Genomic DNA, 111,825 nt, shown 5'->3' with positions numbered 1-111,825 from the left:
GAAGGGGCTTTCAGTACGCCGCCCCTTGCGGCATAAAGAGCTTTTAACTTTAGCTATAGCAGTTTAAACTTCAATAGTTGTTTCTATTGAAATTCAGGCTAAAGGATGCTCTGCATGGCTAAAGAAATTATTCATACCGACGCCGCGCCAGCTGCGGTCGGCCCGTACTCCCAGGCAGTCGCAGTAACCGGCGGCAAGACCATCTATCTGTCGGGCCAGATTGGCCTTGAGCCCGGTACCGGAGATCTGGTCTCCGAGAACTTTGAAGGGCAGGTTCGCCAGGCTTTCGCCAATATGAAGGCTGTGGTCGAGGCTTCAGGCGGCACGCTTGATAACATCGTCAAGCTTACTCTTTTCCTCACGGACCTCAGCAAGTTTGCCAGCGCCAACGCGATCATGGCGGATATCATTCCCCAGCCTTTCCCCGCGCGTTCCACGCTGGGCGTGGCAAGCCTGCCAAAGGGCGCCCAGTTCGAAGTGGAAGCGGTCGTCGTCATCTGAACGGGCTGGACCCCGTGTCCGCTTCCATGTCCGAAGAGACCGGGACGCCGCGCACCGTCTCTCAAACGCCGGCGGCGCTGCTCCAGCGCCGGCTGGAACGCCTCGGGTTGCGGGAGCCGGCCGATTTCGTCGTACATCTGCCACTGCGCTACGAAGATGAAACCCGCATTCTTCCCATAGGGGCGCTTGCGCCCGGTATGACGGCTCAGGTGCAAGGCGACGTTCTGCATAGCGAGGTGCAGTTCAGGCCGCGCAGGCAGCTGCATGCGGTGCTGAGCGACGAAACGGGCCGGCTTCAATTGCGCTGGATGAATTTCTATCCAAGCCAGCAGAAGCAATTGGCCGCAGGCAAGCCGCTGCGCGTGCGTGGCGAGGTGCGCAGCGGCTTCAATGGGCTAGAGATGGTGCATCCCAAGGTCGGCAGCGCCGCGACGCCCTTGCCCGACGCCCTGACTCCGGTCTATCCGACCACAGATGGTCTGTCGCAGGCCAGCCTGCGCAAGGCCGTCGAGCAGGCGCTGGCGACGGCGGATCTTTCCGATACGCTGCCCGAAGAAGTGCTGCGGAAATACAGGCTCATTCCCTTTGACCAGGCCATTCGTGTGCTGCATCACCCGCCTGCGCGAGTATCCTATGACGAACTCATCGAGCGCGGCCATCCGGCCTGGGTGCGCATCAAGTTTGACGAACTGCTAGCGCAGCAACTTTCGCTCGCGCAGGCGCGCGCAGCCCGCCGCGCCCAAAAGGCAAGACCTCTGGTCGCGCGGGACGAACTCCTGGAACGTCTGCGCGCAAGCCTGCCTTTCCGGCTGACACAGGCCCAGGAGCGCGTCGTCGCCGAAATATCCGCCGACCTTGGGCGGGCATTTCCCATGCATCGTCTGCTGCAGGGAGACGTGGGTAGCGGAAAAACCGTAGTGGCGGCCTTTGCCGCGGCCCAGGCTATATCGGCAGGCAGTCAGGTGGCCATCATGGCACCGACTGAAATTCTGGCCGAGCAGCATTTGCACAAGTTGTCGGCCTGGCTGGAGCCTTTGGGTGTATGCGTTGCCTGGCTTACCGGCGGGCTGTCCGGCAAGCTGCGCAGGAAGGCCATGCAGGACATTGCCGAGGGTCGCGCTCAATTGATCGTGGGTACGCAGGCGCTTATCCAGGACAAGGTGGATTTTCACAGTCTTGGCCTCGTTGTGCTCGACGAGCAGCACCGGTTCGGCGTAGGGCAACGCCTTCAGCTCAGCCGCAAGGGCGAGGCGCCTGCGGGCACGTTACTGCCTCACCAGCTCAACATGAGCGCCACGCCCATACCCCGCACACTGGCCATGACGTTTTTCGCCGATCTTGATGTCTCGGCCATCGACGCGCTGCCGCCGGGCCGCAGTCCCATCATTACCAAGCTTATTGCCGACAGCCGGCGAGCGGAGGTGCTGGACAGCGTCACAGCCGAAGTCAGGCAGGGCAGACAGGCTTATTGGGTATGCCCCCTGGTTGAGGAAAGCGAGGCGCTGCAGCTGCAGACCGCCGTGGACACGCATGCCAGGCTTGCCGAAGCGCTTCCGGATCTTCGTGTTGCGCTCATCCACGGAAAGATGGCGCCGGCAGCCAAGCAGGAAGTCATGCAGGCCTTTCGCGATGGCCGGATCGATCTGCTGGTTGCCACCACAGTGATAGAGGTGGGGGTCGATGTACCCAATGCGTCACTGATGATTATTGAACATGCCGAACGGTTTGGTCTGGCGCAGCTGCATCAATTGCGGGGTCGGGTAGGGCGGGGCAGCACACAGTCTATATGTGTACTGATGTACCAGGCGCCCTTGAGCGCCATTGCACGTCAACGCCTGCGCGCCATGTACGAAACGGTGGATGGCTTCGAGATTGCCCGTCGCGATCTCGAACAGCGGGGGCCGGGCGAGTTTTTAGGAGTGCGGCAGTCGGGACAGGCGTTGTTGCGATTCGCCAGCCTGGACACCGACGAACGCCTTGCCGCTCAGGCCCGGGAAGCCGTTGCATTGATGCGGAAAGCGTTTCCAGATCATGCCGAGGCGCACATGCGGCGCTGGATGCGGGGCAAGGAGGACTTCCTGCGCAGTTAGCGCTGGCGCAGCCCGATTATTGCGAGAACAACTATGACACTCACTGAACTCAAATACATTGTTGCCGTTGCCCGTGAACGCCATTTCGGCCGCGCCGCCGAGGCCTGCTTCGTGAGCCAGCCGACGCTGTCTGTCGCCATACGCAAACTTGAGGACGAACTGGGCGTGGTTCTGTTCGAGCGTGGCGGCACCGAGGTGGGCATTACGCCTATTGGACTGCGAGTGGTTGCACAGGCCCAGCGCGTACTGGAGGAGGGGGCCAACCTGAGGGAAATCGCCCGCCAGGGCCACGATCCGCTGGCAGGCCCCCTGCGCGTCGGCGTCATTCACACGATAGGGCCCTATCTGTTGCCCCGGCTGGTACCCACTCAGATCGAAGCCACCCCGCAAATGCCCCTGCTGCTGCAGGAGAACTTCACGCATCGGCTGCTCGAACTGCTGCGCCAGGGGGAAATCGATTGCGCGATTGTTGCCTTACCGTTGCCGGAAACGGGGCTTGCGATTCATGCGCTCTACGACGAGCCCTTTGTGGTGGCTGTGCCCAAACATCATCCCTGGGCTGAGAAAAAAGAGATCGACGCGACGCGCCTCAAGGATGAAACCATGCTGCTGCTGGGTACCGGGCATTGCTTTCGAGACCAGGTTCTCGAAGTATGTCCGGAGTTGTCCCGATTTTCAGCTTCCAGCGAAGGGATACAACGCACCTTCGAGGGTTCCTCTCTGGAAACCATCCGGCACATGGTTGCGGCGGGCCTGGGCGTCACGGTGTTGCCAGCCAGCTCCCTGTCCATGGCCGGCATGGAGAACCAGCTGCTGACCTATATCCCTTTCAAGAAACCGGTGCCAGACCGCCGCGTGGTGCTTGTATGCCGCAAAAGCTTTCCGCGACCGGCCGCTATCGAAGCCTTGATACGTGCCGTACGTCATTGCGGGCTGCCGGGTGTGCACTATCTGGATTCCGTGGCCGAGCACGAGGCGCAAATGGCCTGAGCCCGAAAGCCCATGGCTATGACCTCCATTGGAAATAATCATGGCTGCCTGATCATCAACACCCTGTGGACATGGTATTCTCAAACCGATCTTTCCTCTTCATGAGTTCTGGAGAAAAGCATGGCAAAAGCACGAAAACTTGACAGCAGCAAAGTGGCACCCATGAGCAGCAAGGGCCTGCCCATAGACATCGGCATTTCGGAGAAAGACAGGGCAACGGTTGCCGCTGAACTGTCCAAGATGCTGGCCGATTCCTATACGCTGTACCTGACCACCCATAATTTCCACTGGAATGTCACAGGGCCTCTGTTCAACACCCTGCATCTCATGTTCATGACCCAGTACACCGAAGAGTGGGAAGCGCTGGACAGCATTGCCGAGCGCATCCGCGCATTGGGTCACTATGCGCCGGGCACTTATGCCGAATACGCCCGGCTGTCCTCCATCGCGGAACCCGACGCGGTACCCGATGCCGAGACCATGATACAGATTCTCGTCAAAGGCAATGAAGCCGTCGCCAAGACTGCCCGGGCTGCTCTCAAGAAGGCGGACACAGTCAATGACCAGCCGACGGTCGATCTGCTGACCCAGCGTCTGGATGTCCATGAAAAAAATGCCTGGATGCTCCGCAGCCTGTTGCAGTAGCCTGTTGCCGCAGCCCTGACAGGCTGCCGCATTGCCGGGGGCTGACAGCGCCCGGCCTGACGCCTGGCTTCTTCTGGAGGGCCAGGCGTTTTTCAGCGTAAACCCTGATGCATCATGACCGGTCACTGCAATATGTTTCGGTGTATCCTTTGCTGCGTACTTTCAGGAGGCTATATGAAATTTCGATTTACTCCCGCCGCAGCCGCCATCGGCTTGGCCGCGGGCATGCTCGCATCGGGCGGCGCCTTCGCCGCCGACACCCTGAAGATTGCCGTTGCAGGGCCGTTCACGGGCCCGGTTACCCAATATGGTGCAATGGTGAAAGAAGGTGTCGATACCGCGATCGAGCGTATCAATGCAGCCGGCGGCGTGCTGGGCCAAAAGCTCGAAGCCGTCCAAATGGATGATGGCTGCGAGCCAAAGCAGGGTCCTGTGGTTGCCAACCGCGTGGTCAATGACGATATTCACTACGTGGTAGGCCATGTTTGCTCGGGCGCCACCATTGCGGCCACCAATATCTACAACAACGAAGGCATCGTGATGGTCACGCCTTCGGCGACCTCGCCCGCTGTGACCGACGGCAAGAACTACGACACGATTTTTCGAACCATCGGCCGCGATGACCAACAGGGCCCCGCCGCCGCCAAGTTCATCATTGAAAAGATCAAGCCCAAGAAAGTCGCGGTGCTGCACGACAAGCAGTCCTATGGTCAGGGTATAGCCACGGCTGTACGGGACGAGCTGAAGAAAGCCGGCGTGGATATCGTCATGTTCGAAGGCATCAATGCCGGCGACAGCGATTACTCCGCCGTCATCACCAAGCTCAAGACCAGCGATGCTGACTTCGTCTACTACGGTGGCTACCATCCCGAGATGGGCCTGTTGCTGCGCCAGGGCGCGGAACAGGGTCTGAAGGCGCGCTTCATGGGCCCCGAAGGGGTGGGCAATCCTGACATCAACGCTATCGCTGGCGCCGCGGTGGAGGGCATGCTGGTTACGCTGCCGGCAGATTTCACCAAGGATCCGGCCAATGCGGATATTGTCAAGGCGTTCAAGGACAAGGGCCGCAACCCGTCGGGCGCGTTCCAGCTGACAGCCTATTCGGCGCTGCAGTCCATTGCCGAAGGCATCAAGGGCGTGGGCAAGGACGATCCGATTGCCGTTGCGAAATGGCTGCATGCAAATACAGTGTCCACGCCCATCGGCAAGATCTCCTGGAACAAGCAGGGCGACCTGAATGACTTCAAGTTTGAAGTCTTCACCTGGCACAAGGACGGCAGCAAGACCGCGTACGAATAATCTAGCGATTGCGGGGCCACAGCTTGGCACCGCATTTCACGCCTTCGGCGCCCCTTGCGGGGCGCTTTTTGATTGATGCGGCATCCCGGTGAATGCAAGCAACCCGGGCGGTATGCCGCACGCTTCCTAGACGTCGATGCGTCGGCCGCTGTCCGGATCGAACCAGTGAAGGGGATGGGCGGGGTCGGGGCCGAACTGAACCGCCTCGCCGATTTGCAGGGGGTACTCGCTCGTCAGCCCGATGGGGCAACGCAGGACCAGCGGCGCGGGGCCGTGGCGACCGTGTATCAGCTGTTCCGAGCCCAGGATCTCCACCATTTCGACCGTGACAGGCACGCCCTGGCGATGCAGGACAATATGCTCCGGGCGCATCCCTAATATTGCCTTGCGCCCGGCCATGGCACGGGGAATTACGCCCGGATCGAAGTCCAGCCTGCCGCCTTCGCCATCCAGTACATTCAGGTCATGATCAACCTGGACGGGAATAAGATTCATTGGCGGAGATCCGATGAAACCCGCCACGAAAATGGACGCTGGCTTGTCGAATACTTCGACCGGCGTGCCGATCTGCTCGGGAATGCCCTTGTTCATGACCACCATGCGCTGGGCCAGCGTCATGGCCTCGACCTGATCGTGCGTCACATAGAGGCTGGTTGTTCCCAGGCGCCTGTGCAGTTTCTGAATTTCCAGCCGCATCTGGACGCGTAGCTTGGCATCCAGGTTGGACAGCGGTTCGTCGAAGAGAAATACCTTGGGGTCCCGTACAATGGCGCGCCCCATCGCCACGCGCTGGCGCTGGCCGCCCGACAACTGGCCGGGCCGGCGATCCAGCAACTGAGAGAGCTCAAGGATACGCGCGGCATCCTGAACCTTTTCGTCGATCTGCGCCTTGCCCAGCTTGCGGATCTTCAATCCGTAGGCCATGTTCTGGTAGACGCTCATGTGGGGGTACAGGGCGTAGTTCTGGAACACCATGGCGATGTCGCGTTCGGCCGGCTCAAGCTCGTTGACCACCTTGCCGCCGATGGCGATTTCCCCGCCCGTAATGCTTTCCAGGCCCGCCACCATGCGCATGAGCGTGGATTTGCCGCAGCCCGAGGGCCCGACAATCACGATGAATTCGCCATCGGCAACTTCCATGTCTATGCCGTGTATGACGGCGACACCGTTGGGATAGGTTTTGGTGACGTTGCGAAAGCTCAGGGTTGCCATGTGTAGTTCCAGATTCGATTATTTCTCGGCATCCACCAGACCCTTGACGAACCATTTCTGCATGAATACCACAACGGCAACAGGCGGGATCATGGCGAGCAGGGCGGTTGCCATCACCAGATTCCACTCGGTGACGCTGTCGCCGCCGGCAATCATGCGCTTGATGCCGATTACCACGGGGTACATGTTTTCATGGGTGGTAATGATGAGCGGCCATAGATATTGATTCCAGCCATAGATGAACTGGATGACGAACAGGGCTGCGATGCTGGTTCGAGACAGCGGCAGCAGCACGTCCCAGAAGAAGCGCATGGGCCCGGCGCCATCGATGCGTGCGGCCTCGATGAGTTCGTCAGGTACGGTGAGGAAGAACTGGCGGAACAGGAAAGTCGCCGTTGCCGATGCGATCAGCGGCAGGGTCAGGCCCGCGTAGCTGTTGAGCATGCCCAGATCGGCGACAACCTTGTACGTGGGCGCGATGCGCACCTCCACCGGCAGCATCAGCGTGACGAAGATCATCCAGAAAAAGAACATGCGGAAGCGGAAGCGGAAGTAAACCACCGCAAACGCGGAAAGCATGGAAATGACAATCTTGCCTATGGCAATGACAAGCGCCATAACGGTGCTTATCCACATCATGCGCGCGACGGGCGGCGTGTTGGCCGCGTTCCCGGTGAGAACGCGCCAGTAATTTTCCAGGAAATGGCTGCCGGGCAGCAGCGACATGGGGGCCTGGGCGACTTCCTGCGCGGTCTGCGTGGATGCGACGAAGGTCACGTAGATAGGGAAGGCAATGATGGCCACCCCGATGATCAGGATCACATGGGTGACAATATCCAGGACGGGGCGGCGTTCTATCATGGCGGCTTGACCGGTTATGTGAGGCTGGACGCCTAATAATTGACCTTGCGATCGATATAGCGAAACTGCACCACTGTCAGCGCTACCACGATAATCATGAGCACGACCGATTGGGCTGCGGACGACCCCAGATCCAGGCCCCTGAAGCCCGCGTTGTATACCTTGTAGACAAGAATGGACGTGCTGTCGCCGGGGCCTCCCTGCGTCATGATATCAATGATGGCAAACGTATCGAAGAACGCGTAGATGACATTGATGATAAGCAGGAAGAAGGTGGTGGGCGAGAGCAGCGGAAAAACAATGGTCCAGAAGCGCCGAAAAGGGCTGGCACCGTCGATGGACGCCGCTTCGATGAGCGAGCGGGGTATGGACTGCAGCCCGGCAAGGAAAAACAGGAAATTGTAGGAAATCTGCTTCCATACCGATGCCAGCACAACCAGCGCCATGGCGTCGTTAGCGTTCAGCCTGGGATTCCAGCTGATGCCAAGCTGCGTCATGAGCACGGCCAGGATGCCGACCGACGGCGAAAACAGGAACAGCCACAGCACGCCGGCCACAGCGGTCGCCACGGCATAGGGCCAGATGAGTAGCGTCTTGTACACCATGGCGCCTTTCATCACGCGATCGGCCATGACAGCCAGCAGCAGGGAGATGCCCAGTCCGAGCACCGCAACCAATATCGAAAAGAGCGCCGTGGTCTCGAACGACTCGATATAGCTGTCGGACTGGAAAAGCTCGATGAAATTGGAGAGCCCCACAAACTGCGATGACAGCCCGAAGGGGTCCTCCATGCGGAACGATTGCCACATGGCCTGGCCGGCCGGCAGGAAAAAAAACACGACCGTGATGGCCAACTGCGGCAGCAGCAGCAGATACGGCAAGGTCTTGTGATTGAAGACGACGCGTTTTTCCATGTGGCGATTTTAGTACACAGTATCGAGGAAACAGCTGGCTTACTTCACGCTCTTTTCAAAGCGTGCCAGCAGCTCGTTGCCGCGCTTGTCCATTTCCTTCAGGCCAGCCTCGGGCTGAACCTCGCCAGAAAAGATGCTCTCCATGACGCCGTCCTCGATATCGCGGATCTGTGGCAGATAGCCCAGGCGGATGCCGCGGGAATTCTCGGTCGTTGTTGCATTGAGCTCCTGGACCGCGATTTCGGTGCCGGGGTTCTTTTCATAAAAGCCCGATTTCTTGGTGAGATCGTAGCCGGCCTTGGTGACAGGCACATAGCCCGTGTTCTGATGCCAATTGGCCGCGTTTTCCGGATTGGAAATGAAGTGGAAGAACTTGGTCACGCCCTTGTAGACCTCCGGCGATTTCTTGCTGAACACCCACAGCGATGCCCCGCCAATGATGGTGTTCTGCGGCGCGCCCTCGACGTCGTCGTAGTAAGGCAGGGTAGACGTGCCGAATTCGAAGCCACCGGTCTTGATGATGTTGGCGCGATTGCCGCTGGAGCCGGTGAACATACCGCATTTACCCGATGTGAACAGGGCATTGGGCGCGTCGCCGCGGCCGCCATATGTAAAAGTGCCTTCCTTGGACATATTGGCCAGGAAGCTCATGTGCTTGACGAACACCGGATTGTCGAGCTCCAGGCGGGCGTCGACGCCGCCAAAGCCGTTGTTCTTGGATGCGTAGGGAATATTGTGCCAGGCGGCAAAGGTTTCAAGCTGAATCCAGGCCGGCCATGAAGTGGTGTAGCCGCATTCTGCGCCGGCCGCACGCAGCTTTTTGGCCGCCTCGCCGACTTCCTTCCATGTCTTTGGAGGGTGCTCGGCATCCAGGCCGGCCTTCTTGAACAGGTCTTTGTTGTAGTAGAAGACGGGCGTGGAACTGTTGAACGGCATGGAAACCAGCTTGCCCTCGGAAGAAGAGTAATAGCTGGCCACTGCACCCAGGAAATCGTCGGGATTGATGGGGTCGCCCGCTTCTTCGGACATTTCCTGCACCGGCTTGATGGCGCCCTTGGCGTACATCATGGTGGCGGTACCCACCTCAAATACCTGCAGAATATCCGGCGCGTTGCCCGCGCGGAACGCGGCGATGCCCGCATTCATGGATTCGCCGTATGAGCCTTTGTATACGGCATGGACGACGTAATCGGACTGGCTCTTGTTGAAGGCGTCAACGAGCTCGTTGACGCGGTCGCCCAATGCACCCTGCATTGAATGCCAGAAATTGATATCGGTAGCGGCGTGGGCGCTGCCCATGGCGGCACATGCGCTGACCAGAGAGAGGGCGAGTAGCCGTGCTTTCATTGCGTTTCTCCTTGAGTGGATGCCCCGGGATTTTTGATTCCGGACACTTTATGAGTTTATTACTTGACTGTGACAAGGCCGTGACTGTAACGAAAAGTGCTTGCTACGGTCAATGAAAACCTTTTCAAGCGAGATGGTAGCGCGAAAAACGTACAATGGCGCACTATGAACAAAGAACTTTCTCTCGCATTCATCGGCGGTGGCAACATGGCCAGCGCGTTGGCGGCCGGCCTCATCGGGAAACGCTGCGGCGCTCACGATGTGCTGGTCATCGATCCCAACCAGGCTGTGCGCGACCGCTGGGCGGGGCAGGGCGTAGCGGTGGCTCCGGAGGCGGACAGCAAGCTGTCCGCCCGGCGCGTATGGATTCTGGCCGTCAAGCCCCAGGGGCTGAAAGAAGTCGCTCTGGCATGCAAGCCCCACCTTGCCGAGGACACGCTGGTTATCAGCGTGGCTGCGGGCGTATCCAGCGCCGCACTGTCAGGCTGGCTCGGGCAGCCCGACCGGCCCTGGCGCAGGCTGGTGCGGTGCATGCCCAATACGCCTGCCCTGATCGGGGCTGGCGCCTGCGGCCTCATGGCACTCGATGGCGTGAGTGAAGACGAACGCCGGCTGGCCCAGCAAATGCTGGGTGCGGTGGCCCAGGTCGTCTGGGTTGATGACGATGCCGGCATTGATGCCGTCACCGCGCTATCCGGCAGTGGGCCAGCCTATGTCTTTCTTTTCATCGAGGCGCTCATCCAGGGTGGGATCCGGCATGGATTGGACGACGATCAGGCCCGCAGCCTGGCGTTGGCCACGCTCACAGGCGCGACACAGCTTGCCTCGCTCTCCCATGAAAGCCTGGCCACGCTGCGCGAGCGCGTCACTTCCAAGGGCGGCACCACTGCTGCAGCGCTGGACGTGTTCCAGGCCAGGGATTTTGCCGGTATCGTAGGCGAGGCCATGGACGCAGCCCGCGCCCGCGCGGCAGCCATGGCGGCGGAGTTCTCCTGATTCCGGACGAAAGCAACCCCAAACGGGCTCCGATGTCCACGCCAAATTGGCCCGCCAGGCGGTCCCGGCAATAGCGGTCGGGCTTCAGGCCGGTGCGGCACGTCGGGTAAAATAGCGCCCTTTGTAAGGGGTTATCCGAAGTGACAGAGAGCAAGCGCATCGTCAGAATACGCATGCCCCTCGATACGCAAGCCGGTAACCCTGGCTCGCCGTGAGCCTGACATGCCTGCACAACGGGTGTGCACAGTGGTAGGCACAACCTGATTCGTTTATGTCCGAAATTCTTCCCCAACTCGTCCAGCAACTATTCAATGGCCTTTCGCTAGGCGCGATCTATGCGTTGATCGCCATCGGCTACACGATGGTTTACGGCATCATTGGCATGATCAACTTCGCCCACGGCGAGATCTACATGATCGGCGGTTATGTGGGCTTGGTCACCTTGTCAGCCATTGGTGTGGGAAGCGGGGTGCCGGTGCCGCTCATCATATTGGCCATGCTGATTGTCGCCGTGGCCGTTACCGCGGCCTATGGCTACGCCATCGAGAAGGTTGCGTATGCGCCCTTGCGCGGGAGCCCGCGGCTGGTGCCGCTCATTTCGGCCATCGGCATGTCCATTTTTCTGCAGAACTGGGTTGCGCTCGGGCAAGGAGCCCGCGACATGGCCGTCCCCACGCTGGTCAAGGGATCATTCCAGTTCACGCTGGGAACGTCGGATTTCGTCGTGACCGCTTCCTACTCGCGCATTCTCATCATCGTCGTGACTGTGCTCCTCATGATTGCACTGTCGCTGTTCATCAAGTATTCGCGCACTGGCCGAGCATCCCGCGCCTGCTCGCAGGACTTGGGCATGGCCAATCTGCTGGGCATAGACACCAACCGCATCATCTCCTTCACCTTCATTGTGGGCGCCATGCTGGCAGCGGTGGGAGGCGTTCTCATTGCGCTGGCCATCGGCAAGCTCAATCCATTCATAGGCTTTATCGCTGGCATCAAGGCATTTACCGCCGCTGTGCTGGGTGGCATAGGCAGCATTCCGGGCGCCATGCTTGGCGGTGTGTTGCTGGGCCTGGCCGAAACCTTTGCCGCGGCCTATCTTTCTTCGCAGTACAAAGACATCGTGGCTTTTGTACTGCTGGTTCTGATTCTGCTGTTCAGGCCCACTGGCCTCCTGGGCAAGCCTGAAGTGGAAAAAGTGTAATGACCAGTCATCTGAAGCACGCATTCATTGCGGCCATTATGGCCGGCATTATCATTGCGCCCATATTCGGCCTGCAGATCGCACGCGCGGGCGCGCAGACCTACCTGAAGCCGGAATGGCAAATCGTCCTGCTGGGCATGGCGATCGTATTCGTGTTCCAGGCGGCGTTGCGCCCTATGCTGGCCCGTCTGCTCAAACGCCGGAAAACGGTCAAGGCGCTGCCCGCGTTGCCTGACTCGGTAAGGCGCGGCCTCATCGTTGTGCTCATCGCTATTGCCGTGATCTGGCCCGTCTTTACCGGTCGGGCGCAGGTCGATCTGGCTACATTGGTTCTTATTTATGTCATGCTGGGCCTGGGCCTGAATATTGTCGTCGGCTTTGCGGGTCTGCTTGATCTGGGGTTTGTGGGTTTTTATGCCGTGGGCGCCTATACCTACGCCTTGCTGTACCACTGGGCGGGTTGGGGCTTCTGGGAGGCGCTGCCCCTGGCGGGGGCCATGGCGGCCTTGTTCGGGTTCGTGCTGGGCTTTCCAGTGCTCCGACTGCGGGGCGATTATCTCGCCATCGTCACGCTTGGATTCGGAGAAATCATTCGACTGCTGTTGATTAATCTCTACAGCTTCACCGGTGGACCGGATGGCATATCCGGCATTCCCAAGCCCAGCGTGTTTGGCTTTCCCATGATGCGGCGCGCTCCCGAAGGGGTCACCACTTTCCATGAGCTGGTGGGCTGGAATTACAGCACGCACGACATCATTGTATTTTTGTATCTCATGGTGCTGTGCATGGCACTCGTCACACTCTTTGTTTCCAATCGCCTGGTGCGCATGCCTATAGGCAGGGCCTGGGAAGCCTTGCGCGAGGACGAGATCGCGTGCCGATCCCTTGGCTTGAATCCCACGCGTATCAAGCTTTCAGCCTTTACCATGGGCGCCATGTTTGCCGGTTTTGGCGGAGCATTCTTCGCGGCGCGGCAAGGCTTGGTCAATCCGGAGTCTTTCACTTTCATTGAATCGGCGCTCATTCTGTCCATTGTGGTGCTTGGCGGCATGGGATCGCAGGTCGGGGTCATCCTGGCCGCCATTGTTCTCACCGTGGTTCCCGAGATAGCACGCGAGTTCGCCGAGTACCGGATGCTGATCTTTGGCCTGGTCATGGTTCTGATGATGATGTGGCGCCCCCAGGGCTTGCTACCGGTCAAACGGCCCCAGGTGGAAATCGAGACATGAGCAATACATTACTTGAGGTCTCGGATCTGAGCATGCGCTTCGGTGGCCTGCTGGCCGTCGACGAAGTGGCTTTTTCCGTCCATCGCGACGAGGTGTTCGCAATCATCGGCCCGAACGGCGCCGGCAAGACAACCGTTTTCAATTGCGTGGGCGGCTTCTACAAGCCGGCGTCCGGCCGTATTGCCATGGACGGCAAGGATATTACCGGCATGCCCAGTCACAAGGTGGCGCTGCACGGGCTGGTGCGCACATTCCAGAATGTGCGCCTGTTCAAGAACCTCACCGTGCTCGAGAACCTGCTTGTGGCGCAGCATGCCAGCATGGAAACCAACCTGCTCAAGGGCCTGCTCAAGACGGCAGGCTACCGTCAGTCGGAAAAAGACGCCCTGAAGCGCGCCGTTGAATGGCTGGATTTCATGGGCTTGCGCGATTATGCCAATCGCGAAGCAGGCAATCTCGCCTATGGGCATCAGCGGCGCCTTGAGATTGCGCGCTGCATGATCACGCAGCCCCGTCTTCTCATGCTGGACGAACCTGCTGCGGGTTTGAATCCTCGAGAAAAACACGAGTTGCAGCAGCTCATCGATCAATTGCGTAAAGAGTTCGGCGTTGCCGTGCTGCTCATCGAGCATGACATGAGCCTGGTGATGGGCGTCTCCGACCGCATCATGGTCATGGAGCAGGGCAAGCCCATAGCCACGGGCCTGCCCGCCGACATCCGCAGCGACCCTCGTGTGATCAAAGCCTATTTGGGGGAAGAATAGTGCTCAAGCTGGAAAACGTGCACACCCACTATGGCGCGATCCAGGCGCTGGATGGCGTGACGGTCGAAGTCAATCGGGGCGAAATCGTGACCCTGATCGGTGCCAACGGCGCGGGCAAGACAACGCTGCTCATGACAGTGTGCGGCACGCCGCATGCCAGCAGCGGCTCGGTCACATTCCTTGAGCAGGATATCACCCACTGTCCCACCCACGAGATTATGCGGCGAGGTATTGCCATCTCACCGGAAGGCCGCCGCGTATTTTCGGATCTGACTGTCACTGAAAACCTCAAGATGGGCGGCTTCTTCCTGAACTCGCAGGAGATGGCCACCAGCCTGTCGCATGTATTCGACCTTTTTCCCCGCTTGAAGGAGCGCAGGGATCAGCGCGCCGGCACGATGTCTGGCGGTGAGCAGCAGATGCTTGCGATCGGACGGGCGCTCATGACTCGCCCACAATTGCTGCTGCTGGATGAACCGACACTTGGCCTGGCGCCATTGATCATCGCGCAGATTTTCGACATCATCCGGACCATACGCGATGAGGGCGTCACGGTATTCTTGGTGGAGCAGAATGCCAGCAAGGCACTTCAGGTGGCGGATCGCGGTTATGTGCTGGAAACCGGCAAGGTTGTCCTTGCGGACAGTGGGGTTAATCTGCTGGTCAATGAAGACGTGAAAAAAGCCTATCTTGGCGGATAGTGCCGAGGCTGCGCGCAGCCTCAGGGTGGCGCGGGCGCGGCCAAGGCGGCGCAGGCAATGTGATTCGTGGCATTGCCGGTGCGACAGTCAGGCGCATGCCCGTCCTCGGCGAATGGGGTTCAGGCCAGGCCTTGAGCTTTCAACGCAGCCTGCACGCCCGCGTCCGCTTCCATTCGATCGAAAAAAGCAGCCAGGTTTTTCAGATGGCTGATGTCCACCTCCTTGGCCTTGGCCCACCTCATCAGTACATATAAATAAGGGTCGGCAATAGAGCGTTCGCCTGATATCCATGTCTTGCCTTCCATCTGCCGGTCAGCGACGGCAAATGTGGCGACGAGCTTCGCGGCGCTGTTCTTGATGAGCTGTGCGCGGCCGGTTTCGTCATCCACAAGAGCCTGTGCGCCAAAGATGTTGGCAAAGGTGCGATGCAGGTCGGCGTTGCATAGACCCAGCCAGCGGCGCGTTTCAGCGCGTTCTCGCGGAGTCTCTGGCATCAATCGGGCTTCAGGGTGCAGTTCCGCAATGTATTCGAGTATCGCTGCGCTTTGCGTCAGTGTGAAATCGCCATCTTCCAGCGTGGGCACAGCACCCATGGGGTTCTTGGCAAGATAGGGCGCTTGCTTGATTTCCTCGCGGCTGACTTTGACGGCCTCGTAAGGCGCGCCTATCCATTCAAGCGCGATGTGGGTGGCCAGCGGGCATGCGCCAGGCAGATAATAAAGTTTCATGGTGTGGCTCCTTGATTAAGAAAAGCAGGCCATCACGGTTACCCGTGACGCTGCGGAATTGATCAGAAATGGCCGGAGATCATAGGGCATCAGGCGTGCCGGAGCCTTCCTGGGGTTTGAGGTGTTGAGCCAGAAAAGCCTCCATGCGCTCATAGAACTCGAATTTGTTTTCATCGTTGTGAAAGCCATGGCCTTCGTTGTCCTTGACCATGTACTCTACATCTACCCCGCGCGAGCGAAGCGCCGCCACCATCTGGTCGCTTTCGGCTTTGTTGACGCGTGGATCGTGCGCGCCTTGCGCAATAAACAGCGGTGTGCGAATTTGCTCGGCGTTCAGTGCGGGAGACGTGGCTGTCAGCCGTTCACGATCTTTCTCGGGATCGCCCACCATGCAATGCATCTTTACGAGCAGAGGGCGCCAGTAGGGTGGAATGGTTGTCATGAACGTAAACAAATTGGACACACCCACGTAGTCGACAGCCGCCGCGTAGAGACCGGGCGTGGAGACAATGCCGGCAAGCGTGGCATAGCCGCCATAGCTGCCGCCATAGATGCCGATACGCGCCGGATCCGCAATACCCTGGTCGATCAGCCAGCGCACGCCATCGGTGATGTCATCCTGCATGGCCAATCCCCATTGGCCAAAACTGCTTTCCCAGAACGCTCTTCCGTAGCCCGTGGATCCTCGGAAATTCATTTGAAGAACGCAATAACCGCGATTGGCCAGAAATTGCGCCTCGGGATTGAATCCCCAGTGATCGCGCGCCCACGGACCACCATGCGGGTTGACGATGCACGGCAATTTGCGCGCATCGCACCCCTTTGGCAGGGTCAGGTATCCATGGATGGTAAGCCCGTCGCGCGAGGTGTACTGGATGGGCTGCACATGCGCCATCTCGTCTTCCGGCAGCGCCGGATTGATGTCTCCAAGCTTGTGCAGCGTATCGATCGAGGCATCGTAGATGTAGCGGCTACCTGGGCTGCGGTCACTGTATGCGGCGACGACGAATTTGCTTTCGTCGCGCGTTGAACTCTGCAGAGCAATTTCATAGCCGGGAAGTTTGTCCTGGATGCGCGCGTGGCGCTGCGCGCTGATGTCGTCGAAGAAATGGTGGCCCGGCTTGTCGGTCGCGAAGACCACATGGGTGAGCACTTTTCGCAGGCGCGAGTAACCGGCCCCGTCCAGGTCGTGACCCTCGATCTCAAAGACAAGCGCTTCGTGGTCCGGCTTGGCTGGATCTATGGTGACCAGGGCAAGGCAGTCGCGCCCCCGGTTGCTAAGCGCGTAAATAGCTTTGTCATCGAAGGTGAAGAACTGGGGGGCCACCGTGCTGCGGAAATCCGTGGAAATAATGGTCTGGAACGGATGGGATTCTTCGTCGCGGTACAGCACGATGGAATCCAGGCCATCGCTGGCAAGTGCCATGCGCACCAGCCCTTGATGATCGGTGAGCCAGGCGATAATATTGCCCGGATTTTCGGCCACTTGTTCAAGTTCGCCGTTGCGCACGTTCACGCGGTAGACATCGAAAACTTCCGGGTTGCGGCGATTGTGGCTGATGAGAAGGTGGTCGGGGTCGTCTTCCAGATCGTCCAGGATCTCGGCGCGTACATCGGGAAAAGGGGTGAGATCGGTGAATGTGCCGCTCAAGGCATCCACAGCCAGAACGTGAAAATTTTCGTCTCCATTGAAATCCTTCTGGTAGATGATGGTGTCGCTGCCCTTCCAGAAAAACTGGGAGATGTCGCGCTCCGTTTCAGCGGTAAGACGGCGTGCCTCGCCGGTGGGCTCGCTGCCTGAAAGAGATTGCACGAAGATGTTCATGCGCGGCATGCAGCCATCTATGGAAGCCGGCTCCATGAACGCGAGCAAGCGTCCGTCGTCGGATAATCGGTAGAAAGCGCGCTCGGGATTGCGGAAGAAATCTTGGACGGCGTATTGCTTGGGCATGAAAGGCGTTGTCCTGTATAGATGGCGCATGGCATGCGCTTGAGTCAAGGATGAATCCCGTTAATATATCGGATACCAGCAGGCAATTCATAATACCGGGCACGACGCGTGCACGACACATCAAGGTAAAGCATGGCCGATAGTCCTCTGCAAATCGTATTCCTGGATAGGGAAACCATCTCTGCGCAAACCGTTCTGCGGGCCCCATCCTTTGCGCATGAATTCATTGTCCATGGACGTACGGAGGCCGGCGAGGTGCGCGAGCGCATTGCGCAGGCCGATATTGTCGTCACGAACAAGGTCAGGCTGGATCGCGAGGCCATTCAGGGAGCAGCCCGCCTTGGCATGATCGCGCTGGCAGCTACCGGCACCGACAACGTAGACCTGGCTGCCTGCAATGAAAAAGGGATAGTGGTTTCCAACATCCGCAACTACGCCACGCATACGGTGCCCGAGCATACTTTTGCGCTCATTTTTGCCTTGCGGCGCAGCATCGTGGCTTATCATGATTCAGTCAAGGCCGGCCGCTGGCAGGCTGCGAGGCAGTTCTGTTATTTCGATTATCCAATCAAGGACTTGGCCGGATCCACACTGGGCATCGTCGGCGAAGGGGCACTTGGCCAGGCGGTGGCGGCCATTGGGCGCGCCCTGGGCATGCGCGTGCTATTTGCCGCGCGCAAGGGGGGAGGCAGACAGGGAAGCCTGTATACCCCTTTCGATACGGTAATGTCGGACAGCGACATCATTACACTGCACTGCCCCCTTACCGAGCAGACAAAAGGTCTTATTGGTAAGCGAGAATTCGGGCTCATGACGCGTCATCCTCTGCTGATCAATACAGCCCGTGGCGGGCTGGTCGATGATGCGGCGCTGGGCGAAGCATTGCGCTGCGGCCGATTGGGAGGCGCCGGCTTCGATGTTGCTTCGCCCGAGCCACCGCCCGCCGACCATCCGCTCATGAAACTGCTCGATCTGCCCAACTTTATTCTCACGCCTCACGTTGCGTGGGCCAGTGAGCAGGCCATTCAGGCGCTGGCGGACCAACTCATCGACAATATCGAGGCTTTTCAGGCTGGCGCGCCGCGCAATGTGGTCGCCGGCCTGGCCGCGGGCTGATTGCTGCACGCGCATGCCCCCCGGCCCACGGCCGTACACCACTGATTCAACCGCTGCTCCGGCCCGTAGCCGGCATTTTAGGACTGAACCACATGATCCGAGTATTGGTTGCTCCCGATTCCTTCAAGGAAAGCCTGAGTGCGCAAGGCGTTGCCGATGCCATTGCCGCAGGCGTGCGCGATGCGGCTCCGGATGCGCAGATTCGTTGCGTGCCCATGGCTGACGGAGGCGAAGGTTCATTGGGCGCTGTGCTGGCTGCGACTTCCGGGCAATTACGCCAGACGCAAGTGCAGGATGCAAATGGGCAGCCCTGCGACGCCGCCTGGGCCTGGTTGGGCGAGGGAAAAGCCTTCATTGAAATGGCGCAGGCGGCTGGGTTGGAACGCATTCCGGAAAACGAACGCAGGCCGCTGCTGGCCACGAGTCATGGTGTTGGCGAGTTGATCGGTGCCGCAGTGGCGGCGGGTGCACGGCACATCGTGATGGGTCTTGGTGGCAGTGCAACCAACGATGCCGGCGCGGGCCTGTTGCAGGCCTTGGGCGTCAAGCTGGTGGATGCTTCCGGCGTGCCTCTGCCTCCTGGCGGGGCCGCACTGTCCGATCTGGCGCACATTGATGCATCGGGCATTGATCCGTGCTTGCGAGAAGTCCAGTTTGAGATTGCCGTGGATGTGGACAATCCGCTATGTGGGCCACGTGGCGCTTCCGCGATATTTGGCCCGCAAAAAGGCGCCGATGACAAAGACATAGCGACACTGGATGCGGCTTTGTCGCATTTTGCCGATATCTGTGCGCAACAGTTCGGTGTGGACGAACGGGATGCGCCAGGCATGGGTGCAGCGGGGGGACTGGGATTTGGCGTAAAGGCCTGCTTCAATGCCCGTTTTCGGCCTGGTGTGGAATTGATCGCCGACCTGCTGGGCCTGGCGCAGGCGATGCGAGGTATGGATCTGGTTTTTACCGGGGAAGGGCGCATGGACGCACAGTCAGCAGGCGGCAAGACGCCTGTGGGCGTAGCGCGGCTGGCACGCCGGCAGGGCATCCCTGTGTTCGCCATAGCAGGCTCGCTGGGGCAGGGCTATGAGGCTGTATATGACGAAGGTATCAGTGCTGCATTCAGCCTGACACCGGGCCCGGTGACGCTGGCTCAGGCGTGCGACAAGGCGGCACATTACCTGCGTCAGCGCGCACGCGACTGCATGCTTGCCTGGATGGCCGGCAGGCGGAGCTGACGACATGCATGGACAGCAAGCTGGCCGGTCACCCACATGCCATGCTGTCCGGCAGGCCTATGCGGGCATGGTCAGTTGGCTGCGCAGATGCTCCACCAGCGCCTTGACCGGTCGCGGCACATAGGCGCTGTAGGGCCGGATAGCATAGATGGCATCGCCGAATGCGCCGGCAGGCCTCCACGCGGGCAGCACATGAATCAGCCGGCCTGATTCGATGTCCTCCTGAGCGGAAAAATCGGGCAGCAGTGCAATACCAGCACCGTCCAATGCGAGCCGACGCAGCGCCTCGCTATTGTTGGCACTGAAATTCCCTTTTACGGCGACGCTGTGCCGCGCCTGTGGGCGCCGGCCACGCGCGAAGCTCCACGCCGGCGCTGCATTGGTGCGCAGATAATAAAGACAATTATGGCGGGACAGGTCGTCGGGATGGCCAGGCGTGCCGTGCCGCGCCAGATAGCCAGGTGCAGCGCAAAGGTAGCTGACGCTGGGGCGCAGCAGCCAGGCCACATGTGTCTCGGGCACCGTGCTCGTGTGCCGTATGGCCAGATCGAAGCCCTCCTGGGCCAGTGAACTCAGATGATCCGACAGCTCGATTTCTATCCGGACACGAGGGTTCGCCCGCAGAAACGGCGCGATCAGGGGCAGTATTTTCTGCCTACCCAGCGCCACGGGCATGGTTACCCGCACAGTGCCGCGAGGCGCCTGGGCTAGATCCTTGACGCTATCGAAACCCTGTTCTATGACATCGAATGCGGCACGCGTGTTGGCGACCAGTGCCTGCCCGGCTTCCGTCAGATGCACACTGCGCGTGGTACGCGTCACTAGGGCTATGCCCGCGCGTTCCTCCAATTCAGTGATACGCAGGCTGACCGCCGCCTTGCTGACTCCAAGGCGCTTGGCTGCGGCAGTGTAGGAGCCGGTGCTTCGCAGAATGGACAGCCAATAAATATGCGACCAAGGATGTTCTTTCTTGTCTATAGGCATGCCTTCCTCTTTGGTGTGCCGGATAATTGTTGAAAATATTAAACAATATTTCCACAGAAAATGCATTGATACGCTGCCACTGCCTGCCTATACTTTCTGAAAAATTGCTATTTTCTTCGGGGAGTTGGAATGAAAGATCAGAATACCCAGGACAGTCTTGCACCGCAGCCAGCGTATCTTGATGACCATGACGTGGGCAACTATATCGGTGGACAGATGGTGCTCAGTGCAAGCGGACGCACGCAGCCTGTTTACAACCCGTCGCTCGGCAAGATCGCGCGCCGTCTGGTGCTGTCCACGGAAGAAGATGTACAGACTGCCGTCGCCTCCGCGCGTGCAGCCGCGCCAGTATGGGCGAATACGGCGCCATTGCGGCGCGCGCGGGTATTGCAGAGGTTTCTTCGGTTGATGGAGGAGCACACCGATGAATTGGCCGCCATCATCACGGCCGAGCACGGTAAGGTGTTTACTGATGCCAAAGGCGAGGTGGCGCGTGGTATCGATGTCATCGAGTTCGCCTGCGGCATCCCCCAATTGCTCAAAGGGGACTATACAGAGCAGATTGCCAATGGCATAGACAACTGGACCATGCGCCAGCCATTGGGTGTTGTGGCCGGAATCACTCCTTTCAATTTTCCTTGCATGGTACCTTGCTGGATGTTCCCCGTGGCGCTGGCGGCGGGCAATGCCTTTATTCTGAAGCCCAGTGAGCGAGACCCGAGCGCTTCGCTGCTGATGGCGCGGCTGTTGAAGGAAGCGGGGCTGCCAGACGGTGTATTCAACGTGGTGCAGGGCGACAAAACCGTGGTCGATGCGCTGCTGGCTCATCCTGATGTGGCTGCGATCAGCTTTGTGGGTTCCACGCCGATTGCTCACTATATTTACGAGCGCGGGGCACATTTCGGCAAACGAGTGCAGGCGCTTGGCGGAGCCAAGAATCACATGATCGTCATGCCGGATGCTGACATTGACCGCACGGTGGATGCATTGGTCGGCGCAGCCTACGGCTCGGCCGGCGAGCGCTGCATGGCCATCTCAGTGGCAGTCCTGGTCGGTTCGGCGGGAGAGAAGATACTGCCGGCGCTGGTGGAACGCACCAAGTCGCTCAAAATCAAGGATGGCATGCATCTGGATGCGGAAATGGGCCCGGTTGTTACGCGCGAGGCGCTGGAGCGCATCGAAAACTATATTCAGTTGGGTGTGGAGCAGGGAGCCGAATTGGTGGTCGATGGGCGCGGATACAAAGTCTCGGATCGTGAGGACGGCTTCTATATCGGTGGCACGCTGTTCGACAAGGTTACGCCAGAAATGCGCATATACAAGGAAGAAATCTTCGGGCCGGTGCTGGCTTGCGTGCATGTTGATGACTTGGGCCAGGCCGTGGATCTGATCAATGCGCACGAGTTCGGAAACGGCGTTTCATGCTTTACCAGCGATGGGCATACTGCGCGCGAGTTTGCGCGCCGCATCCAGGTGGGCATGGTAGGCGTAAACGTGCCCATTCCCGTGCCCATGGCATGGCATGGCTTCGGCGGATGGAAACGCAGTTTGTTCGGTGACATGCATGCTTATGGCGAAGAGGGTGTGCGCTTCTATACGAAGCAGAAATCCGTCATGCAGCGCTGGCCCGAGAACATCGACAAGGGCAACGAGTTCATTATGCCGACGATGTAGCGTACTTTCGCGTCCGGCGCCAGTCCGCGGGCGATCCGCCTGTCCCTGCTAGCGTTGTCCGTCGTGCACGGATACATCGTTCACGGCGAGACCGCCGAGGCGGGAGTGCAGGCGACCTCCCGTAGCCATGCCCAGAGCAAACAGAAGCTCGCCGGCGCGCGGTGCATCCACGGCGCCCACTTCGATGGAATTGAAATGACTGCGCACGTAGGAAGCATGGATGTAATGTAGAGGCATGATCAGGCGAAAGCCGGCCGCCGCTGTGACCTGGGAGGCGGGCACCATGGCCTTGGGGTTGCCCAGCACCTCTCGCATTGCCCAGCCTCCCGCCTCGTGCCACACGGCGCCATGTTCGGCTTCGCCGTCCAAACCCACGATAGCTGCCTTGCCGTAGGCTTCTATTTTGTCTTTTCCCAAAAGGTCGGCCAGTTGCGTTGCCAAATCAAGTCCTACCTTGCGCAATGCCTTCATGAACGGGATCAAATCGGGTTCATATCGGCTCGCATAAGGATTCTTCACTACGGCATAGGCTACGGCGCTCAATAATGGTGTTTCCGTGGCCGGGCCGCCATCACTGTAAAGGGATTCGACGGTAACTGCCTTTTTGCGTATCTGAATATCCATATTTCCATCCTTTCCTGAGTGTGAGCGCCCCGTATCCACTGACGTGGATTATGAATAGGCAAATGCTCCGTTCGGCGGCTAGAGATAAGCCCCCAACCGGGCTGCCATATAGCGGTAAATTTCGGTATTGTCCGCCTCTGGGGGGAGCTGTTCGCAGGCTTGTTGCCATAGGGACAGGCAGAGATCCAGTTGAGGCGGGTTGAATCCGGCATGCTCGCGGAGGCTGGCGGCAATGCCAAGATCCTTGGCCATAAGCCTAAGGCCAAAGCCCGCCTTGAAATCACCACCATGGAGCATATGCTGCTTGGCCTTTGTTTCAGTGGCAACGTTGCGCCCACTGGAAGCGTTCATGACGTCTATGAGTACAGATAGATCGAGATCCAGCGCCTTGCCAAGCAGCAGGGCTTCGCTCATGGCCAGCAGGCCGGCAGCGTACACATAGTTGTTCAGTGCCTTCATGCCGTGCGCCGAACCCACTGCGCCGGTAGGAATCAATTTCGAACCCATAGCCATGAAGATGGGACGCATCCGTTCAACAATATCGGTAGCACCGCCCACCATGATGGCCAGCGTGCCTTCCCGTGCTTTGGGAACGCTGCCAGAAACGGGCGCATCGAGCAGTTGCACGTTGCGCTCCGCCAGAATGTCGGCCAATGCACGGGTGTCCATCGGTGAGCTGCTGCTCATGTCTATGACTGTAGCGTTGGAAGCCAGTCTATCCACCAATGCGGGATTATCCGCGCTACCCAGCAAACTCTCCCGCACGGCGGCGCCATTGGGCAGCATTGTGATAATGACATCCAGATCGGCCAACGCAGCTTCATCCTGCGCAAGATAGGGGGCGGCGTCCGGCCAGTCTCGGCGCAACCCAGCCATATGGTCCGACGATTTGTCATAGCCAACCATTTCGGTATTTGTATCCAGCCTTTTTCCAAGCAAGTTGAGAAACATGGGAAAACCCATTTGCCCTAGGCCAATAAATCCAATACGCATGGAAATCCTTGATGCGGGTGATGTAGTGATATGCAGTGCTGCGACCAAGCCAGTCTACGACAATGTGATGCCAGCCAGCTATGACATCTTGATCAATGCTATAACTTTGCGTTATTGGCAATCGCCGCGCCATCCATGCGGCGGCTCGGAGCGAATGGTGAGATTCAAGCTAAGGCAAATGGAAGTGTTCAGAGCCGTCATGATTGCCGGGTCGGTCAGCGGTGCAGCGCGTCTGCTTTTTGTCTCGCAGCCCGCGGTCAGCAAGCTGCTGGCGCATACCGAGACATCACTTGGCCTGAAACTATTTCATCGGATCGGTGGAAAGCTTGTGCCCACTTCACAAGCACTTAGCCTCCTCGAAGAGGTTAACCATGTATATGATGCGGCGGCACGTGTAGATCAGTTCGTTGACAACCTTACACGCCATCCGTCTGGCCGTATCAACCTGTGCAGCAGTCCCAGCCTGGCCCTGAGTCTGTTGCCCCGTTTGATAAAGGATTTTCTGGCTAAACATCCTGGCACCAAGATTCATTTTCATACGGCACTGATCCAGGATATACCGCAGGAACTACTCAGCGGTAAATCGGATCTTGCTATAACCGTCTTGCCAATTGAGAATCCTAATCTGCAAACGGAGGCATTGATCCGTGGCCGCATGGTGTGTGCAATTCCTCAGGATCATTCTCTCGCCCGCAGAAGCCGTGTGTCTCTCAAGGACATTGCGCAGGAACGGCTGATTCTCTATTCGCGGACCATTCCGTTCGGACGGCTCATGTTGTCGGCATTCGAAAGACATGACTGCGACGTCGTGCCAGTTATCGACGTACCCAGAGCGGAGTTGGCTTGCTCTCTGGTCAGGCAGGGCATAGGTGTAGCCATCGTCGATCAATTTTCCGTGGCCGATAACGTGTGGCAGGGGATCGTGGTCCGTCCGCTGATAGAAGAAATTCCTATTTCCGTGAGCCTGGTACGTTCCCGGTTTGGTCGCTTGTCTCCCGAGGCGGAACGATTTCTTTCCGCCGTTCGCGCCATATTTGCCTGAGTCTGCAGGATATCCTCCTTCCTATTCATTACCCTAAGTTATACCGAGGTTCATTCCGGCATAGGACAGGCAAGCCTTAGGAGGCTAGGATGGGTACGAATCAAACTTCAGGCAGGGAGACAAGGAATGAATCAAACCAGAAGACAACTCTTACAAGCTGCGGTAGTCGGCGTACCCATGCTTGGCTTGGCAGGTTTTGCCCATGCGCAGACCAGCGCATATCCTGGCAAGCCATTGCGGCTATACGTGCCGTTTGGGCCTGGCAGTGGCTCGGATGTTTACGCGCGATATTTCGGTGAGAGACTGGCCGGACGACTGGGTCAGCCTGTGGTTGTCGAGAACAAGCCAGGTGCCGGTGGAGCAATTGCAGTCAAAGCGACGACGGAGCCGCCCCGGGATGGCTACACCATACTGCTTGGCAGTAATTCGCCGATGGCTGTGAATGTATCTGCCTACAAATCGCTATCCTATGATCCGGTAAAGGATCTTCAGCCAATATGCGGCTTGACGCGCTCCATGGCTATTCTGATCGTACCTGCAGAGTCACCACTTCAAACGTTGGATGATCTTGTAGATCGCGGCCGACAGTCGCCGCCGCTAAACATGGGCACATATTCTGCAGGCTATCAGCTTGCAGCGGCACCCTTCTTGCGACAAGCAGGTTTCAAGTGGCAGGACATCAACTACAAGGGGCTGTCGCAGACCACCACCGATGTCATTGGCGGGCAGATCGATATCGCCGTGGTTGATACTCCGACGACTGTGCAGATCGTGAAGTCGGGTAAGGTGAGGGCGCTAGCCGTTACGGGCGTGGACCGTCATCCCGACTTGCCTGATGTGCCGACCCTCCAAGAGAAAGGATATGACGGCGCTGTACATTACAGTTGGACATCATTATGGGTCAAAGCGGGTACGCCTGAGAGTGTGGTGAATATTTTGTCCGACAATCTGCTGCAAATCCTGAATGCGCCAGAGTCCAGGGAGTACGTGGAGTCCCACGCAGGCGAAATCATGGCATTGGGCCCCAGGGAAATGCGGGCTTTTCAGAAGTCGGAAATTGCACGCTTCGCTGAAGCGGTGGAGACATTGGGCTTCAAGCCTATTTAAGTGCAACACGGCGAATGCGTGCTTGAACGCTTACTTGATGGGTTTCTGTGCAACGGGCGTGCCCATGTATCGCCAAGCCAGCAGAAAGGCCAGAAGCAGTCCTGTTCCCAGTATGGCGGTAGCCGTCGGCAGTGCGGTGTGCCATGCTGGCAAAACATGGAGAGCCCCTCCCGCCAACGCCACGCCGATCAACACGCCGCTCTGACGATTGGCATTGAGCGTTGCGGCGGCAATATTGGCATGCTTCCGTCCCGCAGCCTGCATGATGGCTGCCGTCATTGCAGGCATAGCAAGGCCTATGCCTGCATAATACAGGCACATGAGCGCAGTCAGCGGGAACAGCGGCAGATCATCAGGCCATGCGACCAGGACGACGCCCGCGACTATCGACACGCCTGCACCCAATAGCATGCTGGCCCGCAAATCGTAACGGCTGCTGATGCGCGCGGAGGCAAGATTGGCCAACATGCCCGCCACCATCAGGGGCAAGAGCGACAGTCCTGTGTACCAGGCGCTGAGTCCCAGCGACTGCTGCAAGTACAGGCTGACCAGGAAAAACTGCCCGTAACCAGCCAGGCACAGCAGCAATCCAACGCCGTTGGCGGCGGAGAAATGGGCCTGGCGGCGCAGTGCGACAGGGATAATGGGCTTGGCTGCGAGGCGCTCATGCGCGACAAAAGCCAGCGCGCTCAATAAGGAAATGCCGGCTGCAATCAACACATCGCAGGAAAGCCACCCTTCGTGGACGCCATTGATGAGTGCATAGGCCAGACCGCTGAGTGCCCCAATAGCAGACAAGTGGCCTGCGATGCCGCTCTCATGACGGCCGGTCGGAGACCGGCGGATATACTGCAACGTCAGGACGATGCCCAGCAGGCTGAAAGGCACATTGACCCAGAAAATACTGCGCCAACCGAAGGCGGAAACCAGTGCTCCGCCAACGAATGGCCCCATTGCGGCGGCGGCCGACACAATGGCGGTCCATATACCGACGGCCTTTCTGCGCACTGCCTCGTCTTCGTACGCCTGGGTTAGCAGGCCCAGCGATGCGGGCATGAACAGGGCCGCGCCCACTCCCTGGAGCAACCTGGCACCGACCAGCATTCCGGGTTCAACGGATGCAGCGCAGAACAGCGAGCCCAGCATGAATATGAACAGCCCGGCAAGATACGCGGCGCGCGAGCCGTGGCGGTTGGCCATGCCGCCGCCAGCCAGAAGCAGGGCGGCGAAGGCCAGTGTGTAGCCGTCCACCACCCAAAGCAGTCCCCGCAAATCCATGTGCAGCGCAGATTGAATGTGGGATGCCGCAACGTTCACGATGGTTACGTCGAGCACTGCCATCGCAAACCCGATCGAGACGGCGACAAGAGGGCCCGCGTGCAAATTGGATGATGACCGTTCGCGCATCGCGGTGGTGGCGGGCTTGCCGGCACGCAGGCCGGCGGAGGTTTCGGGCATGGACGGCTGGGAGACTGCCTGCGGAAGAACTGCGGCATTGCAGCGGGTTGAGGCCATGGCATTTCCTGTTTGCTGACTTGGCGCCGGCGCCTGCCGGCTTGACGGAATGCCATGGTAGCGATTTTCAATGATTCAAAATATCCATATACTTGCGGCATCGTGATGCAAAAATGCATTTCGAGCGAGGAGCTTGCATGGATTGGGACAACACGCGGATATTCCTGGCTATCTACCGTTGCGGAACGCTGCGCGGCGCGGCGGCGCAGTTGCTGATAGACCAGGCGACAGTCGGCCGGCGGTTGGCCAGCCTCGAGCAATCGCTGCGGGCGCGCCTGTTCCTGCGCACACCAGCCGGCTATGTGCCAACGCCGGCTGGCGAGCTTGCCTTTCAGGCGGCCGAGCGCATGGAGGCAGCGGCTCTTCAGCTGCAGCGCCAGACGCAGGGGATAGACGAGCAGTTATCCGGCACTGTGCGGGTTGCGTGCACTGATACCACCGTGAAATATGCACTGATGCAGGCTGTGAAAAGCGTGCATGCAGAGCACCCGGACATCCGCATCGTGCTGACCGCTTCGACGCAACTGAGCAACCTAACCCGGCGCGATGCTGATCTCGCTGTGCGTCCGATAAGGCCGGATAATCCCGATCTCATTACCCGCCATATCGGGCGCCGCAAGGTCGGCATCTATGCCTCGCGGGACTATTTGGCCGCGCGCGGCGAGCCCGTGCGGGGCACGGCGCTGGCCGGTCATGATGCAGTGATTTACCAGCGAGGCGTTCTGCGCAGACCGCAAACGACCTTGTGCGGCGAGCCGCTAAGTAATGCGCGCATTGTGCTTGAGGCGAACACCGGGCTGGTATTGCTGGAAGCGCTGCAGGCCGGACTGGGGCTGGGCGAGGCGGTAACCGTCCTTGCAGATGCCGATCCATTGTTGGTTCGGCTCTGGCCGGAGCGTTCGGAGTTCTACGACATGTGGCTGGTCATGCACGGCGACCTGAACCGCACGGCGAGGGTACGCGCGGTGGCGGACGCAATCGTGGCGGTCTTCGGTGAGCTGCTGGACTGACCGCAGCGCAAAAAGCGCGCGGCCAAGCCTGGTGGTGCGAGACTGTACCAAGCGCATGGCTAGAGGTGGCAGACGGCGTGAACGCACCGTTAGGGTGTAAAGTATCGTTTATTGTTACAGCTATCGTCGAGATTAACGATGAACCGCCCAATCCGCCTGGCCATCAATGGCTATGGCCGCATAGGCCGCTGTGTGCTGCGCGCCTTGCTTGAATCTTCCTATCGGGATGCTTTTCGCGTCGTCGCCATCAACGAACCCGCCGCCGACATTCCCGCCATGGCGTACCTGACCCGCTTTGATTCCACGCACGGTGTATTTCCCGGCTCCGTCGAGGAGGGCGAAGGCGTACTGTATATCAACGGCCAGCCCATCGCCGTCAGTCATGCGCGCCTTCCGCAGGAGGCGGGGTGGGCAGCCCATGATATCGATATATTGCTCGAGTGCTCGGGCCGCTTCGGCACGCGCGGTCAGTTGCAGGCATTCCTGGATGCCGGCTGCCCGCGGGTTTTGGTATCCCATCCGGCAAACAGCGCGCTCGACGTCGACTACACCGTGGTGCCTGGCATCAACGACCAAGGCTTGACCGGGCGTGAGCGTCTGGTATCCAACGCCTCATGTACAACCAATGCCATTGTGCCTGTGCTGCATGAGCTTGGACAGGCCTTTGGTGTGGAGCATGCCTTTCTGACCACACTGCATTCGGTCATGAACGACCAGCCCATGATAGACGGCTATCACCACACAGATTTGAGGCGTACACGATCGGCGATGCAATCCATCGTACCCGTGTCCACCGGGCTTGCGCAGGGCGTCGAAAGGTTGTTGCCAGGCCTGACTGGTAAAGTTCAAGCCAAGGCCATACGGGTGCCTATCCTCAATGTGTCGGCGATCGACATGATGCTGACCTTGTCGCACAATGCATCGGCGGAGGATATCAATGCATTGATGCAATCCGCATCCCAGCGTCATCCGGCGCTTATTGCTTACTCCGACCGGCCGCACGCCTCTGTGGATTTCAATCACGACCCGCATTCGGCCATCATCGATGGCAGCCAGACGCGTAGCAACGGCCGTGGGATTGCCAATGTTTTCGTCTGGTTCGACAATGAATGGGGCTTTGCCAACCGAATGCTTGATGCCGCCTGTACGTGGTCGCAGCGCCTGCATCCGCGGGCGGATGTGCTCGCAGCGGACCTCAGCGTCGGCGCATGATGCGCATCCATCACTTTCATTCAACCAATGACCCGTCTCAACGCAGGAGAGCAACACATGGCGGATACCCGCAAAGAAACCGACTCCATGGGCGAAATAGCCGTTCCGGCAAACCATTACTGGGGAGCCCAGACGCAGCGATCAATACAGAATTTTCCGATAGGCGTCGCGCGTTTCAAGTGGTCTTCGCCGGTCATCTCAGCGCTGGGCATTCTGAAAAAGGCCGCTGCCCAGGCCAACGCTGACCTGGGCGAACTGCCGGGCGATATCGCCGATCTCATAGCGCGCGCCGCAGACGAAGTCATAGCGGGCAAGCGTGATGATGAGTTCCCCCTGGTTGTTTTCCAGACCGGCTCGGGCACACAGTCGAACATGAATGCCAACGAGGTCATCTCCAACCGCGCCATCGAGCTGGCGGGCGGCGAAATGGGCAGCAAAAAGCCCGTGCATCCCAATGACCATGTCAATCGCGGCCAGTCATCCAACGACACCTTTCCCACGGCCATGCATATTGCGGTTGCCCGGGAGCTGCAAGCCAAACTGTTTCCTTCTGTCGGCAAGCTGCGCGATACGTTGGCCAGCAAGTCGGAGCAGTATGCGAGTCTTGTCAAGACGGGCCGCACCCACTTGCAGGATGCCACGCCCATCACGCTCGGACAGGAAATCGGCGGCTGGGTGGCCCAGCTTGAGTTTGCCTTGGATGCCGTCCAGGCCAATTTGCCGGGTATCTATGACCTGGCCATTGGCGGCACCGCCGTGGGCACCGGATTGAACGCACACCCACAATTCGGAGAAGCCGCTGCGCGCCGCATCGGTGAAATTACAGGATTGCCGTTCCGTTCCGCCGAGAATAAATTCTTTGCCTTGTCGGCTCACGATGCCTTGGCCAGCCTGTCCGGCGCCCTGCGCACGCTGGCGGGCGCACTCATGAAAATGGCCAACGACGTCCGTTGGCTTGCTAGCGGTCCTCGTTGCGGCATAGGTGAACTGCTCATTCCCGAAAATGAACCCGGTTCATCCATCATGCCAGGCAAGGTCAACCCCACCCAATGCGAAGCCATGACCATGGTGTGCGTACAGGTATACGGCAATGACGCGGCAGTGGCTTTCGCCGCCTCCCAGGGAAACTTCCAGTTAAATGTCTACAAGCCTGTCATGGTGCACAATGTGTTGGAAAGCATCCAGTTGATCAGCGACGCATGCTTGGCGTTCAACGACCATTGCGCGGTTGGCATCGAACCGAACATCGAAATCATTGAAGGAAATCTGGAAAAGAATCTGATGCTGGTCACGGCACTGAACCGCCATATCGGCTATGACAAGGCCGCAGCCATCGCCAAGAAGGCCCACAAGGAGAAAACCACCCTGCGGGCAGCTGCGCTGGCGCTCGGCTACCTGAGCGACGAGCAGTATGAGGCATGGATCAAGCCCATCGACATGACGCATCCCAGTTGACCGTCTCACGGCTGGGTTGGGCCGGTTTTTGCAGGAGCACGCAAGCATGACATCGCATGTACGAATACGGCGCGCCTACGATGCGCCTGAACGTATCGACGGCTATCGGGTACTGGTCGATCGATTGTGGCCACGCGGCTTGTCCAAGGAAGAGCTGCCCTACGATGCATGGAAGAAAGACCTTGCCCCCAGCCCTGCATTGCGAAAATGGTTTGGTCATAAGGCGGAAAACTGGGAGCAGTTTCGCGACAGCTACCAGACGGAGCTGCGCGCACCAGAGCAGATAGAGCGCATGAAGGCACTTATCGCCGCTGCCAAGAAGGCAGGGCAGCGCACGATTACCCTGGTCTATGCAGCGAAGGATGCGGAGCATAACCATGCCCTGATCCTGGCCGATGAGTTGAACCGGCACTATCGCTGATTTTCCGATCTGATGCATCGATTGCCGTCGCGCGGCCGCCGCTGCGGGGCGGCGGCCATACTCGTCTATACTGACAATTGCTGAGGGAGGCTGCCATGTCCAAGGCAAGAGTGCTGCTGATGTCCTGCTGCCTGCTGCTGGGTGGGTGGCTCGCAATGCATATTGCTCCCATCAGGGCAGCGGACACACCGCTGGTCCGGGTTCTGGAAGTGCGTGGCGCCATCAATCCCGCTATCTCAGACTTCATTGTGCGCGGCCTGAACGAGGCGCGCGAGCAGAGTGCGGCATTGCTTGTGCTGGAACTGGATACGCCTGGCGGTTTGGACACTTCCATGCGTGCCATCGTCCAGGCGATCCTGGCGTCGCCCGTACCGGTTGCCACCTATGTCGGCCCGGAAGGCGCCCGCGCAGCCAGCGCAGGCGCATTCATTCTTTATGCCAGCCATGTTGCCGCCATGTCGCCAGCCAGCAATGTGGGCGCTGCTTCTCCTGTATCCATCGGCATCGGCGGCGCAGGCGCGGATGAGCCTGCCACAGGCAAGCGGGCGCAGGACAAGCCGCAACACGGCGGCAACGAAGAAGGACATCCCGAAAAGCCGCCAGCGCAGACTGCGGAAGCAGGCGATCAAGATGAAGAACAGGGCGGCAGCACCATGCATCGCAAAGTCACCAATGATGCAGCCGCCTATATTCGCAGCCTGGCTCAGTTGCGCGGCCGCAATGCCGAGTTTGCGCAGAAGGCTGTGACGCAGGCCACCAGCCTGTCGTCCGCCGAAGCGCTGAAGGCAGGCGCAATCGACCTGGTTGTCGGCGGTATTCCCGAACTGCTGCGCGAAATCGATGGCCGCGAGGTCGTAATGGCCAATGGCGCCAAGCTTGCACTGCATACCGCTGACGCACACATCGAGCGTGTGGAGCCCGGCTGGCGAACAAAGCTGCTGGGCTTGATCGCTCATCCCCAGGTAGCGGTCATTCTGATGATGATAGGCATTTATGGCCTGTTTTTTGAGCTTGCCAGCCCTGGCGCCGCCTTGCCCGGCGTCGCCGGCCTCATTTGCCTGGTGCTGGGTCTTTACGCGTTCCAGATGCTGCCGGTGAACTGGGCGGGCGTGGGCCTGGTGGCGCTGGGGGCCATCCTGATGATTGCGGAGGTGTTTGTCCCGAGCTTCGGCGCACTGGGAATAGGGGGCATTGCGGCTGTCGTTGTGGGCGGCCTCATGTTGACCGACACCGGCATGCCGGGCTACGACCTTTCGCTGCCTTTCCTGGGAGGGCTGGCTGTGGCAAGCGCCTTGCTCGTTATCCTTACGGGTACATTGGCTGTGCGCTCGCACAAGCGTCCCGTCGTAACGGGGCGTGATGACATGCCCGGCCGGCGGGGCGTGGTGACTTCCGTGAAAGGTGGCACGATATATGCGCAGATCGAAGGCGAACAGTGGCGCGTCAGGGCCGAAGAGCCCCTGGCTCAGGGCGACGTAATCAAGGTCATTGCTGCGGACGGCCTTACGCTGTCCGTCCTGAGAGATTCCGAGGCCGCCGGCGGCCCAACTAACTGACGGGGGAATAATCATGGACTTAGGACTCAATATAGGCCTGCTGGTCGTAATTATCATTATTGCGCTAGTCCTGATCAATGCTATCAAGATACTGCGTGAATACCAGCGCGGCGTTGTATTCACATTGGGACGGTTCAGCAGCGTGAAGGGGCCGGGAATCATATTCGTGATCCCCATTCTGCAGCAGATGGTACGCGTGGACCTGCGCGTGATCACCATGGATGTGCCCAGCCAGGACGTGATCTCGCGCGACAACGTGTCCGTGAAGGTGAATGCGGTGGTGTATTTCCGGGTCATGGCGCCGGAAAAAGCCATCATTCAGGTCGAACATTATCTCGACGCCACCAGCCAGCTGGCGCAGACCACGCTCCGGGCCGTGCTGGGCAAGCATGAACTGGATGAAATGCTTTCCGAGCGGGAAAAGCTCAACCTGGACGTGCAGCAGATTCTCGACGCACAAACCGATTCCTGGGGCATCAAGGTCACCAATGTGGAAATCAAGCATATCGACCTCAATGAAAGCATGGTCAGGGCCATAGCGCGACAAGCTGAAGCGGAACGCGAGCGCCGTGCGAAGGTCATACATGCTGAAGGCGAGAAACAGGCGGCACAGGCGCTAATGGAAGCCGCTGAAACACTGTCCGCCCAGCCTTCGGCCATGCAGTTGCGTTATCTGCAGACATTGACACAAGTCGCCGGCGACAAGAGCTCGACGCTGGTCTTCCCCATTCCGGTGGATTTGCTGAGCGCGCTGGTGGGCAAGAAAATGGAATAGACACAGTTACAAGGAGAACGGAATGCAATTAGGGATGATCGGCCTGGGACGCATGGGCAGCAATATGGTGCAGCGCCTATTGCGTGCCGGTCAGGATTGCGTGGTCTACGACAGCCATCCAGAGGCAGGCAAAGCGCTGGCCGAACAGGGCGCAACGGCATGCGATAGCCTACAGGCGCTAGTGGATGTGCTGGAGCGACCGCGCGCGGTCTGGCTGATGGTGCCGGCTGGCGTGGTGGACAACGTGCTCGACGAGTTGATTCCCTTGCTCGATGCCGACGATATCGTCATCGACGGCGGCAATTCCTACTACCACGATGACATCAGGCGGGCAAAGCAGCTGCGCGATGCAAGCCTGCACTATATGGACGTCGGCACCAGTGGTGGGGTGTTTGGCCTGGACCGCGGATATTGTCTTATGGTGGGCGGCGATGCGCAGGCCTTTACCCGCATGGAGCCGGTCTTTGAAGCATTGGCTCCGGGTGCCGATGCGGCGCCGGCCACGCCCAATCGCCGGGACCATGGCACCGCCGCGCGCGGCTATCTGCATTGCGGCTCGCATGGCGCAGGACACTTTGTGAAAATGGTGCACAACGGCATCGAATACGGCATTATGGCCGCTTACGCCGAGGGGCTTAATATTCTGCACCGCGCCAATATCGGCAAGCAGGAGCGCGGCATCGACGCGGAAACCACGCCGCTTCGCCATCCAGAACACTTCCAGTACGACCTGGACATTCCTGAAATCACCGAACTTTGGCGACGCGGCAGTGTGATCGGTTCCTGGCTGCTAGACCTGACCGCCCAGGCGCTGCAGAGCGATCACAGCCTTGCGGGTTATGCGGGACGCGTATCTGACTCCGGCGAAGGCCGCTGGTCGCTGGCGGCAGCCATAGACCAAGGCGTGCCTGCGCCGGTGTTAAGCGCGGCGCTGTTCTCCCGGTTCGAGTCGCGCGGCAACGCCGATTATGCAAACCGTGTCCTGTCTGCCATGCGGCACCAGTTTGGCGGCCATGTCGAAAAAGACGGGGAGGCGCAAGCATGAGCAATCTCAAGCGGCTTCCCAAGGCCGATGCGCTGGTTCTATTCGGCATTACCGGCGATCTGGCCTACAAGAAGATTTTCCCGGCACTTTTTATCATGGCGACCCAGGGTAGGCTGGATGTTCCCATTATCGGCGTGGCCAGCACCCCCATGACGCTTGCGCAGCTGCGCAAGCGCATTCGCGCCAGCCTCAAGGATGCCGGGTGCGCGCGCGATAAAGCTGCACTCGATCACCTGCTCGCCTCGGTATCCTATGTCAGCGGCGACTACCGCGACCCGGAAAGCTTCCATCGTTTAAAAACGGCACTGGGGAAAGCATCTCGCCCGACGCATTATCTTGCTATTCCTCCGTCACTCTTTCCAACAGTCATCAAGGGCCTCGATGCCTCGGGGCTGGCCGGCAATGCACGGGTCATCGTCGAGAAGCCTTTCGGACGGGATTTGGCCTCGGCGCGCGCGCTTAATGAGCTCGCTTGCTCGGTTTTCCCGCGGGAAGCCATTTTCCGTATCGATCACTTCCTGGGTAAGGAAGCGATCATGAATATTCTTTACTTCCGGTTTGCCAATTCGTTTCTCGAACCCATCTGGAATCGCGACCAGATCGCCAGCGTCCAGGTCACGTTGGCGGAAAGCTTTGGCGTGGGCAGTCGCGGCGCGTTTTACGAGAGTGCAGGTTGCCTGCGCGACGTCATACAGAACCATTTGTTCCAGATCGTGGCCCTGCTCGCGATGGAACCGCCGGCGACGCAGGGCTATGCCGCGGTGCATGCTGAAAAAGCCAAGGTATTCAAGGCCATGCGCCCATTGCGGCCTGAGGACATGGTGCGCGGCCAGTATCGCGGCTACCGCAAGGAGGACCATGTGGCGCCGCGCTCCGATGTTGAAACCTATTGCGCAATGCGCCTGCACATCGACTCCTGGCGCTGGGCGGGCGTGCCATGGTTCTTGCGATCGGGCAAGTGCCTTGCGGAAAGTGCGGCGGAAGTGGTTGTCCGGCTCAAGGCCCCGCCGCAGCATCTGTTTGATGACACATTAGGCGAGCCCCCAAACTACCTGCGTTTCAGGCTCTCTCCGGGGTCGGCGGTGGCGCTGGCCGCACGCGTGAAACGCCCGGGCAAAGAGTTCGTGGGCGACCAGGAAGAGCTGGTGCTCCTTGACACCGACCCGCAGGAGGAGCCGCCCTATGCGCGCCTGCTTGCGGATGCACTGGCGGGCGATCGTGCGCTGTTCACGAGTGAAGGCGCCATTGAGGCGGCGTGGGCTGTGGTCGATCCGGTATTGCGGCATCATGAGCGGGCCTTGCCCTACGCAAAGGGTAGTTGGGGGCCGAAACAGGCTGACGCGCTCATGGCCGACTTCGGCGGTTGGCAAAATCCGCAAGTTGCCGAGGGTTCTTCCGGTTCGGGCAGGAACATCTGACATGCGCGCGCACATATCCTGCGTGCTTGCTGCCAGCCTGCAGTGCGGTGCCGCGGGCATGGCGCTGGCCGAGCAACCGGCGGCTCAACAATCGCTCCAGGAGCTACGAGGCGATGCGCCCGCCGAGACGCCACGGGTCTCCGTGCGTGCTGTTGCCACGGGCTTGAATCATCCATGGTCCATGGCTTTCCTGCCTGACGATGAAGGCGTCCTGATTACCGAGCGCGTGGGGAATTTGCGTATGTGGCGTCCGGACTCGGGTTTGTCCGCACCCATCAAAGGTCTGCCAACTGTTTATGCCAAAAATCAGGGCGGCTTGCTGGATATTGCGTTGGCGCCCGACTTCGCGCAAAGCCGGCGTGTTTATCTTTCCTATGCGGAGCCTGGCGAGGGCGGCAGGGCCGGCACGGCGGTGGGTTTCGGCGTTCTGTCCCGCGACGGCCGACGGCTTGAGCAGTTCGAGGTTATTTTTCGGCAGATGCCCAAGCTTTCCACTGGACACCATTTCGGATCCCGGCTTGTATTCGATCAGCGCGGGCATCTATTTGTGACGCTAGGGGAAAACAACCAACGTCCCACAGCGCAGAGGCTCGATCAGTTGCAGGGCAAAGTGGTGCGCCTGCTCCCAGACGGTGCCATTCCTAAGGACAACCCCTTTCATGAAGCATCGGGCGCCCGTCCCGAGGTATGGTCCTTCGGCCATCGTAATCCGCAGGGTGCCGCCCTCAATCCCTGGACTGGCCAGCTGTGGGTGAACGAACACGGTCCGCGCGGCGGCGACGAAATCAACATCGTGCGGGCAGGGGGCAATTATGGGTGGCCACTGGCCACCTACGGCATCAATTATTCCGGTCTGCCCATTCCCGAAGCGCGTGGCACCAGCCAGGCCGGCATGGTGGAGCCGGCATATTACTGGAAAGTGTCGCCTGCAATTTCCGGCATGGCATTCTACGATGCGCCGCGTTATCCATCGTGGCAGCACTCCGTGTTTATCGGTGCACTCAAGGATCAGAGCTTGATCCGGCTCGCGCTGGACGGCGATCGTGTCGTAGGCGAGGAGCGTCTTCTGACTGGCGAGGCGCGCATCCGTGATGTGCGTGTGGCGCCCGACGGCCGAGTCTATATCCTGACGGACAGCAGCCAGGGGGCGATGATGGAAGTGGCGCCGGGCGGATGAGTTCACTGTATATGCCGCAGCGCCCCGATGGCGCTGCGGTTGGCGCTGGCCTGCTTCGTGTTTTATATTTAAACCGTGTCCGCTTGCCATACGTGGCTCAACGGCGGTGTTGTATCAATCTGGAGGTTTATGGCTGCCCGTATCGAAGACTATGCACTGTTGGGCAATTGTCGTACTGCGGCTCTGGTTTCAAGACAGGGCGCTATCGACTGGCTCTGCTTCCCCCGCTTCGACGGGCCCGCCTGCTTTGCCGCATTATTGGGCAAGGCGGAAAATGGGCACTGGACACTCTCGCCTACCGCGCCACTGCTGTCTGTCGAACGCAACTATCGGGATGGCACGATGGTGCTTGAGACCACATTCACCACGAGCGAGGGTGTCGCCCGTCTGATTGATTTCATGCCTTCCACGTTCACGCATTCCAGCGTGGCGCGTATTGTGGAAGGTGTGAAAGGGAAGGTGACCTTCGATATGGATCTGATCATGCGTTTTGACTACGGGCGCACCGCCCCATGGGTCGAGCGTACAGACGAACATACGCTTACGGCCGTGGCAGGTCCCGAAATGCTTGTGCTGCACACCCCCATGCGGCTCAAGACCAGAGTGCGTCATACTTCCGCCTCTTTCACCATCGCCGAGGGCGAGCGCACGTCATTCACCCTGACCCACCAGCCTTCGCACGAGCCCGCCAGCCCCGCATTCGATGTGGATGCGGCGCTGGCGCAAACGGAGTACTTTTGGCGCGAGTTCTCAAGCCGCTGCCCCGAGGTGGGTCCATGGACTCACCTCGTGAAGCGTTCGCTCATCACGCTCAAGGCGCTTACCTATCTTCCGACGGGGGGTATGGTCGCCGCCGCCACCACGTCGCTCCCCGAACAACTGGGCGGGCAACGCAACTGGGATTACCGCTATTGCTGGCTACGCGATGCAACCATCACCTTGCTTGCTTTCATGAATCTTGGCTACTACGAAGAGGCCAAGGCCTGGCGGGAATGGCTGGCCCGCTCCGTTGCGGGGCGCCCCGATCAAATGCAGATCATGTATGGTCTGGGCGGCGAGCGCCGCCTCACCGAATACGAGGTGCCATGGCTCTCCGGCTACGAGAATTCAGCGCCCGTCCGCATTGGCAACGCCGCCGCCACGCAAACCCAACTTGATGTCTATGGCGAAGTAGCGGATGCCATGGAGCAGGCAATAAAAGGCGGGCTTCCTCGGCACCTGCGCATCGAGGCCATTGCACAGGTCATCGTGCCTTTTCTTGAAAAGGCCTGGCGACAGCCCGACGAAGGCATATGGGAGATACGGGCGAGGCAACAGCATTTCACGCACTCCAAGGTCATGGCGTGGGTGGCGTTCGATCGCGTTGCCATCGTTGCCGAAGGCATGGAGAACGGTCGGGAATTTTCGGCCAAATGCCGCCGCATTGCGGATGAAATCCGCGACGAAGTCTGCCGGGAGGCCTACGACGAGGAAATGGGTTGTTTTGTGCAGTATTACGGTGCCAAGACGCTGGACTCCAGCTTGCTGCAGATTCCTCTCACCGGGTTTCTGCCCGCCGACGATCCGCGTGTGGTGCGTACCGTGAAAGCCATCGAGCACCGCTTGATGCGCAATGGTCTGCTTCTGCGCTACGAAACCGAGCACAATGTCGATGGCTTGCCGCCGGGCGAGGGCGCTTTCCTGGTTTGTTCTTTCTGGCTTGCGGACGTCTATGTACTGCAAGGGCGGGATGATGACGCGCGGGCGCTGTTCGAGCGGTTGGTGGACCTGTGCAACGATGTCGGCCTTTTGGCCGAAGAGTATGATCCGCACGACAAGCGCATGTTGGGGAATTTTCCGCAGGCATTCAGCCATGTCGGCATTATTAACACGGCACTCAACTTGCATCGCGCCAGCTCTCCGGTTCACAACAGAGCCCATGCATGAAGAAGTTGCCGCGTGACCACAATCTGGAAACTTTGCAGGCACGCGTCACTGGGCGTGTGCAGGGCGTGGGTTTTCGTGCCGCCACGGTCAGGCAAGCGCATTTGATGGGTGTTCAGGGCTGGGTGCGCAACCTGGAGGACGGCTCTGTGGAGGTTGTCCTGCAGGGTACGCCAGACCGCGTCGATCGTCTGCTCTCCTGGCTGCATAGCGGCCCGCCCGCGGCGCGGGTAAAGGACGTTGAACACAGCACAATGGAAACGGAGCGGCGCTACGATCGTTTTGAGCAGATTTAATCTGCGCGGCGGCGAAGTTGCCGTGCAATCAAGCTCGAGCTATGGCACATAAAAACAGCCCAGGCGTTGAAATCGCTTCAAACGCCTGGGCTGTTGTTGTTTGCCGGTATAGGCTAATAGCTGCCTGGCCGCGCGTGGTGATGGCTCACTCTTCGTCGACGAAGGCCTCTTCGCGCTTCTTGCGGATGGAGGGCAGGGCAACGAGCACGATCAGGATGGCTGCGGCCACCAGCAGCCACATGGACAGCGGACGCGTCACAAAGGTGGTGAAGTCTCCGCGGGCCAGCAGCAGCGCGCGCCGGAAGTTCTCTTCCATCATGGGGCCAAGCACCAGGCCGAGCAGCAGCGGTGCGCCCTCGCACTTGAGCTTGGTCCAGATATAGCCCACCAGGCCGAAGGCGGCGGTCATGTAGATGTCGAACACATTGTAGTTCAGCGTGTACACACCGATGGTGCAGAACACCAGGATGGCCGGGAACAGAATGCGGTAAGGCACGTTCAGCAGCTTGACCCACAAACCGACCAGCGGCAGGTTCAGGATCACCAGCATCAGGTTGCCTATCCACATGGACACGATCAGGCCCCAGAACAGGTCCGGGTGGCTGCTCATGACCTGCGGGCCGGGCTGGATGTTGTGAATCATCATGGCCCCGATCATCAGGGCCGTCACGGCGTTGCCCGGAATGCCCAGCGTCAGCAGCGGAATAAAGGACGCCTGCGAGCCGGCGTTGTTGGCCGACTCGGGGCCGGCCAGACCGGCCGGGTGGCCCTTGCCGAAGCGCTCGGGATTCTTCGAGACCTTCTTCTCCACGGTGTAGGAGGCAAAGGACGAGAGCACGGCCCCGCCGCCTGGCAGAATGCCCAGGCAGCAGCCGATGGCCGTGCCGCGCATCACCGCCGGCCAGGCCTCCTTGAACTCCTGCTTGTTCGGATACAGGGTGCCGACCTTGCTGGTCAGGTTCACGCGCTTGTCGCGGAGCTCCAGGTTGCTCATGATTTCGGCAAAGCCGAACACGCCCATGGCCACCGCGGCAAAGTCGATGCCATCCTGCAGTTCGGGGATGCCGAAGTCGTAGCGGGCCACGCCCGAGTTCACGTCGGTGCCGACCATGCCCAGCAGCAGGCCGAGCAGAATCATGCAGATGGCCTTGGGCAGCGAACCCGAGGCCAGCACGACGGCGCCGACCAGGCCCAGCACCATGAGCGAGAAGTATTCGGCCGGCCCGAACTTGAAGGCCACTTCGGCCAGCGGCGGCGCAAAGCCGGCAATGACGATGGTGGCAACGCAGCCTGCGAAGAAGGAACCCAGGGCTGCGATGGCCAGCGCCGCGCCGGCCCGCCCGTTGCGGGCCATCTGGTGGCCATCGAGCACAGTGACCACGGCCGAGGTCTCGCCCGGCAGGGCGACCAGGATGGCGGTGGTCGAACCGCCATAGGCGGCCCCGTAGTAGATGCCGGCCAGCATGATCAGGCCAGCCACCGGCGGCAGCACATAGGTGATGGGCAGCAGCATGGCGATGGTGGGCACAGGGCCGATGCCCGGCAGCACACCGATCAGGGTGCCCAGCAGACAGCCGAGCAGACAATAGGCCAGGTTCTGGACCGACAGGGCGACTTCGAAGCCCAACAACAAGTGATCAAGCAATTCCATGTTCATGCGCTCCGATTAACTGCCAAGAAAGCTGGGCCACAGCGGGAAGATCAGGCCCAGGCCCTTGATGAAGGCCAGCCAGACGAAAACAGACATGAAAAGGCCGTTGATGATGGCCACTTTCCAGCTGAACACATGGCTTGCAAAGCTGGACAGGACAACGAGCAGGAAGACCGCGATGTACACGCCCAGGAAATTCAGAATGACGCCGGTGAATGTGACTGATCCGATAATGATGAGCATCACAGGCCAGTCGAACTTTTCAAGATTGACCTCTTCGGCCTTGGCGGACAGGCTGTTCAGCCCGACGAGCAAACCGAGCAAAGCCAGCAGCAGGCCCAGCCAGAAAGGAAAGTAGCCCGGACCCATGCGGGCGGCGGTGCCCATGGAATAGCGGGTGGCAATAATGGCGAACCCCAGTCCGATGGCGACGAACATGACGCCGGACCAGAAGTCCTGTTTATTTCGGATTTTCATTTGAAGTTAGTCTCTCTCTGCTCTTTGGCGAAGGTGACACAGGATGGCTGTCCTGCGGCAGGCACATACCGCGGGTTGCCGTTGAAAAGCCCTGCAATGATAGGAGAGAAGAGCCGCTGCGAACCGGCCGCTGGATTACAGGAACATTACCAAGTAGCAATGTTTGGTTCTGTCAGAGGAGAGGCTGTAAACCCATGAAAGGCTAGAGAAAGAAAGATGAAAGGTATTTGAAAGATTAATGAAAAGTTAATGTTAGGGCTAACCCGTAGATTTTCGGTCAAGCTCGCGGCAGCGTGATTACCACACGCAGCCCAGGTTGCGCATCCTCGAAACGCACGCTGCCTTCGTGCAGCGACACAATGGCTTTAACGGACGCCAGGCCAAGTCCAAATCCCCGCGCGGCGGAGTCCAGCCGATAAAAGCGCGTGCCCAGGCGGCTTCGGTGCTCGGGGGGTACGCCCGGCCCATCGTCCTGTATCGTCAGGATGGCGTGCCGTTCGCGTACAGCTGTGCCTATTCTCACCTGCGCGCCGGTACCCGCATACTTCAAAGCGTTTTCCACAACATTCACCACCACGCCAGCAAGCAGATCCTGATCGGCCCAGGCCTGTGCGGCATCGGCATTGATATCCTGGCTGCTCTGACGCGTCAGCACAATTCCGTGTTCACCCGCCAATGGTTCGAACAGTTCGACGACGTCATCCACGATATCGTCAAGACTTACCGGCTGGAAACTTTGGCGCCGCACGCCTGATTCCGCCTCGGCAATCAGCAACAGCCGCTCCGTGACCCCGATCAGATCCATGATTTCCTGCGTGGCCTTCTCGACGGCGGCGCGCCTGGCGGTGCGATCAAGCTCCTCATCCTGTACCTTGTGTAGGTCCGCCAAGACTCTGGCCAGAGGCGTACGCAAGTTATGGGCTACGGAATCGGAAACATTGCGCACACCATTCATAAGTGCCTCGATATGATCAAGCATCTGGTTGATATCGCCACGCAGCGCCGCAAACTCGTCTGCATCGTCCAGGGTGGGGATGCGGCGCGCCAGCTCGCCGGTTCCGACGCGCCGGGCCGTGTCGCGTATGGCGCCCACGCGTCGGGCCAGGGCGCGGCGAAACAGCCAGGTTCCACCGAGCACCAGAAAAAGGCCCACCACGGCAGTCAACAGCATGGCCTGCGCTACGACCTGCTTGATATTCCTGAGATCGCGCACATCGTGGCCGACGATCAGTGTCCAACCATTGTCCAGGGCCTGACGGCGCAGATAACCCTGGCGTTCGGTGCCAGCGCGTAGCACGGGCACCAGCGCCGCCTCGGTTGTGCCTAGATCGGTAAGCCTTGTGGACAAGGCATCGAGATTGCCCGCCAGCTTATTGCCCTGGGCGTCCAAGAGCAGGTACATCTCGGTTTCCACATCCGTCTGATCGGAAAGCAATTCCGTCACAGCGGCATAGAGTGCCTGCGGGCCGTTTTGATCGTAATAGCTGACCAGGCGCTGCGCAGCGCTGGATATCTGACGCGCAAACTGCGCCTGCAGCAGGCTGGCCACCTGTGTGTAGACAACCAGCAGCACAATAATAGTGATGCCCGCTGCCAGCAGGCCGTAGTTCAGCGTCAGCCGGAAGACGACCGAGCCCCACAGCCTGCGCCAGCTGCGGAGCGGCCGCCAGAGGCTCATGTCTGGCCGCGGGCGTTGCCCGAGGGCTGATTGCGCGCAGCCAGCATGTAGCCTGCGCCACGCACTGTGTGGATGAGATAGGGCGGCGCGTGGTCGCCGTCGATCTTCTGACGCAGGCGGCTGATAGCCGCGTCGATGACATTGGTTTGCGGATTGAATTGATAGCCCCAGACGGAGCCCAGCAGCATGGCGCGCGTAAGTGTTTGCTCGGGGTGCAGCATCATGTAGGACAGAAGACGGCACTCACGCGGTTGCAGCGCAATGGGCTTGCCATAGCGTGTGGCGCGCGGAACCGTCAGATCCAGTCGCAGATCCGCATATTCGAGAATGCGGTCGGACTCATCGCTGCGGGAGCGCCTTATGAGCGCTTCGGCGCGCGCAAGCAATTCCATGAGCGCAAAAGGTTTGGCCAGATAATCGTCGCCGCCCAATTTCAGTCCACGCACGCGTTCATCAAGCGTTGTCAGCGCACTGAGCACCAGAACCGGTACCTTCTTGCCCAGATTGCGCAGCGTTGTAAGGATGGACAACCCATCGATATGATTGGGAAGCATCCGATCAAGAATGATGACGTCCCAGGGCTCCGATGTTGCGCGGCGCAACCCCTCCACTCCGTCGTAGCAGACGACCGCATCGTGGCCCAGTTCGCGAAAGCCATCCGCAACATAATTGGCGTTGTCCCGGTCATCCTCGATAATCAGGCATTTCCACATTGCAATTCCTTGATGTCGCCACGGCTGGTCGCGCGCTGGATATCCGCGGCCGGCGGGCCGTGTTCGTCCCATTCATTCTAGCGGATGTCGAAGAGACCTGGCCTCCCGCCTTCAGGCCCATTCTTTCGGGATATGTCTGGAGGCTCAGTATCGGCGCTCGATTATTGCGCGTGGGCGAGAATCGACGCGACTTCCTCGTCCGAGGTTTGCGGGAAGGATTCATACCAGATACTGACAGCCTGGAAATCGGGCGGCTGGTGCAGGCATACCACTTTGTCGGCGAGCTCTTCCATGCGTGCACAGGCCTGAACGGATCCCACGGGCACGGCGACAGTGATGAATGCCGCGCCCGCCTGCCGCGCCGCCAGCACAGCCGCTTGCATCGTTGCGCCGGTTGCCAGCCCATCGTCGACCAGAATGGCTTCTTGTCCGGAAAGGTCCAGCGGCGGGCGCCCCGGACGATAGCATTGCTCGCGCCGAAGCAACTCGTCCTGTTCAGCCACTTGCACGGCTTCGATTGCTTCGCGCTTCACGCCTGCGGCGGCTATCAGGCGGTTGTCCAGCACGAGGACGGCGCCACTGGCCAACGCACCCATGGCGTACTCATTGTGGCCGGGCATGCCCAGTTTGCGCACCACCAGCGCGTCGAGCGGCGCGCCCAGTGTGCGCGCCACCTCCGCCGCGACGGGCATGCCGCCGCGAGGCAGTCCCAGAACGATAAATGCAGTTTGCCGGCCACGATGATGGAGCAAGGCATTGGCCAGCTTATGGCCGGCATCACGCCTGTTTTGAAAAAAGGTATGCATGTTGCCGTCCTTGATGCAACGATACAGTGGCTGCCGGCACCTGAGCCAGCAGGGCGTCCGACTAGGCGGGCGCTCGGTCCATGCAGGCCGAGTGCCCTGAGGGCGGCTGTACAGCGGGCATCCGCGAGGAGCACATGCCCTGGCAGGTGTTGTCCGCCGGGGTAGGGAGGGTGTACCCGGATATAATAATAGATTCGGCCTTTGAAAGGCCTTTCCTTGTATTTACCTGCGCTTAGTGCGCCAATGAGATGAAGAAACTGACTGCTGTATTGATGGTGTCCGCGGTAGCCCTGCTCGCGGCATGCGGAAAAAGCGACGACGCATCCGATAAACAAGCTGCCGCAGAGCCGGCAACGCAGACCGTGGTTGTCGGCCTGGACGACAATTTCCCTCCGATGGGTTTTCGTGATGAAAGCAACAATATCGTGGGTTTTGACATCGATATGGCGCGTGAAGCCACCAAACGGCTGGGCATGCAGGTGGAATTCAAACCCATAGACTGGAGCGGCAAAGAAGCCGAACTCAACGGCAAACGAGTCGATGTGCTCTGGAATGGCCTGACCATCACGGAAGAGCGCAAGAAGAACATCGCCTTCACGAAGCCCTACATGGCAAATCACCAGATCATCGTCGTAGCCGCGAACTCTCCCGTCCAGACAAAAGCCGATCTGGCCGGGAAGATCGTGGGGGCCCAGGAGGGCAGCAGTGCGGTCGACGCCATCAAAAAAGAGCCCGATGTCGCAGATAGTCTGAAGGAACTCAAGACTTTCGGCGACAACGTCACGGCATTGATGGACTTGTCCACAGGCCGCCTGAATGCTGTCGTGGTGGATGAAGTTGTCGGACGCTATCTTGCCAGCAAGCGCGAGGGCGAGTATCGCGTACTGGAGGAGAATTTCGGCACGGAGGACTACGGCGTGGGCGTGCGCAAGGATGACACTGCGCTACTGGACAAGCTGAATGAGGCTCTGGACGGCATGAAGCAGGACGGCACGGCCACCAAGATTGCCGTCAAGTGGTTCGGCGCTGACATTATCAAATAGCACGCCGCGCGGTGGATTATTTTCTTTCCATGCTGGGGCCGCTGGCCGAGGGCGCGCAGGTTACCCTGACGCTGTTCATCGTTACGCTGGTGCTTGCCATGCCGCTAGGCCTTGTGCTGGCTCTGGCCCGGATATCACGTTTCAGACTGCTCAGCCAGGCAGTCAATGGATATATTTGGCTCATGCGCGGCACACCGCTCATGCTCCAGATGCTGTTCATTTATTTTGCCTTGCCCTTCGTCCCCGTGATAGGCATACGCCTTCCGGATTTTCCCGCAGCCGTCGTGGCATTCGCGCTGAATTATGCTGCCTATTTTGCGGAGATATTTCGCGCTGGCATCCTGGCGGTCGATCGCGGCCAATACGAAGGCAGCAAGGTGCTGGGCATGACTTACTTGCAAACGCTGCGGCGCATCGTCCTGCCGCAGATGGTGCAGCGCGTGCTGCCGCCGCTCAGCAACGAAACAATCACCCTGATCAAGGATACGTCGCTCATCTATGTGCTCGCGCTCAATGACATCCTGCGCACCGCGCGCGGCATAGTCCAACGCGATTTCAGCACAACGCCCTTTCTGGTTGCCGCCGCGTTCTATTTGATCATGACCTTGCTTCTGACATGGATCTTCCAGTACATGGAAAAGCGCTATGACAAGTACGACCAATAGCACAGGGCCCGCTGCAAGTGGCGGGCCGCCCATGATCGTGGCGCGCGACGTGGTCAAGTCATTCGGCGACAACCTCGTGCTCGACCAGGTGTCCCTGACGCTCGAGAAAGGGGAAGTGGTGGCGGTCATCGGCCCATCGGGTTCCGGGAAAAGCACTTTTCTGCGCTGTCTGATTCACCTGGAAACCATAGACCGCGGCAGTATCGATATTGCGGGCAATTCCCTGGCGCGCCAGCACATCGACGGAAGCAGCGAATATCCCCCCGAACCGGAGATCCGCCGGATCTGCGGCAGGATGGGCATGGTATTCCAGTCTTTCAATCTATTTCCGCACATGACCGTGCTGCAAAACATCATCGAGGCGCCTCTCACCGTAAAAAAGGTGCCGCGGGATGTGATCATCCCCAAGGCCGAGGCGTTGCTCGGCAAAGTGGGCTTGCTGGCCAAGCGTGACAATTATCCCACCCGTCTTTCGGGCGGGCAGAAGCAGCGGGTGGCCATTGCGCGTGCGCTGGCGATGGAGCCGGACATCATGCTCTTTGATGAGCCGACCTCCGCCCTGGATCCCGAGCTTACCGGCGAGGTGCTGCGCACGATGCGCCAGCTCGCCGAAGAGCGCATGACCATGCTGGTGGTTACCCACGAAATGGGCTTTGCACGCGAGGCTGCCCATCGCGTGATTTTCATGGACCAAGGCCGCATCGTGGAGCAGGGGCCCGCCGCCCAGTTTTTCCATGCGCCGCAACACGAACGCAGCCGCGCCTTTCTCGGGCAAATGCTATAAGTGTGTAATGGCAACACAGAGAGAGAATCCGATGCTGACACGCAACCGCGGGCACGCAGCCAGACAGGGCCATTGGCGCCGCACCGGCCTGCCGGCATTGGCGCTGGCCGTCGCACTGAGCGCCTCGCCCTCCTGGGCCGAAACCTATCCCACAGTCATTCAGGATGCCGTTGCAAAAGGCGTGAAAGTCGTAACCACTTTTCCCGCCGCATCCGGACTGAAGGGTTGGGTGCTTCAGCAGGACGACACCTATTCCATCGTCTATACAACGAGCGACAACAAGACCTTGCTCGCCGGCACGCTAATTGATGAGCACGGCGAAGACTTGACTGCCCAATACGAGGCGCAATACGTGCCAAAGCCGGATGTGGCGAGCCTGTATGCGCAACTTGCCGACACTGGGTATATCCAGGAAGGAACGGCGGACAATCCCGCTCGTACGCTATACATTTTCGTGGACGGGAACTGTCCATATTGTCATTACACATGGATTGCGTTGCAGGCTTACCAGAAGGTGGGCCTGCAGGTGCGCTGGATCTTCGTCGATACCTTGGGTCCGACCAGCATGCCCAAGGCTCTCCAGGTGCTTTCCGCCGACGACCCGGCGGCTGCCTTCCGCAACCTGGAAGAAAATTTTGGCAAACCCTAGAAAAACAATGCCGAATATGCCGAGCAGGCGCATCCGGATCTGGCGGTCCGTGTGCGGGCAAACAACGATCTCATGCGAAAGTTTGGCCTTATGGGCACGCCAGGCATGGTTTGGCGCGACGGCGAGGGTAATATCCAGGTTCAGGCAGGCATGCCGCGCCTGTCGCGATTGCCCCAGATTACCGGTCTGCCGGAACAGAAACAGGATAATCCCGCCCTTGAAAAATTTCGCTAGGCTTGCCCACATGGATAGGCGGGCCGCCATGTCGCCCGGCATGAAGCCATGCAGTTGCGGCCCACTCGGCGCAAGGCGGCGTTGCCAGCCGGCCATGACGGGCCAAGCCTGATGATGGGCCTGGGGCTCGGTGTGCTGGTTGGTGTCATCATGGCGCTGACCGGCGCCGGCGGCGGCATTCTCGCCGTCCCTCTGCTGATATTTGGTTTGGGCATAAGCGTATCCCAGGCCGCGCCTATCGGCTTGCTGGCGGTTGGCATGGCCGCGGCATTAGGCGCCGCGCTGGGCCTGAAAGAGGGCATAGTTCGATACAAGGCCGCCACGCTCATGGCTGGCACGGGCATCATCCTGGCTCCCATCGGGGTCTGGGGCGCCCACCATGCCGACAACCGCTGGATGAGCCTTCTTTTTGCCTGTGTCATGCTCTGGGTGGCATTTCGCACCTATCGCCGCGCTGGCAGCCAGAGCGTTGGCGCTAGCGACACCGGATGCGGTCCACCGTGCATGATCAATCAGCAAACCGGTCGCTTTGCCTGGACCTGGCGTTGTGCGCGGGCATTGTCATCTTCGGGCGCCTTGGCGGGATTGCTGTCCGGTCTGCTGGGCGTGGGAGGCGGCTTTGTCATGGTGCCGGTCCTGAAGTGCTTTACCGATTTGCCCATGCAGTCCATTATCGCCACATCGTTGGCGGTCATAGCGCTGGTGTCGGTCAGCGCGGTTACGGCTGGCGCCATGGCTGGCACCATAGACTGGTCGGTCGCCTGGCCGTTTGCCAGCGGAGCGCTTGCCGGCATGCTTGTCGGTCGCCGTGTCGCGACCCGCGTGGCAGGGCCACAGCTGCAGCGCGGCTTTGCCGTGGTGGCAGCTGTTGTCGCCTTGGGCCTGATCATCAAGGCGCTTTGACCCAGCGTGCTAGACTGATTTGATGCGCAAGCGGGACTCAAGGCCTTTCTGTTGCTCCGACCCGGCGTCGGCCGTTTCATCGTCGCCTAGAACGCGCAGCGACATGGAGGCGGGATCGACTTCCACCATGGAGCCGTGCGGCACTTGTGCAGTAATGTCGCCATCGAAACCCGCCATCATGCTGATGTCGGCCATGGCAGCACCCTGAACCAATATCGTGTTCACCGTATTGAAAACAATGGCCCTGGGCGCCATGTTGCGCGATTGCATTTCGTGCAGCATCCACGCACTGGCGACGCCGCCCTTGGCGGTGTCCAGCACAAGAATGCAATCCACGTATGATTGGCCCACAAGCTTGTGGGCCGGCCTGGAAAAGATACCGCGCAGCCTATCCAGGTCGTAGCGTGCCGACAATCCATCGTGCGCCACCAGAGCCTTGCCCCGGACCTTGCGGCCCATTGCGTGCTGCGCTCGCCATACCGATTGCGTCATGTCAGTCTTCCTTCTTCCGCCGCTGCGACACAGGCCTCCATGGAAGCCAGGCGCGGCACATAACCATAACCACCCAGAATATTCACCAGTTTCGCGCTGTTGGTGGCCAGGTATTTCCAGCCCTTGGCCTCTGATATTTCCCGCGCATAAGATTGATAGAAACACATGCCTGACATCACCGTGCCGCCCGCCGCTTCGATGGTTTCTGTATAGCCAAAACGATCGGCGTCGGGCTTGACCTGCGGGCTGGTTATGGCCAGCAGCGGCACCTTGAATCGGCGGCCCTGACTGAGCTCCGCTATGCTGCGCAGCTCATACAGGCTCAATTGGGGTGCAGAGAACACCACCACATCCACTTTGTCCTGTTGCGCGTAACTGGCTTGCAATGCGTCCAGATCCTGCTTGCCGATGCGGTGCGATACAGATAGATTGTGCACATTCACATCCTCAAGGCGGGCAGCCTCAGGTGTGATGCCTACGATGTGGTACAGCGCGATTGATCCAAAACTGGCCATGGCGGCACCGAAGTGCTTGAGCGCATCGGAGCCCGGCGCAGCGTCTATTCCTTCAAGTACCGGCACTTGCCAGTAGTTGCCGGCAAGACGCCCCACCACGCCGCCCAGTGCGCCCCACTCGTTGAGGGTGCGCGGCGTCCAGTCGACCCGGATGCGCAGGGTCGACTGCCGTTGTTCAGGCAGATGGAAACCGTAGCGAGGCGTGCGTCCGGTCAGACCTGCTGCCAGGGCGGAAGGGCCGCCTTCGAAATTGGATAGTGCGCCATTGACGGAGTTGGAATAAATAACAACCCCCGTATCGCCAAATGCCACATGTTCGCCACGCGTGGCCGACAACACTGTCTGATAATTAATACAGGTGTCCGTCATGCTGACGCCCAACTTCACGAACGCATCAATGGCTCGCCGCTCAAGGTGCAGCATCCAGTCGGCCTGTCCCAGGATGTCGGATTTCGAGAAATCGGTGCCGCGCGGATCGGTGATGGTCGGCACACGCACCCTGCAGCGCCCTCCATCCCCTTCGGCGAGTTTTTCCAGCCACATGACGCCTGCCTGTCCCAGGCTTTCAGTGTCGGCCATGATGTGCGCCTGGGTTATCGGCACAAAATCCTGTGCGCCGAAAAACTCTCCCACCGATATTTGATGCGAAATCGCCAGCTTGGCACCGATGCCAAGCTCGCCAGCGAGCATTGCTCTTTCTTCTTCATTCAATCGCATTTTGCTTCAATCCATCACAAGTCCGATCTGCTGCACAACCTTGCCCCATTTTGCAATTTCCTCTTTCTGGAAACTGCCTAGCGGCACCCTCATCGGACTGACGCCGATGCTGGCCAGCTGCTTGATATAGGGTTCGGAGTGCAGGATTTTGTCTATCGCCGCCTGCAGCGCTTCCGTTGCCTCCGGCGGCATGCCGGCCGGCCCAAACACGGCCCACCAGGCCGTGGCCTCGAAACCCGCATAGCCCGATTCCGCGATAGTCGGCACATCCGGCCACACAGGCGAACGTTCCCGGCTGCTGACCGCCAGAGCACGCAGCTTGCCCGTTTGCACATGCGGCAACACCGACTGAACAGGGTCGAACATCACAGGTATCTGTCCGCCCAGCAAATCCGTGATGGCTGGGGCGCTGCCTTTATACGGCACATGCATGAGTTCAATGCCTGCCGCCGTACAGAACATGGCGCCCGTCAAATGCCCTGGCGTGCCATTGCCCGCAGAGCCGAATGGAATGGTGCCAGGTTTGGCGCGCGCCTTGCTGACCAGATCTTGCAGGGAGGTAAACCCCGAACTCGGGTGGACAACAACGGAAATCGGGGCGCTGGCTACCGAGGCGACGGGCGTGAAGCTGGTGACAGCGTCATAAGGCAGCTTTTTGTACAAGCTCTGGTTGATGGCATTGGTGCCGACTGTAGCCATGAGGAGCGTATATCCGTCGGCGGAAGATGTGGCCACATTGTCTGCGCCAATGGAACCGCCCGCGCCGCCGCGGTTATCGACGATGACTTGCTGCTTGACGATATCCGATAGCAGTTGGGCAAGCGGGCGCGCGACAATGTCCGTGGGGCCGCCGGGCGGAAACGGCACGACCAGCCGTATGGGGTTGCTGGGATAAGCGGCTGCCTTGGACGCCGACCATGGCCAAAGCAAACTTAGCGCAGATGCGGCGCCGGCAGACAGCACCTGCCTGCGATGATGCGAGTACGACATGCTTCCCTCCTGTTTATTTGATGGGGTGAGGCTGTTCGACTGCTTCGTAATGATTGGTGGGCCTGAGCGCACTGGCTATTTCCAGCGGCCCGGGCACACTCAATCGAAATGCATATCGCTCGGGCACGATATAGATGCGCATGAACTCGCAGGTGGCTCCGTCCGCGGTCAAGGATGTTCTTTCCATTACCAGCACGTTGCTGCGGGCATCGACGCCCAGGTGCCTGGCTATCGCTGTATCGGGGCGCGCACACCGTATAACGACGGATGCATGCCCGATGTGAAGCCCCAGAAACTGCTGGAGAATCTCATACACCATCAACTCTCCAGCCCGGCGCGAACCCAGCGATGCCGCGGCGGCCGGCAGGAAAGCCTCAACCACCGCAAAAGGCTGCTCATCCACGCAATAGCGGCGGCGCATGCGTACGGGCAGATCCAGCCCTTCGGGCAGGCTGCGATCGACACGGCCCGCCGATGCGGAAAAATCCAGAAGCTGGGTACGCGGCTCTATGCCAAGACTGCGCAAGGCGTCGAAAAAACCTTGTAGCTTGCCCAGGTCTTGCTGCGGCACGGGCCGCGTGACAAATGTCCCTTTCCCACGACGCGTTGTGACCTGGCCCTGGCGCGCCAGCAAGGCAATCGCCTGCCGAACGGTAATCCTGCTGATGCTGAAAATGGACATGAGCTCGGTTTCGCTGGGCAATTGCATGCCAGGCGCCGCTCTGCCAGTCGATATTTCATCGGCCAATCGTTCAGCCAATTGCTGATAAAGCGGCTGTGAATCAGCGGGATCGAGCTGGTCACGCTGAAGAAGGCTGAGATCGTAGCTATTCAGGAGTCGCTCCTGTGGGTACCGGGTATGAGGTTTGGGTAGCGCGACGAAATTTGGCTTGTATTAAGTTGTCTTAATACAAGCCAAATTATCAAATGGCGGGATGAAAGAGGGAATACGGGTTTACACGGACCTGTGCTGCCCAGACATTCGTAGCCGTGATATTCGAGTCCGGTGCAATACAGAGTTTGGTGCGCTATTTATTGCATAAGCCGGGCTTTGCAGCAATGCTGCTACGCCCGCTCATTACCCACCGTAAGGGCTCGGCCCGCCAATAGACCAAATATCGCCATCGCCAACGAAAGCGCGATGCCTATCATCAAAGCCATAGTCCAATTGTGTGTGAGGTCATGCAACTGACCGGCCAGGGCAGGGCCGCCTGCCGCCAGCAAATACCCGACGCATTGCGCCATCCCCGAGAGCGCGGCAGCCTGATATGCGTTGCCGGCGCGCAGCCCCATGAACATCAGCGCCAGCAAAACACCGCCGCCCGAACCAAATCCGAAGCAAAATACCCAGATCGATGCCCAATCGCGCGCATAGCACAGGCCCAACAGCGCAATGCCCATTAATACACCCATGCCCGATGCGATCAGTTTCTGGTCTTTCATACGGTTGACGATGGGGCCAAGAAAAAGCCCGGGTACTGCAGATGCCAACTGCATCTCGCCATGCAGCGAGCCGGCTGTAGCGGGTGAGAAGCCAGCTTCGATCAAGATGGACGGCAGCCACCCAATTAGCACATAGTACAGAAGTGAATTGATGCCCATGAACAGCGTAACCTGCCACGCCAGCGCCGAGCGCCACACTCGCCCGCCATGCGGCGGGCTTGCTGTTCCTTGTGCGGGACGGGAATGCACGCCCAGCTGAGTGATCCACATAGCCATGGCGGCCAGCGGCAGGATCAGGACGGCGCCTAGCGCGGCCTGCCAGCCAAATGCGCTACCCAGAGGGAAGGCGCTGGCCGAAGCCAGCGCGCCGGCGCCGCCCATGGCGATTGCACAAGCGGCTGTGATGGTGGGAACCTTGGAAGGAAAATCACGCTTGACCAGGCTGGGCAGCAATACATTGCCAAGCGCTATGCCTATGCCAATGATCGCAGTACCCAGATACAAGGTCCACATGGCGCCGCCTGCCCGCATGGCCACGCCTGCTGCGACCAGGGCCATGGCAATGAACAGCATCCGTTCCAGCCCATACTCACGCGCAAACATTGCTGCGAACGGGGAAATAACGCCGAATGCCAGCAGCGGCAGGGTGGTCAACAGACCCGCCTGAGCCGGGGAAAGTTCAAATGCCGACTGGAGCATCTCCAGCACTGGCGCCACGCCGGTGAATGGCGCACGCAGATTGGCCGCGATGAGGAACAGCCCGGCGACGAGCAAGGTGGAGCGCGTCAGCGCACTAGTTGTTTTTTGGTGATTCATACGCCTGTATCAAAGGTCATGTCATTTTCTCTGCCAATAAGATACCCCTAAGGCAATGAAGATAATTTAGATAAAATGACTACAAATATGTAAAACCTGCCATTTATGCAAACCAGGAAACATGTCGCTAGAACAATTCATCAAGCGGCTGGATGAAACACACAGTCATGGTCCAGTCATTGGCATGCGGGTAGATCTGACGGATCACAGCAGCGAGGCGCCGGTGCATCAGCATTATCAAGGACAACTCGTGCTTGCGCTGAAGGGTGCCGTCACGTGTGAGGTATCAGATGCTGTTTGGATGGTGCCGCCGCAATGCTCGGTATGGATACCTGGCGGCCTGCCCCACAGCGTGCGCGCCACCGCCAATGCTCGCATCTGCTACTTGTTCGTGCAGCCGGGCGCGGCAGCGCTGCCGGATCATTGCTGCACCCTTTCGATTTCATCTTTGGTCCGAGAGTTGATTCTGCATATTGCTGATGCGCCTTCGGATTATCTGGCTGAGAGCGCGACCGGCAGAAAGGCTTTCGTTCTGCTCGAAGAGCTGGCGCAAATGCCCATAGAAAGGCTGCACCTGCCTATTTCGAATGAACCGCGCCTGCGCAGGATCTCAAAAATGCTTTCGGGCAATCCCGCGGATCGGCGTACGCTGGCAGATTGGGGGAGGGTGGTCGCCATGAGCGAACGCTCTCTGGCCAGGCTTGTGCGCCAAGAGACCGGATTGACGTTCGGCCGCTGGCGCCAGCAGTTTCATCTCATTGTCGCCTTACGACAGCTTTCCTCGGGGCAATCCGTTCAGCGTGTGGCTGATGAACTGGGCTATGAATCCGTTACAGCGTTCATTACCATGTTCAAGAAATCGGTCGGCATGCCGCCGGCGAAATACTTTGCGAAACGGCTTGGCTCCACATGATTTTACAGCTCTCGCTTATAGCGGAGCCTACACGAGTTTTTGCGATATTAAGCGTTTACCCTATATTGCAATCGTTTGCATAAAAGGCACATAATCTAACCTTGATCAGCTAGGAAATTTACACGCCCAAAATTGCAAACGTTTGCAATTTTGGGCTAACCAAGAAAAGAAAGGAGACATGGATATGAGGATCATCAAACGCTTTGCATCATGTGCCGCTGTGATTGCATGTACCGCATTTTCATCCGGCGCTATTGCACAAGCGCCGCAAGGCTATCCCGCCGGGCCGGTGAGCATTATTGTGCCCTTCGTGCCAGGTGGTGCCACTGATGCGCTCGGCCGCCTCTTGGCACAGGCGTTGAATGAACGGTGGAAAACACCGGTTGTTGTAGAAAACAAACCGGGCGCGAGCGGGGTAATCGGCACAGACTATGTCGCGAAGGCCCAGCCCGACGGGCTTACGCTATTACTGGGCACTCAAACGGCATTGGCCGTGACGCCATCGCTTAAATCGCTTTCGTACAATGTAAAGACTGACTTCACACCAATCAGTCTGCTGGTAACGACTCCGTTGCTGCTATTGGCCAGTGACAAGATAGAAGCCAAGAGCGCCAGCGCACTTATCAACGATCTTAAATCCAATCCCGAAAAATACTCATATGGCACCAGCGGCGTCGGCACGTCCCAGCATCTGACCACCTTGTTGTTTCTGGATGCGATTGGCGCAAAGGCGCTGCATGTGCCTTATAAAGGTACCGGCCAATTTCTGGTTGATCTGGCGGGAGGCCAGATCGACATGGCATTCGACAATCTGGGGACGGCGCTCGGGGCAAGCAAGCAAGACGCTATACAGGCTCTGGCCATAACGGGTTCGACGCGTTCACCTCTGGCTCCTGAAATCCCGACTCTGGCTGAGTCAGGAATTCCAAATTTTGAGGCAGTGACCTGGCTGGGCTTGCTTGCACCAGCAGGCTTGTCCAAGCCAGTGGTTGACTATTTGAATTCTGAGGTCGTGGCAGTTCTGAATGATCCCAAGTTTAAAGAGAAGCTATCTGCCCAAGGCATGACCCCGCGCCCTATGTCTTCCTCGCAGTTTCGCGAGTTCATTGATGCTGAAAACATTCGCTTCGCTAATGTCATCAAGAAGAACAACGTGGTCGTAGAGTAATAACCACCAGGGATCGCAACCTCGTATGTGATCCCTCCCTTTTGGGAGCAATAATGAGTATCCGATATATCAAGGAAGGTAAAGACGATCAGGCCATCGCCGATGCCGATGCCAAGGTTCGCGCTACGGTAGAAGCCATCTTGGAGGACATTGAAAAGCGGGGCGATGCTGCTGTCAGGGACCTTTCGAAAAAATTTGATGGCTGGATGCCTAAGGACTTTCAGCTTACACAATCGGATATTGAAAAGGCTATAGATCAGCTTTCCTCACGCGAAATCGAGGATATTCAGTTCGCCCAGACGCAGGTCCGCAGATTTGCGCAGGTCCAGCGCGACTCTATGCGCAATGTGGAAGTTGAGACCATGCCAGGTGTGGTCCTTGGGCACAGACATATTCCCGTTAACGCGGTTGGATGTTACGTTCCTGGCGGAAAATACCCTATGATTGCGTCGGCCCATATGAGCGTGCTGACTGCCAAGGTTGCTGGTGTGGAGCGTATCGTATCAACAGCTCCCCCGTATCAAGGCGCGCCTCATCCCGCCATCGTTGCGGCCATGCATTTTGCTGGAGCAGATGAAATTCTCGTGTTAGGAGGGGTGCAAGCTATCGGCGCGATGGCTTTGGGTACGCAGTCCATCAAAGCAGTGGATATGTTGGTTGGACCAGGGAACATGTTTGTGGCTGAAGCCAAGCGGCAGCTATTCGGTAGAGTAGGGATAGACTTATTTGCGGGGCCAACCGAGACGCTGGTCATCGCGGACAGTACCGCAGACGCGGAAATGTGTGCTATTGACCTGCTGGGCCAAGCTGAACATGGCCCCACCTCGCCTGCAGTCTTGCTTACGACCGATGAAGGCCTAGCCAGAGAGACCTTGGTTGAAATTGAGCGCCAACTTCAAATTTTACCCACTGCCGAGATAGCGCGCGTATCCTGGAGGGACTACGGGAAGGTCATTGTATGCGACACGCTCGATGAAGCGATCCAGATCGCTGATGAGTTGGCGTTCGAGCATGTCCAGGTTCTCACAGAAAACCCCGATATATTCCTGGAGCGCATGACTAATTATGGTGCTCTATTTCTTGGGCCCAGAACGAATGTGTCGTACGGCGATAAGATTATCGGTACGAATCATACTCTGCCGACAAAGCGTAGCGCACGTTATACAGGCGGACTTTGGGTTGGAAAATTCCTAAAGACATGCACCTATCAACGCGTGACAACAGATGATGCATCCGTGCTGATCGGTGAGTATGGTTCACGCCTATGTCATATGGAAAACTTCGTGGGACATGGAGAACAGGCCAACCTGCGCGTCCGTCGTTATGGAAATCGTCCAGACCTGCCTTGGTATGAGCCGGTGCAGCCAGGCGCGTCATGATGCGCTCTGGGCATGGTATGAAAACTCCCAGCTTTCGTATTGATGGCAAGAAGGCGTTGGTCACTGGGGCCAGCCGTGGCATCGGACTGGCCGCCGCGCACGCGCTAGCCCAAGCGGGCGCGCACGTGGTGCTGGCCTCTCGTCGCGCAGTCGCGCTGGAGTCTGTTATGAATGACATCGTTGCTGATGGTGGGCTCGCGTCGGTGTGGCAGTTGGACGTTACAGACTCGAACGCAGTAAATGAAGGAATCGCTGAGCACGGTTATTTCGACATCATTGTCAACAATGCGGGCATGAATCGACCCGCCTTGCTCAGCGATCTTCTCGATGCGGATTTGAACGAGGTCATTGATCTGAATGTAAAAGCTGCATTCTATGTGTGCCGTGCGGCGGCAAATGCGTTACAGGCGCGTGGACTGCCTGGCAGCATTATCAATATTTCATCGCAGATGGGACACGTAGGAGGGCTGAAGCGGACAGTTTATTGCGCAACCAAGCACGCGCTGGAGGGCTTCACCAAGGCGCTGGCATGGGAGTTGGGCTCAAGCGCAATTCGTGTAAACACAATTTGTCCGACTTTCATTGATACGGAAATGACGCATGCCATGTTTGCCGACAATGCCTTTCGTAGTTATGTCACATCCAAGATCGCCTTGGGGCGAATCGGAAAGTTGGAAGATGTCATGGGTGCGGTCGTGTTCTTGGCCAGCGATGCATCTGCATTGATAACAGGCTCCGCCATAATGGTGGACGGTGGCTGGACTGCAGCCTAGCTGCTTTTAAAATCACTATTCAATCCGCACCTCTCGAATAAGGCGGTCAAAATGACAAAAATCGATCCCAGCGTACTTACCGTTGATCTCGTTGAGAAATTGCTCTCTGTGGATACCCCCACCATCTGCAATGCGCTAGAAATAGTTACCGGCGTCCGTAGTAATCAAGGCTTTACTCGCGGTCATTTTTTTGCTGCTCATCCCGATATGAGTCCTATTTTAGGGTTCGCCCGCACAGCAACTTTGCGCACAGCGGAGCCATACACTGATTCGGACGCGGCTATCAAGGCCAGGCGGATAGCTTGGTACGAACATGTGGAAGGGAAAGGAATACCAACCATTTGTGTTATGCAGGACATTGATGACGAACCCGGTCTAGGTGCGTTTTGGGGAGAGGTTCATAGCAATGTCCTCAAAGGCCTGGGCGTAAGAGGCGTTTTGACCAACGGCGCAATGCGTGATTTCGGCATGTTGGCGGATGGATTTCAGATCCTCGCAGCAACAGTGTCGCCAAGCCATGGGTTCGCGCAGGTAATGACAACAGGCCAACCAGTTACCATTGCAGGACTGGAAATTCATAATGATGATCTATTGCACGCTGACAGGCATGGCGCGGTTATCATTCCGCCTACGGCTCTGGAAGGCTTGCCGCGCGCAATCGACGTTATCGTTGAAAGAGAAAAACCATTGATCGCAGCTTCGCAGCGTCCTGGATTTTCAGTCGAGGATTTGAAGCTGGCTATGAGTCAAGCCGATGACATTCATTAGTTTCGCTGCCGCGAGCGACCATGCGCAAAGGAAAAACACGATCACCCGGGCGAAGTTCAGTCGTCACACTCTCTGACGTTGCTGCGCTGGCTGGTGTAAGCATATCTGCGGTAAGCCGCACATTCACGTCTGGCGCCAGTGCCGGCAAGGAAACTCGTCGCCGGGTATTGGCGGCCGCACAGCAACTTGGCTATAGGCCCAATGCAATCGCGCGTACTCTTTCGACGCGCAAGTCACGAATCATTGCGGTTGTGGTGTCTTATCTAGAAAACCAATTTTATCCCAGCGTTCTTGAGGCTCTGTCACAGCTGCTGCAGGCGCGTGGCTACCATGTTTTGTTATTCATTCGCAATGAATCCACATCCAAGGACAGTGAAACCGATACCTTTTTGTTGGAGATGCTGCAATATCAAGTAGATGGGATAGTGCTGGCCAGTACGATGATGTCCTCTGAGCTTGCGGCACATTGTCAGGAATCAGGAATCCCTGTGGTGCTATTCAATCGCACATCCAAGATGAATCAAGTCAGTTCAGTTGCCTCGGACAATATCGAAGGAGGACGGCTTGCTGCGCGCTTGTTGCTTCGAAAAGGGGCGCGGCGAATTGCTTTCATTGCCGGCTTGGAAGATTCCTCCACCAGCCAAGAGCGTGAGCAAGGCCTGTTGGCTGAACTCAATGATAATGGTGTACAACTGTTCGGACGCCGTGTGGGCGAATACAGCCTTGAGGCCGCTTCGAGAGCAGCAAGAGGATTATTTGACGTAGCACCCAGCAAACGGCCAGATGCCGTGTTTGTGGCCAACGACCATATGGCATTCGCGGTATTGGATGTTTTGCGCATTGAATTACAACTGCAGATCCCAGAAGATGTGCAGGTGGTGGCCTTTGATAATGCGCCCCAATCAGGATGGGGGGGCTACCAGCTAACCACCATTGAGCAAAACGTCAAAGCCATGACCGAAGCTACTGTTTCCATTCTTCTTGAACAGATTTCCTCCGAGGTGCCCACACCCGCATGCCATATCGTAACTCCCGTGACGACCGTGCTTCGAAGAACCACCAAGAGCTAAATGGCAGCGAGGAAAGTGCATGTGGCTGGTGCAAGGACAAGTGCGGGGTGTCGTGGCAGATCACGCCTCGCGCCTTGATAGCGCGATTACCGATACAGACAGGGCAGCCGCAAATCGTGCACTCGAAGCCATGATGGGGAATGAAAAAAATTGATATCGCCGCGATAGAGGCAGCCCGACAAGGCTGAAAGGCGCATAGCATTGTTGCAGCAGATGACGAATAGGCTATGCATGCGGCGCCAGCCTTGGCAGCTCGATGTATGGACATATTGTTGCCTAACAGCACGGATTGCCTGATAATAAATAGAAATTATTCTCATTGTTGATTGAGAAAAGGCAGGCCAAACCATTGGTGGGGTTGCTTGACGGGGGCGGTGGACTGTCCGCTCAGTAGCCTCGCGGGGATTCTGAGTCAATGCGCGGATCACGCTCCCTGAGGCATGTCCGCTGGCGGCTGGCCGTGTAATAAGGAGAAATTTGTGCACTCACACGTTCGCGTCCTTCGGGCGGCTTTGGTTCTTTGTGTTTCCCTTGCCGCCTTGCCAGCTTGGGCGGCACCCTATGTCTGGGTTACGTCCGAAGGAGACAGCGTAGAGGCTCATGTCGGTGAATTGATTCCGACACGCCAATCCTCGCCCATGCCTGTTTTGAAAGAACCGCACGTTGTATTGGCCGACGGCAAAGACCTGCCAGTACAGGCTACTGACGATGGCTATACGGCGACACTACCTGGATCAGAGACGTCCGGCGATGCGCGTTTCACGGCTAAGTCGCTGGACAAGAATGACGTTTTAACGATTTTCGGTGCCAAAGCGGGGCGCTCGGAAACAGAACCCGTCAATGATCTGGAACTGGTTCCTACCGAACCCAATGGCGATCACTTCCGCCTCATCTGGAAGGGCAAGCCAGTGGCATCTGCAGTGGTTGGCGTACAGACTTCATCTGGGTGGCGGCGTACGCTGCATGCCGGGCCGGACGGCACAGTATCCCTGGTATCATCAGACTTCCCCGATCTATTTCCGTCCCGATACGTGCTAAACACCACGGTCAAGCTCAATGGCGAGGTGGAGTTCGACGGCAAAACTTACGACTCGGTGCGATACACGGCGACGCTGACGTTCGATGTTCCCAAACAATGATTTTGGGGTTATGCAGCCATTTGAGCACAGTGTTCCGCACATTCCCGACAGGCGTTTGCGCATTCTTCCATGCCTTCAAGGCTTTCACAACTGGCTGCACAGTCGCGACAGACTTGGCTGCAGATTGCGCAGGTTTGCTTGTGCTGACCCGTGCCTATCAGCATAAAGTGTGCGGCTGTTCGGCATATTTCCACGCAAGCCATCATGATACGAAAATGAGACGGATCCAGATGGGCGCCGCCAGCCTCAAGACAATGGTTCATTGCGCTCGAGAGGCAAGTGCTGTAACACGTCAAACATGATTCGATGCATTGCTTCTGATTGACGGGGATGGCATTCATGACGTGCTCTCCTAGGTACTAGGTAATAGGGAGCTTACATGCCAGCAAGGTCCATTCCTGATCGTCATGTGCTGTCAGGCGCGGACTATCAGGGGTCGGTTTGAAGCATAGAAAAGCATAACAAATCTGCTTCGGTTGATTTGGCGAACGCTTGACAGCGTCAGCATAATTGCGCACTGTATTAGACGAAACTGCGGAAATCCAATCGTTTAGGCCACTGAAGAACTTGTTAACCAGTCCTTGTCCGGACTGCATGCGAAAATACGCGCACACTCCCCATGCACGCCGAATTCGTCGCCAACACCATGATTGTATTGGGAGTGGTGTGCCTAGTTGTCCTGTTCGGAATACTTATATGGGACGAGTGGCGTCGTAGAAAGTAAATGGCTGAGTTATAGATTGCGAAGCATGAGGTGCGAAGAGGTGAGGGCGCTTGGTCGCAACGGAAAATTCAGGGTTTGCCACGGCTATCTGTGAGCGCCATGTAATATTGGTGCTTATCATAATGGTTGATGATATCGGCAATAACTTGGTCGGTCGCATAGCCATAGATGTCGTACCCGCGTCCACCGCGTGCTAGAAAAATCTCTGCTCGAAAATAACGGTTGCGAGGTGCGCCGTCCCGAGCGGGACCTGCAAGCACGAAGGCGGGGATGGGGGTGCTAACTGGCCGGACCTCATAAACAAAAGGAGCTGCGATATCTCCATGATTGATTGTCAGGCGTAATCCTTCCTCGCTGTTATCAATATGCGCTTCAATATGAGCGGGCTGCTCCAGTTCGGCGGCGACTGTTTCCATCGCTTTTTTCACTGTCGAGGCAATAAAATTATCCACCTGCCTTCGATCGGGATGACTGATAATGGCGCTGATGCGCCGGCGCCAGAAGCGCGCTGCTTCATTCGGTATCAGGGGTGCAGGCTGCAGCCGTGCACTCGCGATAAGTGCTACTTCGTCATTCAGCGCTTTCCAGATGCCGTAGCACATAAGCACCATGACGATGGACAAGGGCAGGGCAGCAATGACCGCAGCCATCTGTACGGCACCAAGGCCGCCCGCCAGCAGCAGGCACGCTGCCACCGCACCACACACCAATGCCCAGAATATACGCAACCACAAAACAGGCTCCTCTTCGCCGCGAGACGTGATCATCGCGATGACCAACGCACCGGCATCTGACGCAGTTACAAAATAAACAGCTACCAGCAAACCGGTCAGCCATGCCAGAAACGTGGACCATGGCAAATACTCGAACACCGTAAACAGAGCAATTGGCATATTTTCGGTAACGGTTGTGGCAATGCTGCCGTGCGCCACATTCAGATCGAGCCAAATAGCTACATCACCGAAAATAGTGAACCAGATGAAACTGAAGCCAGCTGGCGCAAAGAGTACGCCCAACAGGAATTGACGAATAGTCCGACCGCGCGAAATGCGCGCGATGAAAAGGCCAACAAAAGGAGACCAGGATATCCACCAGCCCCAATAGAATAATGTCCAGGTGCCTACCCAATCGGTTGGTTCGTAGGCATAGATGTGAAAAGTACGCGCCACAAAGCCATTTAGGTAAAGCCCGATGTTCTCGACCAACGCTTGAAGAAGAAAACGGGTAGGGCCCAGCGCCAGGATCAGAAACATCAGAACAAAGGAGACGATAATAATCATCTCGCTCAGGCGCCTGATGCCGTTATCCAGTCCCGTGGCGACGGTGGTGGTGGCCAGAATTGTGACGATCCCGATCAGGATGAGCTGGGTTTCAAGGTTTTGGGGTAGTCCGAATAGATAAGCCCCCGTGGCATTCAGCTGTGCCACGCCCAACCCAAGCGATGTGGCAAGGCCGGCCAGGGTTCCCACCACGGCGAATATATCGATTACATCGCCGATGGGGCCATTGACTTTATCGCCAATCAAAGGGCGAAAGGCAGAGCGGATGACGAGCGGTTCGCCCTTGCGGTAACCGAAATAAGCCAGCACCAAGCCCATGACGGCATAGATAGCCCACGCATGAACGCCCCAATGAAAGAAGGTGATTTCCAATGCATCACGGGCGGCCTGGGCGGATCGGGCTGGGGCATCCGGTGGAGCCGAAAAGTGCATGATAGGCTCAGCAACCCCATAAAACACAATACCTATGCCCATGCCCGCACTGAACAGCATGGCTACCCATGTGCTATAGCTATAATCCGGAACAGCGTCATCCGGCCCCAGTCTGACCTTTCCAAGCGGGCTTATCGCAAGAAATAGTAGAAAGATGACAAAACCGCCGACGGCCAGCAGATAAAACCAGCCAGCCTCCAGAATGATCCAGTTGTTGGCCTGTTCGAATAAGGTTGCAGCGGCATCGGGAGCTAGGCTGGCATAAATGATCAAGCCGATGGAGATAATGGCCGAGCCATAGAAAGAAAGCGGAGAAATGCCTCTTAGTGGCTGCTTCATTGAGAATCCTAAGCTGATGACAGTAGCGCACAGAACATATTTTTCTGCAGTATAGCGTCCGCTAAGGCTGTAAAGGCAAGGTGTTTGGGGTTCCCCCGTGCGTGTATATCGACGCGCCAGAGGCGTAGGGCGCGTTTGATCATGTTGATTGCCTGCTACGGGGTTCAATATGGTACTTTACATAATATACATTATGCGGATTATTGGCCAAAGCAAATCGCCACCCTTGGCGTTGCTCAGTCCCACGACTGTATACGCTCCCTTGTCCGCTTCAGTTGACCATGGAGCTGCTTGCGTTGGACCCGGCGCTGTTGCGAGGCTCTTGTGGGCCGCGTCGCCCAGCGCGGACGCTGCTTCTTCAGCCCGCTGCGCAGCAGCGAAATCAATCGTGCAACAGCGTCGGCTCGATTCAGCGCCTGACTGCGGTGTGTTTGCGCCTTGATGACGATGATCCCGTGCTTGGAAACGCGGCTGTCGGCCAAGGACAGCAAGACGCGCTTGCTGTCCTCTGGAAGGCTTGATCGGTTTATATCCAGGCGCAGTTGCACGGCGCTGGATACCTTATTGACATGCTGCCCGCCTGTTCCCTGCGCCCGGATCATGGAGAATTCAAGTTCGTTCTCATCCAGGAAAATATCGTCGCAAATCGGCAGCATGAAGACAGTGTCAGGTGGTCAGCCTGGCATCCATGGTTATCTTGGTATTGAGCAGTTTTGATATAGGGCAACCGGCTTTCGCCTGATTGGCTATCTCGCTGAATCGGGCTTCGTCGATGTTAGGAATACGCGCCTCGACCGTGAGATGGCTGGATGTTACCGCAAAGCCGTCCGCTACTTTGTCCAGCGTGATTTTGGCCGAAGTGCGGATTTCATCAGGCGTGAAGCCGGCCTCGCCAAGCATAAGAGAGAAGGCCATTGAAAAGCAGCTGGCATGCGCTGCCCCAATAAGCTCTTCCGGATTTGTGCCCTGACCCGATTCAAAACGTGATGCAACGCCGTAAGGCGCATTGTTCAGCGCACCAGTCTCCGTGGAGATGGTCCCGCTGCCATCCTTGAAACCGCCTTTCCAGACTGCAGATCCAGTTTTTGTAGTCATGTGTTCGACTCCTATGACGCGTTGAGAAAGTGCATGCTCGACCCAGCAAGCTGCATGCCGGACACTGCACTCGTGACAGATAGCATGACCATAACCCGGCTGATGCGGCCGGCAGGGAATATCTGGGACTGTAACAGGGGTTTGTTTCAGATGCCGTATCTGGCCAGTATGTCCTGATCTGGGTCGCAACCCAGGCCGGGGCCATCGGGAATGGTGATCGTTCCCATGCCATCAGGCATGCCGCGGCCGCCGAAAAGCGTTGCATCCAGTTCTACACCGAATATTTCGATGCCATCAATGCACCTATAGGCGCTTGCCATCTGAAGCGTAGCCAACAGCCCGGGACCAAAGTATGGGCTGTGTGGCGCTACTGCGCGCCCCAATTGAACAGCCGCCTCGGCGACGGCAATGAATTCAGTAATCCCCCCTGCTTTTGTGATGCTGGGCTGATAATAATCCACGACGCCTGCGTGCAAAAGAGGCATGAAAGCTGAAGCGTTGGCAACATTTTCACCCAACGCAAGGGGGACGTCTTCTACTGATTTTCTTAGGCGCATAATGCCCTCGATGTCTTCGGGCGGCCATATAGGTTCCTCCAGCCATTTCAGCCCAAATGGCTGAAGCAGGCGCGCCTGGTGAATTGCCTCGTCAGCAGGCCAAGCGCAGTTGACGTCGAGCATCAACGCCACATTCGGGCCCGCCGCCTCTCTTGCGGCTGCAACGGCGTCAATCGCAATCTCATGCAACTTCAGCTTTTGATAGCCCTGCATAGCGGCTCTTTCGGTTGCTCGTGCCACCACCGACGGCTCGATCAAACGCATGAAGCTCTTGTAGGCAGGCACCGTTGGGCGTGGATGATCAATTAGCAGCCTCCCGACGGAAACGCCGGCATATTTGGCGGCCAGGTCCCAGAGTGCGATATCCAATCCGCTTAACGCATAAAAAACAGGCCCACTGCGGCCGAACAGATGAAGGGGCTTTTTCAACCTGTCCATGAACTCTGGAACGTCGTGCAGCGCTCTTCCTGATGATGCAATGGATTTAAGTGACATGGCCTGGCCAATGGCCAGCGGCTTGACTATATCCAGCATGGCTGTTCGAGTGGCTGGTATCGCGTTGTACCCGAATGCCTCGCCCCAGCCAGTCAGGCCTTCATCCGTCGTGACTTTGATGAGAAGAAAGGACAAGTCGTGCCAGATGGTGCCGCCAAAACCCGTGGCCGCGCCGTCGTGCTGATATGGAATGGCGACAACAATTGTTTCTATATCGATTATCTTCATGTCACTCTTGCTCCGAAGCGGCGCCACCCAGATAAATGCGCTGAATCAGATCGCCGCTTCGAACCGACTCGACTGTCCCCTCCCCTCCTATTTTGCCGTTCTCCATCAGATAGCAATAGTCCGCGAACTTGAACGCTTCCTTGACCAGTTGCTCGACCAGCAGAACGGCTGTGCCTTGCCGGGTTAATGTCTTGGCAACCGTCAGAATACGGTCTATCACCAGGGGAGCAAGCCCTCCCGATGGCTCATCAAGCACCAGCAGTTTCGGCTTTGCGGCTATGCCCTGCGCGACAGCGAGAATCTGCTGTTGTCCGCCACTTAACCTGGAAGCCAATTGATGCCTGAGATCGGCCAGTTCGGGAAATATCTCCATGGCTGATTCCACTGCGGCCTTGTCTCCATGGGGGTTCTGTGCGTATGTGCCCAGCATCAGGTTGTCCTCTACGCTCAGCGTGGTAAAGACGCGATGGCCTTCGAGCACGTTAACCAGTCCCATCCGTGCCAGCGCGCGTGCATTGGATTTCGTCACATCTTGACCCAAGAATCGTATTTCGCCACCCTTTCTCTGGATAAGGGCGCCAATCGCATGCAATGAGCTGCTTTTGCCCGCACCATTGCGGCCAAGCAGCACGACGAACTCTCCTTCATGCACGCGCAGATTGGCGCCGTGAACCACCTCCGCTTTGCCATAGGCAACCGTCAAGCCGGTGACGTCAAGCACGATGGGAGAGGAAGCATGGGGACGTTGATCATCCATGTCAGGCTCCAAGATATACGCGAATGACTTCTGCATCTGCGCGCACAGCTTGCGGTGAGCCGCTAGCTATTTGCTTCCCAAGATTCAAGGCTGTCACTCTATTGCTGACCCGAAATACGAAGTCTGTATGGTGTTCGACAATCAGCACACCCAACCCCGCATCGCGCATGGCAACAACGATATCGGCCAGACGTTCAATTTCCGTTTCCGTCAGGCCGCCCGCCGGCTCATCAAGAAGTATGAAGCGCGGCTGCATGCACAAGCCGCGTGCAATCTCAAGAAATCTCTGTTCGGCATGATCAAGCAGCCGCGCCGGCTCATCAATGATTGCTCCAAGCCCGATGCCATGCAATATTTCTTCCGCACGGCTGCGCAGCCTGCTTTCCTCGCGCCGCGCTTTGGGTGTAAAGGCGCCGATTTGCAGCATATTGGACTGCGAATCCTTCCAGCATCCAAGCATGGCATTATCGAGGGTGCTCATTGAGCCAAGCAACCGAGGCTTCTGAAATGTGCGAGAGATACCTGCATAAGCTCTCTGTTGGACAGTCTTTGCTGACAGATCGTCGCCATCGAGTGTTATGGAGCCGCCGCTCAGGGGATAGTAGCCGGACAGCAGATTCAGCAAGGTTGTCTTTCCGCTGCCATTAGGGCCGATCAGCCCATGTATCTCGCCCTGGCGCAATGAAAGCGACACCTGATCCACTGCCAGCACGCCACCAAAATGCTTGCTGACGCTCTGCAATTGCAACGCACTCACTTTGATTCCTCCGATGCGTCATGAGCATTGGGCGTCACGGCGAGTCCAGTAAATTCGTTGCGATCCTGCTGCGTTTGCCCACGACGCAGAGCAATGGCGCTCGCAAGGCGATCAAGGTCTGGTGCGACAACTTGTTTTACACGTTTGCCAAGCAAATATTTTTCGCGAAAGATGCGCACTACGCTGCCGATGCCTTCCGGTACAACCAAGACCACCGCCAGCAGCAGGATGCCATAGAAAAACTGGCTCCATCTCGCCAAGGATCCCATCAGCTCAGGCAGCGCTGCAAGAACAGCCGTGCCCAGAAGCGGCCCCCAGATCGTGCCGCGGCCGCCGATGACGATACAAACGAAAAAGAAAAGGCTGAGCTCAAAGACAAACGTCTCGGGCGTGATATAGCTCTGAAGAATGGCAAACAGCGCGCCAGATATTCCCGCGGTAACGCCGCTGAACGCAAAAATGCTGAGCTTGATGCGGAAAATTGGAACCCCGGTAGCCGCGGCGGCGACGGTGCTGTCGCGTACCGCAATCATTGCCCTGCCCCACATATGACGCGCCAGGTTCCAGGTAATCCAGGTAATGACGGTTGCAAATCCCAGCACCAGCCAATACAGGCCGTTGGGGCTGTCGAATGGCGCCGAAAAAAATGGCACGCTCAAGCCTGCCCCGCCTCCCGTCAGGCTGTCCTGGGCAAGGCTGAACTCCGTGACCATCAAGGTGAATGCGATGGTGGCCATTGCAAAATAGAATCCCGGCAACCTCAGCGATGGCAACCCCAGCAGGAACCCGCATAGCCCTCCCAGTGCCCCAGACGCGGCAAGCGCCAGCCAGGGAGCGATGTCGTAATGCCCGGTCAATATGGCATAGCTATATGCGCCAATGGCCAGCAGGCCAACGTGGCCCACGGAAAGTACGCCTGTATAGCCGACGGCGAGATTCAGGCCCGCATTCAGTATCCAGTAAATGCCGATAAGCGTCAGAATATGCAATTGATATGGATTGCCAACCGCAAATGGCAACGCAGCCAATACAGCCAGAGCTGCGACAGGAATGACGATATTGCGCGTAGCGGCCATGTTCATACCTGCCGTGTCTGTTTGTTCCCGAATAGACCTTCGGGCTTAAGCAGCAGGAAGGCCATCAAAATACCAACAGCAATAGTCTGCTGATATTCCCCGCCAAAGAAGTATGTTGCAAATGTCGACAACATGCCCAGCGCCAAGCCACCGATGATGGCGCCCAGATTGCTGCCCATGCCGCCCACGGCAAGGGCAATGAAACCATAGAGGGTCAGACTCAGGCCCAGCGCAAAATAGGCAAAGGTCAGTTGCCCGGCCGCAAATCCGACCAGGCCCCCAAGCAGCCCCGCCATGCCATAGGAAAATGATCGGACTCTGTCAGTGGAAATGCCGCGCGCGCGTGCGGCAAAGGGATCCTCCGCCACAGCAAGAAATACTTTGCCGTAGAGGGTGTGGCGATAAAACCATTCCAATGCCAAAGCAATGAGAATGACTGCAGCAATCGGCAGCCAGAATTTCTGGTCCCAGGGTCCGGCCGTGAAATCCTGGTCCAGCAGGCGGGGGAAGGCGCGGGGCTCCGTGCCCCACCAAAGGGCTACGGACTGCTGGACAATTGTGGCGAGCGCCAGGGTGCTAAGTAGCCAAAGGTGCTCTTCCGATCGCGCCAGAATGCGGCGTACCGCCAGTAGTTCCGTAAGCAGCCCGAAGACAACGGATACCAGGATGGCGCCCGCGAGCCCCAGGACGATAGGTTGGCCCAGATCGGTAATCAAATAGGCACCGGTCACACTGCTCAGCATGAATAGATGCCCCGTTGTAATGCTCAGCACTTTGGACGTCGAATACATCGCGTTATAAGCCAGTGCCGCGCCTGCGTAGAGTGCGCCCACAGCCAATCCAGTGACAACGACCATCAGCATGCGGAACCCCTCCCATTGCAGATCAAACAAGAAAAACCGTGTGCCCCAGCCGAAGGAGACTGTTCTTCGCTTGGGGCATGCCGACCTTACTTGGGTGCAGCGAGGAAACTGCCGTCCTTGAAGGTATTGGCCAGATTCATTTGCATGGCGGAATCCGGAAATCCATTGTGATCCTGCGGCGTCCATGTGTAGTTTGCGTACACGCCGGGAAGATCCTTCGTGGATTCCATCAGTTTCTTGAATTCATCCTTGTCGGTTCCGCCCGTCTTCTGCACCGCATACTCGATTGTCTTGACGCAGTCGTAGCCCAGGGCAACCCACCAGAACGTGAAGTCGATCTCTCCGCCGCCAAGTTTGGGACGGAGTGCTTCCATAAGCTTGTGTGTGGCAGGCTGGAAATTGCCGTCCTTGTCGTAGGTGGTGCTGACATATCCTGCGGCGAATACATTGTCCCAGTACTCGGGTTTGTTCAGCAGATCTCGTATGGGCGAGCCCATGAGTGCGGGGTGGCCCACGACAGGCACATCCCATTGGCTATTGCCGCGAGCATTGAGTATCCGCGCCAGCAGACCAGTCGAGGCTGACCACGGCATGATGACATCCGCGCCGGCTTCCCTGGCCTTTTGAATCTCGTCCGTGACATTGGTCTTGTTCGGGTCTATCAGTACCGAATAGACCGGCTCGATGCCCTGCTCTTTTAGCAGCGCCTGTGCACGTTTGGCGGAGGATGCGCCATACCCTGTCGTATCCCCGATGACAGCGATTTTTTTGCGTCCCAAATGCTCTGTGGCGTACTTGTTGGCCACACTGATCCATTGCGTGTTGGTGTTGATCAACCTGAAGGCATAGGGATACTTCTTGGGATCAGTGAGCGAATCGACGGTGCCGATAATGAGATTGGGGATGCCGGCACGAGTCAGTATGGGCACTGTTGCAAGCGATTCGCCAGAGTTGACTGGGCCGATGACAAAATCCACTTTCTCGTTATAGGCAAGCTCTTTGGCAAAATTGACGGCCTTGGTGGGGTCTCCCATTGTGTCGCGGGTAATCAGCTCAAGCTGGCGGCCGTTCACGCCACCAGCGCTGTTTATCTGATCAACAGCAAATTGCACCCCTTGGTTTTCTGCGATTGCCGCCGAGGAAAGCGGGCCGGTCAATGATGACAGCCAGCCAATTTTTATGGAGTCGGCTTCAGCATGGGCGGATCCCATGCCTGTTGTCAAGGCCAGCGCAGTGGCGCCGCAGACAGCCAACCGTTTCAATCCACGCATCTGATTCATCGTTGTTGTCTCCTTCTTCATGATTGCCGACGAGCGCCACGGCGCAGTTCGGCTTAAGTGTCATTCTTGACCTGGTAGGATTCCAGTGCATCCCAGTCGAATGAAAATCCGGTTCCGGGACGGTCGGGCATAAGGACCGTACCGTCGTCCTCAATAGCCAGCTTCTCTTTGAAAAGCGCGGAGAACCACGGCATGTGCTCGCACCAGGTCGCGTTCGCCGACGCGGCAACGACATGCAGGCTGTGCTCGGTGAATATATGGGGAGATACAGGCGTGTCGCTGGCTGCCAGGTAGCGCACGGACTTCATCATTTCGGTGTACCCGCCCATGCGCTGTAGATCAGGCATGAAGACGGTGGCCGCACCGGCCTGATGCATCCGTTTGATGCCATATCGGGTGTACTCGGTTTCCGCACTCGCTATTGGCGTATCCAGCTTGCGCACGAGCATCGCTGCGGCCTCGTCGTTCCAGGTCGGCACTGGCTCCTCGAACCAGGCGAGGTTGAAAGGCGCCACGGCACGCCCCAGTCTTAATGCCTTGGCTGCATCCAGCCCCTGGTTCGCATCCGCCATGAGCGTGATGTCGTCACCAATGGCTTCCCGCACCGCGCGGACGCGCGCCACATCTTCCTCTATCGATCGCATTCCCAGCCGCATCTTCATCGCGCGAAAGCCCTGCTTCAGAAATGCGCGCGCCTCCGTACGCAGCTCATCAATACTGGACGACAACCATAATCCGGCGCTCGCATAGACGGGGACACGTTCCCGGCAAGCGCCAAATAGTTTGTACAATGGTCTGCCCGCATGCTTGCCGATGATGTCCCAGCAGGCAACGTCAAGCGGTGTATAGGCAAGTATGGAAATACCGCTCTGCCCATAGAAGTTGCTGCTTCGCAAAAAATCCATCCACAAGGCCTCCACATCGTGAGGATCACGGCCTCGCAGCAGCGGTTCCATGGATTGCGTGAAGCGGCTTATTGCTTTTAAGCGCTCAATATCAAAGCAGAAGCCATAGCCCTCGCCTGTGATGCCTTCGTTGGTGTGGACTGTCACCAAGAGACAGCAAACGGTGGAAATCTGATGAATGGAGGTCCGGAGGGTGCGCTCCAAAGGCAAAACAATCAGTTTTGTCTCAAAACCGGTAATCGAGAGACCGTCTGACATAATGCTCCCCTGCAATGACGGCGCGGTCATATTGCAATGCAACACCAGGCAGACTGTGGTGACGAGCGGTGACCTTGCGTCGGTATATGCGTCTTACTATTCCTGAAACCGCAAGGTCCAGTCTAATACTATTTTCATCATGTCTGATACCGATTGCATATCACATTGGTGCGTGCCATGCCCTTGATTTTGCTGCTGATCCCGATCCTGTTCGGTTTCGCAATCTATGGTCTAGTGCGCCTGCACGAGCATTTCACATCCATGTATGGCTGGCCTATCGGCATCATGGCGGTGCTGGCGGCGGTGGCGCTGGCCTGCTCGCCCTTCGTGCTGGCGATCCTTCGGTATCGCCGTTTCCATGGCGTCAAGATCGGAGGCCAGCGTGTACTGACGCTGTACGCGAGCTGGGGAGAATTGCGTCTGGATGCACTGTCGAAACAAGGTTCAATTGTGCGCGGATCCGACCGTACCGATTTTATTTTTGCGGATATCGGCAGCGCCCATGCTGTCCGGAACGATCAGGGCTGGAGTCTGGTAGTGACGCTGCATCATGCCGCGCAAAAGGAATGGCGCCTGCCCATGCCATCGGCGCGGGAGACGCGCAGGTGGGCACGCATTCTCTCTTACGCAGCCGCGCAACAATTGTGATGGCCTGCAAGTGCCGCAGGTGATGATGCAGACATCAAGCCCGGACTTTGGCATCGCAGGCGGTGGACCTCATATGCAGGATGCGCGCTCTACACCTTTTCCAGGTTTCCGGCATGAAGGCCACACTCCTTGGAATCGGACGATTCCCACCACCATCGTCCCGCGCGCAGATCTTCTCCGGGTTTGATCGCACGGGTACAGGGTTCGCACCCTATGGACGGGTAGCCTTTGTCGTGCAGGGCGTTGTAGGGAATACCGAAATACCGGATTGCCTCCCATACATCTTCGTGGCGCCAATACGCCAGCGGATTGAACTTGTACAGGCCGAATACTGCATCGTCTTCTTCAAGAGGAAGATGATCGCGCGTAATGGATTGCTCGCGCCGCTGCCCCGTTATCCATGCTCCCCTACCCTGCAAGGCTCGCTTGAGCGGTTCAACCTTGCGCATATTGCAGCATGCTTTGCGCAACGCGACGCTTTCGTAGAAGGCATGCGTGCCATGCGCCTGGACGTGTGCGCGCACCACTTCGGCCTCGGGCTTCCATATCTCGATACGCTGTCCGTAGCGCTGCGTTATGGCCTCGATGACATCCAGCGTTTCCGTATGCAATCGGCCGGTATCTAGCGTAAAGATGGCGAGCGGCAACGATCGAGAGAGGATCGCATGCGTCAGCACCATGTCTTCGGCCGCCAAGGACGACGCGAGCGCGGCATTGGGATAGCGTTGAGCGATGTCGGTCAGGTTGACGCACAGCGTCTGCCAGAGAATTTCAAGGCTGCTATCCTGGCGCAGGGTGTTGTCAGCGAGAATGGTCATGCCGCGCCTCTTTCCGCGCGGGCATGTGTTTTTTTCGCGTTGACAAAGATACCGCACGCCGCAATGCGCGCCCGGCTGGTTCGAGGCAAGCTCTGCATGACAACTCCATCGTCTTCTGATTCGAGCCATCATCTTGCCTATCGTGCGCAGCAAAAGGAACTAATCGTTTTTCTATTGCTTATGCCCTGCCGACATAATGGCGCGATGTGAATACCTCGCCTGCGCTAGAATAAACGCACGGGCGCAATGCATCGCGCTGTTGCCAACGCTGTATGTGTGTCATCGTCAAGGAGTTTGACATGGCCAATTACGATCATCCTGCCACCCACCATCACGACAGCCTTGCCGCCCTGCTCGCCAGGCTGGGCACCCAATGGGGCTGGTTTGCGGTACTGGGCGGCGTATTGCTGGCGCTGGGCCTGATAGCGGCGGTTCATATTGTTGTAGCCACGCTCGTCAGTGTGTTTTATGTCGGTATCGTTATGATGGCGGGAGGCATATTCCAGCTCATGCACGCATGGCGCATCAAGGCTTGGAGCAGTTTCGTGTTCTGGAGCATGGGCGGCCTTCTTTATGCTGGCGCGGGTATTCTGGCCATCATCAACCCGCTTGCTGGCGCGCGCATCCTCACGCTGCTGCTCGGCGCCGTCCTCACTGGCGCCGGTGCTGTCCGGTTCTGGATCTGGTTTCGCAATCGGCGGCATCATCAGTGGCAATGGCTGGGACTTTCGGGCGCGATCACTTTCTGCGCCGGCTTGATCGTAACGGCGGGTTGGCCGGGCAATAGCATATGGATGCTCGGTCTTTTGCTGGTTTTCGATCTCTGCATACAGGGCGGATCGCTGCTTCTGCTGGGCTTTGCATTGCGCAGGCGTCACCCTCAAAATACGGTATAAGCCCTAGCGAACATAACGCGTTGCGTGGATGGAGAGCGCTCCATGCACGCAAGCGCGGGCATGGGATTTGCCATTCGGCGACTGTCAGGCGGTGTTGGACTGGCTTGTCTCTGGGCGCGTTGGCCGTTATTTTACAGATGACGGAATCGCGCCGGTTTTCGAGGGCATGTCCTCGGCCATGGACAGTGCCGCTGAGCGCGTGGTGGATTTCCCGGAGCAATTGATGAAATATGTCGACTATTACAAGATTCTAGGCGTTGATCGGGACGCCAGCGCCGCTGATATCAAGAAGGCTTATCGCGCGCTCGCACATAAATACCACCCCGACGTCTCCAAGGAAGCGGGCGCGGAAGAAAAATTCAAGGAAGTCGCCGAGGCCTATGCCACCTTGAAAGATGTCGAAAAACGTGAAGCCTACGATCAGTTGGGCCGGCATCCGCAGGGTGAGGATTTTGTTCCGCCGCAATCCTGGCGACAGGGTTTCGGCGCGCAAGGCATGGATGACTTTGGCGATGTCGATCTGGCCGATCTGATGGCGGCGTTTGCAGCCGCTCAGCGTGAGGGGCAGCGTCAGCAGGCGCAGCGCCCGTTTCGCGGCGAGGATTTCGAGATTGCGCTTCCCGTCACTGTGGAGCAGATCTACGCTGGAGCCGAAACCGAGGTAAGCGTGGCACTGCCTGAGGTCGATGGGCAGGGCTTGCTACGCCGAATTCCCCGTACATTTCGTGTGTCCATTCCCAAGGGTGCCGCCGATGGGCAGCGCTTGCGTTTGCCTGGAAAGGGCGGCGCAGGCCTGAATGGCGGCAAGCCTGGCGATCTATATATGGTCATGACATTGCAGCCGCACCGGCTTTACCGGGTCGACGGGCGCGATCTCTATGTGGAGCTGCCTTTGGCGCCATGGGAGGCGGCGCTTGGCGCCAAAGTACAGGTGCCCACGCCCGGCGGGCCGGTGGAACTTACCATACCGCCAGGTACCACATCTGAGCGCAAGCTACGTCTGGGCAAGCGAGGCCTACCTGCATCCTCTGGCGCAGCCGGCGATCTCTACGCCGTCGCGCGCGTCGACGTGCCACGTTCGCTCAGCGAGCGTGAAAAGGCACTGTTCGAGCAGCTTGCCGAAACCTCTGGGTTCGATCCACGCGCGCAACTTTACTCGGGAGCCTGACAATGACTGTGCATATAACAGAGGCCATATGGCTCAATGCATCCGATATTTGCTCCCTGGAGCACGTTGTGGAGGTATCCGGGCTGAGCCAGCAGGACGTGATGGCGCTGGTTGATGCGGGCGTATTCGAACCTTCCAACCAAGACCGCGCCAACTATTTTTTTCATACCGATTGTCTGGTTCTGGCCAGAAAGGCGCGGCGCCTGCGAGACGATTTCGAACTCGACCTGCAGGGACTGACGGTGGCCATGAGCCTGCTACGCCGCGTGGACATGCTGGAGGCGGAAATCGCGAGTCTTAGAGCTCGTCTGCTGCCTGGCAGGGGACATCGCTAGCGGCCGTGGGGGCCAGGCGAAGTCCTTCTCGTAGCCGCCGTGCCTGTGCGGCTGCGTGCGGCATACGATGCTGCCCCAAGTACTATGTCCGATCGGAAACGATGGACAGTGAAAAGCCATCCCACCCCTTGCTGCCGACGGTCTGGACGGCCGTGCTGTCGAGCTCGGGGCTATCGGCCATGAGCGTCAGGAATTTTCGCACCCCCAGCACATCGGGGTCGGTGTTGCCCTCGTGGGTAATGCGGCCTTTGCGCACGACGTTATCGCCCACGATTACGGTGCCGGGACGTGACAGCCTTAGCGCGCGTTCCAGGTAGGCGGCGTTGTTTTCCTTGTCGGCATCTAGAAAGATGAAGTCGAAGGGCTCGACACCATCGGCAATGAGCCGATCGAGGGACGCCAGCGCATCGTCCACGACGATGTCCACCATGTCATCCAGCTCGGCACTGTGAATGTTGTTGCGCGCAATCTGGGCATGATGATGTATTTTCTCCAGAGACACCAGCCTCCCGCCCGGTGCCAGCGCGCGGGCCAGCCAAATCGTGCTGTAGCCGCCAAGCGTTCCCACTTCCAGTATATGGCGCGCCCCGGACATGCGGGCCAGCAGATGCAGCAGCTTGCCCTGGTTGGGAGAAACATTGATGGCCGGCAGGCCCGCCTCGGCGCTGCTGCGCAAGGCTAGATCGAGCGCTGGATCGGATTGAACCAGCATGTCCGACAAGTAATCGTCGACGCGGTCCCATTCTTGCTGCTCACTCATGGCTGCTCCTTGAATAACCCTGTTCGTTTGACGTGAATCCGCACATTTGTTTCACTTCGAGGTTCAAATAATGGCATCGGGAAAGTGCAAATATGCTTCCCGCTTCCATGTTTTCTTAGCCCCAACCGGAGAACTCCATGCTAGCAAAACTCACTTTCGCCGCCCTGCTTTCGGTGCTGAGCCTGCCCGCGATGGCACAATGCGACGTCACTATCGAGGCCAATGACGCCATGCAGTTCAACACGAAGGAAATCAGCATAGACAAGACATGCAAGGAATTTACCATCAAGCTGGAACACACAGGCAAACTGCCGAAGAATGCCATGGGCCACAATGTGGTCATCAGCAAGAAGAGTGATGAAAAAGGTATTGCAACGGACGGCATGGCGGCGGGCCTGGACAACAACTATGTCAAGCCCGATGATCCGCGCGTCATCGCCCACACCGACGTCGTTGGCGGAGGCGAGTCCACATCGGTGACATTCGATGTATCCAAGCTCTCGGAAGGCGAGGATTACGCCTTCTTTTGCTCCTTCCCGGGCCACTGGGCTGTCATGACCGGCAAGGTCACGCTCGCGGGCTAGCTTCGCGCCGAGTCCTGGCCGGCATCGTCGGCCAGGTTCTCAAGAATGGGGCAATCCGGTCTCTTGTCACCCGCGCAGTGCATGGCCAGATGCTGCAATTGCTTGCGTATGGAACGCAGCTTCCGGATGTCCTCGTCCAACTCCTTGATGTACTGGCAGGCCAGGCGCTTTACGTCTGCACTATGACGCTCGCTGTCCTCCCAGAGTCCAAGCAATGTACGGATGCGCTCCATGGAAAATCCCAGCGCGCGCGCACGCCTGATAAACCGCAAGGCCTGTACTTCGGTGTCTGTGTAGAGCCTGTAGCCCGAATCACTTCGCGGCACGGGGCGCAGCAGGCCGATGTGCTCGTAGTGGCGTATCATTTTGGCCGTCACGCCCGATGCGTGTGCCGCTTCACCAATATTCATGAATGACTCCAGGAGGCTCACATGATCGAATTCACGATTTCCGACATGACTTGTTCGCACTGCGAGGCCGCCATTACCGAGGCGGTCAAGAAGCTGGCCCCGACAGCGCAGATTGATATAGATCTTGCTGCGCATCGCGTGCGTATAGAGGGTGCGGGCGACGCCGAGGCCGTCGCGGCGGCCATAATACAGGCCGGCTATACGCCCGTTCCCGCCTGATCAGCCGGGCGGCGCGTAGCGCCGCAACCGCAGCGCGTTGCCCACCACAAATATACTGGACATGGCCATTGCGGCGGCAGCAAGCAGCGGCGACAGTGTGATATTCGCCCATGGATATAACACCCCGGCGGCAACTGGGATCAAGGCCGTGTTATAGGCAAAGGCCCAGAACAGATTCTGCCGGATATTGCGCAATGTCGCGCGGGATATCGCCATGGCAGTGATCACGCCCCGCAGATCACCCGACATCAGCACCACATCGGCCGCATCCATGGCGATGTCGGTGCCTGTGCCTATCGCAATACCGGCATCGGCCTGAGCCAGGGCAGGTGCGTCGTTGATGCCGTCGCCTACAAACACGACTTTACCGTAACGCGACTGAAGCGTCTTCACCTGCTCGGCCTTGTCTGCGGGCAGGATTTCCGCCAATACTTCATCAATATTCAATTGGCGGGCCACGGCTTGCGCGGTACCTTGGTTGTCTCCGGTCATCATCACAATCTTCAGCCCGAAGGCATGCAGGGCACGGATGGCGGCCTCGGTACCGGTCTTGACGGGATCCGCGACCGCCAGCATGGCCGCCGCCTTGCCGTTGATGGCCGCATAGATCGGCGTTTTGCCCTCTTCCGCCAGACGCCGGGCCTGTGGCAGGAAAGCGGACACATCCACGCCCAGCGTGTCCATCAGCCGGCTGCTGCCAGCATCCACGCGCAGGCTGCTGCCCTCTTTTTTCGCCAGCGTACCTTCCTCTCCAGCGGGATGCTCGGGTCGAACTGCCGCCCGGATACCCAGTCCCGGCAGGGCCTCGAATTCATCCAACATGGCCAACGATATCCCCCGGTCGCGCGCAGCCTGTACGATGGCGCTGGCGATCGGGTGTTCGGAACCTGTCTGCGCGGATGCCACAAGCGCCAGGACTGTGTCTCCGGCCTGCCCCTGCGCCGGGACCATGTCCGTCAGCACAGGATGTCCTTCGGTCATCGTGCCGGTCTTGTCGAATACCACCACCTTGGCCTGCTGCAAGGACTCCAGCGCCTCACCCCGGCGTATCAGCACGCCCAGCTGGGCCGCGCGCCCCGTGCCGACCATGATAGACGTGGGCGTGGCCAGGCCCATGGCGCAGGGGCAGGCGATGATCAGCACGGCAACGGCACTTACCACGGCATGCGCAAGCGCTGGAGATGGTGCAAACAGCAGCCAGGCCACGAAGGTGATGACTGCAAGCGCCATGATTGCCGGCACAAACCATAATGTGATGCGATCCACCCACGCCTGGATGGGTAGCTTGGATGCCTGGGCCTGTTCCACTGTGCGTATGATCTGGGCCAGGATGGTGTTTTCTCCTGTCTGGCACGCCTGCAGCATGATGCGGCCGTTCTGGTTGACCGTGCCTGCCACGAGGGTGTCGCCGACGTTCCGGGCAGCGGGCACCGGCTCTCCGGTAATCATGGATTCGTCGACGTAGCCGCTGCCCTGAACAATCTCGCCGTCCACGGGTATCCGATCGCCCGGCCGAAGGAGGAGGACATCCCCAGGGCGTATCTGGCTTGCGGGCACCTCGACAATCTCGCCATTGCGCTGCACACGTGCCGTATCCGGCTGTAGCTGCATCAAATGCTTGATGGCATCCGAGGTGCGGCCTTTCGCGCCGGCCTCAAGAAAGCGGCCCAGCAAGATCAGCGTGACGATGACCGCTGCAGCTTCGTAGTACACATGCACCGCATCAACGGGGAGCGCGCCGGGGATAAAAGTGGCGACGAGCGAATAGGCATAGGCGGCGCCCGCCCCCACCGCGACCAGCGAGTTCATGTCGGGTGCGCGGCGCGCCAGGGCAGGCAACCCGGATGTGAAAAACCGTCGCCCTGGAAACAGCAGCACGGCGGTGGTCAATGCAAACTGCAGCAGCCAGCTGCCTTGCTCGCTGAGCAGGGCCGATACCGCGGCCGCCATGCCCGGCCAGAGATGCGCACCCATCTCCAGCACGAAAACCGGCAGCGTGAGCGCCACGGCAAGGCGCAAATCGCGCAAGAGAGACTGTCTTTCAGCATCCTGCCGCGCCGCGCGTTCCTCGCGCAGCATATCGCGGTCAGGCATTACGTCGGCTTCATAGCCAGCTTTCTTTACCGCAGCCAGCAAGTCAGCCACAGAAGTCGCGTCTGCGGCCCGCACCCGCGCCATTTCTGTTGCCAGGTTGACCGAAGCGGAGGTTACGCCGGGTACCGCGGCAAGCGCGCGCTCCACTCTCCCTACGCAGGAGGCGCAGCTCATGCCGGTGACAGATAAGTCGTAGGATCCCCCGCCCGGTGAGCCTTTCGGCCGGATATCCGTACGGCCCGTACCAGCGGCCGGGCCACCGGATGGAGAAAGAGAATGTGAGCTCATGGCGAATCTCGTGCTTGATTAACGAATGACAAGCACAATGTAAAGCTTACCATCGTAGGAAGGTCAAGCCCGCCATCAGCTGTGCAGCCCCGCAGCGTTCATGAATAGACGCAGCAGATAGGAAAAAACGCCCAAGGCGGCGACACTGGCGGTCCAGATGATGGCCAGCCAGGCCAGGCGGCGCAGCCACGGACGGCGCCCGCCGGTGTTTTTTTCAGTGGTATCCATCTTCCTGTGTAACCTTGCCGCGGAATACGTAGTAAGACCAGGCCGTATACATCAGGATGAACGGGATGATGACCAAGGCGCCCACCAATGCGAAGCCCTGGCTTTGCGCCGGCCCGGCGGCCTGCCAGATCGTGATGCCGGGCGGCACGATATACGGCCAGACACTGATGCCCAGACCGCTGTAGCCCAGGAAAACCAGGGCCAGCGTCAGAAGAAAGGGCCCAGCGTGCGGTGCGCCGGTCAGCGAGCGCAGCAGCAGCCATGTGACCAGCAGCACAAGAACAGGCACGGGCGCAAACCATAACAGATTGGGGAAGCTGAACCACCGTGCGGCGATGGCCGGATGAGTCAGCGGCGTCCAGACGCTGATGACCATAATGACGGCCAGAAGCAGCCACGTCAGAGGCTTGGCCAGCACCCGCATGCGCTCCTGAAGCCCGCCATGCGTTTTCAGGATGAGCCAGGTGCAGCCCAGCAAGGCATAGGCGGCCACCAGTCCCAGGCCGCAAAACACTGAGAACGGAGAGAACCAGTCCAGCGCCCCGCCGGCATATACCCGGTTAGCCACCGGGACGCCGTGAATGAAGCCGCCCAACGTCACGCCTTGGAAGAAAGTGGCACAAAATGATCCGAAAATAAATGCCTTGTCCCACCAATGTCGCCGCGCCTCACTGGCCTTGAAGCGAAATTCGAAGGCTACGCCGCGGAAAATAAGGCCAAGCAGCATGAGAATGAGCGGCATCATGAAAGCGTCCAGAATTACGGCATAGGCCAGCGGAAATGCTGCCAGTAGGCCCGCCCCGCCCAATACCAGCCAGGTTTCATTGCCATCCCAGACGGGCGCCACTGTGTTCATCATGACGTCACGGTCATGACGGTCTCCGAAGAAGGGAAAAAGAATACCGATTCCCAAGTCAAAGCCGTCCATCACCACATACATGAGAATACCAAAGAGAATGATGACAGCCCAGATCAGTGCAAGATCGATACCCATGGTGTTCACCTCGTCCTCATGTCCGGGCCAGACGTCGGATCGGCTGGCCCGGGACCCGGCCGCCCATCGAGCGCGGCATTGTCCGGCGCCAGGTTGTCGGGCGCAGCGGACAATGGGCGCGCCGGCCGGCGCTCCTCGCCATCGCCGCTTGCCGAGGGCGGGATACTGTGGGGACCGGGGCCTGCCTGCATGAGATGCAGCATGTAGACTATGCCTGCGCCGAACACGACGAAATATACGATCACGAACAGCAGCAGCGTCACGGCGACTTCGGCCGTCGTGTTTGGCGTGACTGCCTCGGCTGTCCGCAGCAGGCCGTAGACAATCCAGGGCTGGCGTCCGACTTCCGTGGTAATCCATCCGGCAATGAGCGCCACCAACCCCGCCGGCCCCATCCAGCAGGCGGCTCGCAGCAGCATCTTGGCGTCAAACAACCTCCCCCGCCAGCGCGCCCACGTGCCCCACAGGCCAAGCGCGATCATCAGCAGCCCCAGCCCGACCATGATTCGGAAGCTCCAGAAAACCATGGGTGAATAAGGCCTATCTTGCGGTGGAAACGATTTGAGACCAGGGAATTGTCCCTTCCAGCTGTGCGTGAGAATCAGGCTGCCCAAGTGCGGGACCTCGACGGCAAAGCGGGTTTTCTCCGCCTCCATGTCGGGCCATCCGAATAGCGTCAGTGGCACGCCTTCCCCTGGCGTGTTTTCCCAGTGTCCTTCGATTGCGGCAATCTTGGCCGGTTGGTGCTCAAGCGTATTCAGGCCATGCAGATCGCCGACGAAAGCCTGTATGGGGGCAACGATCAGCAGCATCCACATGGCCATGGACAACATTTTGCGCACACAGGGATTGTCAGTGCCGCGCAGCAGATGCCAGGCTGCACAGGCGCCGACTATCAGCGCAGTCGCGAGGAATGCGGCAAGGCTCATGTGCACGAGCCGGTATGGAAAGGAAGGGTTGAAGATGACCGCTAGCCAGTCGATCGGCACGGCCTGATGATCGATGATGGCGTAGCCGGCGGGCGTTTGCATCCAGCTATTGGAGGCTAGTATCCATGTTGCCGACATGAGTGTGCCGGCGGCAACCATGAAGGTGGAGAAAAAGTGCAGGCCCGGCCCTACCTTGCGCCAGCCGAAGAGCATAACGCCGAGAAAGCCTGCCTCCAGGAAGAATGCCGTCAGCACCTCATAGGCCAGCAAGGGCCCTGTGATGCCGCCCGCGAAATCGGAAAATCGGCTCCAGTTGGTGCCGAACTGATAAGCCATGACCAAGCCGGAGACCACGCCCATGCCGAAATTGACGGCAAAAATCCTGAGCCAGAAATGATAGAGCTCGCGGTATACCTGGCGCTGGGTCTTCAGCCAGCAGGCTTCAAGCACCACCAGATAGCTGGCAAGCCCGATGGTGACGGCGGGAAATATGATGTGAAACCCAATGGTGAAGCCAAACTGAATCCGGGACAGCATCAACGCATCGAGCATCCGCAAGCTCCTTCGAGGCAATGGGTGCGCATGGCTTCGGGAAATCGCAAGCTTGCATCGCCACGGCGCAGTTCCGACTGTAGCGCATATGCGCTTCACTGCCTAGCGGGAGAGCAGGCATGGTATTTGCTCTGTAACTGGAAACTCAACACACAAGGAGCCTCCCATGCTGCGCAATGTAAACACAATAAAGGGCTATGCGATTCAGGCGACAGACGATGAGCTTGGACGCGTCAGGGAGGTCTACTTCGACGACGAACAATGGGGCGTACGCTATCTGGTCGTGGCAACCGGGCCGTGGCTGATGGGACGCTCGGTTCTGATTTCTCCCTACGCAATTCAAGGCATAGACGAGGACGGGGAGCGCATTCGCGTATCCCTGACTAGCGAGCAGGTGAAGAACAGCCCCGACATTGACACCGACAAGCCTGTATCCCGCCAGCTCGAAAGCGAGTTTTCAACGTATTACGGTTATGACAATTACTGGACGGGCCCCTATCTGTGGGGCGCGGGTGGCTACCCCGTCCTGCCTTTGCCAGAGTCTGCATCCGTGCCGCCTCCGGATGCGCAGCAGGAATCTGCGGCGCGGCCCGCCGGCAACGAAGAAGACGTGCATCTGCGAAGCAGCGCAGCTGTCAGCGGCTATCACATCGCGGGCACCGACGGCGACGTCGGGCATGTCGAGGATTTCATTTTTGATGACGAGGCTTGGGTTGTGCGCTACCTGCTCGTGGATACCCGCAACTGGTGGCCCGGTGGCAAGCATGTGTTGCTGTCTACCGACTGGGTGGAGCGTGTGGACTGGACAGACTCAAGGGTGCAGACTGGCCTCACGCAGGAGCAAATCAAGAACAGCCCCGAGTATGCCGGAGATCAGGCCGTGGATCGGGATTACGAAAAGCGCCTGCATGAGCACTATCGCCGTCCCGGCTACTGGGACGTATGAGTCTGCCGCTTGGCGGCACGGCGACGGGAAGTCTTCAGCATTTTGATGTGCGGCGTCGGCTGGCCATCCCAGCGCAATTCGTAGATGGCATCGCGGCGGACATTCCCCACCAGAGCAGGCCGGAAGCAGGCCAGATTGGTGCCACCCTCTCTGCGAACGCTGGGATAAAGGATGCCCATGGATCCTTGCTCAAGCAACGAGACAGCAAGCGTCTGGGAGGCGATGTAACTGTTCGGATCCAGACAGCGCGAATAGCCGCGCGCACTGCGGATATCGTGAAAGGTGCCGCTGAAGTCGGCCAGCAATAGCTGATACCGAACGCAATCGTGAAAATGGTCGATTTCCGCGTATTCGACGGTTTTGTGAAAGACGATCTCCGCGAGCGCGGTTTCGGTGTCGAAGGCGCAATACCAGGCCCCGCGCTGGCCGTCGTTGAACCGGCTGCCCTCGGGCCTGGGGTAGGTATAGGCCGCGTTGATAATGCGGAAATTGGGCACGCCGTAAACCAGCTCGTCCACCCCTATGCCGGGCAAGGCACCCCGTCCTGCCGCAAGACGCGTATTCGTGGCATTGTCCAGCGCAAAAATGTCGTGCAGAACCGCATCGTTTTCGGCCAAGGCAGCCAGGACGGAGTCTTCCTGGTCCACGAAACGGGATGGCAGCAGGCGGCAGGTGTCGGCCTGACGCAGCGCCGTGCGTGGCGGCTCTCGCATGTTATACCCCGCCGCGACGGGCATCGAGCAGTTGCCTGAGTATCTGCATGGCTGGCAGGCCACCGGACAGCATGTAGGACAATGGCGTCTTGCCGCCGAACAGCAGATTGGTATTGGGCATGGATACCCAGTTGTCGGCAAGGTCGTCGCCGTACAGGATGTGCAGCGCCTTGTAAATGCCCAATAGATAGGAAATGCGCGTGATGCGATCCACCTCGAGCACCTTTGCGGGCTTCTTCTTCCACTCGTAATAAGCGCTGCTGGAAAGACCGCCCAAAAGTGTGCATGCGTCCTCGTCGCGCAATTTCCAAGCCTGCGCGAGCCTGAAGAACCCTTTGATTGCGGAGGCGGATAGCTGTTCGCGTATGCCCCGGTCGTTCAAGTCGGGCACGACGGCCGGTTCGAACCGGCTGGCAGGATAGGCGTAGGCAAGGCTCATGGTTTTCTCCGATTATGGATATTTTATACTCCATTTCCGGATAATTCTACTATCATATCAATCAGACTGACAGCAGAATGACGCCCGCGACAATGATTGCGCAGCCAGCCAGGCGCGCAAACGATATTTTTTCCTTGAGCAGGAAGAATCCGGCCACGGTGGCTAGCATGAGCGACATTTCGCGCAGGGGAGCGATCAAGCTGACCTTCCCGCCCAGTTGATAGGCGTAGAGCACCAGGATATAGGCCAGGGGAGACAACACCCCAACCGCCACCGCGTACCGCCATTTGCCCCGCATGTCTCGCATCAGGGTATGGCGCCGGATCCAGGCGTGCGGCGCCATGAGCAGCGCGTTGCCGAAGGCGGAGAGCCAGTCGAGGATGACAGGCACCACATGCAGCGTCTTGACGCTGTATGCATCGGCCACTGTGTAGGCGGCAATAAACAAACCGATAAGCAGGCCCCAGCGCACGCCGGCCCAGGCCCTGGGTGTGGCGAAACGCCGAAGATCTCCACCGGATGCAATGAGCAATATGCCGCCAACAATGCACAATATACCGGCAACACCATGTGCCGAAGGCTCTTCGCCCAGCAGGACAAACGCGGCGAGGCTGGACAACAATGGGCCTGTGCCTCGCCCCACGGGATAGACAACCGAAAGGTCAGCGGCATGATAGCCCCACTGCAGGCACAGGCAATAACCCAGATGCAGCAGGCTGGACAGCGCGATGAACAGAATGGCGGCCAGACTCCACTGCATGCCGTCCGCCACCAGCACATAGATGACCCAGGGTGCGTAAAACAGCGTAGAAAGCAGCCGATAGGCGAAAACAAAGTGACCCGCCGGCGCGGCGGCGTATTTTGAGAGCAGATTCCACGACGCATGCAGCGCCGCGGCGATCACAACCAGTGTGAAGGCTTCGGCGCTCATGATCGGTTAGAGATCACGCTGGCTGTTCGGAGACGGTCAGAGGATTTCCTGCACAACCTCGGCGGGCCTGCACAGCCTTGTGCCCTTGTCAGCGGTGACAAATGGTCGGTTGAGCAGAATGGGGTTGTCAGCCATCGCCTGGAGGATCTGATCGTCGGAAAGAGCCGGATTGTCCAGGGCAAGTTCCTGGTAGACCGGCTCCTTGCTGCGCACTGCTTCGCGCACGGACAAGCCCGCTGCCTGAATCAGTGCCTTCAACTCGGGAACCGCCAGCGGCGTTTTCAGGTACTCGATGATTTCCGGTTCGATGCCGCGATCGCGCAGGGTCTGCAGCACGGTACGGGACGTGCCGCAACGCGGGTTGTGATAAATTTTGGTCATGTTTAAGGGCGTCTGCTATGGTGTTGCCGTGAAACTAACATGTTAGCCGAGTTTCTCCCAGCTACTTTTCAATGGACGCAAACGGAGTGTATTGATGGATTTTCGCCACATGGATGAAACAGGTCGTGCCGCACGCATGCTGCTGCTTCCGCTGGCTGCCTGCATGGTACTGTCTGCCTGCGCAGGCTCGTCGAATATTTCCCGGATTCCTGCCCAGGTCGGGCAGGAATCACAGCGCGAGGGTCTGTTCACACAGCCCGTCAAATGGACGCATGCCAAACCGGGCTGCGACGGCGAATGCCCCAAGCTTACCGTGGACTCCGTTGTGTTCCCGGGCGTTCCCCGCCTAACGGAGCTTGTTGACAGAGGGTTGGCCTACATGACAGGCATTGGTGCCAGCACGACGCCTCCCTATTCCACCATTGCCGAGTACGAGCAGTATTTCTGGAAAACAGCTGGTCCGCGTGATGAGACGCAGATGGTCGCCAAGGCGCGCTACCGGAATAACAGCCTGACCGTCGTGGAGCTCGATACCTGGCAATATATGACCGGTATGGCACATGGCATACCGGCCACACAATTCATTAACTGGGACAATCGATCAGGCCGTGCCCTGAATCTCCAGGACATTCTGCTGCCGGGCAAGCGTTCCGCCTACATTCAAGCACTGAAGCAGGCCTATCAGCGCTGGCTCATCGGCAACCCCGCCGTCCAGAACGACCCGCAGGCCTATCAGCGAATGTGGCCGTTCCAGGAAAGCGAAAACTTCGGCTTCACCGATAGCGGGCTGGTCGTGAAATATAACGCCTACGAGATAGCACCTTATGCGTCAGGGCAGCCAGAACTCGTCATTCCTTATTCGGCCTTGGGCGGAATACTGAAGCCGGCGTTCCTACCCGCCTGAGCCGTCAGACGGCCCGCATGAGGCGGGCTCGCCTGGCCGCCTCAATTCGACGGCGCGGTGTTGAAACGATCCAGATCGAAATACTTGGACGTCGAGGAGTCGGTTCGCGCCGGCTCCCGATCCTGCGTGGATCGCGTGGGAGGCGCCTCGGCGCCTTGGTTTTGTCTGCCCTCGGATGCCGACCCATCCGGCGTCTGTCCGTTCAGCCATGCGCCCCCCTGGTGGCTGGCATCTTCGTGAGTGACTACAGGGCCGCCCGCAGCGGCGCCTTGCGCCGTCCCGCGCCGCTGTGCGCGCTGGGCCAGTACCCGCTTGGTCAACTGATCCAGCTTATCGGCCAGTGATGTCTTGTTGTTCGAGCGCGCCCAATCGGCGGCGTCCAATTGCTGCAGATTTTGTGTGGTGACGTCCGCGCCTTGGTCCAGGAGATACTGAACAACCTCCTCGCTTCCGGAAAACGCGGCCATCATCAAGGCAGTGGTGCCGTCCGGCGCAGGCGCATTGACCATGGCGCCTTGCGAAATCAGCATTTTCACTGTGTCGAGATGGCCCTTGGAGGCGGCGTACTGCAAAGGCGTCCATCCCAGGCGGTTGACCAGCGCGCCGCGCCGAATCAAATCCTGTGCCCGCTGCGTATCGCCAATGACGGCAAGATACATCAAGGCGGTTTCTTTATGGGTATTGATGGCATTGAGGATGGTGCGACGGTCGGCCAACAGCACATCGTAGACCTTCCATGCGCCATCCCGTATCGCCTGCATCAGCGCCGGATTGCCTTTTGGGCTGAGTTCGTTGGGATCGGCCCCCCGGGCCAGTTCGGCCTGCACATTGGATGCCCTGTCGTTGGCGATGTCGATCCACCAATCAGGCGGATTTGCCGCTGCTGCCGCGGCACTGAAGCAAAAAGCCAGCAAGCCAACAAGCCAGCGCAGGCCAAGCCAAGATGGTCTATTTAGATATTTTTTCATAAAAAAACAATGGATTAGATAGATATTCTATACAAAACATTTAAATAAAAATCTTCGTATTAAACTTTCAATATAAATTATTTAATATTTAAATTTAAATAAATTACTTTAAATATTTTAGATTAATTTAATTGTCTATCTTATTGAATAATCTATAAAAATTGTGTGTCGTCGCCTGCCCAATCTCTGCAGCGCTAATACCACGCAGATCGGCAATTTTCTCGGCAACGTGCATGACCAATGAGGGATCATTGGTTTTTCCGCGGTAAGGCACGGGCGCCAGATAGGGGGAATCGGTTTCTATCAGTAGCCTGTTTAATGGCACTTTTCGCGCCACGTCCTGAACCTGCTCTGCTTTCTTGAAAGTCACAATGCCCGAGAGGGATATATAGAAGTTAAGATCCATGGCAGCCTGGGCCACTTCCCAGGATTCAGTGAAGCAATGCATGACGCCCCCTGCTTCATCTGCGCCCTCTTCTTTCATGATGCGCAGCGTGTCTTCACTGGCCGCCCGCGTGTGGATGATAAGTGGCAACCCGCTTTTACGGCTAGCGCGTATATGGGTGCGAAAACGTTCGCGCTGCCATTCAAGCGGTTCCGACAAACGAAAATAATCCAGGCCAGTCTCACCCAGCGCAATGACCTTGGGATGCTTTCCTTTTTCGATTAGGTCGTCGACCGAAGGCTCCGGCGTATCCTCGTAGTCGGGGTGCACACCCACCGACGCGTATAGTCTTTCCTGGCCTTCGACGAGCGACATGAGTCCTGGCCAGTCAGGCATATTGACGCTGACGACCAAGGCATGGCTGACCTGATTTTGCGTCATGCGCGCAAGAATATCGGGCAGGTTTCCGGCCAGATCCGGGAAATTGAGATGGCAATGCGAGTCTATGTACATGATTTAATTAAAAAATAAAACAGGTCACGGCGAGACGGCGGCGCATGCCAGCACGACGCGCTGCAATGCGGTATGCACAAGAAGGCGTGAATTGAGAGGATGGCTTGCCACAGCACGCTGCTGGCAAAGCCATTGTGCGGTCTGGGCAATGTGCTTGCGCGATGCGCGTTCGCCAAGACGGCCTAGCGGCTTGGACAATGCGGGAAAATATCGCAGCGGCGCGCCGGATGCCTGTAGCGACAGGTCCACGAATACGCGCTGCAAGGCGTCGATCCAGGCTTCCGCGGGCTCTTTTTCGAGCTGATCCGCCCATTGTCCAATATCGGCCGTTCCGTCGCGGGCAAGCGTTGTGATCAGGCCTCCCAGCCAGTCGGGACAAGGCGTGCCTCCTTTTCGGGCCAGGTCGCGCGCCAGCAGCGGTGCGCCGCCAGCGGCGGCCAGCCATAGATCAGCATCGGGAATGTCTTGCGCCGCCAACCATGCCAGGCTGGCCTCGCGGCCCGGCACCGGTAGGGGCAAACGACGGCAGCGTGACACCAGCGTGGGCAGAAGGCGATCGGGCGCGTCGGCGACAAGCAGAAAGACGGTATGCTCGGGAGGCTCTTCCAGCACTTTGAGCAAGGCGTTGGCTGTAACGAGATTCATCGCCCGAGCCGGGTAAATGACCGCAACCCGCCATCCGCCTCGATGCGTAGCCGTATTGAACCAATTACTCAATTCGCGCAACTGCTCTACTCTGATGTCGCGCGAAGGCGTTTTCTTGGCGGCGCCAGCGTCTTCGTCGCCAAGGTCGCCTTCTTCATGCGCCACGGCGTCGGGGCGTATGCGCCGCAGATCGGGGTGATTGCCGCCCGCCACCCAGCGGCAGGCAGCGCATCGCCCGCAAGCCAGGCCTTGTTCGGGCTGCTCGCAAAGCAGGCTGGCGGCAGCGGCTTGTGCAAATGCACGCTTTCCGATGCCAGGCAAGCCATGGACGAGCCAGGCATGAGCAAAGCGCTCGCGCTGCGCAAGCCACATCCGTGCTGTATCGGCATGCCAGGGCAGGAATTGCGGCAGCGAGTTCATGGCGTCGATGCATGCTGCCCCGTCCAGGCAGCAATTAGTGCGTTGAGTTCGGACGCGAGTTGCCCACGTATGTCGTCTATGGTTTGCGTGGAATCGATAATGCGCAGGCGCTCAGGTTGCTCGGCGGCGCGAACAAGGTAGGCCTGGCGGGTGCGCTCGAAGAAGGCCGCACCCTGCCGCTCGAAACGGTCGGGCTCCCGGGCCGCGGACAGGCGCTGGCGCGCCACATCCAGGGGTACGTCAAACAGCCAGCTGCGGTCCGGTGCCAGCCCCTCCAGCGCCCACAGCTCCAGTTGCTGGATTGCCGCCGCGCCCAGGCCGCGGCCGCCGCCTTGATAAGCATAGCTTGCATCGGTGTAGCGATCGCAGACGACCCAGATGCCCTGGCGCAAGGCGGGCAAAATGACTGTGCGCGTATGTTCGCTGCGTGCCGCGAACATCAGCAGCGTTTCGGTATGGACTTCCATAGGCGTATGCAGCAGGATGTCGCGCAGCTGCTCGCCCAGCGCTGTGCCGCCTGGCTCCCGAGTGGACAAAACTTGCCGGCCGCTGGCGCGCAGGTGCTCGACCAGCCATTGCACATGCGTGCTTTTGCCGGCGCCATCAAGGCCTTCAAGAGTGATAAAGCATCCGCGCTGCGGTTCCATGATTCAGTTGCGTCCCAGAATGAATTTCGATACGGCACGGTTGTGCGCGGCCAGATTGGTGGAAAATTCGCTGGTGCCGTCGCCGCGCGCCACAAAATAGTAGTAGCCATGGCTGTCGGGGTGCAGAACGGCCAGCAGCGAGGCACGGCCGGGCGAGGCAATGGGCGTGGGCGGGAGCCCGCTGCGGGTGTATGTATTCCAGGGCGTGTCCGCCGCCAAATCCTTCTTGCGCAGCCGGCCGGAATAGTCGCTGCCCAGCCCATAAATGACGGTGGGATCCGTCTGGAGTGGCATGCCGCTGCGTAGGCGGTTGATGAATACCCCTGCAACCTTGGTACGGTCGGCCTTGTTGCCGGTTTCTTTTTCGACGATGGAAGCCAGCACCAGCGCATCGTAGGGCGAGGCAAGCGGCAGGCCGGGTTCACGCTCGCTCCAGGCACGGGCGAGCAGGTCCTGGCCCGCATGATAGGCCCTGCGCAGAATATCGAAATCAGTGGTGCCCGGCGTGAATACGTAGGTATCGGGATAGAACAGACCCTCGGGGCTGCTGGCGTTCGATCCAAGGCGTTTGAGCAGCGCTGCGTCGCTGATGCCGTCCAGCGTCTGGCGGACATCAGGCGAGTCGCGCAGCGCCTGCCGTATACGTTTGTATGTCCAGCCCTCCACAAACGTAAGCCGCGACTGCGTCATGTCGCCGTTTGCCATGCGCTGCAGGAGTGTGACTGGCGTGTCGCCGCGGCGCGCCTCGTAGGCGCCTGCCTTAAGCTGCTTATCCTGGCCGCTCAGCCGGGCCAACAGTGAAAATCCGCGAGTGTGGATATGAATACCGGCCTCGTTCATGACACGCGCAATGTCTGCTGGCCCGTTGCCGGCTTCTACCAGATAATCGATGCGCTCGCCATCCATGGCAACCGGACGCTCGGTCCAATACCAGGCGCCGGCACAGGCAAACAAGCCCGCAAGCGACAGGATCAGCAGGGTCAGGAGGGAGAATTTCTTGAATTTTTTCATCAGCCTTGAAGTGTAGCCCACGCAGCGCGCGCAGGCCCGTTATCATAGAGGAATACCGATACATCTTTCATCGTCGAATCCGACCCTGTTTTTCATGAATAATTCCCTTATTTCTTGCATACATCTGCCCGAACTGGCCGTCATTGAGATCAGCGGCGAGGATGCCGTTTCATTTCTGCACGGCCAGCTCACTCAGGACGTCGAAGGCCTTCAGCAGGGCCAGGCGCGGTTGGCTGCCTATTGCACCGCCAAGGGCCGCGTGCTGGCCACCCTGGTTTTCTGGAAGGAAGGCGCATGTCTGAGGGCCATGCTGAGATCCGATCTGGCCGAGACATTCGTCAGGCGCCTGTCCATGTTTGTATTGCGTGCAAAAGTGAGGCTGCGGGTGGAGCCTGTGGCTGTGTTGGGCCGCCTGTCCGACGGGAACGAGGGCGCCGGTACGGAACCCTGGTCGGTAACGGTCTCTGACGATTTCGTGGATATTGCAACGCCGTCGGCCAGCGCCGGCAAGGTTCGCTGGTGGCGGGTACCACGCCTGGGGCTGGAACAGCCATCCGATACGCCCCCGGCCACTTCGGCCGAGCAAGCAGCCGCCTGGCAGGCAGCCGATATTGCCGCCGGCCTGCCCTGGGTGCAGGCTGCAACGCAGGATATGTTCATTCCGCAGACGCTGAATCTAGACTTGATCGGGGGCGTAAACTTCACCAAAGGCTGTTATCCAGGCCAGGAGGTGGTGGCTCGCGCGCACTACCGGGGCGCGGTCAAGCGGCGCATGGCATATGGCGTCGTCCGGCAAGCCGCCAGCCACGCCGGAACCGACCCCGGCTCCGACACCTATGACGCACGCCACCCCGACACGCCATGCGGGCGTATCGTCAACACCAGCATGGCCGGTGACACCATCCATGTGCTGATGGAAGTGCGGCTCGCCGACCTAGGCGAGGCCGATTTTCGTCTGGACGGGCCGGAGGGCCCGGCCATCCAGGACGTGGCGCTTCCCGATGGCGTTGATGCCGACTAACGCCGATACAGTTTGAGAATGCTGGAGAAATCCAGGCCGCCGTTCCCTTGGGCGCTGTGAAGCGAGTACAGATTGCGCGCCAACTCGCCCAGGGGAACGGTGGCGCGTACGTTCAGGGCAGACTCCGCCGCAAGGCCGAGGTCCTTCAGCATCAGATCCACGCCGAAACCGCCCGCATAGTCATTGGAAGCCGGCGCATGGTCCATCACGCCCGGCCAGGGATTGTAGAGTTCGGTTGCCCAATTGCGCCCCGAGCTCTTGGCGATGATGTCGGACAGGACTTGGGCATCCAGGCCGTTTGCGACGCCCAGGGCGAGCGCTTCCGCCGTGCCAGCCATGAGTACGCCGAGCAGCATGTTGTTGCAGATTTTGGCAACCTGTCCGGCGCCCGCGCCGCCGGCGTGAAAAATATTCTTGCCCATCTTCTCCAGATAAGGCCGTGCTGCCTCCAGGTCGGCCGCCTCCCCGCCCACAATAAACGTCAAGGTTCCAGCCACTGCCCCGCCCGTGCCGCCTGAAACCGGCGCATCGATCATGCGTATACCACGCTGGGCGGCTGCCTGGGCAACCTTGCGCGCCGATTCCGCCGCGATCGTGCTGCACTCCAGCACCAGCGTGCCCTTGGCGATATCCTGCAGCAGGCCTTCATCGCCCAGGTATAGGCCCTCCACATGTTTGCTCGCGGGCAGCATCGAGATCACGGTATCGGCGCCCTGAACAGCCTTGCCGGCCGATTCGGCCGCCTGGGCGCCGGCGTCAGTCAAGGTCTTGACGGCGGCGGGCACAAGGTCGTAGACGACCAAATCATATCCCGCCTTGACCAGGTTCATTGCCATGGGCGCGCCCATATGACCCAGCCCGATGAATGCAATACGGCTCATACATTGTCTCCTTGGTTTGAAGTTGGCTCTGCTTCGGATGGCGGCCGCCCCGCGATACGCAGGATCGGCTGGCTCCGCAGTGGATACTTAGATGATCGTGTTATGCGCCCTGCCCCAAGTCAGCGAGTGGATGCGTCATATCTGCTGGCCAGGGTGCCTGGAAAAAGCGCTGCACCCATGTCTCGGTTGCCTCGCCAGGCGTGGCCGGATGCCATTTAGGCTTTTTGTCCTTGTCGACAATAAGGGCGCGAATGCCTTCCTGAAGGTCGCCCTGAACGCCGCACTGCAATGACACGATATATTCTTCGCGAAAGACATCCGCGAGCGACATCAGGCGAACGCGCTGCAGTAGCGTGACGCTCAGACGGGCAGACCCGGGCGATCCCGCCAGAAGCGTACGCGCGGCCCGTTGCAACCAGGGATCTTCGTGATTCGCAAGTTCGGCGATGCGCGCGTGAATAGCATTGAAATCCCAGCCATCGCACAGCCTGCGAATGAGATCAAAATGCTTGTCCAGCGGCCCCTGTGGAGCAGGCGTTTCAGGTTCGAAGTCCAGCAGAAGGCGGCGCAATTGCGCGTGATTTGCGGTCACGTCCGGGAACCACGCCGTCGCCAGCAGGCGCGCCAGCAATGTATCCCAAGCGCTGGTTTCCACCCTGTAGTCTGCGAGTCCGAGGCGCAGACAATCGTGCGCGCCCAGTTGGGCAGCCGTCAGTGCCAGGAATACGCCTATCCCGCCTGGCAGACGGGACAACATCCAGGTGCCGCCGACGTCCGGAAACAGGCCAATGGATACCTCGGGCATGGCAAAGCGCGTGGTTTCGCTGACGACCCGATGACTGGCGCCCATGAACAGGCCAACCCCGCCGCCCATAACAATACCGCTGCCCCAGCAAAGAATGGGCTTGGGGTAGGTGTGAATCTGATAGTCGAGCCTGTATTCGACATCAAAGAACTCGCGCGCATGGGGGTTGTCCCAGGCGCTGCCGCTCTGGTTGGCCAGCATGCCCTGGTAAATACCTTGTAGGTCTCCCCCCGCACAAAACGCCTTGCCGCCCTCGGCATCCAGCACGACAAGCGCAATGGCTTCGTCAGCCTCCCAGCGGGACAACTGGGCAGCCAACGCCCGACACATGTCCGTGGTCAGGCTGTTTAGGCTCTTGGGCGCATTGAGTGTGGCGATGGCAATTTTGCGGCCTCCCGCCGCATCCAGCTCCCGGAACAGCACGGACGATGTCATCGGAGATCGGCTCCTTTTTCGATTAATTGCCGCGCGATGATCACGCGCATGATTTCATTTGTTCCTTCGAGAATCTGATGTACGCGCGTATCCCGGACCAGACGCTCGAGCGGGTAATCCTTGAGATAGCCATAACCACCGTGCAGCTGCTGCGCATCCAGGCAAACCTGGAAGCACAGGTCGGTGGCGAGGCGCTTGGCCATGGCGCAATAGCTGGATGCCTGGGAATCGCCCTCGTCCAGGCGGGAAGCGGCCAGGCGCACCATCTGGCGCGATGCGACAATATGGGTAACCATGTCCGCCAGCTTGAATTGCAGAGCCTGAAATTCCGTCAATGCGTGCCCGAACTGTTTGCGCTCGCTCATGTAGCGCCGTGCGGTATCGCAGGCGCCCTGTGCCGCGCCAACTGAGCACGTTGCAATATTGATGCGGCCGCCATCCAGACCCTTCATGGCGAATTTGAAGCCCTCACCTTCCCGGCCAAGTAGATTCTGGGCCGGCACCTCCACGTTCTCGAATACGATGGGCCGCGTGGACTGACTGTTCCAGCCCATTTTCATTTCTTTTCGGCCATAGGTGATGCCCGGTGCGTCGGCAGGCACCACAAATGCCGATACCCCCTTCGGGCCGGGCTCTCCCGTGCGCGCCATGACAACCAGCACGTCGGTGTCTCCGGCGCCTGAAATAAAGGCCTTCGCGCCATTGAGCACATAGCCTGCCCCGCGCTTCTCGGCGCGCGTAATCAGCGATCCGGCGTCCGACCCAGCACCAGGCTCAGTGAGGCAATAAGAAGCCAGCTTCTCACCCGCGGCAAGCGCAGGCCCCCATGCCTCGCGCACCGCTTCCGTGGCCCAGGAGCCTATCATCCATGTGGCCATGTTGTGTATGGTCAGAAATGCGGTCGTGGAGGGATCCACAGCGGCCATTTCCTCGAATACCAGCGTTGCGTCCAGGCGCGGCAAGCCCAGGCCGCCTATGGATTCCGGCGCATAAATAGCGCAAAAGCCCAGTTCGCCGGCGCGGGCGAAGCTTTCACGCGGAAAAATGCTTTCTTCGTCCCAGCGCGCGGCGTTCGGTTCGAACTCACCGAGTGCGAAATCGCGCGCCGCCTGGGCAAAAGCCTGTTGCTCGTCGCTAAGGCGCATATCCATGTGATGTGTCTCCTTGTTGCCAGGCGGGATCACCACCTCGGCGATTCGATTATAGATAACCCCGCGCACCAGGGGTGGGTATTACCTTACCGCTACCGGCGCCGCAACGATGTCATCTGCGCGACAATCAGCGCTTCGGGGACAGCTTTGCCCGATGCAGGGCGCGCCGCCGCCGCGACTCCATGGGGTCGAACGCCAACGGGCGATAGATTTCAACCCGATCGCCGTCGCGCAATGGGGCATCGGCCGGGCGCGCCAGGCCGAACACGCCTGCCTGAAGCGCGTTCAGGTCATAGGCCGGAAATGCCTTTTCGAATCCGCTGGCCCTGACAGCCTCAAGTAATGTGGTCCCGGACGGCAGGACAAGCCGCGCGCGCCACACCTCACCCGTCTTCTGTGCGTAGACGACCGATACCTGGATGTCCGGCCTATTCTCCATGGAGATCTTGCGCGCGCTGCGTGAAGGAATCGATGAAGCTGGTGGCAATACGGTTGAAAACAGGGCCCACCACCGCCTCTAGCGCACGGCTGGAGAATTCGTATTCCATGGTATAGGCCACCTTACAGGCATCGGGAGACAATTCGATGAACTGCCAGGTGCCGGTGAGGCTGGAAAACGGGCCGTTGACCAGCGTGAAGGTAATCTGCGAGGGATAATCGTGCGCGTTGCGAGTGGTAAAGGTTTGCCTTATTCCAGCAATGCTGATGGTAATGGAGGCTTCCATGCCGTGCTCATCGTGCTTGTGCACTTGGGTGCCGCCGCACCACGGCATGAATTCCGGGTACTTTTCGACGTCGGCCACCAGGTCGAACATTTGGGCACGCGTATGTGGAACCAGAACGGAGCGTTGAACTTTATGCATTGAGCCTTGTTGTTGGATAGAATGTATGGATTTTAGCCTCTATGGCCGTTACTGATTCATGAGCATTGTCGATAACCGCAAGGCCACGCACGATTATTTCATCGAAGACCGCTTCGAGGCGGGTCTCGTCCTTGAGGGCTGGGAGGTCAAGGCCATACGCGCCGGACATGTGCAGCTCAAGGAAAGTTATGTCATCGTGCGCGATGGCGAGCTCTGGATAATCGGCATGCATATCAGCCCGTTGCCCACCGCCTCCACGCACATTCACCCCAATGCAACCCGTACGCGCAAATTGCTGCTCAAGGCGGATGAGATCAGCAAGCTGATTGGCAAGGTGGAACAGCGCGGCTACACCCTGGTGCCTCTCAATCTGCATTACCGCAATGGCCGCGTCAAACTGGATTTTGGCCTTGGCCGTGGCAAAAAGCTGCATGACAAGCGGGATTCGGCTCGCGAGAAAGACTGGCAGCGCGAGAAAGAGCGCTACATGAAGCACGATACGCGAAATCGCCGTTGATTCCCTCAATGTAGATCGAATCCCTCGCGCTGCAAGAGCGCAAGCTTGCGATCCAGGCCTCCGGTATAGCCATTCAGGCGGCCAGAACCGGCCAGTACCCTATGGCAAGGCACGATAATGGTGATGGGATTCTGGCCCACCGCTGTACCCACCGGCCGGGCATGCTTGCGCTGCATACCCACCGCCACCGCAATGTCGCCGTACGACACGTATTCACCGTAAGGTATGTCGAGCAGCGCGCGCCAGACTTTTTTCTGGAAGGCGCTGCCTTCCAGCAGCAGCGGCACCGAAAACATCTGGCGCGTACCGTCGAAGTATTCCGCAAGCTCGTCACGAGTGCGCAAAAATATCGCCATGACATCGGGTGGTGTGCCCGGCTGCAGCGACCGCAGCGCATACGCTTCGTCATCGTCCGCGCCGGAATTTGCATCGGTATGGGCATTGCTTTGCTCTTCCTGTGCATCGCACAGGCTGGATGCCTGCCCTTTCCTCTGCTGTTGTGCAGGATCGCCTTCCGTACGCGCAAGATTGGCGGCGCTGAAGAGATCGCCGCAGGCGTGCGACCTGTACGCCTTGAATAGTCGTATGGGGCGTCCGTCCAGTGTGCCGGAAGCCGGACTGGCGGTTTTATGCTGCACGGGCGCAAGCCCCGCTATCGCCGGGCAATCCTTCTGGCCGACGAAATACAGCCCGGTAAGATGGGCGCCATCGGCACAAAGTAGTATGCGCCCGAGGGGTGAGCCCAGTTGCGCATGATAGGTCATGAACAATCTCCGTAGGCCCCGGCAGTTTCAAACGGCGAACTGGCCGGGGATAGTATGGGTTCATGGTAACGCAACAGCGCTGCCCCGTCAGGACATCGGATATCGTTTACGCAGTTCTGATTTTTGTATCTTGCCTGTGGCGGTCAGCGGCATTTCTTCGATAAAAAACACGCTATCGGGCGCGGCCCAGCGTTCCACGCGATCCCGATACAGATCCAGGATGTCTTGCTCGGTAGCCTGCATACCCTGGCGCAGCACTACGGCAAGCATCGGGCGTTCGCCCCATTTTTCATCTTTGCGCGCGATGCAGGCTGCGATCTGAACAGCGGGATGCTCCATGGCGATGTTTTCCATGGCAATGGACGAAATCCATTCCCCGCCCGACTTGATGACGTCCTTGCTGCGGTCGGTGATGCGCACATAGCCATTGCCGTCCACACTGGCTACGTCGCCCGTGGCAAACCATCCTCCGTCCAGTGCCGTATCGGGCTTGTTGTAGTAGCGCTCGATTACCCAATTGCCCCGTATCATCAGATTGCCCGCTGTCTGCCCGTCCCAGGGCAGGCAATGGCCCTCGTCATCCGTAACCTTGATTTGCACGCCGAACAAGGGCCGGCCCTGTGTGGCAAGAATGGCGAGCTTCTTCGCCTCGGGCAGGTTATCGTGTTCGGGCAACAGTGTGCATACCGTGCCGACGGGCGATACCTCAGTCATGCCCCATGCATGGCTTACCTTGACGTCTGCCTCCGCATAGGCCTTGATCATGTGCGCAGGGCATGCGGAACCGCCGATGACGAGGCGCCGAAGCGTGCTGAAGCGTAGTCTGTTCTGCGTGACATGGTCAAGCACGCCCTGCCATACAGTCGGTACGCCTGCAGACATGGTAACGCCTGCGTGTTCGCACAGGGCGTACACAGCCTCACCCCTGAGGTTCGCGCCCGGCAACGCCAGCTTTGCGCCCGATAACAGGCTGGCGTAGGGCAGCCCCCAGGCATTGACATGAAACATGGGCACGACAGGCAGGACAACATCCCTGCAGGAGACATTCAGGCCGTCCGGATGGCAGATGGCCCAAGCGTGCAGAATCGTTGACCGGTGCGAATAGAGCGCGCCTTTGGGATTGCCAGTGGTGCCAGACGTGTAGCAAAGGCCAGCGGCCGTGTTTTCATCGAAAACAGGCCAGTCGAACGTGGGATCATCTTCGGCCAGCCAGGCGTCATACCGGCTGAAGGGCGCCGTCAGCGCCGTCTCGTCGCCCTTCTCCAACCATACCCATTCTTCCACGCAAGGGCACTGCGGCCTCAGACGCTCGACAAGATCGCGAAAATGCGTGTCGACAAACACAATGCGATCCTTGGCGTCGTTAATGATAAAGGCAATCTGCTCCGGATATAGCCGAGGGTTAACGGTGTGGCAGACCGCAGCAATGCCGGATACCGCATAGTAGATTTCCAGATGGCGATACGTATTCCAGGCCAGCGTGGCAACGCGATCGCCAGGTGCGATACCGCGGCGCAGCAGGGCCTGTGCCAGCTGTCGCACTCGCCCGTTGAACTGAGTGTAGTCGTATTCATGGTATTCACCGCCATCCAACGCCGTGACAATGCACTGGTCCGGGCTGGTTTGCACGGCGTGCGACAGTATTGAAGAAATCAGCAAGGGTTCCTGCATCATGTTGCCGGCCAGCATAGTGTGTCTCCTGTCGATGAAATCAATGCAGCTTGACTCGCGGCGCACCACGCTTCATGAGCAGCCGTCCCAGCGCCAGAGCGGCCGTGCGCATTGTGCCGAGCACCGCGCGGTGATGCATGAGGTGCAGGCTCATGTACATGAGCCTGGCCAGCAGGCCTTCCACGAACCAGCTCTTGCCCGACAGCACGCCCATGAGGCTTCCTACGCCGCGCGTGTGGCCCACTGACACCAACGATCCGTAATCCCGGAAACGAAATGGCTGCGCTGGCGCGCATTCTCCGCGAATCCTGGACGCCAGTATGGCCTTCAGATAAGTGGCCTGCTGATGGGCAACCTGCGCCCGGGCCGGCAGCGGCCTGTCCTCGCCCGCCCATGGCGCATGAGCGCAGTCCCCCATGGCAAAAATCGATGAATCGGTTGTCTGCAGTCTGCCATCGACCACAACTTGATGATTGCGGCTGGTTTCCAGGCCCAGCGTTGCCAGCATGGCAGGCGCCTCGATACCGGCAGCCCACACGCACAGGTCAGCGGGATACTCGCGCCCGTCGCTGTCAAGCAGCGAGCGTTCGTTCACACGCGTCACCTTGACCGACGTATGAATCCGGATACCGCGCTCCTCAAGCAGTCGTTGCGCGGTCGCTGACATCTTCTCTGGGAGGGCTGACAGAATGCGTGGGGCACCCTCCAGCAGGGTAATGCGGATATCGCGCCGCGGATCGAGTGCATTCAAGCCATAGAACACCAGGCTGGCGCAGGCTTCCACCAACTCAGCGGCCAGTTCGACGCCTGTGGCGCCTCCGCCCACGATGGCAATGTCCAGCACGCCATCGTCCGCCTGGGCCTTGCGCCGGTTGAGCGTGACGAATTCATGCAGAAGCCGCAGGCGAAAGCGCTCCGCCTGGGCGGTGGAATCCAGGGCGATGGCATGCTCGTCCGCGCCCGGCGTGCCGAAGAAATTGGACTTGCTGCCTATCGCCAGCACCAGGGTGTCGTAGGGTACAGATCTGTCGGGAAGCACCGGGTTCCCGTGGTCGTCGTGCACAGCCTTGAGTTGCACCGTGCGACCCTGGCGATCCAGGCCCTTCATTTCCCCCAGCACGAAGGTGAAGCCACAATCGCGCGCCAGCATGAAATAGGACAGGTCTTCGCGATGGATGTCCAGCGTCCCCGCAGCGACTTCATGCAGGGAGGGCTTCCAGATGTGGCTGTCGGACTGGTCAATGAGCGTGACATGCGCCGGCCCGAACTGGCGGCCGAGTTTTGCCGCCAACTCCAGGCCGCCTGCGCCACCCCCGACAATGACGATTTTATGAAGCGCCCGATCATTCATAGCACACCTTCCAGAATTGAATATGGGCTGGGTTTGAAAGCCCAGCCCATATTAACGGAAGCCTGGTATAAATCGCCAGCGCCGGCTCGCCATGGCACGCCGGCGTCCAGCGGCTATTCGGCCAGACGCTGCCAGGTATCGACGACAGTGTCCGGATTCAGGGACATGGAGAGGATGCCCTCATCTCGCAGCCACTGCGCCAAATCTGGATGGTCGCTGGGGCCCTGGCCGCATATGCCTACATACTTTCCAGCCTTCAGGCAGGCCTGGATGGCACGGCGCAGCATGAACTGCACCGCCTCGTCGCGCTCGTCAAAGTCGGCAGCCAGCAACTCCATGCCGGAATCGCGGTCCAGGCCCAGCGTGAGCTGGGTCATGTCGTTTGAGCCGATGGAGAAGCCATCAAAATACTCAAGGAACTGCTCGGCCAGAATGGCATTGGAGGGCACCTCGCACATCATGACCAGCTTCAGGCCATTCTCGCCGCGGGCAAGGCCATGGCGCGCCAGGAGACTAACGACGCGCTCCGCCTGAGACAGTGTCCTGACAAAGGGCACCATGATTTCGACGTTGGTCAGGCCCATATCGTCGCGCACTTTCTTGAGCGCCTCGCATTCCATGCGAAAACACGCCTCAAAGTCTTCGGAAATGTAGCGCGATGCGCCGCGGAAGCCCAACATGGGGTTTTCTTCCTCAGGCTCGTAGCGCGAGCCGCCGACCAATTTACGATACTCGTTGGACTTGAAATCGGAAAGACGCACAATGACGGGCTTGGGATAGAAGGCCGCCGCCAGCGTGGCCACGCCTTCCGCAAGTTTTTCGACGAAAAAGGCGCGCGGGCTGGCATAGCCTCGGGCCGCCGATTCGACGGCCAGCTTGAGTTCGCCATCGACATTGGGATAGTCGAGCACCGCCTTGGGGTGCACATTGATGTTGTTGTTGATGATGAACTCGAGGCGCGCCAGGCCAACCCCTTCGTTGGGAATCTGGGAAAAATCGAATGCGAGTTGCGGGTTGCCCACATTCATCATGATCTTTACGCCGATCTTGGGCATTTCTCCCCAATGCACCTCTTCGATTTCCGTTTCGATAAGGCCGTCGTAGATGCGCCCCTCGTCGCCCTCGGCGCACGACACCGTAACCTCGCGGCCGCTGCCGAGCACATCGGTAGCATTGGCGCAACCAACCACGGCGGGAATACCGAGTTCACGGGCGATAATGGCAGCGTGGCAGGTGCGTCCGCCACGATTGGTGACAATGGCCGAGGCCAGCTTCATGACCGGTTCCCAATTGGGGTCCGTCATGTCGGTGACCAACACATCACCCGCCTGGACCGTGTCCATTTCGGACACATCGGCCACGACTCTGACGCGGCCGGAGCCGATTTTCTGGCCGATGGCGCGACCAGTGACGAGGATATCGCCCGTAGCCTTCAGGCGGTAACGTTCCTGGATGTCGTTGCTGCCGTGTTGGGACTTCACGGTTTCGGGCCGCGCCTGCAGAATGTACAGTTTGCCATCGATACCGTCGCGCCCCCACTCAATATCCATGGGGCGTTGATAATGCTTTTCGATAATGACCGCGTAACGGGCCAGCTCGATGACTTCGTCGTCGCTGAGCGAGTAACGGTTGCGTTCGGAAACAGGAACATCCACGGTGCGCACAGCGTGACCGGAAGCGCGTTCGGGGTCGAACTCCATCTTGATGAGCTTGGATCCGATGCGGCGGCTCACAATGGGATAGTGGCCCGAAGCCAAGGTCGGCTTGAAGACGTAGAACTCGTCTGGATTGACGGCGCCTTGCACGACGGTCTCGCCCAGGCCATAGGAAGATGTGATGAACACCACGTCGGAGAAGCCCGACTCCGTGTCCAAAGTGAACATGACGCCCGCGCTGCCGCAATCGGAGCGCACCATGCGCTGGATGCCGGCGGAAAGCGCGACTTCGGCGTGCGCGTAGCCCTTGTGGACCCGGTAGGATATCGCCCGGTCGTTGTAGAGCGAAGCAAACACCTGCTTGATCTTGTCGAGCACATCATCGATGCCGACCACGTTCAGGAAGGTTTCCTGTTGGCCGGCAAAAGAGGCGTCGGGGAGATCTTCGGCCGTGGCGGAGGAGCGCACGGCAAAACTGCCCTTGCCGTCCGCGTCAAGCTCGGCAAAGGACGCGCGTATCGCCTGCTCGAACTCGGCAGGCAGCGGCGTATCCACGATCCATTGACGGATCTCTGCCCCAGCATTGGCCAATTCGCGAACATCTTCGGAATTCAGCGTTTCGAGGCGAGCGGCAATGCGCTCGTCCAGCCCCGTCGACTTGAGAAAATCGCGGAAAGCCTGCGCTGTGGTCGCAAAGCCACCCGGGACGCGTACCCCCGCCTCGGACAGCTGGCTGATCATTTCACCAAGTGATGCGTTTTTACCTCCTACCGAGTCCACATCCGTCATGCGGAGCTGCTCGAATGGCACTACATAAGACATAAAAGTCACCTTTGACAATATAAGAAAGCGTGTTTGCTTAGCGCACGACGCTCCTCCGCATACGTGCGGCCGCACCCTGCACTAAGCAAACCAGCCTTGCCTGCTGGCTCGGTGACCTGTGTTAATCTTTGGCGATTGTACCGTTTCTGGGCGCATATCGCGCTCGCATGGCAACCATGTCCGAAAACCTCCTTGAACGCACTGTTTTCGTTGTCTCCGACAGCACCGGCATCACGGCGGAAACATTCAGCAACTCCGTACTGTCGCAGTTCGAGCAGATTCATTTCGAGGTTATCCGAATTCCTTTCATCGATAGCCCCGACAAGGCTGAGGCTGCCGCGGAACGCATCAATCGCTGTGCCACCGAACAAAACGAGCGGCCTCTGGTCTTTAGCACGCTGGTCAATCCCGCCAGCGCCGACAAAATCCGCGCTGCCAACTGCACCTTTCTCGATCTGTTTGGTACTTTTGTACGCCATATCGAGGCCGCGCTCGGCACCAAATCCAATCATTCGGTCGGCCGCTCCCATATGGGGGGGCTGTCCAAGCAGTATCACGCGCGCATCGAAGCCATCAACTTCAGCCTCGCCCATGACGACGGCCAATTCATCCATGGCCTCGAGCAGGCCGATGTCATTCTGGTTGGTGTTTCGCGTTGCGGCAAGACACCCACCAGTCTGTACCTGGCCATGCAATACGCAGTCAAGGCGGCCAACTTTCCGTTGATTCCGGAAGATTTCCAGCGCGGCTCGCTGCCCAAGGCGCTGGCCCCTTACCGCAAGAAGCTGTTTGGCCTGTCCATACAACCCGAACGCCTGGCCGAGGTGCGCAACGAGCGGCGGCCGAACAGCGAATATGCCTCCCTGAAGCAATGTCGCTTTGAAGTGGCCGAGGCCGAGCGCCTCATGCGCATGAAAAATATTCCCTGCGTCTCCACGACGACCAAATCCATCGAGGAGATCTCCACCAAAGTGCTTGAGGAAGTCGGCCTGAACCGTCGTATCTATTGAGCTTGCACTGCACGGCCCAGCCAGCGCCGACGCTGTTCGAACAGACAAATCGCTGCGGCCGCGGCAACGTTCAGCGACTCGACGTACGGCGCCTGGGGTACATATACGCGCAGTTGCGCCAGGGCAGCCAGCTCGGGGCTGGCGCCCTGCCCTTCGTTGCCCATCAGCCAGGCACAGCGCTCGGGCAATGGCACATCGAACAGCGGTTCGCCACCCTCAAGCAGCGTGGCAGCCAGCGGCACGGTCAGGCGCTCGTGGGCCGCAGCCAAATCCACCTGCTCGTGCAGCGTCATGGCAAAGTGCGCGCCCTGGGCACTACGCAAAACCTTGGGTGACCAGGCGGCACACGTGCCCGTAGACAAATAGGCATGACGAATACCAGCCGCCGCCGCGGTACGCAATAGCGTGCCGACATTACCTGGATCCTGGATGCGATCCAGCCACAGACAGTTATGATCGATATACTCGGGCAGGTCAGGTCGAGGAGCCTCGACCATGAAGTAGATACCCTGCCCGCTTTCGACTTGGGACAAGCCCCGCGCCAATCGCGGTTCGCAGGCGATGCTGGCTGCGTCGCCCACCGCCTCGGCAAGTGCGCGCAGCGGGCCGCCGCGGTCCAGGCGTTCGGCGTCAAACACCGCCCTGACCGGGGCGCCATGGTGCTGCAGCCACGCCTGGCACAGATTCAAGCCCTCCAGCAACACAAGGTTTGCGGCATCCCGGCTAGGCCTGCCGCTGGCCAGGCGCAAGAGTTGCTTGTAGAGCGCGTTGTCTCGCGAACTGATGTATTTCATGCGATCAGCAGCCGCACGGGCGCGAAGCTGCGCCTGTGTGCCGGACACGGCCCGTGCAGGGCCAGCCGCTGCAGATGCAGGGAAGTGCCATAGCCCTTGTGTTGATCGAAGCCATAATCGGGATAGCTGGCATGCATTTCAAGACAATAGGCGTCCCGCGCGGTCTTGGCCAGAATGGATGCGGCGGAAATCGCCTTGACGGTGGCGTCGCCGCCGACGACCGGTTCAGCCAGGCAGGCCAACCCGCGCGGCAAGGTATTGCCGTCTATCAGGGCCTTGTCGGGTATGACGGCCAGCCCCTCGCAGGCGCGCCGCATCGCCAGCATAGCTGCCTGCAAAATATTCAGGCTGTCGATTTCCTGGACGGATGCGCTGGCTATACACCAGGCAAGCGCCCGTTCGCGTATTTTGGCCGCAAGCTCTTCGCGGCGCTCAGCCGTGAGCTTCTTGGAGTCGTCCAGCCCGCGAATACGGCGGCCCGGATCCAGAATCACGGCGGCGGCGTACACTGGCCCCGCCAGTGGCCCTCTGCCCGCCTCGTCAATGCCTGCGATGCGTTGCATGGGTGTTGCCAGGGCACCAAACAGGCTGGGCTGGGCGGATGCCGCGCGTCTAGCCACGTCCGGCCTCGGCAAGAATGGCCTGGGCAGCCAGGGCCGGCGTATCGCGCTGAAGGGATTCGTGCATGATACGAAAACGCTCGCCAACCTGCGCCGCATAGGCATGATCGCTGAGTGCTCGCCAACTTGCCTCGGCGAGCTTCTGCGGAGTTGCATCATCCTGGAGCAGCTCCGGTACGACAAAATCGCGGGCCAGCACATTGGGCAGCCCCACCCATGGCACATAGGGGCGCGACTGGCCCGATTTCCATGCCATGATGCGGCGCATAGCGCCCGATAACACGTAGGAAATAACCATGGGCCGCTTGAACAGCGCGGCCTCCAGCGTCGCTGTGCCGCTGGCTGCCAGCACGGCGTCGGCTGCCTCCATGACATTCCAGGCCGGTGGGCGGGCGCCGCGATCGGCATGAGCCGCATCAGCCGCATCCGCGTCGGCTGCGTCAGGTTGCCCCGAGGCGCCGGCCGGCCCGGCCTGACGGTCGATAATTCGGCAATTGCGCAGCGGATGCTGACGAAGTATGGCTTCGAATTCCGCCCTACGCCGACCGTTGACCATGGGCACGAGGAACTGAAGTTCGGGGTCTTGCTGGGCCAGTATGCGGGCGGCCTGCAGAAAACGAGGCGCGAGCAGCCGGATTTCAGAACGGCGACTGCCAGGCAGGATGGCCAGGACGCGCGCATCCTGATCCACACCCAGCCAGTTGCGCGCAGCCGCCTGATCGGGTTCGATCGGGATGACGCTGGCGAGCGGATGACCCACATAGGTCACCGGCACGCCTTCCTTGCGGTATATCTCTTCTTCGAAGGGGAAAAGCACCAGCATGTGGGAGACGGCGGCGCGGATCTTATGAATACGCTCGTAGCGCCAGGCCCAAATCGAAGGCCCCACGAAATGCACGGTGGGAACGCCAGCCTGCTTCAACTGATGCTCCAAGCGCAGGTTGAAGTCTGGTGCATCGATGCCTACAAAGACGTCCGGCCTATCGCCAAGCCAGCGCCGCTTGACGTTCAGGTAGGTGCTCAAGAGACCTGGCAGGCGCTTAATGGCATCCACATAGCCAAACACCGTCAGGGCGTCCATGGGATGCCAGGCCTTGAATCCGGCCCGCTCCATGCCCGGTCCGCCTATACCTTCGCACACGCTGCCGGGCGCACCCTTCCGGATGCCCTGTATGACCCTGGCGGCAAGCAGGTCTCCGGATGGTTCGCCCGCCACCATGCCGATGCGCGGATTCATGATCGTGCAATGCCTCTGGAGGACTCGGCCAGAAAGTCCACCATAAGCGCAACCGCGTCACGGCTTTCCGGCCGCTCTTGCATGAGCGTACGCATAGCCGCCACGGCATCCTCGACCTTCAGGTTGCGTCGATACAAGAGCTTGTAGGCCTCCTTGAGCGCCGAAATGGCTTCGGGCGCATAACCGCGCCGCCCAAGACCCTCGGAGTTGATGCCGACCGGCCGGAAGGGGTCGCCTGCTCCCATGAGATAGGGCGGGATGTCCTGCCGAATGGAGCTGGTGCCGCCCACCATGGTATGGGCGCCGATGCGTACAAACTGATGGATTGCGGATAGGCCGCCTATGATGGCCCAATCGCCGATATGAATGTGGCCGGCGAGCTGTACGCCGTTGGCCAATATGGTGTGGCTGCCCACCTGGCAATCGTGGGCGATGTGTACGTAGGCCATGATCCAGTTGTCATCGCCCAGGCGGGTGACGCCAACATCTTGCGCGGTACCCGTGTTGATGGTGACATACTCGCGCACTGTGTTGCCGTCGCCGATTTCCAGCCGCGTGGGCTCGCCGCTGTATTTCTTGTCCTGCGGCATGCCGCCAATGGAGCAAAAGCGATAGAAATGATTATTGGCGCCTACGGTGGTATGCCCGTCAATAACGCAATGGGGTCCCACCACTGTGCCGGCACCCAGCGACACATGTTCGCCCACGATGCTGTAAGCGCCGATACTGACGTCGTCGGCGACTTTCGCGCCAGGCGCCACAATGGCGGTGGGATGAATGAGATCAGGCATTGTCACGATTCCAGCACACGTATTGCACACATCAGCTTGGCCTCGGCCGCAACCTGGCCATCCACGGTCGCCTGCGCCGTGTACTTACAGATCGAACGGCTGATGCGGTCGGCCGAGACTTCCAGCCGCAGTTGGTCGCCCGGGACAACGGGGCGGCGGAAACGCGCCCCGTCCACGCCAACCAGGTAGTAGGCAATCTTCTTGTCGGACGGATTGACTTCGCTATCGTCCTCAAAGGAAAACAGCGCGGCGGCCTGAGCCAGCGCTTCGATGATCAGCACGCCAGGCATGACTGGGTGATGAGGAAAGTGCCCAGTGAAGAAAGGCTCGTTCATGGAGACATTCTTGATAGCGACCACGCGCTTGCCAGGCACCATTTCCAGTACCCGGTCGACCAGCAGCATCGGATATCGATGCGGGAGGCGGTCCATGATTTGTCTGATGTCGAGTTCCATCTTATGATTCCTGCTTGTTTGCATCACCGGGGGTGATGCGCTGTAGTCTTTCCAGTGCCTGGAAGGGGTTTCAAGAGTTGTTTTTTTCAGTTGCTCTGACCCGGCGCCGCAGTTGCGCCAGTTGGCTGATGACAGCAGCATTGTGTTGCCAGTCGCGATGGGCCGCAAACGGATAGACGCCGGTATAGCGTCCCGGCTCGGAAACGCTGGATGTAATGGCCGTGCCGCCCGAAACATGGACATCGTCGCCAAGCACCAGATGGCCCGACAGCATGGCGGCACCGCCAATTGTGCAACGCTTTCCGATAATGGTCGAGCCGGCAACGCCAACACAGGCCGCAATGGCGGTATGCTCTCCTATCTTGACGTTGTGAGCGATCATGATTTGATTGTCAAGCTTGACGCCATCGCCAATTATCGTGTTTTCGATCGCACCGCGGTCCACTGTCGTGTTCGCGCCGATCTCGACGTCGTCGCCCAGTTGCACGCCGCCAATCTGTGCGATTTTAGTCCAGGCACCGGACCCGCTGCGCGGATCGGGAGCAAAGCCGAAGCCGTCGGCGCCCAGGACGCACCCGGCGTGCAAAATAGCCCGATCGCCCACACTCACGCCGTGATAAAGCGTGACGCGCGCATGCAATAAGCAGTCCCGGCCCAATGTCGAGCCCGCACCGATAATGCAGCCGGGCCCAAGTCGCGTGCCAGCGCCAATCCGCACGCCCGATTCAACGACACAATGCGGGCCCACGGACACATCTGGGGCAACTTGCGCATCGGGCGCGATAGTGGCGCTGGGATGAATGCCGGCAGCAAGACCTTCCAGCCGGTGCTGATCAAACCACTGAGCTAGCAGGGCGTACATGAGATAAGGTTCCGGGCACAGCACCACTTTGTAAGGTGCATCGGCTACGGCATGGCGCTGCCGATCAGCTTCGGTCATGATGACGGCCGCCGCCCTGCAGGAAGACAGCTGATGGCTGAGCCGCGGATTGGCGAGGAAGGAAATCTCCTCGGGGCCGGCGGAAAGCAACGAGCCCAGCCCCCGAATGCGGGGACTGGGCTCGTTGTCGGTTTCTAGCGGCCTGCAGTCGAGGCCCAGGATATTGGCGTTGGCCAGCAGCGTTTGCAAAGTCGGCGCCTGCTCGGGCGCTAGCAATACTGGCATGACCGCTTAGCCGCCCAGCGCCTTCATGACCTGGTCGGTAATATCCACGCGCGGGCTGACCGTGACGGCATCCTGGATGATAAGGTCGTAACCTTGTTGCTCCGCAATCTTCTTGATGGCGGCATCCGCTTTCTCGACAATGTGCGAGAACTCTTCGTTGCGACGGCGATTGAAGTCTTCCTGGAACTCACGACGCTTGCGCTGCAAGTCGGAATCGAGTTCGGCCAGTTGGCGTTGACGCTTGATGCGGTCGGATTCGGACAATACCGGTGCGTCCTTGTCGAATTTTTGGGCCTGGCTGCGCAGCTTGTTGGCCAGATTCTGCAACTCCTGGTCTCGGCCCTTGAACTCGGCTTCGATCTTGGCTTGCGCGGCCTTGGCCGGCTTGGAGTCGCGCAGAATGCGTTCTGTGCTCACAAAGCCGATCTTGGTGCCCTGCGCCTGTACCGGCGTTGCGATGGCGGCACCTAGCCCCAGCACCGCTGCCAGCACGAGGGCACGGTTGCCACGGGCAAGGCCTTGAATGGTGGAGGAAACTTTTAAAGCGAATTGAGACTTCATGAAAAATCTACCTTGCAAAATAGCAGAGATAAAACGTTTATTGTGCCATTAAATAGCCAGCATCAAAAACCGGTGCCAATCTGGAACTGGAACGCCTGCTTGTCGTCCCCTTCCTTGGCGTTGAGAGCGCGGCCCCATGAAAGCTGCAGGGGCCCCAGCGGAGACTGCCACGACAGGCCCACACCGGCCGCATACTTCCAGCCGCATGGATCTTCTGCATAGTTGTTGCGGCCCCTCGCGCATTCGCCCTGCGGATTATCGACCTTCCCGGCATCGGCAAAGATGAACCAGCGCAAGGTGCGGTCGCGCGTGGCACCCGGGAAAGGCAGATAAAGCTGCATGTTGCCGTATACGCGCCGCGCACCACCCAGATAATCATCCGTCTTGGTATCGCGCCCGCCCAGCGACGCGCCCTCGTAGCCGCGTACGGAGCCGATGCCGCCGCCATAGACGTTCTTGATGACCGGGAAGTCCTTGTCGCTGTACGAGCGGCCCCAGTCGACGGCGCCATTGAACGCCAGCGTGAAGGCGCGGCCCAGAGGCAGATAATACTGCTGCTGCGCGCTGAGCATGTAGTACTCAAGGTCGAGTATG

General features: G+C 58.9%; 114 protein-coding genes and 1 pseudogene (1 of these 115 cut by a window edge). 51 read left to right on the top strand and 64 right to left on the bottom strand.

What is annotated here, in order from left to right; all coding sequences use genetic code 11:
• Positions 1-114 precede the first annotated feature (114 nt).
• The 5 genes from ERD78_RS07935 (at position 115) to ERD78_RS07915 (ending at position 5,525) form a co-directional block, all read left to right on the top strand.
• Positions 115-501, top strand: coding sequence for a Rid family detoxifying hydrolase (locus ERD78_RS07935; protein ID WP_129968733.1), 387 nt, complete (start codon positions 115-117; stop codon positions 499-501).
• Between the two features lie 26 nt (positions 502-527).
• Entirely contained in the window at positions 528-2,591 is a 2,064-nt protein-coding gene (gene recG, locus ERD78_RS07930) for an ATP-dependent DNA helicase RecG (protein ID WP_129968732.1), read from the top strand.
• A gap of 33 nt (positions 2,592-2,624) precedes the next feature.
• Positions 2,625-3,581, top strand: coding sequence for a LysR substrate-binding domain-containing protein (locus ERD78_RS07925; protein WP_129968731.1), 957 nt, complete (start codon positions 2,625-2,627; stop codon positions 3,579-3,581).
• Positions 3,582-3,743: 162 nt separating this feature from the next.
• The gene (locus ERD78_RS07920; RefSeq protein WP_129969101.1) at positions 3,744-4,226 is read left to right on the top strand and encodes a Dps family protein; all 483 of its coding nucleotides are present in this window, start codon (positions 3,744-3,746) and stop codon (positions 4,224-4,226) included.
• Between the two features lie 174 nt (positions 4,227-4,400).
• Positions 4,401-5,525 (top strand): branched-chain amino acid ABC transporter substrate-binding protein, encoded by a 1,125-nt coding sequence (locus tag ERD78_RS07915; protein ID WP_129968730.1) that lies wholly within the window; start codon positions 4,401-4,403, stop codon positions 5,523-5,525.
• 126 nt (positions 5,526-5,651) lie between these two features.
• Here ERD78_RS07915 and ERD78_RS07910 read toward each other — a convergent pair whose 3' ends face one another.
• From ERD78_RS07910 to ugpB, 4 genes are read right to left on the bottom strand one after another with little or no spacing between them, the layout of a single operon-like run.
• Positions 5,652-6,737 carry a sn-glycerol-3-phosphate import ATP-binding protein UgpC gene (locus tag ERD78_RS07910; RefSeq protein ID WP_129968729.1) on the bottom strand — a complete coding sequence of 362 codons (1,086 nt, stop codon included), beginning with the start codon at positions 6,735-6,737 and terminating at the stop codon, positions 5,652-5,654.
• An 18-nt stretch (positions 6,738-6,755) separates the two neighbouring features.
• Positions 6,756-7,598: a sn-glycerol-3-phosphate ABC transporter permease UgpE gene (gene ugpE / locus ERD78_RS07905; protein WP_129968728.1), complete on the bottom strand. Its 843-nt coding sequence runs from the start codon at positions 7,596-7,598 to the stop codon at positions 6,756-6,758.
• Between the two features lie 32 nt (positions 7,599-7,630).
• Positions 7,631-8,512 (bottom strand): sn-glycerol-3-phosphate ABC transporter permease UgpA, encoded by an 882-nt coding sequence (ugpA, locus tag ERD78_RS07900; protein WP_129968727.1) that lies wholly within the window; start codon positions 8,510-8,512, stop codon positions 7,631-7,633.
• Positions 8,513-8,551: 39 nt separating this feature from the next.
• On the bottom strand, positions 8,552-9,859 hold the full coding sequence (ugpB, locus tag ERD78_RS07895; RefSeq protein WP_129968726.1) for a sn-glycerol-3-phosphate ABC transporter substrate-binding protein UgpB: 1,308 nt from the start codon (positions 9,857-9,859) through the stop codon (positions 8,552-8,554).
• Positions 9,860-10,024: 165 nt separating this feature from the next.
• On the opposite strand from ugpB, the gene proC reads away from it, so the two are divergent.
• From proC to ERD78_RS07870, 5 genes are all read left to right on the top strand, one after another.
• Positions 10,025-10,855: a pyrroline-5-carboxylate reductase gene (gene proC / locus ERD78_RS07890; RefSeq protein WP_129968725.1), complete on the top strand. Its 831-nt coding sequence runs from the start codon at positions 10,025-10,027 to the stop codon at positions 10,853-10,855.
• Positions 10,856-11,126: 271 nt separating this feature from the next.
• Positions 11,127-12,056 carry a high-affinity branched-chain amino acid ABC transporter permease LivH gene (livH, locus tag ERD78_RS07885; protein ID WP_129968724.1) on the top strand — a complete coding sequence of 310 codons (930 nt, stop codon included), beginning with the start codon at positions 11,127-11,129 and terminating at the stop codon, positions 12,054-12,056.
• On the top strand, positions 12,056-13,285 hold the full coding sequence (gene livM, locus ERD78_RS07880; protein ID WP_129968723.1) for a high-affinity branched-chain amino acid ABC transporter permease LivM: 1,230 nt from the start codon (positions 12,056-12,058) through the stop codon (positions 13,283-13,285). Before livH ends, livM begins: the two co-directional genes overlap by 1 nt.
• Entirely contained in the window at positions 13,282-14,049 is a 768-nt protein-coding gene (gene livG / locus ERD78_RS07875; protein ID WP_129968722.1) for a high-affinity branched-chain amino acid ABC transporter ATP-binding protein LivG, read from the top strand. Before livM ends, livG begins: the two co-directional genes overlap by 4 nt.
• Entirely contained in the window at positions 14,049-14,750 is a 702-nt protein-coding gene (locus ERD78_RS07870) for an ABC transporter ATP-binding protein (protein ID WP_129968721.1), read from the top strand. The genes livG and ERD78_RS07870 overlap by 1 nt, the downstream gene beginning before the upstream one ends.
• A 119-nt stretch (positions 14,751-14,869) precedes the next feature.
• Here the strand turns inward: ERD78_RS07870 and ERD78_RS07865 are convergent, their stop codons facing one another.
• Positions 14,870-15,478, bottom strand: coding sequence for a glutathione S-transferase family protein (locus tag ERD78_RS07865; RefSeq protein ID WP_129968720.1), 609 nt, complete (start codon positions 15,476-15,478; stop codon positions 14,870-14,872).
• Positions 15,479-15,557: 79 nt separating this feature from the next.
• A complete protein-coding gene (locus ERD78_RS07860; RefSeq protein WP_371734572.1) occupies positions 15,558-17,429 on the bottom strand; it encodes a S9 family peptidase in 1,872 nt (623 codons plus the stop codon).
• Between the two features lie 132 nt (positions 17,430-17,561).
• Here ERD78_RS07860 and ERD78_RS07855 point away from each other — a divergent pair, with 132 nt between their 5' ends.
• Entirely contained in the window at positions 17,562-18,545 is a 984-nt protein-coding gene (locus ERD78_RS07855; RefSeq protein WP_209019958.1) for a D-2-hydroxyacid dehydrogenase, read from the top strand.
• 95 nt (positions 18,546-18,640) lie between these two features.
• A complete protein-coding gene (locus ERD78_RS07850; protein WP_129969098.1) occupies positions 18,641-19,777 on the top strand; it encodes a glycerate kinase in 1,137 nt (378 codons plus the stop codon).
• A gap of 57 nt (positions 19,778-19,834) precedes the next feature.
• Here ERD78_RS07850 and ERD78_RS07845 read toward each other — a convergent pair whose 3' ends face one another.
• The gene (locus ERD78_RS07845) at positions 19,835-20,761 is read right to left on the bottom strand and encodes a LysR family transcriptional regulator (RefSeq protein WP_129968719.1); all 927 of its coding nucleotides are present in this window, start codon (positions 20,759-20,761) and stop codon (positions 19,835-19,837) included.
• A gap of 129 nt (positions 20,762-20,890) precedes the next feature.
• Here ERD78_RS07845 and ERD78_RS07840 point away from each other — a divergent pair, with 129 nt between their 5' ends.
• The gene (locus ERD78_RS07840) at positions 20,891-22,435 is read left to right on the top strand and encodes a CoA-acylating methylmalonate-semialdehyde dehydrogenase (protein ID WP_129968718.1); all 1,545 of its coding nucleotides are present in this window, start codon (positions 20,891-20,893) and stop codon (positions 22,433-22,435) included.
• A gap of 48 nt (positions 22,436-22,483) precedes the next feature.
• Here ERD78_RS07840 and ERD78_RS07835 read toward each other — a convergent pair whose 3' ends face one another.
• Both ERD78_RS07835 and ERD78_RS07830 read right to left on the bottom strand, forming a co-directional pair.
• Positions 22,484-23,059 carry an amino acid synthesis family protein gene (locus ERD78_RS07835; protein WP_129968717.1) on the bottom strand — a complete coding sequence of 192 codons (576 nt, stop codon included), beginning with the start codon at positions 23,057-23,059 and terminating at the stop codon, positions 22,484-22,486.
• Positions 23,060-23,137: 78 nt separating this feature from the next.
• Positions 23,138-24,058: an NAD(P)-dependent oxidoreductase gene (locus ERD78_RS07830; RefSeq protein ID WP_129969097.1), complete on the bottom strand. Its 921-nt coding sequence runs from the start codon at positions 24,056-24,058 to the stop codon at positions 23,138-23,140.
• A 151-nt stretch (positions 24,059-24,209) separates the two neighbouring features.
• Here ERD78_RS07830 and ERD78_RS07825 point away from each other — a divergent pair, with 151 nt between their 5' ends.
• Both ERD78_RS07825 and ERD78_RS07820 read left to right on the top strand, forming a co-directional pair.
• Positions 24,210-25,094: a LysR substrate-binding domain-containing protein gene (locus tag ERD78_RS07825; protein ID WP_371734578.1), complete on the top strand. Its 885-nt coding sequence runs from the start codon at positions 24,210-24,212 to the stop codon at positions 25,092-25,094.
• Between the two features lie 126 nt (positions 25,095-25,220).
• Positions 25,221-26,201, top strand: coding sequence for a Bug family tripartite tricarboxylate transporter substrate binding protein (locus ERD78_RS07820; protein ID WP_129968716.1), 981 nt, complete (start codon positions 25,221-25,223; stop codon positions 26,199-26,201).
• Positions 26,202-26,231: 30 nt separating this feature from the next.
• Here the strand turns inward: ERD78_RS07820 and ERD78_RS07815 are convergent, their stop codons facing one another.
• Positions 26,232-27,716 (bottom strand): MFS transporter, encoded by a 1,485-nt coding sequence (locus ERD78_RS07815; protein WP_129968715.1) that lies wholly within the window; start codon positions 27,714-27,716, stop codon positions 26,232-26,234.
• Between the two features lie 137 nt (positions 27,717-27,853).
• Between ERD78_RS07815 and ERD78_RS07810 the strand changes: the two genes are divergently transcribed.
• The 11 genes from ERD78_RS07810 to ERD78_RS07760 all read left to right on the top strand — a co-directional run bounded on the left by ERD78_RS07810 (position 27,854) and on the right by ERD78_RS07760 (position 40,004).
• Positions 27,854-28,726 (top strand): LysR family transcriptional regulator, encoded by an 873-nt coding sequence (locus ERD78_RS07810; RefSeq protein ID WP_129968714.1) that lies wholly within the window; start codon positions 27,854-27,856, stop codon positions 28,724-28,726.
• 138 nt (positions 28,727-28,864) lie between these two features.
• On the top strand, positions 28,865-29,938 hold the full coding sequence (locus ERD78_RS07805; RefSeq protein WP_129968713.1) for a type I glyceraldehyde-3-phosphate dehydrogenase: 1,074 nt from the start codon (positions 28,865-28,867) through the stop codon (positions 29,936-29,938).
• A 57-nt stretch (positions 29,939-29,995) separates the two neighbouring features.
• Positions 29,996-31,393, top strand: a complete 1,398-nt coding sequence (fumC, locus tag ERD78_RS07800) for a class II fumarate hydratase (RefSeq protein WP_129968712.1) — start codon at positions 29,996-29,998, stop codon at positions 31,391-31,393.
• Positions 31,394-31,439: 46 nt separating this feature from the next.
• Positions 31,440-31,814 (top strand): DUF488 domain-containing protein, encoded by a 375-nt coding sequence (locus ERD78_RS07795; protein ID WP_180029194.1) that lies wholly within the window; start codon positions 31,440-31,442, stop codon positions 31,812-31,814.
• Positions 31,815-31,909: 95 nt separating this feature from the next.
• Positions 31,910-33,370: an NfeD family protein gene (locus ERD78_RS07790; RefSeq protein ID WP_129968710.1), complete on the top strand. Its 1,461-nt coding sequence runs from the start codon at positions 31,910-31,912 to the stop codon at positions 33,368-33,370.
• A gap of 13 nt (positions 33,371-33,383) precedes the next feature.
• Positions 33,384-34,145 (top strand): slipin family protein, encoded by a 762-nt coding sequence (locus tag ERD78_RS07785; RefSeq protein WP_129968709.1) that lies wholly within the window; start codon positions 33,384-33,386, stop codon positions 34,143-34,145.
• A 22-nt stretch (positions 34,146-34,167) separates the two neighbouring features.
• Positions 34,168-35,190, top strand: coding sequence for a phosphogluconate dehydrogenase (NAD(+)-dependent, decarboxylating) (gene gnd, locus ERD78_RS07780; protein WP_129968708.1), 1,023 nt, complete (start codon positions 34,168-34,170; stop codon positions 35,188-35,190).
• Positions 35,187-36,608, top strand: a complete 1,422-nt coding sequence (zwf, locus tag ERD78_RS07775; protein ID WP_129968707.1) for a glucose-6-phosphate dehydrogenase — start codon at positions 35,187-35,189, stop codon at positions 36,606-36,608. Before gnd ends, zwf begins: the two co-directional genes overlap by 4 nt.
• Before the next feature lies 1 nt (position 36,609).
• On the top strand, positions 36,610-37,785 hold the full coding sequence (locus tag ERD78_RS07770) for a PQQ-dependent sugar dehydrogenase (protein ID WP_280634110.1): 1,176 nt from the start codon (positions 36,610-36,612) through the stop codon (positions 37,783-37,785).
• A gap of 129 nt (positions 37,786-37,914) precedes the next feature.
• Complete coding sequence (locus ERD78_RS07765) at positions 37,915-39,711, top strand: glycoside hydrolase family 15 protein (RefSeq protein WP_129968706.1); 1,797 nt, start codon at positions 37,915-37,917, stop codon at positions 39,709-39,711.
• Positions 39,708-40,004 (top strand): acylphosphatase, encoded by a 297-nt coding sequence (locus ERD78_RS07760; RefSeq protein ID WP_129968705.1) that lies wholly within the window; start codon positions 39,708-39,710, stop codon positions 40,002-40,004. Before ERD78_RS07765 ends, ERD78_RS07760 begins: the two co-directional genes overlap by 4 nt.
• Positions 40,005-40,149: 145 nt before the next feature.
• Here ERD78_RS07760 and ERD78_RS07755 read toward each other — a convergent pair whose 3' ends face one another.
• From ERD78_RS07755 to ERD78_RS07735, 5 genes are all read right to left on the bottom strand, one after another.
• Positions 40,150-41,655, bottom strand: a complete 1,506-nt coding sequence (locus ERD78_RS07755; protein ID WP_129968704.1) for a tripartite tricarboxylate transporter permease — start codon at positions 41,653-41,655, stop codon at positions 40,150-40,152.
• Between the two features lie 15 nt (positions 41,656-41,670).
• Positions 41,671-42,132 carry a tripartite tricarboxylate transporter TctB family protein gene (locus tag ERD78_RS07750; RefSeq protein ID WP_129968703.1) on the bottom strand — a complete coding sequence of 154 codons (462 nt, stop codon included), beginning with the start codon at positions 42,130-42,132 and terminating at the stop codon, positions 41,671-41,673.
• Positions 42,133-42,409: 277 nt separating this feature from the next.
• Positions 42,410-43,810: a HAMP domain-containing sensor histidine kinase gene (locus ERD78_RS07745; RefSeq protein WP_129968702.1), complete on the bottom strand. Its 1,401-nt coding sequence runs from the start codon at positions 43,808-43,810 to the stop codon at positions 42,410-42,412.
• Positions 43,807-44,523, bottom strand: a complete 717-nt coding sequence (locus tag ERD78_RS07740) for a response regulator transcription factor (RefSeq protein WP_129968701.1) — start codon at positions 44,521-44,523, stop codon at positions 43,807-43,809. The genes ERD78_RS07745 and ERD78_RS07740 overlap by 4 nt, the downstream gene beginning before the upstream one ends.
• 161 nt (positions 44,524-44,684) lie before the next feature.
• On the bottom strand, positions 44,685-45,329 hold the full coding sequence (locus ERD78_RS07735) for a phosphoribosyltransferase (RefSeq protein WP_129968700.1): 645 nt from the start codon (positions 45,327-45,329) through the stop codon (positions 44,685-44,687).
• A gap of 248 nt (positions 45,330-45,577) precedes the next feature.
• Here ERD78_RS07735 and ERD78_RS07730 point away from each other — a divergent pair, with 248 nt between their 5' ends.
• The 6 genes from ERD78_RS07730 to ERD78_RS07710 all read left to right on the top strand — a co-directional run bounded on the left by ERD78_RS07730 (position 45,578) and on the right by ERD78_RS07710 (position 49,607).
• Positions 45,578-46,372, top strand: coding sequence for an amino acid ABC transporter substrate-binding protein (locus ERD78_RS07730; protein ID WP_129968699.1), 795 nt, complete (start codon positions 45,578-45,580; stop codon positions 46,370-46,372).
• 11 nt (positions 46,373-46,383) lie between these two features.
• Positions 46,384-47,037, top strand: coding sequence for an amino acid ABC transporter permease (locus ERD78_RS07725; RefSeq protein ID WP_129968698.1), 654 nt, complete (start codon positions 46,384-46,386; stop codon positions 47,035-47,037).
• Positions 47,038-47,068: 31 nt separating this feature from the next.
• Complete coding sequence (locus tag ERD78_RS07720) at positions 47,069-47,821, top strand: amino acid ABC transporter ATP-binding protein (protein ID WP_129969094.1); 753 nt, start codon at positions 47,069-47,071, stop codon at positions 47,819-47,821.
• A 7-nt stretch (positions 47,822-47,828) separates the two neighbouring features.
• Positions 47,829-48,470 carry a thiol:disulfide interchange protein DsbG gene (gene dsbG / locus ERD78_RS07715; protein ID WP_167668878.1) on the top strand — a complete coding sequence of 214 codons (642 nt, stop codon included), beginning with the start codon at positions 47,829-47,831 and terminating at the stop codon, positions 48,468-48,470.
• Between the two features lie 51 nt (positions 48,471-48,521).
• Entirely contained in the window at positions 48,522-48,704 is a 183-nt protein-coding gene (locus ERD78_RS19740; RefSeq protein ID WP_167668877.1) for a hypothetical protein, read from the top strand.
• A gap of 111 nt (positions 48,705-48,815) precedes the next feature.
• The gene (locus ERD78_RS07710; protein ID WP_129969093.1) at positions 48,816-49,607 is read left to right on the top strand and encodes a sulfite exporter TauE/SafE family protein; all 792 of its coding nucleotides are present in this window, start codon (positions 48,816-48,818) and stop codon (positions 49,605-49,607) included.
• A gap of 9 nt (positions 49,608-49,616) precedes the next feature.
• Here ERD78_RS07710 and ERD78_RS07705 read toward each other — a convergent pair whose 3' ends face one another.
• The 5 genes from ERD78_RS07705 to ERD78_RS07685 all read right to left on the bottom strand — a co-directional run bounded on the left by ERD78_RS07705 (position 49,617) and on the right by ERD78_RS07685 (position 54,580).
• Entirely contained in the window at positions 49,617-50,099 is a 483-nt protein-coding gene (locus ERD78_RS07705) for an aconitase X swivel domain-containing protein (RefSeq protein WP_129968696.1), read from the bottom strand.
• Positions 50,096-51,331: an aconitase X gene (locus ERD78_RS07700; RefSeq protein WP_129968695.1), complete on the bottom strand. Its 1,236-nt coding sequence runs from the start codon at positions 51,329-51,331 to the stop codon at positions 50,096-50,098. Before ERD78_RS07700 ends, ERD78_RS07705 begins: the two co-directional genes overlap by 4 nt.
• A 6-nt stretch (positions 51,332-51,337) precedes the next feature.
• The gene (locus ERD78_RS07695; protein WP_129968694.1) at positions 51,338-52,321 is read right to left on the bottom strand and encodes a Bug family tripartite tricarboxylate transporter substrate binding protein; all 984 of its coding nucleotides are present in this window, start codon (positions 52,319-52,321) and stop codon (positions 51,338-51,340) included.
• Positions 52,322-52,334: 13 nt separating this feature from the next.
• Positions 52,335-53,081: a GntR family transcriptional regulator gene (locus ERD78_RS07690; protein WP_257216504.1), complete on the bottom strand. Its 747-nt coding sequence runs from the start codon at positions 53,079-53,081 to the stop codon at positions 52,335-52,337.
• 305 nt (positions 53,082-53,386) lie between these two features.
• Positions 53,387-54,580, bottom strand: coding sequence for an MFS transporter (locus ERD78_RS07685; RefSeq protein WP_129968692.1), 1,194 nt, complete (start codon positions 54,578-54,580; stop codon positions 53,387-53,389).
• A gap of 121 nt (positions 54,581-54,701) precedes the next feature.
• Between ERD78_RS07685 and ERD78_RS07680 the strand changes: the two genes are divergently transcribed.
• The 8 genes and pseudogenes from ERD78_RS07680 to ERD78_RS07645 all read left to right on the top strand — a co-directional run bounded on the left by ERD78_RS07680 (position 54,702) and on the right by ERD78_RS07645 (position 61,790).
• Positions 54,702-55,493, top strand: a complete 792-nt coding sequence (locus ERD78_RS07680) for an AraC family transcriptional regulator (RefSeq protein WP_129968691.1) — start codon at positions 54,702-54,704, stop codon at positions 55,491-55,493.
• 184 nt (positions 55,494-55,677) lie between these two features.
• Complete coding sequence (locus ERD78_RS07675; protein WP_245152382.1) at positions 55,678-56,661, top strand: Bug family tripartite tricarboxylate transporter substrate binding protein; 984 nt, start codon at positions 55,678-55,680, stop codon at positions 56,659-56,661.
• 53 nt (positions 56,662-56,714) lie between these two features.
• Complete coding sequence (hisD, locus tag ERD78_RS07670; RefSeq protein WP_129968689.1) at positions 56,715-58,040, top strand: histidinol dehydrogenase; 1,326 nt, start codon at positions 56,715-56,717, stop codon at positions 58,038-58,040.
• A gap of 17 nt (positions 58,041-58,057) precedes the next feature.
• Positions 58,058-58,813, top strand: a complete 756-nt coding sequence (locus ERD78_RS07665) for an SDR family NAD(P)-dependent oxidoreductase (RefSeq protein ID WP_129968688.1) — start codon at positions 58,058-58,060, stop codon at positions 58,811-58,813.
• 51 nt (positions 58,814-58,864) lie between these two features.
• Positions 58,865-59,581: an RraA family protein gene (locus tag ERD78_RS07660; RefSeq protein ID WP_129968687.1), complete on the top strand. Its 717-nt coding sequence runs from the start codon at positions 58,865-58,867 to the stop codon at positions 59,579-59,581.
• A gap of 20 nt (positions 59,582-59,601) precedes the next feature.
• Entirely contained in the window at positions 59,602-60,651 is a 1,050-nt protein-coding gene (locus tag ERD78_RS07655) for a LacI family DNA-binding transcriptional regulator (RefSeq protein ID WP_129968686.1), read from the top strand.
• Positions 60,651-60,839: pseudogene (locus ERD78_RS07650) on the top strand (VOC family protein); the annotation flags it as partial. The gene ERD78_RS07655 and the pseudogene ERD78_RS07650, both read left to right, overlap by 1 nt.
• A 291-nt stretch (positions 60,840-61,130) precedes the next feature.
• A complete protein-coding gene (locus tag ERD78_RS07645; protein ID WP_129968685.1) occupies positions 61,131-61,790 on the top strand; it encodes a hypothetical protein in 660 nt (219 codons plus the stop codon).
• A gap of 8 nt (positions 61,791-61,798) precedes the next feature.
• On the opposite strand, the gene ERD78_RS20280 is transcribed toward ERD78_RS07645, so the two are convergent.
• From ERD78_RS20280 to ERD78_RS07590, 11 genes are all read right to left on the bottom strand, one after another.
• Positions 61,799-62,131, bottom strand: a complete 333-nt coding sequence (locus ERD78_RS20280) for a four-helix bundle copper-binding protein (RefSeq protein WP_129968684.1) — start codon at positions 62,129-62,131, stop codon at positions 61,799-61,801.
• Positions 62,132-62,582: 451 nt separating this feature from the next.
• Positions 62,583-64,565, bottom strand: coding sequence for a BCCT family transporter (locus ERD78_RS07635; RefSeq protein ID WP_129968683.1), 1,983 nt, complete (start codon positions 64,563-64,565; stop codon positions 62,583-62,585).
• Positions 64,566-64,801: 236 nt separating this feature from the next.
• The gene (gene arfB, locus ERD78_RS07630; protein WP_129968682.1) at positions 64,802-65,221 is read right to left on the bottom strand and encodes an alternative ribosome rescue aminoacyl-tRNA hydrolase ArfB; all 420 of its coding nucleotides are present in this window, start codon (positions 65,219-65,221) and stop codon (positions 64,802-64,804) included.
• Positions 65,222-65,231: 10 nt separating this feature from the next.
• On the bottom strand, positions 65,232-65,660 hold the full coding sequence (locus tag ERD78_RS07625) for an OsmC family protein (RefSeq protein ID WP_129968681.1): 429 nt from the start codon (positions 65,658-65,660) through the stop codon (positions 65,232-65,234).
• A gap of 146 nt (positions 65,661-65,806) precedes the next feature.
• On the bottom strand, positions 65,807-66,940 hold the full coding sequence (locus ERD78_RS07620; RefSeq protein ID WP_129968680.1) for a mandelate racemase/muconate lactonizing enzyme family protein: 1,134 nt from the start codon (positions 66,938-66,940) through the stop codon (positions 65,807-65,809).
• 1 nt (position 66,941) lies between these two features.
• The gene (locus ERD78_RS07615; protein ID WP_129968679.1) at positions 66,942-67,697 is read right to left on the bottom strand and encodes an ABC transporter ATP-binding protein; all 756 of its coding nucleotides are present in this window, start codon (positions 67,695-67,697) and stop codon (positions 66,942-66,944) included.
• Position 67,698: 1 nt separating this feature from the next.
• Positions 67,699-68,454: an ABC transporter ATP-binding protein gene (locus tag ERD78_RS07610; protein ID WP_129968678.1), complete on the bottom strand. Its 756-nt coding sequence runs from the start codon at positions 68,452-68,454 to the stop codon at positions 67,699-67,701.
• A complete protein-coding gene (locus ERD78_RS07605) occupies positions 68,451-69,530 on the bottom strand; it encodes a branched-chain amino acid ABC transporter permease (RefSeq protein WP_129968677.1) in 1,080 nt (359 codons plus the stop codon). Before ERD78_RS07605 ends, ERD78_RS07610 begins: the two co-directional genes overlap by 4 nt.
• Before the next feature lie 2 nt (positions 69,531-69,532).
• Positions 69,533-70,393: a branched-chain amino acid ABC transporter permease gene (locus ERD78_RS07600; protein WP_129968676.1), complete on the bottom strand. Its 861-nt coding sequence runs from the start codon at positions 70,391-70,393 to the stop codon at positions 69,533-69,535.
• An 86-nt stretch (positions 70,394-70,479) separates the two neighbouring features.
• Positions 70,480-71,673: an ABC transporter substrate-binding protein gene (locus ERD78_RS07595; protein WP_245152381.1), complete on the bottom strand. Its 1,194-nt coding sequence runs from the start codon at positions 71,671-71,673 to the stop codon at positions 70,480-70,482.
• 53 nt (positions 71,674-71,726) lie between these two features.
• Entirely contained in the window at positions 71,727-72,836 is a 1,110-nt protein-coding gene (locus tag ERD78_RS07590; protein ID WP_129968675.1) for a mandelate racemase/muconate lactonizing enzyme family protein, read from the bottom strand.
• Positions 72,837-73,013: 177 nt separating this feature from the next.
• Here ERD78_RS07590 and ERD78_RS07585 point away from each other — a divergent pair, with 177 nt between their 5' ends.
• Positions 73,014-73,484 (top strand): hypothetical protein, encoded by a 471-nt coding sequence (locus tag ERD78_RS07585; protein WP_129968674.1) that lies wholly within the window; start codon positions 73,014-73,016, stop codon positions 73,482-73,484.
• An 89-nt stretch (positions 73,485-73,573) separates the two neighbouring features.
• Here the strand turns inward: ERD78_RS07585 and ERD78_RS07580 are convergent, their stop codons facing one another.
• A complete protein-coding gene (locus tag ERD78_RS07580; protein ID WP_129968673.1) occupies positions 73,574-74,302 on the bottom strand; it encodes a phosphoadenylyl-sulfate reductase in 729 nt (242 codons plus the stop codon).
• 299 nt (positions 74,303-74,601) lie between these two features.
• Between ERD78_RS07580 and ERD78_RS07575 the strand changes: the two genes are divergently transcribed.
• Genes ERD78_RS07575 through ERD78_RS07565 form a run of 3 tightly spaced genes read left to right on the top strand, consistent with a single transcriptional unit; the run spans position 74,602 to position 76,701 of the window.
• Entirely contained in the window at positions 74,602-75,198 is a 597-nt protein-coding gene (locus ERD78_RS07575) for an HdeD family acid-resistance protein (protein WP_129968672.1), read from the top strand.
• Between the two features lie 28 nt (positions 75,199-75,226).
• A complete protein-coding gene (locus ERD78_RS07570) occupies positions 75,227-76,366 on the top strand; it encodes a DnaJ C-terminal domain-containing protein (protein WP_306669772.1) in 1,140 nt (379 codons plus the stop codon).
• 2 nt (positions 76,367-76,368) lie between these two features.
• Positions 76,369-76,701, top strand: a complete 333-nt coding sequence (locus tag ERD78_RS07565) for a chaperone modulator CbpM (RefSeq protein ID WP_129968671.1) — start codon at positions 76,369-76,371, stop codon at positions 76,699-76,701.
• Positions 76,702-76,783: 82 nt separating this feature from the next.
• Here ERD78_RS07565 and ERD78_RS07560 read toward each other — a convergent pair whose 3' ends face one another.
• Positions 76,784-77,461, bottom strand: coding sequence for an O-methyltransferase (locus ERD78_RS07560; RefSeq protein WP_129968670.1), 678 nt, complete (start codon positions 77,459-77,461; stop codon positions 76,784-76,786).
• Between the two features lie 137 nt (positions 77,462-77,598).
• On the opposite strand from ERD78_RS07560, the gene azu reads away from it, so the two are divergent.
• Positions 77,599-78,045: an azurin gene (gene azu / locus ERD78_RS07555; protein WP_129968669.1), complete on the top strand. Its 447-nt coding sequence runs from the start codon at positions 77,599-77,601 to the stop codon at positions 78,043-78,045.
• On the opposite strand, the gene cueR is transcribed toward azu, so the two are convergent.
• Positions 78,042-78,455, bottom strand: a complete 414-nt coding sequence (gene cueR / locus ERD78_RS07550) for a Cu(I)-responsive transcriptional regulator (protein WP_129968668.1) — start codon at positions 78,453-78,455, stop codon at positions 78,042-78,044. The genes azu and cueR overlap by 4 nt on opposite strands.
• Positions 78,456-78,476: 21 nt before the next feature.
• Between cueR and ERD78_RS07545 the strand changes: the two genes are divergently transcribed.
• Positions 78,477-78,674, top strand: coding sequence for a heavy-metal-associated domain-containing protein (locus tag ERD78_RS07545; protein WP_129968667.1), 198 nt, complete (start codon positions 78,477-78,479; stop codon positions 78,672-78,674).
• On the opposite strand, the gene ERD78_RS07540 is transcribed toward ERD78_RS07545, so the two are convergent.
• From ERD78_RS07540 to ERD78_RS07525, 4 genes are all read right to left on the bottom strand, one after another.
• Positions 78,675-81,056: a heavy metal translocating P-type ATPase gene (locus ERD78_RS07540; protein WP_129968666.1), complete on the bottom strand. Its 2,382-nt coding sequence runs from the start codon at positions 81,054-81,056 to the stop codon at positions 78,675-78,677. It abuts the gene before it with no gap.
• A gap of 75 nt (positions 81,057-81,131) precedes the next feature.
• The gene (locus ERD78_RS07535; protein WP_129968665.1) at positions 81,132-81,284 is read right to left on the bottom strand and encodes a DUF2474 domain-containing protein; all 153 of its coding nucleotides are present in this window, start codon (positions 81,282-81,284) and stop codon (positions 81,132-81,134) included.
• Positions 81,271-82,278, bottom strand: a complete 1,008-nt coding sequence (cydB, locus tag ERD78_RS07530; protein WP_129968664.1) for a cytochrome d ubiquinol oxidase subunit II — start codon at positions 82,276-82,278, stop codon at positions 81,271-81,273. The genes ERD78_RS07535 and cydB overlap by 14 nt, the downstream gene beginning before the upstream one ends.
• Positions 82,279-82,283: 5 nt before the next feature.
• On the bottom strand, positions 82,284-83,759 hold the full coding sequence (locus ERD78_RS07525; protein ID WP_129968663.1) for a cytochrome ubiquinol oxidase subunit I: 1,476 nt from the start codon (positions 83,757-83,759) through the stop codon (positions 82,284-82,286).
• 166 nt (positions 83,760-83,925) lie between these two features.
• Between ERD78_RS07525 and ERD78_RS07520 the strand changes: the two genes are divergently transcribed.
• Entirely contained in the window at positions 83,926-84,705 is a 780-nt protein-coding gene (locus ERD78_RS07520) for a PRC-barrel domain-containing protein (protein ID WP_129968662.1), read from the top strand.
• On the opposite strand, the gene ERD78_RS07515 is transcribed toward ERD78_RS07520, so the two are convergent.
• The 4 genes from ERD78_RS07515 to arsC all read right to left on the bottom strand — a co-directional run bounded on the left by ERD78_RS07515 (position 84,690) and on the right by arsC (position 87,169).
• Entirely contained in the window at positions 84,690-85,418 is a 729-nt protein-coding gene (locus tag ERD78_RS07515; protein WP_129968661.1) for an RES family NAD+ phosphorylase, read from the bottom strand. The genes ERD78_RS07520 and ERD78_RS07515 overlap by 16 nt on opposite strands.
• Before the next feature lies 1 nt (position 85,419).
• On the bottom strand, positions 85,420-85,857 hold the full coding sequence (locus ERD78_RS07510; RefSeq protein WP_129968660.1) for an MbcA/ParS/Xre antitoxin family protein: 438 nt from the start codon (positions 85,855-85,857) through the stop codon (positions 85,420-85,422).
• A gap of 61 nt (positions 85,858-85,918) precedes the next feature.
• Entirely contained in the window at positions 85,919-86,788 is an 870-nt protein-coding gene (locus ERD78_RS07505) for a DMT family transporter (protein WP_129968659.1), read from the bottom strand.
• Positions 86,789-86,824: 36 nt separating this feature from the next.
• Positions 86,825-87,169, bottom strand: a complete 345-nt coding sequence (gene arsC / locus ERD78_RS07500) for an arsenate reductase (glutaredoxin) (RefSeq protein WP_129968658.1) — start codon at positions 87,167-87,169, stop codon at positions 86,825-86,827.
• Positions 87,170-87,263: 94 nt separating this feature from the next.
• On the opposite strand from arsC, the gene ERD78_RS07495 reads away from it, so the two are divergent.
• Complete coding sequence (locus ERD78_RS07495) at positions 87,264-88,073, top strand: RsiV family protein (RefSeq protein ID WP_245152380.1); 810 nt, start codon at positions 87,264-87,266, stop codon at positions 88,071-88,073.
• Positions 88,074-88,114: 41 nt separating this feature from the next.
• Here ERD78_RS07495 and ERD78_RS07490 read toward each other — a convergent pair whose 3' ends face one another.
• The 5 genes from ERD78_RS07490 to mltG all read right to left on the bottom strand — a co-directional run bounded on the left by ERD78_RS07490 (position 88,115) and on the right by mltG (position 92,662).
• Positions 88,115-89,041, bottom strand: coding sequence for an ankyrin repeat domain-containing protein (locus tag ERD78_RS07490; protein WP_129968657.1), 927 nt, complete (start codon positions 89,039-89,041; stop codon positions 88,115-88,117).
• 127 nt (positions 89,042-89,168) lie between these two features.
• On the bottom strand, positions 89,169-89,939 hold the full coding sequence (locus ERD78_RS07485; RefSeq protein WP_129968656.1) for a TatD family hydrolase: 771 nt from the start codon (positions 89,937-89,939) through the stop codon (positions 89,169-89,171).
• A gap of 24 nt (positions 89,940-89,963) precedes the next feature.
• On the bottom strand, positions 89,964-91,004 hold the full coding sequence (holB, locus tag ERD78_RS07480) for a DNA polymerase III subunit delta' (protein ID WP_129968655.1): 1,041 nt from the start codon (positions 91,002-91,004) through the stop codon (positions 89,964-89,966).
• Complete coding sequence (gene tmk, locus ERD78_RS07475) at positions 91,001-91,651, bottom strand: dTMP kinase (RefSeq protein ID WP_129968654.1); 651 nt, start codon at positions 91,649-91,651, stop codon at positions 91,001-91,003. Before tmk ends, holB begins: the two co-directional genes overlap by 4 nt.
• A gap of 3 nt (positions 91,652-91,654) precedes the next feature.
• Positions 91,655-92,662 carry an endolytic transglycosylase MltG gene (mltG, locus tag ERD78_RS07470; RefSeq protein ID WP_129968653.1) on the bottom strand — a complete coding sequence of 336 codons (1,008 nt, stop codon included), beginning with the start codon at positions 92,660-92,662 and terminating at the stop codon, positions 91,655-91,657.
• Positions 92,663-92,756: 94 nt separating this feature from the next.
• Between mltG and ygfZ the strand changes: the two genes are divergently transcribed.
• Complete coding sequence (gene ygfZ, locus ERD78_RS07465; RefSeq protein WP_129968652.1) at positions 92,757-93,683, top strand: CAF17-like 4Fe-4S cluster assembly/insertion protein YgfZ; 927 nt, start codon at positions 92,757-92,759, stop codon at positions 93,681-93,683.
• Here ygfZ and mmsB read toward each other — a convergent pair.
• The 5 genes from mmsB to ERD78_RS07440 form a co-directional block, all read right to left on the bottom strand.
• Positions 93,680-94,564, bottom strand: a complete 885-nt coding sequence (mmsB, locus tag ERD78_RS07460) for a 3-hydroxyisobutyrate dehydrogenase (protein WP_129968651.1) — start codon at positions 94,562-94,564, stop codon at positions 93,680-93,682. The genes ygfZ and mmsB overlap by 4 nt on opposite strands.
• A gap of 100 nt (positions 94,565-94,664) precedes the next feature.
• Positions 94,665-95,804 (bottom strand): enoyl-CoA hydratase/isomerase family protein, encoded by a 1,140-nt coding sequence (locus ERD78_RS07455; RefSeq protein WP_129968650.1) that lies wholly within the window; start codon positions 95,802-95,804, stop codon positions 94,665-94,667.
• The gene (locus ERD78_RS07450; protein ID WP_129968649.1) at positions 95,801-96,955 is read right to left on the bottom strand and encodes an acyl-CoA dehydrogenase family protein; all 1,155 of its coding nucleotides are present in this window, start codon (positions 96,953-96,955) and stop codon (positions 95,801-95,803) included. The genes ERD78_RS07455 and ERD78_RS07450 overlap by 4 nt, the downstream gene beginning before the upstream one ends.
• A gap of 127 nt (positions 96,956-97,082) precedes the next feature.
• On the bottom strand, positions 97,083-97,394 hold the full coding sequence (locus tag ERD78_RS07445) for an RnfH family protein (RefSeq protein ID WP_129968648.1): 312 nt from the start codon (positions 97,392-97,394) through the stop codon (positions 97,083-97,085).
• Positions 97,384-97,818: a type II toxin-antitoxin system RatA family toxin gene (locus ERD78_RS07440; protein WP_129968647.1), complete on the bottom strand. Its 435-nt coding sequence runs from the start codon at positions 97,816-97,818 to the stop codon at positions 97,384-97,386. The genes ERD78_RS07445 and ERD78_RS07440 overlap by 11 nt, the downstream gene beginning before the upstream one ends.
• A 58-nt stretch (positions 97,819-97,876) precedes the next feature.
• Here ERD78_RS07440 and smpB point away from each other — a divergent pair, with 58 nt between their 5' ends.
• Entirely contained in the window at positions 97,877-98,335 is a 459-nt protein-coding gene (gene smpB / locus ERD78_RS07435; protein WP_129968646.1) for an SsrA-binding protein SmpB, read from the top strand.
• A gap of 5 nt (positions 98,336-98,340) precedes the next feature.
• Here smpB and ERD78_RS20220 read toward each other — a convergent pair whose 3' ends face one another.
• The 4 genes from ERD78_RS20220 to ppsA all read right to left on the bottom strand — a co-directional run bounded on the left by ERD78_RS20220 (position 98,341) and on the right by ppsA (position 104,598).
• Complete coding sequence (locus ERD78_RS20220; RefSeq protein ID WP_371734570.1) at positions 98,341-99,099, bottom strand: methylated-DNA--[protein]-cysteine S-methyltransferase; 759 nt, start codon at positions 99,097-99,099, stop codon at positions 98,341-98,343.
• Positions 99,100-99,186: 87 nt separating this feature from the next.
• Positions 99,187-100,788: a long-chain fatty acid--CoA ligase gene (locus ERD78_RS07425; RefSeq protein ID WP_245152379.1), complete on the bottom strand. Its 1,602-nt coding sequence runs from the start codon at positions 100,786-100,788 to the stop codon at positions 99,187-99,189.
• Positions 100,789-100,810: 22 nt separating this feature from the next.
• Positions 100,811-102,121 (bottom strand): NAD(P)/FAD-dependent oxidoreductase, encoded by a 1,311-nt coding sequence (locus ERD78_RS07420; protein WP_129968645.1) that lies wholly within the window; start codon positions 102,119-102,121, stop codon positions 100,811-100,813.
• A 113-nt stretch (positions 102,122-102,234) separates the two neighbouring features.
• A complete protein-coding gene (gene ppsA, locus ERD78_RS07415; protein ID WP_129968644.1) occupies positions 102,235-104,598 on the bottom strand; it encodes a phosphoenolpyruvate synthase in 2,364 nt (787 codons plus the stop codon).
• Positions 104,599-104,774: 176 nt separating this feature from the next.
• On the opposite strand from ppsA, the gene ppsR reads away from it, so the two are divergent.
• Positions 104,775-105,608 (top strand): posphoenolpyruvate synthetase regulatory kinase/phosphorylase PpsR, encoded by an 834-nt coding sequence (ppsR, locus tag ERD78_RS07410; protein WP_129968643.1) that lies wholly within the window; start codon positions 104,775-104,777, stop codon positions 105,606-105,608.
• Here the strand turns inward: ppsR and ERD78_RS07405 are convergent.
• The 8 genes from ERD78_RS07405 to bamA all read right to left on the bottom strand — a co-directional run.
• A complete protein-coding gene (locus tag ERD78_RS07405; protein WP_129968642.1) occupies positions 105,602-106,402 on the bottom strand; it encodes a TrmH family RNA methyltransferase in 801 nt (266 codons plus the stop codon). The genes ppsR and ERD78_RS07405 overlap by 7 nt on opposite strands.
• Positions 106,399-106,965 carry a ribonuclease HII gene (rnhB, locus tag ERD78_RS07400; RefSeq protein WP_129969087.1) on the bottom strand — a complete coding sequence of 189 codons (567 nt, stop codon included), beginning with the start codon at positions 106,963-106,965 and terminating at the stop codon, positions 106,399-106,401. The genes ERD78_RS07405 and rnhB overlap by 4 nt, the downstream gene beginning before the upstream one ends.
• Before the next feature lie 49 nt (positions 106,966-107,014).
• Positions 107,015-108,259 (bottom strand): lipid-A-disaccharide synthase, encoded by a 1,245-nt coding sequence (gene lpxB, locus ERD78_RS07395; protein WP_129968641.1) that lies wholly within the window; start codon positions 108,257-108,259, stop codon positions 107,015-107,017.
• Complete coding sequence (gene lpxA / locus ERD78_RS07390; protein ID WP_129968640.1) at positions 108,256-109,050, bottom strand: acyl-ACP--UDP-N-acetylglucosamine O-acyltransferase; 795 nt, start codon at positions 109,048-109,050, stop codon at positions 108,256-108,258. Before lpxA ends, lpxB begins: the two co-directional genes overlap by 4 nt.
• 2 nt (positions 109,051-109,052) lie before the next feature.
• Complete coding sequence (gene fabZ / locus ERD78_RS07385) at positions 109,053-109,505, bottom strand: 3-hydroxyacyl-ACP dehydratase FabZ (protein ID WP_129968639.1); 453 nt, start codon at positions 109,503-109,505, stop codon at positions 109,053-109,055.
• Between the two features lie 70 nt (positions 109,506-109,575).
• Positions 109,576-110,670, bottom strand: a complete 1,095-nt coding sequence (gene lpxD / locus ERD78_RS07380) for a UDP-3-O-(3-hydroxymyristoyl)glucosamine N-acyltransferase (RefSeq protein WP_129968638.1) — start codon at positions 110,668-110,670, stop codon at positions 109,576-109,578.
• 6 nt (positions 110,671-110,676) lie between these two features.
• Positions 110,677-111,231, bottom strand: coding sequence for an OmpH/Skp family outer membrane protein (locus tag ERD78_RS07375; protein ID WP_129968637.1), 555 nt, complete (start codon positions 111,229-111,231; stop codon positions 110,677-110,679).
• A gap of 62 nt (positions 111,232-111,293) precedes the next feature.
• Positions 111,294-111,825 carry the 3' end of an outer membrane protein assembly factor BamA gene (gene bamA / locus ERD78_RS07370; RefSeq protein WP_129968636.1) on the bottom strand. Its footprint extends 1,808 nt past the window's final position, so the window shows 532 of its 2,340 coding nt (coding positions 1,809-2,340); its start codon lies off the right edge, out of view — the gene reads right to left on this strand; it ends in the stop codon at positions 111,294-111,296.

The organism is Allopusillimonas soli (assembly GCF_004153445.1).
GTDB classification, from domain to species: Bacteria; Pseudomonadota; Gammaproteobacteria; order Burkholderiales; family Burkholderiaceae_B; genus Allopusillimonas; species Allopusillimonas soli.
The sequence above is the reverse complement of the archived record's forward strand: the minus strand, read 5'-3'. Positions and strand labels throughout refer to the sequence as shown.

Coding starts and splice junctions, on each gene's coding strand:
- ERD78_RS07790 (WP_129968710.1), top strand. CDS start 31,910: ATGTCCAAGGCAAGAGTGCTGCTGATGTCCTGCTGCCTGCTGCTGGGT.
- fumC (WP_129968712.1), top strand. CDS start 29,996: ATGGCGGATACCCGCAAAGAAACCGACTCCATGGGCGAAATAGCCGTT.
- ERD78_RS07920 (WP_129969101.1), top strand. CDS start 3,744: ATGAGCAGCAAGGGCCTGCCCATAGACATCGGCATTTCGGAGAAAGAC.
- ERD78_RS07665 (WP_129968688.1), top strand. CDS start 58,058: ATGAAAACTCCCAGCTTTCGTATTGATGGCAAGAAGGCGTTGGTCACT.
- lpxD (WP_129968638.1), bottom strand. CDS start 110,670: ATGCCAGTATTGCTAGCGCCCGAGCAGGCGCCGACTTTGCAAACGCTG.
- ERD78_RS07615 (WP_129968679.1), bottom strand. CDS start 67,697: ATGGATGATCAACGTCCCCATGCTTCCTCTCCCATCGTGCTTGACGTC.
- ygfZ (WP_129968652.1), top strand. CDS start 92,757: ATGAATAATTCCCTTATTTCTTGCATACATCTGCCCGAACTGGCCGTC.
- rnhB (WP_129969087.1), bottom strand. CDS start 106,965: ATGCAACGCATCGCAGGCATTGACGAGGCGGGCAGAGGGCCACTGGCG.
- ERD78_RS07925 (WP_129968731.1), top strand. CDS start 2,625: ATGACACTCACTGAACTCAAATACATTGTTGCCGTTGCCCGTGAACGC.
- ERD78_RS07375 (WP_129968637.1), bottom strand. CDS start 111,231: ATGAAGTCTCAATTCGCTTTAAAAGTTTCCTCCACCATTCAAGGCCTT.
- ERD78_RS07405 (WP_129968642.1), bottom strand. CDS start 106,402: ATGAAATACATCAGTTCGCGAGACAACGCGCTCTACAAGCAACTCTTG.
- ERD78_RS07590 (WP_129968675.1), bottom strand. CDS start 72,836: ATGTCAGACGGTCTCTCGATTACCGGTTTTGAGACAAAACTGATTGTT.
- ERD78_RS07445 (WP_129968648.1), bottom strand. CDS start 97,394: ATGGAGAATAGGCCGGACATCCAGGTATCGGTCGTCTACGCACAGAAG.
- ERD78_RS07705 (WP_129968696.1), bottom strand. CDS start 50,099: ATGACGCAATCGGTATGGCGAGCGCAGCACGCAATGGGCCGCAAGGTC.
- ERD78_RS07810 (WP_129968714.1), top strand. CDS start 27,854: ATGGATTGGGACAACACGCGGATATTCCTGGCTATCTACCGTTGCGGA.
- ERD78_RS20280 (WP_129968684.1), bottom strand. CDS start 62,131: ATGAATGCCATCCCCGTCAATCAGAAGCAATGCATCGAATCATGTTTG.
- ERD78_RS07675 (WP_245152382.1), top strand. CDS start 55,678: ATGAGGATCATCAAACGCTTTGCATCATGTGCCGCTGTGATTGCATGT.
- ERD78_RS07655 (WP_129968686.1), top strand. CDS start 59,602: ATGCGCAAAGGAAAAACACGATCACCCGGGCGAAGTTCAGTCGTCACA.
- dsbG (WP_167668878.1), top strand. CDS start 47,829: ATGGCAACACAGAGAGAGAATCCGATGCTGACACGCAACCGCGGGCAC.
- ERD78_RS07600 (WP_129968676.1), bottom strand. CDS start 70,393: ATGCTGATGGTCGTTGTCACTGGATTGGCTGTGGGCGCACTCTACGCA.
- lpxA (WP_129968640.1), bottom strand. CDS start 109,050: ATGCCTGATCTCATTCATCCCACCGCCATTGTGGCGCCTGGCGCGAAA.
- mmsB (WP_129968651.1), bottom strand. CDS start 94,564: ATGAGCCGTATTGCATTCATCGGGCTGGGTCATATGGGCGCGCCCATG.
- ERD78_RS07915 (WP_129968730.1), top strand. CDS start 4,401: ATGAAATTTCGATTTACTCCCGCCGCAGCCGCCATCGGCTTGGCCGCG.
- ugpB (WP_129968726.1), bottom strand. CDS start 9,859: ATGAAAGCACGGCTACTCGCCCTCTCTCTGGTCAGCGCATGTGCCGCC.
- ERD78_RS07635 (WP_129968683.1), bottom strand. CDS start 64,565: ATGAAGCAGCCACTAAGAGGCATTTCTCCGCTTTCTTTCTATGGCTCG.
- ERD78_RS07740 (WP_129968701.1), bottom strand. CDS start 44,523: ATGTGGAAATGCCTGATTATCGAGGATGACCGGGACAACGCCAATTAT.
- ERD78_RS07765 (WP_129968706.1), top strand. CDS start 37,915: ATGGCTGCCCGTATCGAAGACTATGCACTGTTGGGCAATTGTCGTACT.
- ERD78_RS07565 (WP_129968671.1), top strand. CDS start 76,369: ATGACTGTGCATATAACAGAGGCCATATGGCTCAATGCATCCGATATT.
- ERD78_RS07520 (WP_129968662.1), top strand. CDS start 83,926: ATGCTGCGCAATGTAAACACAATAAAGGGCTATGCGATTCAGGCGACA.
- ERD78_RS07570 (WP_306669772.1), top strand. CDS start 75,227: ATGGAGAGCGCTCCATGCACGCAAGCGCGGGCATGGGATTTGCCATTC.
- holB (WP_129968655.1), bottom strand. CDS start 91,004: ATGAACTCGCTGCCGCAATTCCTGCCCTGGCATGCCGATACAGCACGG.
- ERD78_RS07575 (WP_129968672.1), top strand. CDS start 74,602: ATGGCCAATTACGATCATCCTGCCACCCACCATCACGACAGCCTTGCC.
- ERD78_RS07735 (WP_129968700.1), bottom strand. CDS start 45,329: ATGCATACCTTTTTTCAAAACAGGCGTGATGCCGGCCATAAGCTGGCC.
- ERD78_RS07835 (WP_129968717.1), bottom strand. CDS start 23,059: ATGGATATTCAGATACGCAAAAAGGCAGTTACCGTCGAATCCCTTTAC.
- ERD78_RS07865 (WP_129968720.1), bottom strand. CDS start 15,478: ATGAAACTTTATTATCTGCCTGGCGCATGCCCGCTGGCCACCCACATC.
- ERD78_RS07755 (WP_129968704.1), bottom strand. CDS start 41,655: ATGGAATTGCTTGATCACTTGTTGTTGGGCTTCGAAGTCGCCCTGTCG.
- ERD78_RS07505 (WP_129968659.1), bottom strand. CDS start 86,788: ATGAGCGCCGAAGCCTTCACACTGGTTGTGATCGCCGCGGCGCTGCAT.
- ERD78_RS07620 (WP_129968680.1), bottom strand. CDS start 66,940: ATGAAGATAATCGATATAGAAACAATTGTTGTCGCCATTCCATATCAG.
- ERD78_RS07525 (WP_129968663.1), bottom strand. CDS start 83,759: ATGCTCGATGCGTTGATGCTGTCCCGGATTCAGTTTGGCTTCACCATT.
- ERD78_RS07820 (WP_129968716.1), top strand. CDS start 25,221: ATGAATCAAACCAGAAGACAACTCTTACAAGCTGCGGTAGTCGGCGTA.
- azu (WP_129968669.1), top strand. CDS start 77,599: ATGCTAGCAAAACTCACTTTCGCCGCCCTGCTTTCGGTGCTGAGCCTG.
- mltG (WP_129968653.1), bottom strand. CDS start 92,662: ATGAAAAAATTCAAGAAATTCTCCCTCCTGACCCTGCTGATCCTGTCG.
- smpB (WP_129968646.1), top strand. CDS start 97,877: ATGAGCATTGTCGATAACCGCAAGGCCACGCACGATTATTTCATCGAA.
- lpxB (WP_129968641.1), bottom strand. CDS start 108,259: ATGAATCCGCGCATCGGCATGGTGGCGGGCGAACCATCCGGAGACCTG.
- zwf (WP_129968707.1), top strand. CDS start 35,187: ATGAGCAATCTCAAGCGGCTTCCCAAGGCCGATGCGCTGGTTCTATTC.
- ERD78_RS07425 (WP_245152379.1), bottom strand. CDS start 100,788: ATGCTGGCCGGCAACATGATGCAGGAACCCTTGCTGATTTCTTCAATA.
- fabZ (WP_129968639.1), bottom strand. CDS start 109,505: ATGGAACTCGACATCAGACAAATCATGGACCGCCTCCCGCATCGATAT.
- ERD78_RS07625 (WP_129968681.1), bottom strand. CDS start 65,660: ATGACTACAAAAACTGGATCTGCAGTCTGGAAAGGCGGTTTCAAGGAT.
- ERD78_RS07485 (WP_129968656.1), bottom strand. CDS start 89,939: ATGTACATAGACTCGCATTGCCATCTCAATTTCCCGGATCTGGCCGGA.
- ERD78_RS07585 (WP_129968674.1), top strand. CDS start 73,014: ATGCCCTTGATTTTGCTGCTGATCCCGATCCTGTTCGGTTTCGCAATC.
- ERD78_RS07420 (WP_129968645.1), bottom strand. CDS start 102,121: ATGAATGATCGGGCGCTTCATAAAATCGTCATTGTCGGGGGTGGCGCA.
- ERD78_RS07710 (WP_129969093.1), top strand. CDS start 48,816: ATGATGGGCCTGGGGCTCGGTGTGCTGGTTGGTGTCATCATGGCGCTG.
- ERD78_RS07815 (WP_129968715.1), bottom strand. CDS start 27,716: ATGGCCTCAACCCGCTGCAATGCCGCAGTTCTTCCGCAGGCAGTCTCC.
- ERD78_RS07720 (WP_129969094.1), top strand. CDS start 47,069: ATGATCGTGGCGCGCGACGTGGTCAAGTCATTCGGCGACAACCTCGTG.
- ugpA (WP_129968727.1), bottom strand. CDS start 8,512: ATGGAAAAACGCGTCGTCTTCAATCACAAGACCTTGCCGTATCTGCTG.
- gnd (WP_129968708.1), top strand. CDS start 34,168: ATGCAATTAGGGATGATCGGCCTGGGACGCATGGGCAGCAATATGGTG.
- ERD78_RS07605 (WP_129968677.1), bottom strand. CDS start 69,530: ATGGCCGCTACGCGCAATATCGTCATTCCTGTCGCAGCTCTGGCTGTA.
- ERD78_RS07770 (WP_280634110.1), top strand. CDS start 36,610: ATGCGCGCGCACATATCCTGCGTGCTTGCTGCCAGCCTGCAGTGCGGT.
- ERD78_RS07750 (WP_129968703.1), bottom strand. CDS start 42,132: ATGAAAATCCGAAATAAACAGGACTTCTGGTCCGGCGTCATGTTCGTC.
- ERD78_RS07660 (WP_129968687.1), top strand. CDS start 58,865: ATGACAAAAATCGATCCCAGCGTACTTACCGTTGATCTCGTTGAGAAA.
- ERD78_RS07785 (WP_129968709.1), top strand. CDS start 33,384: ATGGACTTAGGACTCAATATAGGCCTGCTGGTCGTAATTATCATTATT.
- ugpE (WP_129968728.1), bottom strand. CDS start 7,598: ATGATAGAACGCCGCCCCGTCCTGGATATTGTCACCCATGTGATCCTG.
- ERD78_RS07540 (WP_129968666.1), bottom strand. CDS start 81,056: ATGAGCTCACATTCTCTTTCTCCATCCGGTGGCCCGGCCGCTGGTACG.
- livH (WP_129968724.1), top strand. CDS start 11,127: ATGTCCGAAATTCTTCCCCAACTCGTCCAGCAACTATTCAATGGCCTT.
- ERD78_RS07495 (WP_245152380.1), top strand. CDS start 87,264: ATGGATTTTCGCCACATGGATGAAACAGGTCGTGCCGCACGCATGCTG.
- ERD78_RS07515 (WP_129968661.1), bottom strand. CDS start 85,418: ATGCGAGAGCCGCCACGCACGGCGCTGCGTCAGGCCGACACCTGCCGC.
- ERD78_RS07695 (WP_129968694.1), bottom strand. CDS start 52,321: ATGTCGTACTCGCATCATCGCAGGCAGGTGCTGTCTGCCGGCGCCGCA.
- ERD78_RS07860 (WP_371734572.1), bottom strand. CDS start 17,429: ATGCCCAAGCAATACGCCGTCCAAGATTTCTTCCGCAATCCCGAGCGC.
- ERD78_RS07795 (WP_180029194.1), top strand. CDS start 31,440: ATGACATCGCATGTACGAATACGGCGCGCCTACGATGCGCCTGAACGT.
- ERD78_RS07440 (WP_129968647.1), bottom strand. CDS start 97,818: ATGCATAAAGTTCAACGCTCCGTTCTGGTTCCACATACGCGTGCCCAA.
- recG (WP_129968732.1), top strand. CDS start 528: ATGTCCGAAGAGACCGGGACGCCGCGCACCGTCTCTCAAACGCCGGCG.
- cueR (WP_129968668.1), bottom strand. CDS start 78,455: ATGAATATTGGTGAAGCGGCACACGCATCGGGCGTGACGGCCAAAATG.
- ERD78_RS07685 (WP_129968692.1), bottom strand. CDS start 54,580: ATGAATCACCAAAAAACAACTAGTGCGCTGACGCGCTCCACCTTGCTC.
- ERD78_RS07535 (WP_129968665.1), bottom strand. CDS start 81,284: ATGGATACCACTGAAAAAAACACCGGCGGGCGCCGTCCGTGGCTGCGC.
- ppsR (WP_129968643.1), top strand. CDS start 104,775: ATGTCCGAAAACCTCCTTGAACGCACTGTTTTCGTTGTCTCCGACAGC.
- ERD78_RS07680 (WP_129968691.1), top strand. CDS start 54,702: ATGTCGCTAGAACAATTCATCAAGCGGCTGGATGAAACACACAGTCAT.
- ERD78_RS07510 (WP_129968660.1), bottom strand. CDS start 85,857: ATGAGCCTTGCCTACGCCTATCCTGCCAGCCGGTTCGAACCGGCCGTC.
- tmk (WP_129968654.1), bottom strand. CDS start 91,651: ATGGAACCGCAGCGCGGATGCTTTATCACTCTTGAAGGCCTTGATGGC.
- ERD78_RS07490 (WP_129968657.1), bottom strand. CDS start 89,041: ATGAAAAAATATCTAAATAGACCATCTTGGCTTGGCCTGCGCTGGCTT.
- ERD78_RS07595 (WP_245152381.1), bottom strand. CDS start 71,673: ATGAATCAGATGCGTGGATTGAAACGGTTGGCTGTCTGCGGCGCCACT.
- ERD78_RS07455 (WP_129968650.1), bottom strand. CDS start 95,804: ATGACATCGTCCGTGCTGTTCCGGGAGCTGGATGCGGCGGGAGGCCGC.
- ERD78_RS07855 (WP_209019958.1), top strand. CDS start 17,562: ATGGCCGATAGTCCTCTGCAAATCGTATTCCTGGATAGGGAAACCATC.
- livG (WP_129968722.1), top strand. CDS start 13,282: ATGAGCAATACATTACTTGAGGTCTCGGATCTGAGCATGCGCTTCGGT.
- ERD78_RS07580 (WP_129968673.1), bottom strand. CDS start 74,302: ATGACCATTCTCGCTGACAACACCCTGCGCCAGGATAGCAGCCTTGAA.
- ERD78_RS07840 (WP_129968718.1), top strand. CDS start 20,891: ATGAAAGATCAGAATACCCAGGACAGTCTTGCACCGCAGCCAGCGTAT.
- ERD78_RS07730 (WP_129968699.1), top strand. CDS start 45,578: ATGAAGAAACTGACTGCTGTATTGATGGTGTCCGCGGTAGCCCTGCTC.
- ERD78_RS07760 (WP_129968705.1), top strand. CDS start 39,708: ATGAAGAAGTTGCCGCGTGACCACAATCTGGAAACTTTGCAGGCACGC.
- ERD78_RS07545 (WP_129968667.1), top strand. CDS start 78,477: ATGATCGAATTCACGATTTCCGACATGACTTGTTCGCACTGCGAGGCC.
- proC (WP_129968725.1), top strand. CDS start 10,025: ATGAACAAAGAACTTTCTCTCGCATTCATCGGCGGTGGCAACATGGCC.
- ERD78_RS07700 (WP_129968695.1), bottom strand. CDS start 51,331: ATGCGATTGAATGAAGAAGAAAGAGCAATGCTCGCTGGCGAGCTTGGC.
- ERD78_RS07910 (WP_129968729.1), bottom strand. CDS start 6,737: ATGGCAACCCTGAGCTTTCGCAACGTCACCAAAACCTATCCCAACGGT.
- ERD78_RS07450 (WP_129968649.1), bottom strand. CDS start 96,955: ATGGATATGCGCCTTAGCGACGAGCAACAGGCTTTTGCCCAGGCGGCG.
- ERD78_RS07935 (WP_129968733.1), top strand. CDS start 115: ATGGCTAAAGAAATTATTCATACCGACGCCGCGCCAGCTGCGGTCGGC.
- livM (WP_129968723.1), top strand. CDS start 12,056: ATGACCAGTCATCTGAAGCACGCATTCATTGCGGCCATTATGGCCGGC.
- ERD78_RS07745 (WP_129968702.1), bottom strand. CDS start 43,810: ATGAGCCTCTGGCGGCCGCTCCGCAGCTGGCGCAGGCTGTGGGGCTCG.
- cydB (WP_129968664.1), bottom strand. CDS start 82,278: ATGGGTATCGATCTTGCACTGATCTGGGCTGTCATCATTCTCTTTGGT.
- ERD78_RS07845 (WP_129968719.1), bottom strand. CDS start 20,761: ATGCCTATAGACAAGAAAGAACATCCTTGGTCGCATATTTATTGGCTG.
- ERD78_RS07560 (WP_129968670.1), bottom strand. CDS start 77,461: ATGAGTGAGCAGCAAGAATGGGACCGCGTCGACGATTACTTGTCGGAC.
- ERD78_RS20220 (WP_371734570.1), bottom strand. CDS start 99,099: ATGACCTATCATGCGCAACTGGGCTCACCCCTCGGGCGCATACTACTT.
- hisD (WP_129968689.1), top strand. CDS start 56,715: ATGAGTATCCGATATATCAAGGAAGGTAAAGACGATCAGGCCATCGCC.
- ppsA (WP_129968644.1), bottom strand. CDS start 104,598: ATGTCTTATGTAGTGCCATTCGAGCAGCTCCGCATGACGGATGTGGAC.
- arsC (WP_129968658.1), bottom strand. CDS start 87,169: ATGACCAAAATTTATCACAACCCGCGTTGCGGCACGTCCCGTACCGTG.
- arfB (WP_129968682.1), bottom strand. CDS start 65,221: ATGCTGCCGATTTGCGACGATATTTTCCTGGATGAGAACGAACTTGAA.
- ERD78_RS07805 (WP_129968713.1), top strand. CDS start 28,865: ATGAACCGCCCAATCCGCCTGGCCATCAATGGCTATGGCCGCATAGGC.